The sequence below is a fragment of the Luteibacter pinisoli genome, from assembly GCF_006385595.1.
GTDB lineage: Bacteria > Pseudomonadota > Gammaproteobacteria > Xanthomonadales > Rhodanobacteraceae > Luteibacter > Luteibacter pinisoli.
In genome coordinates this window covers 1,825,307-1,937,301 of the sequence record NZ_CP041046.1, presented here as the reverse complement: position 1 = coordinate 1,937,301, position 111,995 = coordinate 1,825,307, and the positions used below count along the sequence as shown (strand labels likewise).

The 111,995-nt window shown below is 67.2% G+C and carries 110 protein-coding genes and 5 tRNA genes (2 of these 115 running past the window's edge); 55 read left to right on the top strand and 60 right to left on the bottom strand.

The genetic code is table 11. From position 1 onward, the window contains the following. The 19 genes from FIV34_RS08880 to FIV34_RS08790 form a co-directional block, all read left to right on the top strand. Positions 1-346, top strand: the 3' portion of a protein-coding gene (locus tag FIV34_RS08880; protein WP_246058787.1) for a MarR family winged helix-turn-helix transcriptional regulator. 149 nt of this gene lie to the left of the window's left edge; 346 of the gene's 495 nt are visible here — the last part of the coding sequence; the start codon falls outside the window, past its left edge; the stop codon is at positions 344-346. Further along, the gene (locus FIV34_RS08875) at positions 343-1,806 is read left to right on the top strand and encodes an efflux transporter outer membrane subunit (protein ID WP_139981695.1); all 1,464 of its coding nucleotides are present in this window, start codon (positions 343-345) and stop codon (positions 1,804-1,806) included. Before FIV34_RS08880 ends, FIV34_RS08875 begins: the two co-directional genes overlap by 4 nt. Continuing rightward, positions 1,803-2,999 carry an HlyD/EmrA/EmrK family protein gene (locus tag FIV34_RS08870; RefSeq protein WP_139981693.1) on the top strand — a complete coding sequence of 399 codons (1,197 nt, stop codon included), beginning with the start codon at positions 1,803-1,805 and terminating at the stop codon, positions 2,997-2,999. Before FIV34_RS08875 ends, FIV34_RS08870 begins: the two co-directional genes overlap by 4 nt. Next, positions 2,996-4,567, top strand: coding sequence for a DHA2 family efflux MFS transporter permease subunit (locus FIV34_RS08865; protein ID WP_139981691.1), 1,572 nt, complete (start codon positions 2,996-2,998; stop codon positions 4,565-4,567). The genes FIV34_RS08870 and FIV34_RS08865 overlap by 4 nt, the downstream gene beginning before the upstream one ends. A 106-nt stretch (positions 4,568-4,673) precedes the next feature. Next, complete coding sequence (phaR, locus tag FIV34_RS08860; RefSeq protein WP_139981689.1) at positions 4,674-5,174, top strand: polyhydroxyalkanoate synthesis repressor PhaR; 501 nt, start codon at positions 4,674-4,676, stop codon at positions 5,172-5,174. An 82-nt stretch (positions 5,175-5,256) separates the two neighbouring features. Beyond that, complete coding sequence (locus FIV34_RS08855; RefSeq protein ID WP_139981687.1) at positions 5,257-6,624, top strand: FAD-dependent oxidoreductase; 1,368 nt, start codon at positions 5,257-5,259, stop codon at positions 6,622-6,624. Then, complete coding sequence (ccmA, locus tag FIV34_RS08850; RefSeq protein WP_139981686.1) at positions 6,621-7,250, top strand: heme ABC exporter ATP-binding protein CcmA; 630 nt, start codon at positions 6,621-6,623, stop codon at positions 7,248-7,250. The genes FIV34_RS08855 and ccmA overlap by 4 nt, the downstream gene beginning before the upstream one ends. After that, positions 7,247-7,933 (top strand): heme exporter protein CcmB, encoded by a 687-nt coding sequence (gene ccmB, locus FIV34_RS08845; protein WP_139981684.1) that lies wholly within the window; start codon positions 7,247-7,249, stop codon positions 7,931-7,933. Before ccmA ends, ccmB begins: the two co-directional genes overlap by 4 nt. Positions 7,934-7,998: 65 nt before the next feature. After that, positions 7,999-8,766, top strand: coding sequence for a heme ABC transporter permease (locus tag FIV34_RS08840; RefSeq protein WP_139981682.1), 768 nt, complete (start codon positions 7,999-8,001; stop codon positions 8,764-8,766). After that, entirely contained in the window at positions 8,763-8,963 is a 201-nt protein-coding gene (gene ccmD / locus FIV34_RS08835) for a heme exporter protein CcmD (protein ID WP_139981680.1), read from the top strand. The genes FIV34_RS08840 and ccmD overlap by 4 nt, the downstream gene beginning before the upstream one ends. After that, positions 8,947-9,414: a cytochrome c maturation protein CcmE gene (ccmE, locus tag FIV34_RS08830; protein ID WP_139981678.1), complete on the top strand. Its 468-nt coding sequence runs from the start codon at positions 8,947-8,949 to the stop codon at positions 9,412-9,414. Before ccmD ends, ccmE begins: the two co-directional genes overlap by 17 nt. Further along, entirely contained in the window at positions 9,411-11,372 is a 1,962-nt protein-coding gene (locus FIV34_RS08825; RefSeq protein ID WP_139981676.1) for a heme lyase CcmF/NrfE family subunit, read from the top strand. Before ccmE ends, FIV34_RS08825 begins: the two co-directional genes overlap by 4 nt. Beyond that, positions 11,369-11,911, top strand: coding sequence for a DsbE family thiol:disulfide interchange protein (locus FIV34_RS08820; protein ID WP_139981674.1), 543 nt, complete (start codon positions 11,369-11,371; stop codon positions 11,909-11,911). The genes FIV34_RS08825 and FIV34_RS08820 overlap by 4 nt, the downstream gene beginning before the upstream one ends. After that, positions 11,911-12,351 (top strand): cytochrome c-type biogenesis protein, encoded by a 441-nt coding sequence (locus FIV34_RS08815; protein WP_139981672.1) that lies wholly within the window; start codon positions 11,911-11,913, stop codon positions 12,349-12,351. The genes FIV34_RS08820 and FIV34_RS08815 overlap by 1 nt, the downstream gene beginning before the upstream one ends. Then, on the top strand, positions 12,348-13,013 hold the full coding sequence (locus tag FIV34_RS08810; protein WP_139981670.1) for a tetratricopeptide repeat protein: 666 nt from the start codon (positions 12,348-12,350) through the stop codon (positions 13,011-13,013). The genes FIV34_RS08815 and FIV34_RS08810 overlap by 4 nt, the downstream gene beginning before the upstream one ends. A gap of 27 nt (positions 13,014-13,040) precedes the next feature. Beyond that, a complete protein-coding gene (gene metX / locus FIV34_RS08805; RefSeq protein ID WP_139981668.1) occupies positions 13,041-14,147 on the top strand; it encodes a homoserine O-acetyltransferase MetX in 1,107 nt (368 codons plus the stop codon). A 93-nt stretch (positions 14,148-14,240) separates the two neighbouring features. Then, positions 14,241-14,819, top strand: a complete 579-nt coding sequence (locus FIV34_RS08800) for a cysteine dioxygenase family protein (protein ID WP_139981666.1) — start codon at positions 14,241-14,243, stop codon at positions 14,817-14,819. Positions 14,820-14,843: 24 nt separating this feature from the next. Continuing rightward, positions 14,844-14,930, top strand: a tRNA-Leu gene (locus FIV34_RS08795). A gap of 182 nt (positions 14,931-15,112) precedes the next feature. Continuing rightward, entirely contained in the window at positions 15,113-16,396 is a 1,284-nt protein-coding gene (locus tag FIV34_RS08790) for a methyl-accepting chemotaxis protein (protein WP_170207552.1), read from the top strand. 301 nt (positions 16,397-16,697) lie between these two features. On the opposite strand, the gene FIV34_RS08785 is transcribed toward FIV34_RS08790, so the two are convergent. Both FIV34_RS08785 and FIV34_RS08780 read right to left on the bottom strand, forming a co-directional pair. Further along, a complete protein-coding gene (locus tag FIV34_RS08785) occupies positions 16,698-17,042 on the bottom strand; it encodes a hypothetical protein (RefSeq protein WP_139981662.1) in 345 nt (114 codons plus the stop codon). A gap of 132 nt (positions 17,043-17,174) precedes the next feature. After that, entirely contained in the window at positions 17,175-19,130 is a 1,956-nt protein-coding gene (locus FIV34_RS08780; protein WP_139981660.1) for a formylglycine-generating enzyme family protein, read from the bottom strand. 106 nt (positions 19,131-19,236) lie between these two features. Here FIV34_RS08780 and rnd point away from each other — a divergent pair, with 106 nt between their 5' ends. From rnd to pgaD (FIV34_RS08735), 9 genes are all read left to right on the top strand, one after another. Beyond that, positions 19,237-20,358 carry a ribonuclease D gene (rnd, locus tag FIV34_RS08775; protein ID WP_139981658.1) on the top strand — a complete coding sequence of 374 codons (1,122 nt, stop codon included), beginning with the start codon at positions 19,237-19,239 and terminating at the stop codon, positions 20,356-20,358. A gap of 55 nt (positions 20,359-20,413) precedes the next feature. Then, positions 20,414-20,489: transfer RNA gene (locus tag FIV34_RS08770), tRNA-Ala, on the top strand. 105 nt (positions 20,490-20,594) lie between these two features. Further along, entirely contained in the window at positions 20,595-21,233 is a 639-nt protein-coding gene (locus FIV34_RS08765) for a MarC family protein (RefSeq protein ID WP_139981656.1), read from the top strand. A gap of 172 nt (positions 21,234-21,405) precedes the next feature. Next, a complete protein-coding gene (pgaC, locus tag FIV34_RS08760; protein ID WP_139981654.1) occupies positions 21,406-22,662 on the top strand; it encodes a poly-beta-1,6-N-acetyl-D-glucosamine synthase in 1,257 nt (418 codons plus the stop codon). Continuing rightward, positions 22,659-23,156: a poly-beta-1,6-N-acetyl-D-glucosamine biosynthesis protein PgaD gene (gene pgaD, locus FIV34_RS08755; protein ID WP_139981652.1), complete on the top strand. Its 498-nt coding sequence runs from the start codon at positions 22,659-22,661 to the stop codon at positions 23,154-23,156. Before pgaC (FIV34_RS08760) ends, pgaD (FIV34_RS08755) begins: the two co-directional genes overlap by 4 nt. A 115-nt stretch (positions 23,157-23,271) precedes the next feature. Further along, positions 23,272-25,341 carry a poly-beta-1,6 N-acetyl-D-glucosamine export porin PgaA gene (pgaA, locus tag FIV34_RS08750; protein ID WP_139981649.1) on the top strand — a complete coding sequence of 690 codons (2,070 nt, stop codon included), beginning with the start codon at positions 23,272-23,274 and terminating at the stop codon, positions 25,339-25,341. Then, positions 25,338-27,221, top strand: coding sequence for a poly-beta-1,6-N-acetyl-D-glucosamine N-deacetylase PgaB (gene pgaB / locus FIV34_RS08745; RefSeq protein WP_139981647.1), 1,884 nt, complete (start codon positions 25,338-25,340; stop codon positions 27,219-27,221). Before pgaA ends, pgaB begins: the two co-directional genes overlap by 4 nt. 53 nt (positions 27,222-27,274) lie before the next feature. Next, on the top strand, positions 27,275-28,468 hold the full coding sequence (pgaC, locus tag FIV34_RS08740) for a poly-beta-1,6-N-acetyl-D-glucosamine synthase (RefSeq protein ID WP_425462920.1): 1,194 nt from the start codon (positions 27,275-27,277) through the stop codon (positions 28,466-28,468). A 14-nt stretch (positions 28,469-28,482) separates the two neighbouring features. Further along, positions 28,483-28,908: a poly-beta-1,6-N-acetyl-D-glucosamine biosynthesis protein PgaD gene (gene pgaD, locus FIV34_RS08735; protein ID WP_170207551.1), complete on the top strand. Its 426-nt coding sequence runs from the start codon at positions 28,483-28,485 to the stop codon at positions 28,906-28,908. Here pgaD (FIV34_RS08735) and egtB read toward each other — a convergent pair. From egtB to FIV34_RS08690, 9 genes are all read right to left on the bottom strand, one after another. Continuing rightward, positions 28,883-31,096, bottom strand: coding sequence for an ergothioneine biosynthesis protein EgtB (gene egtB, locus FIV34_RS21410; RefSeq protein ID WP_139981641.1), 2,214 nt, complete (start codon positions 31,094-31,096; stop codon positions 28,883-28,885). The genes pgaD (FIV34_RS08735) and egtB overlap by 26 nt on opposite strands. A gap of 17 nt (positions 31,097-31,113) precedes the next feature. Beyond that, complete coding sequence (locus FIV34_RS08725) at positions 31,114-31,491, bottom strand: DUF427 domain-containing protein (RefSeq protein ID WP_139981639.1); 378 nt, start codon at positions 31,489-31,491, stop codon at positions 31,114-31,116. 148 nt (positions 31,492-31,639) lie between these two features. Beyond that, positions 31,640-32,725, bottom strand: a complete 1,086-nt coding sequence (locus tag FIV34_RS08720) for an SAM-dependent methyltransferase (protein WP_139981636.1) — start codon at positions 32,723-32,725, stop codon at positions 31,640-31,642. Then, positions 32,722-33,483, bottom strand: coding sequence for a DUF1295 domain-containing protein (locus FIV34_RS08715; RefSeq protein ID WP_139985811.1), 762 nt, complete (start codon positions 33,481-33,483; stop codon positions 32,722-32,724). The genes FIV34_RS08720 and FIV34_RS08715 overlap by 4 nt, the downstream gene beginning before the upstream one ends. A gap of 23 nt (positions 33,484-33,506) precedes the next feature. Then, a complete protein-coding gene (locus tag FIV34_RS08710; protein WP_139981634.1) occupies positions 33,507-34,742 on the bottom strand; it encodes an SAM-dependent methyltransferase in 1,236 nt (411 codons plus the stop codon). Further along, positions 34,723-35,511, bottom strand: coding sequence for a DUF1365 domain-containing protein (locus tag FIV34_RS08705; protein ID WP_139981632.1), 789 nt, complete (start codon positions 35,509-35,511; stop codon positions 34,723-34,725). Before FIV34_RS08705 ends, FIV34_RS08710 begins: the two co-directional genes overlap by 20 nt. Beyond that, the gene (locus FIV34_RS08700) at positions 35,508-36,770 is read right to left on the bottom strand and encodes an NAD(P)/FAD-dependent oxidoreductase (protein WP_139981630.1); all 1,263 of its coding nucleotides are present in this window, start codon (positions 36,768-36,770) and stop codon (positions 35,508-35,510) included. Before FIV34_RS08700 ends, FIV34_RS08705 begins: the two co-directional genes overlap by 4 nt. A 3-nt stretch (positions 36,771-36,773) precedes the next feature. After that, on the bottom strand, positions 36,774-37,727 hold the full coding sequence (locus tag FIV34_RS08695) for an acyl-CoA desaturase (RefSeq protein ID WP_139981628.1): 954 nt from the start codon (positions 37,725-37,727) through the stop codon (positions 36,774-36,776). Positions 37,728-37,800: 73 nt separating this feature from the next. Beyond that, positions 37,801-38,544 carry a hypothetical protein gene (locus FIV34_RS08690; RefSeq protein ID WP_139981626.1) on the bottom strand — a complete coding sequence of 248 codons (744 nt, stop codon included), beginning with the start codon at positions 38,542-38,544 and terminating at the stop codon, positions 37,801-37,803. 135 nt (positions 38,545-38,679) lie between these two features. Here FIV34_RS08690 and FIV34_RS08685 point away from each other — a divergent pair, with 135 nt between their 5' ends. The 9 genes from FIV34_RS08685 (at position 38,680) to FIV34_RS08650 (ending at position 45,851) form a co-directional block, all read left to right on the top strand. Then, positions 38,680-39,240 carry a sigma-70 family RNA polymerase sigma factor gene (locus tag FIV34_RS08685; RefSeq protein WP_139981624.1) on the top strand — a complete coding sequence of 187 codons (561 nt, stop codon included), beginning with the start codon at positions 38,680-38,682 and terminating at the stop codon, positions 39,238-39,240. Then, positions 39,237-39,953 (top strand): anti-sigma factor, encoded by a 717-nt coding sequence (locus FIV34_RS08680; RefSeq protein WP_139981622.1) that lies wholly within the window; start codon positions 39,237-39,239, stop codon positions 39,951-39,953. Before FIV34_RS08685 ends, FIV34_RS08680 begins: the two co-directional genes overlap by 4 nt. A gap of 116 nt (positions 39,954-40,069) precedes the next feature. Then, positions 40,070-41,566 (top strand): GGDEF domain-containing protein, encoded by a 1,497-nt coding sequence (locus tag FIV34_RS08675; RefSeq protein ID WP_139981620.1) that lies wholly within the window; start codon positions 40,070-40,072, stop codon positions 41,564-41,566. A 56-nt stretch (positions 41,567-41,622) separates the two neighbouring features. Continuing rightward, positions 41,623-43,407, top strand: coding sequence for a vWA domain-containing protein (locus FIV34_RS08670; RefSeq protein WP_139981618.1), 1,785 nt, complete (start codon positions 41,623-41,625; stop codon positions 43,405-43,407). A 44-nt stretch (positions 43,408-43,451) separates the two neighbouring features. After that, a complete protein-coding gene (locus FIV34_RS08665; protein ID WP_139981616.1) occupies positions 43,452-44,012 on the top strand; it encodes an RNA polymerase sigma factor in 561 nt (186 codons plus the stop codon). Continuing rightward, positions 44,009-44,446, top strand: coding sequence for a hypothetical protein (locus FIV34_RS08660; protein ID WP_139981613.1), 438 nt, complete (start codon positions 44,009-44,011; stop codon positions 44,444-44,446). Before FIV34_RS08665 ends, FIV34_RS08660 begins: the two co-directional genes overlap by 4 nt. Before the next feature lie 204 nt (positions 44,447-44,650). Next, positions 44,651-44,815, top strand: a complete 165-nt coding sequence (locus tag FIV34_RS20930) for a hypothetical protein (protein ID WP_170207550.1) — start codon at positions 44,651-44,653, stop codon at positions 44,813-44,815. Next, positions 44,812-45,432: an IMPACT family protein gene (locus FIV34_RS08655; RefSeq protein ID WP_139981611.1), complete on the top strand. Its 621-nt coding sequence runs from the start codon at positions 44,812-44,814 to the stop codon at positions 45,430-45,432. The genes FIV34_RS20930 and FIV34_RS08655 overlap by 4 nt, the downstream gene beginning before the upstream one ends. Next, positions 45,429-45,851 (top strand): hypothetical protein, encoded by a 423-nt coding sequence (locus FIV34_RS08650; RefSeq protein WP_139981610.1) that lies wholly within the window; start codon positions 45,429-45,431, stop codon positions 45,849-45,851. Before FIV34_RS08655 ends, FIV34_RS08650 begins: the two co-directional genes overlap by 4 nt. A gap of 36 nt (positions 45,852-45,887) precedes the next feature. Here FIV34_RS08650 and FIV34_RS08645 read toward each other — a convergent pair whose 3' ends face one another. The 8 genes from FIV34_RS08645 to FIV34_RS08610 form a co-directional block, all read right to left on the bottom strand. Then, positions 45,888-46,682 carry an ABC transporter permease gene (locus tag FIV34_RS08645; protein WP_139981608.1) on the bottom strand — a complete coding sequence of 265 codons (795 nt, stop codon included), beginning with the start codon at positions 46,680-46,682 and terminating at the stop codon, positions 45,888-45,890. After that, positions 46,679-47,287, bottom strand: coding sequence for an ABC transporter ATP-binding protein (locus FIV34_RS08640; protein ID WP_211352728.1), 609 nt, complete (start codon positions 47,285-47,287; stop codon positions 46,679-46,681). Before FIV34_RS08640 ends, FIV34_RS08645 begins: the two co-directional genes overlap by 4 nt. Continuing rightward, complete coding sequence (locus FIV34_RS08635) at positions 47,284-50,322, bottom strand: efflux RND transporter permease subunit (protein ID WP_139981606.1); 3,039 nt, start codon at positions 50,320-50,322, stop codon at positions 47,284-47,286. Before FIV34_RS08635 ends, FIV34_RS08640 begins: the two co-directional genes overlap by 4 nt. Continuing rightward, entirely contained in the window at positions 50,319-51,359 is a 1,041-nt protein-coding gene (locus FIV34_RS08630; protein WP_139981604.1) for an efflux RND transporter periplasmic adaptor subunit, read from the bottom strand. Before FIV34_RS08630 ends, FIV34_RS08635 begins: the two co-directional genes overlap by 4 nt. Next, on the bottom strand, positions 51,359-52,690 hold the full coding sequence (locus FIV34_RS08625; protein WP_170207549.1) for a TolC family protein: 1,332 nt from the start codon (positions 52,688-52,690) through the stop codon (positions 51,359-51,361). The genes FIV34_RS08630 and FIV34_RS08625 overlap by 1 nt, the downstream gene beginning before the upstream one ends. 108 nt (positions 52,691-52,798) lie before the next feature. Continuing rightward, complete coding sequence (locus FIV34_RS08620) at positions 52,799-53,011, bottom strand: hypothetical protein (protein ID WP_139981600.1); 213 nt, start codon at positions 53,009-53,011, stop codon at positions 52,799-52,801. Between the two features lie 148 nt (positions 53,012-53,159). Continuing rightward, positions 53,160-53,600 carry a hypothetical protein gene (locus FIV34_RS08615; protein ID WP_139981598.1) on the bottom strand — a complete coding sequence of 147 codons (441 nt, stop codon included), beginning with the start codon at positions 53,598-53,600 and terminating at the stop codon, positions 53,160-53,162. Positions 53,601-53,659: 59 nt separating this feature from the next. Continuing rightward, the gene (locus FIV34_RS08610) at positions 53,660-54,097 is read right to left on the bottom strand and encodes a hypothetical protein (RefSeq protein ID WP_246058785.1); all 438 of its coding nucleotides are present in this window, start codon (positions 54,095-54,097) and stop codon (positions 53,660-53,662) included. Between the two features lie 187 nt (positions 54,098-54,284). On the opposite strand from FIV34_RS08610, the gene FIV34_RS08605 reads away from it, so the two are divergent. The 6 genes from FIV34_RS08605 to FIV34_RS08580 are packed head-to-tail and all read left to right on the top strand — an operon-like array spanning position 54,285 to position 62,625. Then, on the top strand, positions 54,285-56,048 hold the full coding sequence (locus tag FIV34_RS08605) for an ABC transporter transmembrane domain-containing protein (protein ID WP_139981596.1): 1,764 nt from the start codon (positions 54,285-54,287) through the stop codon (positions 56,046-56,048). Between the two features lie 43 nt (positions 56,049-56,091). Next, on the top strand, positions 56,092-57,111 hold the full coding sequence (locus FIV34_RS08600) for a ligase-associated DNA damage response exonuclease (RefSeq protein WP_139981594.1): 1,020 nt from the start codon (positions 56,092-56,094) through the stop codon (positions 57,109-57,111). Then, on the top strand, positions 57,111-58,706 hold the full coding sequence (locus FIV34_RS08595) for an ATP-dependent DNA ligase (RefSeq protein ID WP_139981592.1): 1,596 nt from the start codon (positions 57,111-57,113) through the stop codon (positions 58,704-58,706). Before FIV34_RS08600 ends, FIV34_RS08595 begins: the two co-directional genes overlap by 1 nt. Then, positions 58,663-61,101, top strand: coding sequence for a ligase-associated DNA damage response DEXH box helicase (locus tag FIV34_RS08590; protein ID WP_139981590.1), 2,439 nt, complete (start codon positions 58,663-58,665; stop codon positions 61,099-61,101). The genes FIV34_RS08595 and FIV34_RS08590 overlap by 44 nt, the downstream gene beginning before the upstream one ends. Further along, entirely contained in the window at positions 61,098-61,742 is a 645-nt protein-coding gene (gene pdeM, locus FIV34_RS08585) for a ligase-associated DNA damage response endonuclease PdeM (RefSeq protein ID WP_139981588.1), read from the top strand. Before FIV34_RS08590 ends, pdeM begins: the two co-directional genes overlap by 4 nt. A 31-nt stretch (positions 61,743-61,773) precedes the next feature. Further along, complete coding sequence (locus tag FIV34_RS08580; RefSeq protein ID WP_139981586.1) at positions 61,774-62,625, top strand: energy transducer TonB; 852 nt, start codon at positions 61,774-61,776, stop codon at positions 62,623-62,625. On the opposite strand, the gene FIV34_RS08575 is transcribed toward FIV34_RS08580, so the two are convergent. The 14 genes from FIV34_RS08575 to FIV34_RS08510 all read right to left on the bottom strand — a co-directional run bounded on the left by FIV34_RS08575 (position 62,622) and on the right by FIV34_RS08510 (position 73,397). Further along, positions 62,622-63,119 carry a molybdopterin-dependent oxidoreductase gene (locus tag FIV34_RS08575; RefSeq protein ID WP_139981584.1) on the bottom strand — a complete coding sequence of 166 codons (498 nt, stop codon included), beginning with the start codon at positions 63,117-63,119 and terminating at the stop codon, positions 62,622-62,624. The two genes, FIV34_RS08580 and FIV34_RS08575, sit on opposite strands and share 4 nt — an antisense overlap. A 17-nt stretch (positions 63,120-63,136) precedes the next feature. After that, the gene (locus FIV34_RS08570) at positions 63,137-63,859 is read right to left on the bottom strand and encodes a copper homeostasis protein CutC (RefSeq protein WP_425462912.1); all 723 of its coding nucleotides are present in this window, start codon (positions 63,857-63,859) and stop codon (positions 63,137-63,139) included. 2 nt (positions 63,860-63,861) lie between these two features. Then, positions 63,862-64,911, bottom strand: coding sequence for a glycosylasparaginase (locus FIV34_RS08565; RefSeq protein WP_139981582.1), 1,050 nt, complete (start codon positions 64,909-64,911; stop codon positions 63,862-63,864). Beyond that, positions 64,844-65,146 carry a hypothetical protein gene (locus FIV34_RS08560; RefSeq protein ID WP_139981580.1) on the bottom strand — a complete coding sequence of 101 codons (303 nt, stop codon included), beginning with the start codon at positions 65,144-65,146 and terminating at the stop codon, positions 64,844-64,846. Before FIV34_RS08560 ends, FIV34_RS08565 begins: the two co-directional genes overlap by 68 nt. Further along, positions 65,143-65,646 (bottom strand): prepilin-type N-terminal cleavage/methylation domain-containing protein, encoded by a 504-nt coding sequence (locus FIV34_RS08555; RefSeq protein WP_170207548.1) that lies wholly within the window; start codon positions 65,644-65,646, stop codon positions 65,143-65,145. Before FIV34_RS08555 ends, FIV34_RS08560 begins: the two co-directional genes overlap by 4 nt. Further along, on the bottom strand, positions 65,643-66,038 hold the full coding sequence (locus FIV34_RS08550; RefSeq protein WP_139981575.1) for a type IV pilus modification PilV family protein: 396 nt from the start codon (positions 66,036-66,038) through the stop codon (positions 65,643-65,645). The genes FIV34_RS08555 and FIV34_RS08550 overlap by 4 nt, the downstream gene beginning before the upstream one ends. A 135-nt stretch (positions 66,039-66,173) precedes the next feature. Then, the gene (locus FIV34_RS08545; protein WP_063573812.1) at positions 66,174-66,380 is read right to left on the bottom strand and encodes a cold-shock protein; all 207 of its coding nucleotides are present in this window, start codon (positions 66,378-66,380) and stop codon (positions 66,174-66,176) included. Positions 66,381-66,527: 147 nt separating this feature from the next. After that, complete coding sequence (locus FIV34_RS08540) at positions 66,528-67,271, bottom strand: S-methyl-5'-thioinosine phosphorylase (RefSeq protein WP_139981573.1); 744 nt, start codon at positions 67,269-67,271, stop codon at positions 66,528-66,530. A gap of 4 nt (positions 67,272-67,275) precedes the next feature. Further along, positions 67,276-67,824, bottom strand: a complete 549-nt coding sequence (locus FIV34_RS08535; RefSeq protein ID WP_139981571.1) for a hypoxanthine-guanine phosphoribosyltransferase — start codon at positions 67,822-67,824, stop codon at positions 67,276-67,278. Positions 67,825-67,831: 7 nt separating this feature from the next. Beyond that, complete coding sequence (nagZ, locus tag FIV34_RS08530; protein WP_139981569.1) at positions 67,832-68,833, bottom strand: beta-N-acetylhexosaminidase; 1,002 nt, start codon at positions 68,831-68,833, stop codon at positions 67,832-67,834. Continuing rightward, complete coding sequence (locus FIV34_RS08525) at positions 68,833-69,351, bottom strand: CYTH domain-containing protein (RefSeq protein ID WP_139981567.1); 519 nt, start codon at positions 69,349-69,351, stop codon at positions 68,833-68,835. Before FIV34_RS08525 ends, nagZ begins: the two co-directional genes overlap by 1 nt. A gap of 13 nt (positions 69,352-69,364) precedes the next feature. Further along, the gene (rlmD, locus tag FIV34_RS08520; RefSeq protein WP_139981565.1) at positions 69,365-70,666 is read right to left on the bottom strand and encodes a 23S rRNA (uracil(1939)-C(5))-methyltransferase RlmD; all 1,302 of its coding nucleotides are present in this window, start codon (positions 70,664-70,666) and stop codon (positions 69,365-69,367) included. 72 nt (positions 70,667-70,738) lie between these two features. Beyond that, positions 70,739-71,347 (bottom strand): YdbL family probable chaperone protein, encoded by a 609-nt coding sequence (locus FIV34_RS08515; protein WP_139981563.1) that lies wholly within the window; start codon positions 71,345-71,347, stop codon positions 70,739-70,741. Between the two features lie 22 nt (positions 71,348-71,369). After that, entirely contained in the window at positions 71,370-73,397 is a 2,028-nt protein-coding gene (locus FIV34_RS08510) for a translocation/assembly module TamB domain-containing protein (protein WP_139981561.1), read from the bottom strand. 45 nt (positions 73,398-73,442) lie between these two features. On the opposite strand from FIV34_RS08510, the gene FIV34_RS08505 reads away from it, so the two are divergent. Beyond that, complete coding sequence (locus FIV34_RS08505) at positions 73,443-74,177, top strand: response regulator (protein ID WP_170207547.1); 735 nt, start codon at positions 73,443-73,445, stop codon at positions 74,175-74,177. On the opposite strand, the gene recO is transcribed toward FIV34_RS08505, so the two are convergent. The 11 genes from recO to FIV34_RS08450 form a co-directional block, all read right to left on the bottom strand. Next, complete coding sequence (gene recO, locus FIV34_RS08500) at positions 74,152-74,844, bottom strand: DNA repair protein RecO (RefSeq protein ID WP_139981557.1); 693 nt, start codon at positions 74,842-74,844, stop codon at positions 74,152-74,154. The genes FIV34_RS08505 and recO overlap by 26 nt on opposite strands. 21 nt (positions 74,845-74,865) lie before the next feature. Next, a complete protein-coding gene (gene era, locus FIV34_RS08495) occupies positions 74,866-75,798 on the bottom strand; it encodes a GTPase Era (RefSeq protein WP_139981555.1) in 933 nt (310 codons plus the stop codon). Then, positions 75,795-76,448: a ribonuclease III gene (rnc, locus tag FIV34_RS08490; protein WP_139981553.1), complete on the bottom strand. Its 654-nt coding sequence runs from the start codon at positions 76,446-76,448 to the stop codon at positions 75,795-75,797. The genes era and rnc overlap by 4 nt, the downstream gene beginning before the upstream one ends. 6 nt (positions 76,449-76,454) lie before the next feature. Next, positions 76,455-76,838 (bottom strand): DUF4845 domain-containing protein, encoded by a 384-nt coding sequence (locus tag FIV34_RS08485; protein ID WP_139981551.1) that lies wholly within the window; start codon positions 76,836-76,838, stop codon positions 76,455-76,457. Positions 76,839-76,980: 142 nt separating this feature from the next. Then, positions 76,981-77,892 carry a signal peptidase I gene (lepB, locus tag FIV34_RS08480; RefSeq protein WP_139981549.1) on the bottom strand — a complete coding sequence of 304 codons (912 nt, stop codon included), beginning with the start codon at positions 77,890-77,892 and terminating at the stop codon, positions 76,981-76,983. 101 nt (positions 77,893-77,993) lie between these two features. Beyond that, positions 77,994-79,784, bottom strand: a complete 1,791-nt coding sequence (gene lepA, locus FIV34_RS08475) for a translation elongation factor 4 (protein ID WP_139981546.1) — start codon at positions 79,782-79,784, stop codon at positions 77,994-77,996. Positions 79,785-79,912: 128 nt separating this feature from the next. Next, the gene (locus FIV34_RS08470; protein ID WP_139981544.1) at positions 79,913-81,334 is read right to left on the bottom strand and encodes a Do family serine endopeptidase; all 1,422 of its coding nucleotides are present in this window, start codon (positions 81,332-81,334) and stop codon (positions 79,913-79,915) included. 107 nt (positions 81,335-81,441) lie between these two features. Further along, positions 81,442-82,107, bottom strand: a complete 666-nt coding sequence (locus tag FIV34_RS08465) for a sigma-E factor negative regulatory protein (RefSeq protein WP_139981542.1) — start codon at positions 82,105-82,107, stop codon at positions 81,442-81,444. Continuing rightward, on the bottom strand, positions 82,104-82,700 hold the full coding sequence (rpoE, locus tag FIV34_RS08460; protein WP_139981540.1) for an RNA polymerase sigma factor RpoE: 597 nt from the start codon (positions 82,698-82,700) through the stop codon (positions 82,104-82,106). Before rpoE ends, FIV34_RS08465 begins: the two co-directional genes overlap by 4 nt. Positions 82,701-82,799: 99 nt before the next feature. Beyond that, positions 82,800-85,325, bottom strand: coding sequence for a putative bifunctional diguanylate cyclase/phosphodiesterase (locus FIV34_RS08455; protein WP_342777385.1), 2,526 nt, complete (start codon positions 85,323-85,325; stop codon positions 82,800-82,802). A gap of 12 nt (positions 85,326-85,337) precedes the next feature. Beyond that, the gene (locus tag FIV34_RS08450) at positions 85,338-85,820 is read right to left on the bottom strand and encodes a hypothetical protein (protein WP_139981538.1); all 483 of its coding nucleotides are present in this window, start codon (positions 85,818-85,820) and stop codon (positions 85,338-85,340) included. 141 nt (positions 85,821-85,961) lie between these two features. Here FIV34_RS08450 and FIV34_RS08445 point away from each other — a divergent pair, with 141 nt between their 5' ends. Beyond that, positions 85,962-88,019 carry a 3-hydroxyacyl-CoA dehydrogenase NAD-binding domain-containing protein gene (locus FIV34_RS08445; protein WP_139981536.1) on the top strand — a complete coding sequence of 686 codons (2,058 nt, stop codon included), beginning with the start codon at positions 85,962-85,964 and terminating at the stop codon, positions 88,017-88,019. Between the two features lie 55 nt (positions 88,020-88,074). Here FIV34_RS08445 and FIV34_RS08440 read toward each other — a convergent pair whose 3' ends face one another. The 5 genes from FIV34_RS08440 to FIV34_RS08420 all read right to left on the bottom strand — a co-directional run bounded on the left by FIV34_RS08440 (position 88,075) and on the right by FIV34_RS08420 (position 93,193). Continuing rightward, positions 88,075-88,761: a DUF2058 family protein gene (locus FIV34_RS08440; protein ID WP_139981534.1), complete on the bottom strand. Its 687-nt coding sequence runs from the start codon at positions 88,759-88,761 to the stop codon at positions 88,075-88,077. A gap of 23 nt (positions 88,762-88,784) precedes the next feature. Beyond that, positions 88,785-88,997 (bottom strand): SlyX family protein, encoded by a 213-nt coding sequence (locus tag FIV34_RS08435; RefSeq protein ID WP_139981532.1) that lies wholly within the window; start codon positions 88,995-88,997, stop codon positions 88,785-88,787. Beyond that, positions 88,990-90,339, bottom strand: a complete 1,350-nt coding sequence (locus tag FIV34_RS08430; RefSeq protein ID WP_139981530.1) for a UDP-glucose dehydrogenase family protein — start codon at positions 90,337-90,339, stop codon at positions 88,990-88,992. The genes FIV34_RS08435 and FIV34_RS08430 overlap by 8 nt, the downstream gene beginning before the upstream one ends. A 124-nt stretch (positions 90,340-90,463) precedes the next feature. After that, positions 90,464-91,267 (bottom strand): FKBP-type peptidyl-prolyl cis-trans isomerase, encoded by an 804-nt coding sequence (locus FIV34_RS08425; RefSeq protein WP_139981528.1) that lies wholly within the window; start codon positions 91,265-91,267, stop codon positions 90,464-90,466. Positions 91,268-91,432: 165 nt separating this feature from the next. After that, positions 91,433-93,193, bottom strand: coding sequence for a cation:proton antiporter (locus FIV34_RS08420; protein ID WP_139981525.1), 1,761 nt, complete (start codon positions 93,191-93,193; stop codon positions 91,433-91,435). A 226-nt stretch (positions 93,194-93,419) separates the two neighbouring features. Between FIV34_RS08420 and FIV34_RS08415 the strand changes: the two genes are divergently transcribed. The 3 genes from FIV34_RS08415 (at position 93,420) to FIV34_RS08405 (ending at position 93,728) form a co-directional block, all read left to right on the top strand. Beyond that, positions 93,420-93,495: transfer RNA gene (locus tag FIV34_RS08415), tRNA-Ala, on the top strand. A gap of 11 nt (positions 93,496-93,506) precedes the next feature. After that, positions 93,507-93,582 (top strand) — tRNA-Glu (locus FIV34_RS08410). A 69-nt stretch (positions 93,583-93,651) separates the two neighbouring features. Continuing rightward, a tRNA-Asp gene (locus FIV34_RS08405) sits at positions 93,652-93,728 on the top strand. A 49-nt stretch (positions 93,729-93,777) separates the two neighbouring features. Here the strand turns inward: FIV34_RS08405 and FIV34_RS08400 are convergent. Then, positions 93,778-94,248, bottom strand: coding sequence for a DUF1249 domain-containing protein (locus FIV34_RS08400; protein ID WP_139981523.1), 471 nt, complete (start codon positions 94,246-94,248; stop codon positions 93,778-93,780). Positions 94,249-94,284: 36 nt separating this feature from the next. Beyond that, entirely contained in the window at positions 94,285-95,100 is an 816-nt protein-coding gene (ppsR, locus tag FIV34_RS08395; protein WP_139981521.1) for a posphoenolpyruvate synthetase regulatory kinase/phosphorylase PpsR, read from the bottom strand. 187 nt (positions 95,101-95,287) lie between these two features. On the opposite strand from ppsR, the gene ppsA reads away from it, so the two are divergent. Further along, positions 95,288-97,666 (top strand): phosphoenolpyruvate synthase, encoded by a 2,379-nt coding sequence (gene ppsA / locus FIV34_RS08390; RefSeq protein WP_139981519.1) that lies wholly within the window; start codon positions 95,288-95,290, stop codon positions 97,664-97,666. 34 nt (positions 97,667-97,700) lie between these two features. On the opposite strand, the gene FIV34_RS08385 is transcribed toward ppsA, so the two are convergent. The 4 genes from FIV34_RS08385 to FIV34_RS08370 all read right to left on the bottom strand — a co-directional run bounded on the left by FIV34_RS08385 (position 97,701) and on the right by FIV34_RS08370 (position 100,901). Then, the gene (locus FIV34_RS08385; protein WP_139981517.1) at positions 97,701-98,468 is read right to left on the bottom strand and encodes a DeoR/GlpR family DNA-binding transcription regulator; all 768 of its coding nucleotides are present in this window, start codon (positions 98,466-98,468) and stop codon (positions 97,701-97,703) included. Further along, a complete protein-coding gene (locus FIV34_RS08380; RefSeq protein WP_139981515.1) occupies positions 98,465-99,085 on the bottom strand; it encodes an HAD family hydrolase in 621 nt (206 codons plus the stop codon). The genes FIV34_RS08385 and FIV34_RS08380 overlap by 4 nt, the downstream gene beginning before the upstream one ends. 13 nt (positions 99,086-99,098) lie before the next feature. After that, on the bottom strand, positions 99,099-100,220 hold the full coding sequence (locus FIV34_RS08375) for an MFS transporter (RefSeq protein WP_246058784.1): 1,122 nt from the start codon (positions 100,218-100,220) through the stop codon (positions 99,099-99,101). A 66-nt stretch (positions 100,221-100,286) separates the two neighbouring features. Beyond that, positions 100,287-100,901, bottom strand: coding sequence for a hypothetical protein (locus FIV34_RS08370; RefSeq protein WP_139981511.1), 615 nt, complete (start codon positions 100,899-100,901; stop codon positions 100,287-100,289). Between the two features lie 198 nt (positions 100,902-101,099). Here FIV34_RS08370 and lexA point away from each other — a divergent pair, with 198 nt between their 5' ends. The 5 genes from lexA to FIV34_RS08345 all read left to right on the top strand — a co-directional run bounded on the left by lexA (position 101,100) and on the right by FIV34_RS08345 (position 107,447). After that, the gene (lexA, locus tag FIV34_RS08365; protein ID WP_139981509.1) at positions 101,100-101,726 is read left to right on the top strand and encodes a transcriptional repressor LexA; all 627 of its coding nucleotides are present in this window, start codon (positions 101,100-101,102) and stop codon (positions 101,724-101,726) included. Positions 101,727-101,729: 3 nt separating this feature from the next. Further along, positions 101,730-102,362 carry a translesion DNA synthesis-associated protein ImuA gene (imuA, locus tag FIV34_RS08360; RefSeq protein WP_139981507.1) on the top strand — a complete coding sequence of 211 codons (633 nt, stop codon included), beginning with the start codon at positions 101,730-101,732 and terminating at the stop codon, positions 102,360-102,362. Between the two features lie 74 nt (positions 102,363-102,436). Further along, a complete protein-coding gene (locus FIV34_RS08355) occupies positions 102,437-103,846 on the top strand; it encodes a Y-family DNA polymerase (protein WP_139981505.1) in 1,410 nt (469 codons plus the stop codon). Continuing rightward, entirely contained in the window at positions 103,830-106,970 is a 3,141-nt protein-coding gene (locus tag FIV34_RS08350) for an error-prone DNA polymerase (protein ID WP_211352727.1), read from the top strand. Before FIV34_RS08355 ends, FIV34_RS08350 begins: the two co-directional genes overlap by 17 nt. 198 nt (positions 106,971-107,168) lie before the next feature. Next, the gene (locus FIV34_RS08345; protein WP_139981503.1) at positions 107,169-107,447 is read left to right on the top strand and encodes a hypothetical protein; all 279 of its coding nucleotides are present in this window, start codon (positions 107,169-107,171) and stop codon (positions 107,445-107,447) included. A 55-nt stretch (positions 107,448-107,502) separates the two neighbouring features. Here the strand turns inward: FIV34_RS08345 and FIV34_RS08340 are convergent, their stop codons facing one another. The 4 genes from FIV34_RS08340 to FIV34_RS08325 are packed head-to-tail and all read right to left on the bottom strand — an operon-like array spanning position 107,503 to position 110,331. After that, a complete protein-coding gene (locus tag FIV34_RS08340; RefSeq protein ID WP_139981500.1) occupies positions 107,503-107,715 on the bottom strand; it encodes an RNA-binding S4 domain-containing protein in 213 nt (70 codons plus the stop codon). A 31-nt stretch (positions 107,716-107,746) separates the two neighbouring features. Further along, the gene (locus FIV34_RS08335) at positions 107,747-108,733 is read right to left on the bottom strand and encodes an MBL fold metallo-hydrolase (RefSeq protein WP_139981498.1); all 987 of its coding nucleotides are present in this window, start codon (positions 108,731-108,733) and stop codon (positions 107,747-107,749) included. Between the two features lie 60 nt (positions 108,734-108,793). Next, the gene (locus FIV34_RS08330) at positions 108,794-109,210 is read right to left on the bottom strand and encodes a ketosteroid isomerase-related protein (RefSeq protein ID WP_139981496.1); all 417 of its coding nucleotides are present in this window, start codon (positions 109,208-109,210) and stop codon (positions 108,794-108,796) included. An 8-nt stretch (positions 109,211-109,218) separates the two neighbouring features. Next, positions 109,219-110,331 (bottom strand): S-(hydroxymethyl)glutathione dehydrogenase/class III alcohol dehydrogenase, encoded by a 1,113-nt coding sequence (locus FIV34_RS08325; RefSeq protein WP_139981494.1) that lies wholly within the window; start codon positions 110,329-110,331, stop codon positions 109,219-109,221. A gap of 497 nt (positions 110,332-110,828) precedes the next feature. Here FIV34_RS08325 and FIV34_RS20925 point away from each other — a divergent pair, with 497 nt between their 5' ends. Beyond that, positions 110,829-110,990 carry a hypothetical protein gene (locus FIV34_RS20925; RefSeq protein ID WP_170207546.1) on the top strand — a complete coding sequence of 54 codons (162 nt, stop codon included), beginning with the start codon at positions 110,829-110,831 and terminating at the stop codon, positions 110,988-110,990. Positions 110,991-111,160: 170 nt separating this feature from the next. Here the strand turns inward: FIV34_RS20925 and FIV34_RS08320 are convergent, their stop codons facing one another. Beyond that, positions 111,161-111,995 carry the 3' portion of an Nramp family divalent metal transporter gene (locus FIV34_RS08320; RefSeq protein WP_139981492.1) on the bottom strand. The gene runs 488 nt beyond the window's last position, so the window shows 835 of its 1,323 coding nt (coding positions 489-1,323); its start codon lies off the right edge, out of view — the gene reads right to left on this strand; its stop codon occupies positions 111,161-111,163.

The following is a 111,995-nucleotide window of genomic DNA, read 5'->3' as shown; positions in this document are numbered from 1 at the left end:
CGACAGCGATTTCCGCACGCTGATGATGCTGTACTCCTCCGCCGACGGCAGTTCCACGCCGAGCGAACTCTGCGCACTGGCCGAGCAGAAGCCGACCAACATGACGCGGATCACCAACCTGCTGGCCAAACGCGGCCTGATCACGCGCGCGCACGCCACGCACGACCGTCGCCAGGTCGTGCTCAAGATCACCGCGGAAGGCCAGCATTTCGTCCGCCAGCTGCTGCCGCCGATGTTCCCCGAGGTCATATCGAAGTTCACCTGCTTCAGCGAAGCGGAACGAAAAACCTTTGAGCAGCTTTTGAAGAAGCTCGCCCTGCACCTGGATCCCGCGGAAACCCCATGAACCCTTCCCTGCTCCGCCCGGCCTTGCTTGCCGGTGCGCTTGCCGTCGTGCTGGCGGCCTGCCACGTCCCGGCGAAGATCGACCACCCCGGCCTGCGCGACGACGTGCCGCTTGCCGGCCTCGATGCCGGCCACCGCGCCGCGGGCTGGCCGGCCGCCGAATGGTGGCGCGCGTATAACGACCCGCAGCTCGACCAGCTCATGCAGATGGCCTTGCGTGGCGCACCCGACCTCGCCCAGGCGAAGACGCGCGTGGACAGCGCCCAGCAGAACATCCGCGTCGCCGCGGCGCAGGCTGGCCTGCGTGTCGACGGCAGCGCACAGGTCGCGCGCCAGCGGATGAGCGAGCACGGCTTGATCCCCGCGCAATTCCTTGGCTTCACCTGGTACAACCAGGCCGATCTCGGCGTGCAGGTGCGCTACGACTTCGACTGGTGGGGCAAGAAGCGCTACACCATCGAATCCGCGATCGACAGCGCCCGCGCCGCCGAAGCCGAGCGCTCGGCCGCGTCCCTGTCGATCCAGGCCGTGGTTGCCGACACCTACCTTGGCTGGCTCACGGATGAAGCCCGCGTGGCCCTTGCCGACCAGCTGATCAGCGCACGCGAACGCGCCCTGCGCATCGCCACGCTGCGCGTGAAGCAGGGCGTGGACGTGCCGGATACCGTGCAGCAGGCGCGCGGCGAACTGTCGGGTGCCCAGCAGCAGAAGACCGCACTGGAAGGCTCCGCCGCCATCCGTCGTGCCGCCCTCGCCGCCCTGGTCGGCGTCTCGCCGAACGAGCTGCCGGCGTTGTCGCCACGCGCACTGCCCGATGTCGCCCCCGGGCTGCCGGACAACATCGGCACCGACCTGATGGCGCGCCGCCCGGACATCGCCGCCAGCCGCTGGCAGGTGGAAGCCGCGCTGCGCCAGACCGACGCCGCCCGCGCGCAGTTCTTCCCCGATGTGAGCCTGAGCGCCATGGCGGGCCTCTCGAGCATTGATATGGACAAGGTGTTCAATGCCGACAGCCGCGTGTTCGCGCTGACGCCCGCGCTGCACCTGCCGATCTTCGAAGGCGGCGCGCTGGAAGCGAACCATGGCGTCACCCGCGCCCAGCTCGACGCCGCGGTAGCCCAGTACAACGCCACCGTGGCCTCGGCCGCACGCGACGTCTCCACGCAGGCGCTCAGCGCCCAGCAACTCGCCGCCCGCCGGGTGCAGCAACGCGATGCACTGGACGCCGCGACCACGCTGCTCGCCAGCGCCAAGGCCCGTGCGGCCCGCGGCGTTCGCGACGACCGCGAATCGCTCGCCACCCAGGCCACCCTGCTCCAGCAGCAGGACGCCGATACCGACCTGCACGGCCAGGCCCTGTCCACCGACATCGCGCTGACCAAGGCCCTCGGCGGCGGCTACCGCGCTGAAGTCCCGAATTCCCCTACCACGCCCAGCACTGACGGAAACCACACCCCATGAGCGCCACACCGAACGACACGACGCCTCCTGCCGAAAGCGGCAATGCGCCGAAGGACAAGCGCAAGCGCGGCCGCGCGTTGCTGGTCGCCCTCGTGGTCTTCGTGCTGGCCGCGGCCGCGTGGATCCTCCTGTGGCTGTTCGTGTTCTCCACCCGCGAAACCACCGACGACGCGTATGTCGGCGGCAACCAGGTAGGCATCTCGGCCCAGGTGCCGGGCATCGTCGTGGGCGTGTTCGCCGACGACACCCAGCGCGTCAACGCCGGCCAGGTGCTGGTGAAGCTTGACGCCACGGACGCCGACATCGCCCTGCGCAAGGCCACCAGCGCGCTGGCACAGGCGGTGCGCCAGGTGCGCCAGCAGACCCAGTCCGCCGCGAGCGCCGATGCCTCGCTGGGCGCCCGCCGGCAGGACCTGAAGCGCGCGCAGGACGACCTGAAGCGTCGCATCCCGCTGCTCGCCGAAAAGGCCGTGGCGCCGGAAGAAGTGCAGCACGCCCGCGACGCCGTGGAAACGGCGCAGTCCGCGCTTGAATCCGCGCAGCGCCAGGCCGACGCCGCACGCGCCCTCGTCGATGGTGCCGATGTCGACACCAACCCGGCGGTGCAGCAGGCGCGTGCCAGCTTCCGCCAGGCATGGGTCTCGGCCCAGCGCAACGCCATCGTCGCCCCGATCGACGGCTACGTCGCCCAGCGCAGCGTGCAGGTGGGCAATAGCGTCCAGCCCGGCCAGCAGCTGATGACGGTGGTGCCGCTGCACGACCTCTGGGTGGAAGCCAACTTCAAGGAAAGCCAGCTGCGCCACGTGCGCATCGGCCAGCCGGCGAAGGTGGAATCGGACATCTACGGCGGCGGCGTCGAATACCACGGCCACGTCATCGGCCTCGGTGCCGGCACCGGCAGCGCCTTCTCGCTGTTGCCCGCGCAGAACGCCACCGGCAACTGGATCAAGGTGGTGCAGCGCGTGCCCGTGCGCATCGCCCTGGACGCAAACGACCTGGACAAGCACCCGCTCCGCATCGGCCTGTCCACCGCCGTGAAGGTGGATATCACCGACGACAAGGGTGATGTGCTGGCCCGGGCCCCGTCGACCACGCCGGTGGCGCAGACCACCGTGTACGACGAGATCGCCGCCAAGGCCGATGCGGCCGCGGACGTGATCGTGCAGCAGAACCGCGGGACGAACGTGCCTTGAGCGACGCCACCGCCACTCCGGACGCCGTGCCCGCTCCCGCGGGCCCGCAACCCCTGCACGGCCTGACGCTGGTCCTGCTGACCATCGCTGTCGCGTTCTCCACGTTCATGGAGATCCTCGACATGACGATCGTGAACGTGGCGGTGCCGCATATCGCCGGCAGCCTGGGCGTCAGCTCGAACGAGGGCACCTGGGCGATCAGTTCGTACGCCCTTGCCAGCGCGGTGATGCAGCCGCTTACCGGCTGGATCGCCAAGCGTTTCGGCGAAGTCAAAACCTTCTGCTTCTCGGTCGGCCTGTTCGTCGTGTTTTCGATGCTCTGCGGCCTGGCCACGAGCATGCCGATGCTGGTGGTGTTCCGCCTGCTGCAGGGTGCGGGCTCGGGCCCGATGGTGGCGCTCTCGCTGTCGCTGCTGCTCGCCAGCTATCCGAAGGACAAGCAGGGCATCGCGCTGGCCATGTGGGCGATGACCGTGGTGGTGGCGCCGATCTTCGGCCCGATCCTCGGTGGCTACCTCACCGACAATTTCTCCTGGCCGTGGATCTTCTACATCAACGTGCCGGTGGGCGCGGCCGCGGGCGTCATCACCTGGGCCATCCTGCGCACGCGTGAAACGAAGACGGTGCGCGCGCCGATCGATTCCGTGGGCCTGGTGTTGCTGGTGGTCGGCGTGGGCTGCCTGCAGTTCATGCTGGACAACGGCAACGACCACGACTGGTTCGCCTCGCCGCTGATCCTGACGCTTGGTCTTGTCGCGGTGGTCGCACTGACCTTCCTGGTCATCTGGGAACTGACCGCGAAGTATCCGGTAGTCGACCTGTCGCTGTTCTCCCGGCGCAACTTCACCGTGGGCGTCACCGCGCTCTCGCTGGGCATGCTGGGCTTCTTCGGCATCACCGTGGTGTTCCCGCTGTGGTTGCAGACCACGCTGGGCTACACGGCCACCTGGGCCGGCCTGGCCACCGCACCGGTGGGGATCCTGGCCTTCCTGATGTCGCCGATCATCGGCAAGAACATCCAGCGGCTCGAGCTGCGCGCGGTGGTGACCTTCGCCTTCATCGTTTTTGCGTTCACGGCGTTCTGGTTCTCGACGTTCAACAGCGGGGCGTCGTTTGCCACGCTGGTGCTGCCGCGCTTCGTCATGGGCATCGGCATCGCCTGCTTCTTCATCCCGTTGAACCAGATCTTCCTGTCGGGCCTGCGCCCGGACCAGATCGCCGGCGCCTCGGGCCTGGCGAACTTCTGCCGCACGCTCGCCTCCAGCGTCTCGACGGCCCTGACGGTGACGCTCTGGCAGCATCGCGGCGAGGCCCACCACGCGTCGCTCACCGAATACGTCAATCCGGCCTCGCCGGCGGCGACGAGCTACGTCGGGCACCTGCAGAACATGGGCCTGCATGGGCAGGCGCAGCTCACCGTGCTGGACCAGGTGGTGAACCGCGAGGCCCTGACCCTGGCCGTCAACGACGTGTTCTGGTGCTGCGGGATCCTGTTCCTGGCCCTTATCCCCATCCTGTGGCTGGCGAAGCCGCCGTTTGGAAATGCGGGCGGCGCGGCGGGTCATTAAATCCAAGTTACGTAAATCGATCCAAATTCACGCCTCTTACGAGAAAACGTTTACACGTTGTGAAACCAACTGGTGCGGCGCAATACCTCGTGGTAGCGTTCGCCGCATGGCACAAACCCTTCGCATCATCAAAAAGTATCCGAATCGTCGTTTGTACGATACGGAAATTTCGAGCTACATCACGCTGGAAGAAGTCCGCCAGCTGGTCCTCGACGGGGAACATTTCGAGGTCCGCGACGCCAAGTCGGGCGAGGACCTCACCCGTTCGGTGCTGCTGCAGATCATCGCGGAGCACGAGGAACACGGCCAGCCGATGCTCTCCTCGCAGCTGCTCTCGCACATCATCCGTTTCTACGGGGATTCGCTGCAGGGCTTCATGGGGCCTTACCTGGAGCGCAGCCTGCAGGTCTTCCTCGACCAGCAGCAGCAGTTCCGCAACCAGCTCAACAACCTGATGGGCCAGACGCCCTGGTCCATGCTCAACGAGATGACCGAGCGCAACCTCGACGTCTGGAAGTCGATGCAGCGTGGGTTCCTCGATGCGGCCACGGCCAAGCCGGCACCGGCCACCCAGGCACCGCCGCGCGGCGGCAAAAAGCCCAGCTGACCCCTGACGCCGACCGGGGCTTGCCCTCGGCGGCGCTGCGGCGCACGATGCGCTGCCCCGCAATATCGCCCAGGCAGGCGCCATGCCCCGTAACGACATCGCCGTGGTCGGCGCCGGCTTGGTCGGCGCCCTCATTGCCACCCTGCTGACCCAGCGCGGCTTCCGCGTCACCGTTTACGAAAAGCGCCCCGATCCCCGCAAGGCGGGCTTTGTCGGCGGCCGCTCGATCAACCTCGCCCTGGCCGAACGCGGCCTGCATGCCCTGCGCGCCACCGGCCTGGCCGACCAGGTACTGGCCCAGGCCGTGATGATGCGCGGGCGGATGGTCCACGACCCCGCCGGCCATAGCGGCCTGCAGCGATATGGCGTCGACGACTCCGAGGTGATCTGGTCGGTCTCCCGCGGCGGCCTGAATACCCTGATGCTGGATGCCGCGGAGGCCGCCGGCGCCACCGTGCACTTTGACCAGGGGCTGGCCAGCGCCGACCTCGAGCGTGGCACCCTCACGCTGCGCGCCGCCGACGGCGGCGAACGCACCGTGGACGCCGCCGTGGTGATCGGCGCCGACGGTGCCGGCTCCGCCCTGCGCGCCGCCATGCACCACCACTCGCCGCTGGGCGAGCGGATCGAAGAGCTTGGGCACGGCTACAAGGAACTGGAAATCCCGCCGCGCAAGGATGCCAACGGCCCGTTCGCCATCGAACGCAACGCCCTGCATATCTGGCCGCGCGGCCATTACATGTGCATCGCGCTGCCCAATCGCGAGGGTAGCTTCACCGTCACCCTGTTCCTGCCCAACGACGGCGAGCACCCGAGTTTCCGGACCATCGCCGGTGCCGGCGCTGCCGAGGCGTTCTTCCGCACGGAATTCCCCGACGCACTGGACCTGATGCCGGATTTCGCGGCCGACTGGTCGGCCCATCCGGTGGGCTCGCTGGCCACGCTGTACCTCGACCGCTGGCATATCGGTGGCCGCGCCCTGCTCATCGGCGACGCCGCCCACGCCATGGTGCCGTTCCACGGCCAGGGCATGAACTGCGGCTTCGAGGACGCCGCCGAACTCGCCCGCCTGTTCGACGCGACGCCCGACGACCCCGCCGCCGTGTTCGCCGCGTTCGAAGCCATCCGCAAGCCCAACGCCGACGCCATCGCGCGCATGGCGCTGGAGAACTACGTGGAAATGCGCGACAAGGTGGCCGACCCGCACTTCCTGCGCATGCGCGAACTGGGCGGCCTGCTGGCCCAGCGTTCGCCGACGCATTACCTGCCGCGCTACCGCATGGTCACGTTCACGCACCTGCCCTACGCCTACGCGCTGGAGCGCGGCCGCGCGCAGGACACGCTGGTCGAGCAACTGCTGCGCGGCCACGCCGACGTGTCGAGCGTGGACCTGGATGCCGCGGTGCGGACGCTGGAAGCAACGCTACCTCCGCTGCCTGTGCAGAAATGAGGCCTGCCGCCTCGCCCCTGCTCGAGGCCCGTGCCCTGAGCTTCTTCCGCCAGGACGAGCCCGTGTTCGGGCCGGTGGATTTCGCCCTGCATGGCGGCGAAATCGCGCTGGTGGAAGGCGATAACGGCAGCGGCAAGACCACGCTGATGCGCGTGCTCACCGGCATGCTCCGCGCCGGCGAAGGCGAGGTGCTGCTGGACGGCGCGACGTTTTCGCTGGATACGATGGCCGGCGCCGTCGTCTTCCTCGGCCATCAGCTGGGCCTGAAATTCGATCTCTCGGCCCGCGAAAACCTCGCGGTATCCGCGGGCCTGTACGGGATGCGCGATGGGATCACCATCGACACCGCGCTGGCTGACGTGGGCCTGGCCGGCTTCGAGGATGAGCCCGCCGGCCGCCTCTCCGCCGGCCAGAAAAAGCGCGCCGCGCTGGCCCGCCTGCTTCTGCTGCCGGCCCGCGTGTGGCTGCTGGACGAACCCTACGCCAACCTCGACCGCGAAGGCATCGCCCTGGTCAACCGCCTGCTGCACGAGCACGCCGTGCGCGGTGGCGCCGCCCTGGTCACCAGCCACGGCGCGGTCACCTTCGCCGGCGACGAACCCCGCCGCATCCGGTTGCACGCATGACGCCCGGCAGTACACCCGCCGCCTGCGCCGCGCTGCTGCGCCGCGACCTCACGCTGGCCTGGCGCCGCCGTGGCGATATCGCCATGCCGGTGCTGTACGCCGTCATCGTCGTGACCCTGTTCCCGTTTGCGCTGGGCCCCGACGCCGCACTGCTTGAACGCATCGCCGGCGGCGTGGTGTTCGTCACCGTGCTGCTGGCGATGCTGCTGTCGCTGGATGGCCTGTTCCGGCCCGATATCGACGACGGCTCGATGGAACAGCTGATGCTGGCGCCGCAGCCGCTTGCCCTGCTCGTCGGCATGAAGATCCTGGCGCACTGGCTCACCGCCGCGCTGCCGCTCATCGTCATCGCCCCCGTGCTGGCCGGCATGCTGCACCTGCCCGGGCCGCCCATGGCGGTGCTGGTGCTCGCCCTCGGATTGTCCACGCCACTGCTGAGCCTGCTTGGCGCGGTACTGGTGGCACTGACGGCCGGGACAAAGCGCTCTGGTATGCTTCTGGCGCTTATGTTGCTGCCGTTGTGTGTCCCCGTGGTGATCTTCGCCGCCGGGGCCGTGGCCGCCGCGCAGGACGGCCTGCCCTGGATCGCGCCCATCGCGTGGCTGGGCGCTGGCCTGGTGTTGTCGGTGGTGCTTGCACCGCTGGCCTGCGCCGCCGCCCTGCGCATCGCCATGGAATCATGAAGGCACGCAACCGCGGGGCGTCCATGGGGGACTCACCGCGATGCACGAACCGTTGATGAGGACGAATGGCTAACTGGGTTCCGCTCTGGCTGCACCGCCTGGGATCGCCGCCGACCTTTTACCGCTTCGCAGGGTCCGTGTACCCGTGGGCGCTGGGTCTTGCGATCCTCCTTGGCGGCGTCGCGCTGTATGGCGGCCTGTTCGTTGCTCCGGCGGATTACCAGCAGGGCGACGCGTACCGCATCATCTTCATCCACGTCCCCAGTGCCTGGATGAGCCTGTTCATCTATGGCGTGATGACCCTCGCGGCGTTCATCGGCCTGGTCTGGCGGATCAAGCTCGCCGAAACCGTCGCCATGGAATCCGCGCCCGTCGGCGCCGCCTTCACCGCAATCACCCTGGCCACGGGCTCCCTGTGGGGCAAGCCGATGTGGGGCACGTGGTGGACGTGGGACGCCCGCCTGACCTCCGAGCTGGTGCTGCTCTTCATCTACCTCGGCATCGTCGGCCTGTACCACGCGTTTGAAGATCGCCGGCAGGGTGCGCGCGCCGCGTGCTTCCTGGTCCTGGTTGGCGCGGTGAACGTGCCGATCGTGCATTTCTCCGTGAACTGGTGGAACACGCTGCACCAGGGCGCCACCATTCGCCTCCTCGGCCCCTCGCACATCGCTGCGAGCATGGTCTGGCCGCTGCTCACCATGATGGCGGCCACCAAGCTCTATTACATCGCCAGCCTGTTCGCCCGCGTGCGCGCCGACCTGATCGCCTCCGAAGGCGGCAAGGCCTGGGTGCGCGACCTGGCGCTTGGCCCGGCGGGGGGTGGCAAGGCATGATCGCCTCCCTCGCGATGGGTGGCTACGGCGCCTACGTCTGGACCGCTGTCGCGGTTTTTTTCATCGTCCTATTGATCGACACGCTGGCGCCGCTCGCCAGGCGCCGCCGCAACCTGCGCGATATCCGCGCACGCATCGCGCGCCAGGAGAACCGCCGCCGGCCGGGAACCCCAGCCAGCAATGAACCCAACGCGTAAACGCCGTCTCGCCATCGTCATCTCGGTTGTCGTCGCTGCCGCCATCGCGGTGGGCCTCACCGTGTTCGCCCTGCAGCGGAACATGAGCTACCTGTTCACGCCCAGCCAGGTGCAGGAAGGCCAGGCCACCCAGTACGAGACGTTCCGCCTTGGCGGCATGGTCAAGGCCGGTTCCATCCAGCGTGCCAGCGACAGCCTCAAGGTGAGCTTCATCGTCGTCGACGACGCCGGCGCCATGCCCGTGGAATACACTGGCATCCTCCCCGACCTGTTCCGCGACAACCAGTCGGTGATCGCGACGGGGCGGATGGCCGACGGCCGTTTCATCGCTGGCGAAGTGCTCGCCAAGCACGATGAAAACTACATGCCGAAGGAGCTGAAGGACGCCATGGCGAAGGCGCACCAGAAGCGCAATATCGACGATACCGCCATGAAGGACACGCCTAAGTGATCCCCGAGCTCGGCCAGTTCGCCCTGATCCTCGCACTGCTGCTCGCCGCCGTGCAGGGCGTGCTGCCGATGATCGGTGCGTGGCGCAACAACGGCGCGCTGATGGCCATCGCGCGCCCCGCGGCCGCCGGCCAGGCCGTATTCGTCTTCGCCGCCATGGGCATCCTCGTCCATGCCTTCCTGGTGTACGACTTCTCGGTGGCCTATGTCGCCGACAACTCGAACCTCGCCCTGCCCTGGTACTACCGGATCACCGCCGTGTGGGGCGCGCACGAAGGCTCGATGCTGCTGTGGGTGTTCATCCTCAACGTGTGGACGGTCGCCCTGGCCGCCCTGAGCCGGCACCTGCCGCAGCCCTTCGTGGCGCGCGTGCTCGGCGTGATGGGCCTGATCGGCGTGGGCTTCCTCGCCTTCATCGTGTTCACCTCCAATCCGTTCCTGCGCGAGCTGCCGATGCCGGCGGACGGCGGGGACCTCAACCCGGTGCTGCAGGATCCGGGCATGACCTTCCACCCACCGGTGCTCTACATGGGCTACGTGGGCTTCTCCGTGGCCTTCGCGTTCTCCATCGCTGCGCTGCTCGGCGGCGGCCTGGAGCAGGCCTGGGTGCGCTGGGCGCGGCCGTGGACGAACGTCTCCTGGGCCTTCCTCACCATGGGCATCGTCGCCGGTAGCTGGTGGGCGTACGCCGAGCTGGGTTGGGGCGGCTGGTGGTTCTGGGATCCGGTCGAGAACGCCTCCTTCATGCCGTGGCTGGTGGGCGTGGCGCTGATCCACGCGCAGGCGGTGACCGAAAAGCGCGGCTCGCTGCCGGCGTGGACGGTGCTGCTGTCGCTGTTCGCGTTTTCGCTGTCCCTGCTCGGTACGTTCCTGGTGCGCTCGGGCGTGCTGACCTCGGTGCACGCGTTCGCGTCGGATCCGCGCCGCGGCCTGTACATCCTTGGCTTCCTCATCGTCGTCATCGGCGGCTCGCTGCTGCTGTACGCCATCCGCGCACCCAAGGTGGCCACCGGCAAGCCGTTCGCCGCGCTGTCGCGCGAGACCGGCATCATGATCGCGAACCTGCTGTTCACCACCGCCGCCGCGATGGTGCTGCTGGGCACGCTGTTCCCGCTGATCGGCGATGCGCTGAACCTCGGCCGCGTGTCCGTCGGCCCGCCCTACTTCGGCTTCCTGTTCGTACTGCTGATGGCGCCGGCCGTGTTGCTGCTGCCGTTCGGCCCGTACCTGCGCTGGGGCCACGCCGAAGGCCGCCAGCTGACCGCGATGGCCTTGCGCGCCGGCATCGCCGCCATCGTCTGCGCCATTGCCGCGGCGTTCTTCGCCCAGGGCCACCTGCGCGCCATCGCCGGCGTGGCCGGGGCCGTGTGGATCGCGGCCGGCACGCTCTCCTACGTGGTGAAGCGCTGGCGCGAGATGCCGTTTGGCCGACGCTTCCCGGCCGAGATGGCCGGCATGCTGGTGGCGCATTTCGGCGTCGCCATTTTCCTGATCGGCGTGTTGCTTTCCGAATCGCTGAGCACCGAGCGCGATGTGCGCATGGTGCCCGGCCAGATGGAAACCGTCGGCAGCTACCAGTTCCGTTTCGACGGCGTGCGCGAGAGCACCGGCCCGAACTGGCGCGCGGATGAGGGCGTGGTCACCATCCTGCACAACGGCGAGCCGATGGCGACGATGCACCCGCAGAAGCGCACGTACTCGCGCGGCCAGGTGCAGACCGAATCCGCGATCGATCCCGGACTGTTCCGCGATATCTACGTCGCCCTGGGCGAACCCATGGATAGCGGCAACGTCGAAGGCGCGTGGGCGTTGCGCCTGTATCACAAGCCGTTCGTGCGCTGGATCTGGCTCGGTGGCCTGTTCATGATGCTCGGCGGTTTCCTCGCCGCCGCCGAGCGCCGCTTCCGCGCGAAGAAGGCAACGGCCTCCGCCGCGACGGCGACGGAACAGCTGGCATGAGCCGCTTCCTTCCGCTCATCGCGTTTGCCGCGCTCGTGGCCCTCTTCGGCTTCGGCATCTGGTGGAACACCGGACACGACCAGCACGAGATCGTTTCGCCGCTGATCAACCAGCCGGCGCCCGCCTTCGCCCTGCCCGTGCTTGGCGATGAGACGCGCAAGGTCGACAAGCAGTCCCTGCTCGGCAAGCCGTACATCCTCAACGTGTTCGGCAGCTGGTGCATCGAGTGCGTGCATGAGCACCCCACACTCTCCGGCGAAGTGAAGCAGCTTGGCCTGCCACTGGTGGGCTTCAACTACAAGGACGACCCCGCCGACGCCGCGGCGTGGCTGTCGGACCACGGCAACCCCTTCGACGTGGTGATCGCCGACCGCGATGGCCGCGCCGGGATCGACTTCGGCGTCTACGGCGCACCGGAAACCTTCCTGATCGATGGCAAGGGCGTCATCCGGTACAAGCACGTCGGGCCGATCACGCCCGAGGTGGTGGCGAAGGAAATCCGCCCGGCGCTGGCCGCGCTGGCGAAGGAAGGCGGCTGATGCGTCGCTGGCTTGCCCTCGCCCTGTTGTGTGCCTTGCCGCTGCTGGCCATTGCCCAGGCGATCCAGCCGCTGCCGTTCCGCGACCACGCGGAGGAAGTGCGCTTCCAGAAACTCAGCGCCGAACTGCGCTGCCCCATGTGCCAGAACGAAACCCTGGCCGATTCGAATGCACCCATCGCGCACGACCTGCGCCGCCAGGTGTTCGAGATGATGCAGGCCGGCAAGAGCGACGCCGAGATCAAGGCGTACCTCGTGGCCCGCTACTCGGAATTGGTGCTGTACAAGCCGCCGGTGGAACCGAAAACCTGGCTGCTCTGGTTCGGCCCGCTCGTGGTGCTGGCTATCGGCGGTGTCGTGGTGGCCGTGCAGGTGCGCCGCCGCGCACGCACGGCGCCGGCCGTGGCCGCACCCGCCAATGACACCGAGGATGATTGGTGAGTACTGCGTTTTACGTCACCGCCGCGGCGATGCTCGCCGTGGCCCTCGCCCTGCTGCTCGTGCCGCTGGTCCGCCATGGGCGCCAGCATGGCCGTTCCCGCGCGATGTTCGCCGTCGCCGCCGTACTGGCGGTCGTGCTGCCGCTGGGCAGTGTCGGCCTGTACACCCTGGTCGGCACGCCCTCCACACTGAATGGCGTGGCGCCGCCGCAGGAAATGACCGTGGCCCAGGCCGTGGACGCCCTGCAGGCGCGCCTGAAAGCGAATCCGGGTGACATTGAAGGCTGGCTGATGCTCGGCCAGACCTACACCATGGTCAAACAGCCCGCGGCGGCGCGCGACGCGTACGACGGCGCACTGAAGGCCGACGCGACCAACGTGCCGGCCATGGTCGGCTGGGCCGAGGCCGACTCCATGGCCCGCGACGACCACCGCATCGACGGCCGCGCGCTCACCCTGCTCCAGCAGGCCGTCGCGGCGCAACCGGACAGCCAGAAGGCCTTGTGGCTGCTCGGCATCGCCCAGTTCCAGCACGCGCAGTACACCGACGCCGCGGCGACCTGGCGCCACCTGCAACCGCTGCTGGACCCGGATTCGAACGTGGCCCACGCTGTCGCCCAGCAGATCGAGCTGGCTGACAAGCGCGCCGCCGGCACCCCGTAAGACGAACCGCGAACCGAGGAGCAGCGCATGGGCGACGCCCGCCATTTCCATGACCTGACCACGCCGTTTCGCATGAAGCGTGGCGGTGAGCTGCACGGCGCCCGGGTAGCGTATGAAACCTGGGGCACGCTGGACGCCGGGCGCGCCAACGCGATCCTCATCCTCACCGGCCTGTCGCCGAGCGCGCACGCCGCGTCCAATGCCGTGGATCCGACGCCGGGCTGGTGGGAAGACATGATCGGCCCGGGCCGCGCGTTCGATACGGATCGTTACTTCGTGATCTGCGTGAACTCGCTGGGCAGCGACAAGGGCTCGACCAGCCCGGCATCGGTCGACCCGGCCACGGGCGAGCCGTACCGCCTCACCTTTCCCGAGCTGTCGCTGGAAGACGTCGCCAACGCCGCGTATGAGGCGGTGCGCGACGGGCTCGGCATCGCGCAGCTGGCATGCCTCGTCGGCTGCTCCATGGGCGGCATGAGCGCGCTGGCGTACATGGTGTTGCACCCGGGCTCTGCCCGCACGCACATCAGCGTCGATACCGCGCCGCAGGCGCAGCCCTTCGCCATCGCCATTCGCTCGCTGCAACGCGAGGCCATCCGGCTGGACCCGAACTGGCGCGAAGGCCATTACGGCGGCGATGTATGGCCGGACCACGGCATGAGCATCGCGCGCAAGCTCGGCGTCATTACCTATCGCTCGGCCATGGAATGGAACGGCCGCTTCGCCCGCATTCGCCTGGATGCGGACGAGCGCGACGGCAACCAGCCCTTCGGCTTCGAGTTCCAGGTGGAGTCCTACCTCGAGGGCCACGCTCGCCGGTTCAACCGCCAGTTTGACCCGAATGCGTACCTGTACCTGTCGCGTGCCAGCGACTGGTTCGATGTGTCCGAGTATGGCGAGGGCAGCATCCAGCGTGGCCTGTCGCGCATCGCGGTAGAACGTGCGCTGGTCATTGGCGTCAGCACCGACATCCTGTTCCCGCTGGAGCAGCAGGAGACGATCGCCAAGGGCCTGGAAGCCGCCGGGGCAGACGTGGAGTTCGTCGCGCTGGATTCCCCCCAGGGCCACGACGCCTTCCTGGTCGACATCGAGAACTACAGCCGCGCCATCGGTGGCTTCCTGCGGTCGCTTTGACGCACCGTACGGCCTTACACGGCCGGCACCGCCGCGCCCTGCTATGATCGTCCGCAGCGTTCCGTCCCCACGTCCCTGCAAGAGGTTCCAGCCATGATCACGGTCGATTTCCCGGGTAGCCGCACGCTCATCGACGCCATCGACAGCGCGGTAAGCCAGGCGACCACCCCGGCGATCACGGATTCGCTGCGCAAATCGCTGTGCAAGCTGATCCGCTCCCAGGCGGTCACCCTTCCCGCCTGCGTGTTCGAGACCGCCGGCGACCACTACGCCCGCCGTGAGCTCTACCGCAGCGACGAACACGGCTACAGCGTGGTGGCGATGACCTGGGGCCCGGGCCAGGGCACCCTGATCCACGACCACAGCGGCATGTGGTGCGTCGAAGGTGTCTGGAATGGCGCGCTGGAAATCGTCCAGTACGAGCTGCTCGAGCACGACGCCACCCGCTACCACTTCCGTCCCGTCGGCACGATCGACGCCGGCCCGGGTTCGGCCGGCAGCCTGATCCCGCCGCACGAGTACCACACCATCCGCAACCCGAGCGACGACTCGCTGGCCGTCAGCCTGCACATCTACTCCGGCCGCATGACCCAGTGCGCCGTGTTCGACCCGCAGGGCGACGACTGGTACCAGCGCACCGAGCGCCAGCTAGGCCTCGACCGGATGCATTGATTCCCGCATAATCGCCAGCCCCATGCCGAAATGGCGGAACCGGTAGACGCGGCGGACTCAAAATCCGTTTGTAGAGATACAGTGTGGGTTCGAGTCCCACTTTCGGCACCAAGGTTTTTAGAGGCCTCCCATCGCGGAGGCCTTTTTTATGCTTTCCGCCCGAATAGTTACGATATTCACCGGATTCGTTATTTTTGCCTAAAGTGTGCATGGGCATCGCCGATATGTGATGTACATCACATTCTTGGCGGGGTGGAACGATGATTGGTCGGTGGATGCGACAGCAGCAGGCGATGCGCGGAAAGCTCGCGGCGCTGGACAAGGTGCAGGCCATCATCGAGTTCGCCCCGGACGGCACGGTGGTCCACGCCAATGCCCTGTTCCTCCAGACCATGGGTTACCGGCTGCAGGACATCGTCGGGCGGCATCACCGCCAGTTCGTCGATCCGGTCGAAGCCGGTTCCCCGGCCTACACGGCCTTCTGGGATGGCCTGCGCGACGGCAAGGCGGACTCGGGGCTCTACCGTCGCCTGCACAGGAACGGCGGCGATGTGTGGCTGCAGTCCTCGTACAACCCGATCTTCGACGCGTTCGGCCGGGTGTCGGGCGTGGTGAAGTACGCCACGGACGTCACCGAACGGCGCATCGCCGAGGCTGACATGGACGGCCGCCTGCGTGCGATCGACCGCGCCCAGGCCACCATCGCGTTCGCCCTCGACGGGACGATCCTCGAGGCGAACGACAACTTCCTCGCGGCCATGGGCTACACGCTGGACGAGATCGCTGGCCGCCACCACCGGATGTTCGTCGACCCGATCGAGGCTGCGTCCGACAGCTACGCGCAGTTCTGGGCGGGGCTGCGCGAAGGCCGCCACGACAGCGGGCTCTATCGGCGCTTCGGCAAGGGTGGCCGCATCGTCTGGATCCAGGCGACGTACAACCCCATCCTCGATGCCCAGGGCAACCCGGTGCGCGTCATCAAGTACGCCACCGACATCACCGCGCAGACCGTGGCGGCGCAGACCCTACAGCGCGAGGTGGTCTCGCTGTCTGGCGCGGTGCTCGATAACGCCCTCAAGGCGGGTCGCGCCGAAGAGCTTGCCGACGGCGCGCGCGTCGCCGCGCAACGGGGCGGCGGTGTCGTCGCCGACGTGGTCCGCACCATGGGGGCCATCCAGGAAAGCACGCGCTCGGTCGAAGACATCCTCGAACTGATCGACACCATCGCCTTCCAGACCAACCTGCTCTCGCTCAACGCCGCCATCGAAGCCGCGCATGCGGGCGAGAGCGGCAAGGGCTTCGCTGTCGTCGCCGACGAGGTACGCCAGCTGGCGATGCGCAGCGGCACCGCCTCGAAACAGATCCACGCCCTGATCGGCGACGCCCGCGACCGCGTGGACGAAGGCGCCGAACTCGTCGGCACCGCAGGCCTGGTCATGGAAGAAATCCTCGGCGCGGTGAGCCAGGTGACCGACGTCACCACGGCCATCGGCGAAAGCGCGAAGCTCCAGTCCACCGGCATCGACCGGGTGAATGCCGCTGTGAGCGAGCTGGAGAGCGTCTACGGGCAGCTTTAGACCATCGATGGCAGCGGGCCCAAGACGATCGCCCTACAAGGCTTGGGCATTAGGCTGACAAGATTTCGCGGCTAACCGGAAACGTGAACAGCCACGTCGGCCCGTAACATGGCCGGATGGCTAATTTCATGATGATTGATGGGCTTCCCGCCACCGTCTGGTTCGACGCGGATATCGCTATGTTCGCGGGCGAACTCCTGGTTCCGCATGGCAGCGCAGACTTTTATGCCCCAGACACGGAGACGCTTCGCCTCGAGGGTGCGATTTCCCTAAGGGTACTCCGCGAGACCCAGGCGCCGTTTTAGCGGGCAATCGCCGGGGCCGGATACTCGGTGGTCGTCTCGAACTCGGCGTACGGCTGCGAGGCCTCATGCAGGGCGCTCAGCGGCATGCGCTCGGCGACGCCCATGAGGCGGGCGCGGAGCGCGGCCACTTCGCGGACTTTCTCGGAAGCGGCGTAGGAATACTCATTGGTCATCTCAAAGGCGGCGACCACGTTGCCGCCTTCGCTGCGCATGATCCACGGTCGTCGCGCGGTGATCAGGCCGGCCCGCTGCATGGCCTCGTAGACTTCCAGGAGGATGGCGATCACCAGGTCGGTGCGACCTGGGAACGGACGGTAGCCTACGATGATCGATGTGGCCACGGTGGCTCGCCTTTATCGCGCCTAGGGAACGTGACAAGCATCTCCATGAGAATCGTTTTCGTCAAGCGATCGTGCCTGTCGATTCGGCAGCACCTGAGCGGGGCCCGGCCCTTTTCGCGTGTACGGCCGCCCTTACAGCTCGCGGGCGACGCGGAAGCCCACGCGAGCGCTGCGCACGTCGGCCGAGGCACCCTGGCGATACGCCGAGCGGACCATGTCAGGCGCGCTGCCCCAGGAGCCGCCGCGGACCACGCGCCGGCTGCATCCCGGGTTGACCCACGCCTCCGCGGTACGCGGCGCGCGGATGTAATTGTCGTGCCAGCAGTCCGCGACCCATTCCGACACATTGCCGCCCATGTCGTAGAGCCCGTACGGATTCGGGCTGAAGCTCATGACCGGCGCGGGGCCCCAGTAACCGTCCTTGTAGGCGTTGAAGGCGTTGCTCCAGCGGCGGCCGGAGCCTGAGCGGTCGTTGCCACCGGTAAGGTTTTCGACGTGCGACGAGGGCACGCCGTCGCCCCACCAGAACCGGGTGGTGGTGCCGCCGCGCAGGGCGTATTCGAACTCGGCCTCGCTGGGCAACCGGTAGACCTTCCCCGTGCGCTGCGAGAGCCAGTCCGCGTAGGCCTTCGCGTCGTTCCAGGAAATATTGATGACCGGGAGGCGATCCTGCCCGGGCTTGCCGGCGTAGTCGTCCTGCCACGTGGCCGACGGATCATCACGCAGGCCGCCGCTCTGCTCGTCGTAGACGCTGCCACCGCCGAGCGTCTGGGACTGCGGCACGTAACCGGTGGCCCGGACGAAATCACGGAACTGGCCGATGGTGATCGCACTGCGCGCCATCGCGTAGCCCTTGGCCATTTCAACCTCATGCGCCGGCGCTTCATCCGTATCGTGTCCGGTTTCGCCATCGGGCGAACCCATCATGAACTTGCCGGTAGGCACCACGACCATCGGCGGCGCCTGCCCCGTGGAATCCACGAAGCGATCGGAGAACAGCTGGCCGGGCTTGTAGCTGGCGTAGAGCTTGGCGTTGGTCACGCGCTCGTTGAAGTCGTCGATGCCGGCCAGGTCCGGGCTGGTCTGCTGTGCCTTCGCGGCGAGCTGCTGGGCCAGTTCAACGTTGCCGCCATCCAGTGCCGAGCGCGCCTGCGCGAGCATGGCCGCGCCACTCTGCCGGCGCATGCCTTCAATGCGTCCCCGCGTGTCCTGCAGGGCCTGCGAGCCTGGCTCGATGGCCGCGGCCTCGGCCAGTGCCGTGTCGGCGGCCGCGAAATCGCTCTGCGCGACGGCGGCCAGTGCCTGGTCGAGCACCACGTGCTGCACCTGGCCGACGCCCTGGATGGCGACGGCATTCTGCGGATCCAGCTGGAGCACCTGGCGATAGGTATCCAGCGCGCTGTCGCCGCGCGGCTGGCTGGCCCTGCCCGCCTGGAGCTGGGTGGCGGCGGTGGTGAGGAGCGGGCGTACCTTGTCCAGCACGGCGAGTTGCTGCTGCAACGGCTGTACGTCCTTCGCACTGTTCGGCAACGCCTTCAGCGCGCTGAGCGAATCGCGCGCGGCATCGGCGTCACCGAGGGCGATGTCCTGCTCGATCTCGGCCACGAGGCGCGCCCGGATTTCATCCATGCCTGACAGGGCGCGCTGGCTATCCGCTTTTTCCTTCAACGCCGCGGCGTACAGCGCAGCGGCACTGTCCTTGCCGCCGACCAGGCGATCCGCGGCCAGCGCCTTGTCGCCGCGATCGAGCAAGGCGGTGAATTCCGGCGAGTCCGGCGTGGCCTGCGGCGGCAGCTGCACCTCGGTGTTTTTCTCGCGGCGGCGCGCGGCGATCACCGCGGCCGGTGCAAGCACCAGTGGCGGCCCAGCGTCGACTTCGGACGCCACGGCCTGAGCGGCCCCCGTGGGGCGCTGGTCGAAACCCATGGTGGTGGGCTGGCTGCGGGTCGGCGTGCGTGTCGCCGTCTGGCCCGGCTCGACGTGCAGCAACTGCGGAAAGAAGTGATAGAACAACGCGAAACCCAGCACGGCCACACCCATCGCGCCGCCAATGGCGCGCTGTCGGCGGACGGTCTCGGTGTTGGGCATGGTGGGCGGTTCCGCGTGAGCCTGCTATCGTGCGGTGCCACCTTAGGGAATCGTGCGCTGCAGGGCAACACGCGCGCGCGGCCCCGTTTATCTACAAGGATGCTCCATGTCATCGAGCGAACTCGCGCCCGCCGCCCCGTGGATCGACCATCGGGACGACCTGGCCGCCTGGCTGGCGCCGATCGGCCCAACGGCGGTGGTCGGCCTCGACACCGAGTTCATGCGCCGCAACACCTTCTATCCGCAGCTCGCGCTCCTGCAGCTGGCACATGAAGGCCGTTACGCGCTGATCGATCCGCTGGGCGATACGCTGGGCGATACGTTACAGCCGGTGTTCGCGGCGCAGCCCGTCGTCACCGTGATGCACAGCGCCGGCGAAGACCTCGAAGCGATGGCGCCGTTCCTGCCTGACGGCCCGCACACGTTGTTTGATACGCAGATCGCGGCGGCGTTCGTCGGCATGGGCCTCGGCATCAGTTACCGCGCCCTGGTGGCCGACCTCGTTGGTGCCGAACTGGACAAGGGCGAAACGCGCAGCGACTGGCTGCAGCGTCCGCTCACCGAATCGCAGAAGCTCTACGCCACGCTGGACGTGGTGCACCTTCACCCGGTCCACGCCATCCTTACCGAGCGCCTCGCCGAACGCGGGCGCGAGGCATGGCATGCCGAGGACTGCGCACGCATGAAGCGCCGTGCCAGCCAGCGTGAGGGCGACCCGCAGCCGCAGCGTGGCTTCAAGCCCGCGGCAGACTGGCCGCGCGAGCGCCAGGCCCTGCTCCGCCGCATCCTGCGCTGGCGCGAAACCACGGCCCGCACGCTGGACAAGCCGCGTTCGTGGTTGCTGGAAGATGCCCACGCGCTCGACCTGGCCGGCAGCCTTCCCAAGGATCTCGCCGCACTCGAAGCCCTCGCCCGCGGCACGCGCGCCCTGCGCGCCGCCCAGCGCGAGGAGCTGTTCGAGGTGGTCCGCCGCCCGGTCGAAGCGTCCGAGGTGGAAGCCACGGCCTCGGTGCTTGGCCACCCCGCCGGCGAAGCCAAGCGCGTGATCAACGAAATGCGCAGCGCCATCGACACCCTGGCCACCCACCTCGACCTCCCGCCCGGCCTGCTCTGCTCGCGCCGGAGCATGGAGGAATACGTGATGGGTGGCGGCGAATGGCCCGAAGCCCTCGAAGGCTGGCGCCGCGAAGTCCTCTTCGACCGCCTCTCGGCCCTGCTGCCGGGGTAATCCGGCCGGGGGCTTGGCGGTCCCGAATGCCCCTGCTAAGATTTATCCCTCGTGTGGGGCCATAGCTCAGCTGGGAGAGCGCGTCGTTCGCAATGACGAGGTCGGGAGTTCGATCCTCCCTGGCTCCACCATTAAATACCTCAAAGAACCCCTGTTAGCTGGCGCTTTCGGGGGTTTTTCTTTTGGGCTACGCTCGACCCCGGCCCTGATGGCCTGCCCGACCGAGGCTTGACCCCGTGTCCTTCGACCTGCCCTTCGCCATCAAGGTGTTCACGGCGATGTTCGCGATCATGAACCCGATCGCGAATGTGCCCATGTTCCTCTCGCTTACCGACGGCATCAGCGACCGCGACCGCCGCCACGTGGCGTGGGTCGTGCTCATCGCCGTCACCATCGGCTGCATTGTCTCCGCGGCGGGCGGTTCCGCGATCCTCGCGGTCTTCGGCGTCACGGTGAACGACTTCCGCATCGCCGGCGGCATCATGGTGCTGCTCATCGCCCTGTCGATGCTGCATGGCACGCCCAGCAGCCAGCACAACCCGACGCTCTCCGAAGCCGAAGCCCTCGCGGCTGCCGAGGACGTGGCGATTTATCCGCTGGCCATCCCGCTGCTGCTCGGCCCCGGCGCCATCGCCACGCTGATCGTGCTCGGCCAGACCGCACGCAACAACAGCACCGAGATGTCCCTCGCCATCGGCCTCGGCGCCTTTCTCGTCATCCTCGCGATCTCCCTGCTCGGCGCGCCGTTCGTCGCGCGCTACCTGTCGGCCAAGGCCGTTGGCATCGCACGCCGCCTGATGGGCATGATCCTCGCCGCGATCGCCGTGCAGATGATCGTCTCGGGCCTGCGCAACGCCTTCCCCAGCCTGGGATGATCGCCCGAAGCTGAACAAAATCGGCGACTCGTGCACAGAATTTCGGCAGAAAAGCCCTGAAAGTGCCGGATACGCGCAAATCGCGAGCCCTATGGTGAGCGGTCTGCACTGATTCCGCACCGCAAAGGCTTTTTGCCATGACGAACGGCAGGCTCGGCATGGAGAGTCAAGGATGACGTCGGATGCATCGGTGATGCATTCGCTGCTCCAGTACGCGTTTTACTATCCGTGGGTGATGTCGCTGCTCTGGATGAGCGGCGGGCTGATCTATTACCTGCGCGTGGAGCGGCGCATGGGCGATCGCGAATCGCCGCCGCCGCTTAATGACTATCCGTTGGTCAGCCTGGTTGTCCCGTGCTTCAACGAGGGCGAGAACGTGCGCGAGACCATTGCGCACCTCGCCGCGCAGCGTTGGCCGGACTTCGAAATCATCGCCGTGAACGACGGCTCCAGCGACAACACCGGTGAGGTGCTCGATGCCCTCATGCGGGAGGAGCCGCGCCTGCGCGTGATGCACATGGCGTCCAATCATGGCAAGGCCATGGCGTTGCGCGCCGCCGCGCTCGCCGCCCACGGCGAGTACCTCGTGTGTGTCGATGGCGATGCGCTACTCGATGATTACGCCACGCACTGGATGGTGGCGCGCCTGGCGCGCAACGTGCGCGTGGGCGCGGTCACCGGTAACCCGCGCATCCGCAACCGGTCCACGCTGCTGGGCAAGCTGCAGGTGGGCGAGTTCTCGTCGATCATTGGCCTGATCAAGCGCGCGCAAAGTGTCTACGGCCGCATTTTCACGGTATCGGGCGTCATTGCCGCCTTCCGGAAGAGCGCCCTGCACGACGTGGGCTACTGGAACACCGACATGGTCACCGAAGACATCGACGTGAGCTGGCGCCTGCAGATGCGTCACTGGGAAGTGCAGTACGAACCCAACGCGCTGTGCTGGATCCTGATGCCCGAAACCCTGCGCGGCCTGTGGAAGCAGCGCCTGCGCTGGGCCCAGGGTGGCTCCGAAGTGGTGTTGCGTTACTTCGGCGCGCTGCTGCACTGGCGACAGCGCCGCATGTGGCCGCTGGCCATCGAATACCTGCTGAGCGTGGCGTGGTCCTACGTCATGGGCGTCATCGTCGTGCTGTGGGCGTTGGGTAAGGTGACGGTCGTGCCGCCGCCGTTCCACGTCGCATCGCTCGTGCCGCAATGGCACGGCGTGGTGCTCGGCGTCACCTGTCTCGCGCAGTTCATGCTCAGCCTGCTGGTGGATCGACGCTACGAAGCGAAGATCGGCCGCCACTACTACTGGATGATCTGGTACCCGCTGGCGTACTGGATGCTCAACACCGTGACCTCCATCGTCGCCCTGCCCCGCGCGGTGTTCCGCCGCCAGGGAAGCCGGGCAACGTGGACCAGCCCGGACCGGGGAGTGCAATGAAAGCCGATACCGTTCTTATCGACCGTCCCGACAAGCAATCCATGCCGCGGCGCATCCTGTATGCCGTGCTCACCGTGGTGGCCTGGCTGCTGTGGGGTTTCCTGTGGCTGCCGCTGCTGCACGTGCTGGCGGACCGGCTCGACCTGCCGCCTGCCTGGGAACGCTTCCTGCCCGAGACAGTGTTGGGTAGTGCGCGCGAGCTGGCCGACATCATGTGGCTGGCGCCTGTCAGCCTCCTGGTGTTCCTGGCCTGGTCGCTTTACGACGGCCGCCTTCGCAGGTTATCGCGACAGCGCCGGCGCAAGGCGCGCCCGGTGCCCCTGCCCGAAGCCGCCGAGTCGCTCGGCACGACGGTGGAGGACGCTGTGCTCGTCCAGGAAAGCCGGCGAGCCGTGCTCGAGGTGGACGACGAAGACCACATCACGGTGCCCGAAGCGGATGCCGCCGAGGACAACGTCCTCGAATTCGCTGAACGAAAGCAGGGTAACGGCTGAGCAAGGTCATGGGCCTTGGCACCTGCCTTGCATCTAAACTCCCCGCCCCTCCCACAATTCATAACGTTGCCGGAAATGGTTATCACGGCGACGGAAATAAGGTCACAACGGCAGCATGCGAATTCTCAAGACGACACCTCCGCGCAGCGCGCGCGTGCCACGGGGGAGACTGTGCCTTGCGTTAGCCCTTGCCTTGCAGGCCCACGGCGCCCTGGCGGCCACGTCAACGGACAGCCGCGACGCGCTGATGGCCCAGGTGCGCGATGAGCGCGCGCAGGGACACCGGGTAGACGCGCTGCGTCACGTCCAGGCCCTGCTCGACCGCTGGCCGGACGATCGCGAAGCCCGCGAGATGAACGTCGCTTTGTTGACGGAGCTGGGGGCGACCACTCGCGCCAGTGAACTGGCGCCAGGCCTGCAGCCGCCACCCAGCGCGCTGGACCGCGCCCGCCTCGAGGCCGACCACGCCGCCCATGAGATCCGCTGGGCCAACGGCGAGCCAGCCAACCCGCGCACGCCCTACGCCGAGGCCGACCAGGCCGTGGCCGACACGCGCCGGCTGGCGGACGATCCCTCGCTGCCGGCGGACCTGCGCCGCCGTGAAACCTTCGACCTGCTGGTGGCGCTGGACCAGGCCGGCCGCCCGGATGAAGCGATCCAGCGCTATGACGCCCTGAAGAAAGACGGCGTGGACCCGCCGGCTTACGCCGAGCGTGCCGTCGCCGACGCCCTGCTCGTGCGCCGCCGCCCGGCCGAATCGGCCGCCCTCTACGAAGACAGCATTCGCAAGGATCCCGGCCCTTACGCGAGCACCGACGTGGAGCCGCGCATCGGGCTGATGTACGCGTACGCCGAGTCCGGCCAGATCGACAAGGCCTTTACGACGATCGACGAACTGGCCGCGAAGGAGCAGCCGTGGGTGCGCGTGCCGGGGATTCGCCTGCCCATCCAGAACCCGCGCAAGGTCGATGCCGACCTGAACGCCGCGGTGCTTCGCCGCTCCGTGGGTATGCCGCAGCCAGCGTATGAGCAGATCAACGCGATGAGTCGCGAGGCGCCGACCGACGCGCAGATCCGTCGCGAACTCGGCAATGCCGAAATGGCCCGCGGCTGGCCACGCCGCGCATTGGACGATTTCCATATCGCCTCCACCCTCAACGAGCGCGACATCGACGCGCTGCTCGGCGAAGCGGAAGCGTACCGCGCGCTCTACGACTACGAAGACGTCGACGACGTGCTCGCCATCGCCCAGACCAAGGGCGATCGCAACGACCGGGTCGACCGTGCCGAGCGCGCCTGGGAACGCGAGAAAGGCTGGCAGTTCGACATCAGCACCGAGCAGGGCAAGGGCTCGAGCCCGGATTACGGCGACCGTGACGGCACCACCCAGGCCACCGTGGCGAGTCCGCTCATCGACGATCACTGGCGCGTGCTGGCGCTGGGCCGCTATTCCACGGCCGACCTGCCCGAGGGCGATGTCCGCCGCACCCGCGCCGGCGTCGGCGTCCGCGGCTACCTGCAGGGCTTCACAGCCTACGTGCAGGCCCTGCCGTCGGCCGACCGTTACGTGGGCAAGACCGCGCTGGAAACCGGCTTCGACTGGTCACTGACCGACCACTGGGCCGTCGCGGCCGACTTCAGCACCGCGGGCGAAGACACGCCGCTGCGCGCGCAGTACTACGGTATCTCGGCGAAGACGCTGGACACCGCGGTGACCTACCGCGCCAGCGAACTCACGCAGGCACGCCTGGGCCTCTCGCGCGATCACTTCAGCGACGGCAACGAGCGCACCAGCTGGCTTGCCTCGGTGACCCAGCGCCTGCACACCGCACCTAACCTCGCGCTCGATGGCGGCATCGAAGTCGGTGGATCGATGAACACCGACACCGACCGGCCGTACTTCAACCCGCGCCGCGACAACAGCTACGCCCTCACCGGCCGGCTGGAAAACCTGCTGGGCCAGTACTACGAACGCAATGTCACCCAGCGCTTCGACGTGGCCGTGGGCCAGTACGCCGAGCAGGGCTATGCCACCGGCTGGATCGCCACCGTGCGCTATGGCCAGACGCTGCAGGCCCGTGACGGCCTGCGCTTTGGCTGGTCGATCGGCTGGCACAACCAACCCTACGACGGACGCCGCGAACATCGCTTCGTCCTCGACCTGACGATGCATTGGGGAGAATGAAGTCCATGCGCCCGCTGTTGTTGATCCTCGCCCTGCTTGGGCTGGCGCTCCCCGCCTTCGCGCAGACGGCTGCGCCTGCGCGGCCAAACCTCATCGTGCTCGCGTACCACGATGTTCGCGATGATGTCGGCCTGGATGCCGACCGTGATCCGGACGCCACGAGCACCGACCATCTCGTCTCGCATTTCGACTGGCTCAAGGCCAACGGCTATAACGTCGTCACCTTCGACCAGGTGAAGGAAGCCTCCCAGGGCGGCCGTCCGCTGCCGAAGGACGCCGTGCTGCTGACCTTCGACGACGGCCTGGAAAGCTTCTACACCCGCGTCTACCCGCTGCTGCGCGCGTATCACTATCCCGCGCTGGCCGCGGTCGTGGGTTCGTGGATGGACCTGCCCGAAGGCAAGCGCATGCCGTACAACGGCAGCGACTGCGACCGCTCGTGCTTCCTCACCTGGGACCAGGTGGCGGAGATGCAGAAGTCCGGCCTGGTCGAGTTCGCCTCGCATTCGTGGGCGCTGCACCAGGGCACCAACGGCAACCCGCAGGGCAACCAGATGCCGGCGGCGGCGTACCTGCAGTTCGACGCGTCGAAGCACGGTTACGAAACGGAAGCCGAATACGCTGCGCGCGTCCGCGACGATCTGTCGAAGAGCGCGGACGAAATCGCCGCGCACACCGGCGTGCGTCCGCGCGCCATCGCGTGGCCCTACGGCGCCTTCACCCGCGTCGGCCAGGACGTCGCGGCCGGCCTGGGCATGTCGATCTCCTTCAGCCTGGGCGATGCCATTCCCTCCCTTGGCTCGGGCGGCACCATCCCGCGCCTGCTGGTCAGCGGCAACATCACCGCCAATCGCCTGGGCTGGCTCATGCGCCACCAGGCGCGCGTCGATGCCGTGCGTGCGATCCAGGTCGACCTGGATTACATCTACGACCCGGACCCGGCCCAGCAGGATCGCAACCTCTCCAAACTGCTCGACCGGATCAAGCGGCTGCATCCGAGCCAGGTCTGGCTACAGGCGTACGCCGACCCGGACGGTGATGGCGTCGCGGATGCGGTGTACTTCCCGAACCGCCACCTGCCGATGCGCGCCGACCTGTTCTCGCGCGTGTCGTGGCAGCTGCGTACGCGTGCCGGCGTGCGCGTTTACGCATGGATGCCGGTGCTGGCGTTTCGCTTTCCGGACGGCAAGAACCTGCCCTCGCTGGCCGGCGAGCCCAAGCCGGGCAGCGACCATTTCCGCCTCGCGCCCTACGATCCGGCGGTGCGCCAGATGATCGGCGACGTCTACGAAGACCTCGCCATGCACACCGACGAAGCCGGCGTGCTGTTCTCGGATGACGCCTACCTGCGCGATACCGACCAGCTCGGCCCGTGGGCGACGAACACGCCCGCGCAGAACACCAGCGCGCTCATCGCGTTCACCCAGGAACTGGCCGGGCGGATGAAGAAGTGGCACCCGCAGCTGCTTACCGCACGCAACCTGCTCGCCCGCCCGGTGCTCCAGCCCAAAGCCGAGGCATGGACGGCGCAGAGCCTGCCGGCCTTCCTCGCCGCTTACGACATGACGGCGATCATGGCCATGCCGCAGCTCGACCAGCAGTCCGACCGCCTCGGCTGGTACCGCAAGCTGGTCGCGAAGGTGCTGGAGGAACCCAGGGGCGCTGATCGCACCCTGTTCGAATTCGCCACGTACAACTGGCGCACGAAGGAGCGCATCGACGTGGGCGACCTCAACGATCGTATCCGCGCCGTCCAGGCCGCGGGCGCGCGCCACGTCGGCTACTACCCCGACGATTTCCTGCACGATCAACCCGACATGGAATCCGTGCGCCCGACCATCTCGGCGTCCGATTACCCCTACCGTGAGCCTGCCCGATGAATGGCGGAGTGCTGCATTTCCTTCTGGAATTCGCGTTCTTCTATCCGCTGGCGATGTCGCTGGTGTGGATGAGCGGCGGGGTCATCTACTACCTGCGCTGGGAGCGCAACGAGCCGCTGCGCGTCAAACCGCCCGCGCTCGCCGAGTACCCGATGGTGACGCTAATCGTGCCCTGCCATAACGAGGGCGAGCAGGTGCGCGAGACCATCGCCCATCTGGCGTCCCAGCAGTGGCCGAACTTCGAGATCATCGCGATCAACGACGGCTCCACGGACGACACCGGTGCCCAGCTGGACCAGCTGCTGGACCAGTACCCGAAGCTGCGCGTCATCCACATGGCGTCCAACCAGGGCAAGGCCATGGGCCTGCGTGCCGCGGCGCTGGCCTCGAAGGCGGACTTCCTCGTCTGCGTCGATGGCGACGCCCTGCTGGATGATTACGCCACGCACTGGATGATCGCGCACATGCTCGACAGCCCGCGCGTCGCCGCGGTCACCGGCAACCCGCGCATCCGCAACCGCTCCACCCTCCTGGGCAAGCTCCAGGTGGGCGAGTTCTCGTCGATCATCGGCTTGATCAAGCGCGCACAGCGTGTGTACGGCCGCATCTTCACGGTGTCCGGCGTCATCGCGGCCTTCCGCAAGAGCGCCCTGCACGATATCGGTTACTGGAACACCGATATGGTCACCGAAGACATCGATGTCAGCTGGCGCCTGCAGATGCGCCACTGGGAAATCCGCTACGAGCCCAATGCGCTGTGCTGGATCCTGATGCCGGAAACGGTGCGCGGCCTGTGGAAGCAGCGCCTGCGCTGGGCCCAGGGCGGCTCCGAAGTGCTGCTGCGTTACACCGGCAGGCTGATGAAGTGGCGGCAGCGGCGCATGTGGCCGGTGGCGTTCGAATACTTCACCAGCTTGCTGTGGTCGTACACGATGGGGACGATCGTCGTGCTCTGGGCCGCCGGCCATTTCGTGGAGCTGCCGCGCTCGCTGTACATCGACACCCTGCTGCCGCAATGGCATGGCGTGGTGCTGGGCATCATCTGCCTGGCGCAGTTCGGCATCAGCCTGCTGGTGGATCGCCGCTACGAGACGCGTATCGGCCGCAACTATTACTGGATGATCTGGTACCCGCTGGTGTACTGGGTGCTCAACACGGCCACTTCCATCGTGGCGTTGCCCAAGGCGATCATGAAGCGCAAGGGCACGCGTGCGGTGTGGGTGAGCCCGGACCGGGGGCTGCGATGAAAGCGGAAGCGATTGTGATCCAGCGCCCGGAGCGCCAGAGCGGCGCGCAGAAGGCGGCGTTTGGCCTGGTGACGGTGGTGCTGTGGGTGTTCTGGGCCTTCCTGTGGCTGCCGCTGGTGACCCTGGGCGCGTGGGCCTACGGCATCCGCGACACGCTGGCACAGCTGCACCTGCTCGATCCGATCACCGATGGCGGGGACATCAAGGTGGTGCTCACCGTCGCCCTTGCGACGGCGGTCACCTTCACGGCGTGGTCCGGCTACAACTACGCACGCTTCGTCGGCAAGCAGAAGCGCCGCGGTAATTCGCCCGTCGGTGTCGCGGAGACCGCTGCCAAGATCGGCGCCTCCACTGACGACGCGGTGCGCATGCAGGACACGCGCCGCGCCGTCGTCAGCGTCTCCGAGGAGGGTTTCATGACCCTCCGCGAGAGTCGCTGACCGGCCCGCCCTGGACCGCCTTCAGGAGGAACACGCCGAAGGCGGGCGTATCGGAGATCCACTGCGCTTCGATCGCCCACCCTGCCCGCTCCGCCAGCGCCTGGAACGATTCGGGCGTGAACTTGTGCGAGTTCTCGGTGTGGATGGTTTCGCCGGCCTCGAACGCGAACCGCTGGCCGGCCACCGTCACCGTCTGCGCCACGCTGCTTTCCAGGTGCATCTCGATGCGCGACTTCGCTGCGTTCCACACCGCGCGGTGCTCAAACGCACCCACGTCGAAATCGGCACCGAGTTCGCGGTTGATACGGACCAGCACGTTGCGATTGAACGCCGCCGTGACGCCCTCGGCATCGTCGTACGCGGCGAGCAGCACGTCGACCGGTTTCACCTGGTCGGCCCCGACGATGAAGCGGGCACCGGCGCCAAGGCGGCGACGGACGGCACGCATCAGGTCCACGGCCTCGTGCGGCTCGAAGTTGCCGATGGTGGAGCCCGGGAAAAACGCGACCACCGGCTTGCCCGCTAGCGCGTCGGGTACATCGATGCCCTGGGTGAAATCCGCCACCACCGGGACGATCGCCAGCGACGGATAGGCACTGCGCAGGCGCTCGGCCGCGCCTTGCAGCGCGTCGGGGCTGATATCCACCGGGACGTAGGCGGCCAGCGAGGGTTTCGCGTCGAGCAGCAGGCGGGTCTTGTCGCTCGCGCCGCTACCCAGTTCCAGCAACACCGCATCATCGGGAATCGCCGCGGCGAGCGCCGGCGCGATGGTGTGCAACAAGCCGGTTTCGGTGCGCGTCGGGTAGTACTCGGGCGTCTCGCAGATGGCCTCGAACAAGGCCGAGCCCGCACCGTCGTAGAAGTACTTCGGCGAGAAGGTCTTCTGCGGGGTCGAGAGGCCGGCGAGGGTATCGCGCAGGAACGCCTGGCGCTCGTCGTCATCCGCCCGGGCGAGGGCCCGTGCCAGACGCACGCCGGCAAACATCCAGCGCTGCCCCGGACGGTAGAAATTCCGGTACGACGGCCGCGAATGGCCTGGCGGCGTCACCGACGCACCACCGCGCAACACCATCTGCCCGCTCATGAACTTGCCGTTGTACTCACCCACGGCATCGTCCGCGGCGGTGAAACCGGGATAGGCGGTGTACGCGCTGGCGGTCCACTGCCATGCGGTGTCGTATACCTGCTCGAGGTCGTGCCGCGTGCGCACGGCGTGTTCCCACTCCGCTTCGGTAGGCAGGCGCGCGCCGGCCCAGCGGGCGTAGGCATCGGCCTCATAGAAGCTCACGTGGACCACGGCAGCGTCCGGGTCCACCGGCTGCCAGCCACCTGGCGTCATGTGGAACCAGGTGTCGCCTTCGCGCTGCCAGTACAGCGGCGCGTCCCAACCTTCGGCCTGGCACTGTGCCCAACCGTCGGAGAGCCACAGCTCCGGACGTCGATAGCCGCCGAGCGCCATGAAGGCCAGCCACTGGCCATTGGTGACCAGGCGATCGGACAGCTGGAAGGGTTCCAGCCACGCGGTGTGCTGCGGACCTTCGTTGTCGAAGGCAAAGGCTTCGTCCGCCACACCGATGCGCACCGGGCCACCCGCCACGTGGCGGTAACGCCCGGCGGGGCCGGCGGGCGCGGCCGGCCATGCCGGATGGAAGGCGGGCTTCAACGGCGATTGCGCGAACAGGTGCTGCACGTCCATCACCAGCAATTCCTGGTGCTGCTCCTCGTGGGCCAGGCCCAGGCGCAGCAGCGCCTCGCGCTCGGCGTCGAGCCCGGCAGCGATGAAGCGGCGCATGTGGGTATCCACGTGCGCACGGTACGCGCGGACGCCATCGATGCCCGGCCGGGTGATCAGGCCGCGCATGGGGCGCGGGTGACGCGGGCCCACGGCCTCGTAGTACGAGTTGAACAGGTAACCAAACGTCGCATCGAAGACGCTGTAACCGGGCAGGTTCGGCCCGAGCAGGAAGGTCTCGAAGAACCACGTGGTATGCGCGAGGTGCCACTTCGCCGGGCTGGCATCGGGCATGGACTGCGCCTGCATGTCTTCGGCGCCGAGTGCGGCAACCAGCGCATCGGTGCGCCCCCGCACGGCGTCATAGCGCTCGGCCAGGGAAAGCGCGGGCGGGGTCGCGCCTTCGGCGGGGGCCGTCGTACACGAGGCGGTCCAGGTGTCAAAAAGAGCTTGCATGGGGAAGACTCCGGCGGTCAGTCGGGGGTGTGCTCGATGGACACGCGGTCGGGGTAAAAGGCCAGGTGGCCGCGGATATCGGCGGCGGCCTCATGTGGCGTTTCGTAGGTCCAGATGGCGTTGATGGCACGCTCGCTGTTACCGGGGAGGCTGTAATACGAGGCCTCGCCCTTGTACGGGCACCAGGTGGTGTGCTCCGTACGTTGCAGCACGGCCATGTTCGCGTCATCGCGCGGGATGTAGAGCACCACCGGGTACGTGGACTCTTTCAGGCTCATGGCACGACGGGTATCGGCGATGACCGTGTCGCCATCGCGCACCACCACACGCCCGCCGGCGGGCGTGATGGTCATCGGATGATCGGGGCCAGGGATCCTGACGGGGCGGGAGGACATATCACTCTCCTTCAATGCGGACGTGCAGGCAGGCCATCGTGGGACCGCCAACCGCCCATGCCAAGCCAACAGGCTGGAAAAGGTGAAATGTCTCGCAGGCACAGATGGCAGGATTGGACATTCCTGCCGGCCCCACATCAGGCCTGCCCTAGTAGAGCGGCCGGGTGAAACGGTAGTGGCTCACGCCCCATTCCGAGCCCCCGGCATAGCCAAACAGCTCCGCGCAGGCCATCCAGAACATCCGCCAGCGCTGGAACCACAGCCGGGCCGCGTCCCCATAGGCCTCGACCAGCACCGCCATGACGGCATCGCGGTTCGCATCCTGGCGCGCCAGCCAGTGATTGGCGGTGCGCTCATAGTGGGTGCCGTCCACCTGCCAGCGCGCTTCGATGCGCAGGTCGTCCTGGAACCATAGCAGCGTATCCGCCGCCGGCATCAGCCCCCCGGTAAAGAAGTGCCGGGCCATCCAGTCGCTGTCCCCGTCGGTGTCGAAGGGATACATCAGCGTGCGGTGGGTGAAGATGTGCACGAACAGCTTGCCACCCGGCTTCAGCCAGCGGCCGATGCGCTTGAGCAGGGTCGCGTAGTTGCGCATGTGCTCGAACATCTCGATCGACACGCAACGGTCATAATCGGCGTCAAGCAGGGTCAGCGTGTTCACGTCGGCCGTGATCACCTGCACATTGTGGATGTTCAGCGCCGCACAGCGGGCCTGGATGTGACGGCGCTGCGGGGCCGAATTGGATACCGCGGTAATCCGCGCCCGTGGATAGCGCTGGGCCATCCACAGGGTGAGCGAGCCCCAGCCGCAACCGAGTTCCAGGATCGCCTGGCCATCGGCCAGCTCCGCGCGCTCGCTGTAAAGCGCCAGCATCGCCTCTTCGGCCTCGTCCAGGGTCATGCCGGGCCGCGGGTAATAGCAGCTGGAATATTTCAGCCGGTGGCCCAGGCACAGCTCGAAGAAGGCGGGGGGCAGTTCGTAATGCTGGCCATTGGCGGCGTCGGTGTGGATCGCCACCTCGCTATGCCGCAGGGTGTCTATCAGCGCCTGGAAGCGTTCCGCGGTGGCGCCTTCGCCGCCGCGGCGCTCGTGCGTCATGCGCTCGGCGCACAGCCGACGGATGCCGGCGCGCAGGAGGGCATCCGGCACCAGGCCGCGTTCGGCCAGGCCGAGCAGGCCGGGAGCGACGTCGTTTTCGCGGGCGTAGCCCGTGGGGTTGGCGATGGTGGTCATGCGTCCTCGCGCGAAGGCTTGGGAAACCAGGGGAAAAACATCGGCGTGTCGCGCTGGTAGCGGCGGTAATCGTCCCCGCGCGTCCGCAACGCCTGCGCCTCGGTGAACGGCACGCCACTCACGAAACGGATAAACAGGAACATCACCACCGGGCCACTCCATGCCAGCCACGCCAGCGGCGAGCCGATGGCGAGGAACACATAGGTGAACCAGTGCAGCCACTCAAAGAAATAGTTCGGGTGGCGCGAATAGCGCCACAAGCCGGCGCGGCAGGTCTTGCCATGGTTCGCCGGATCCGCACGGAAGCGCGACAGCTGGCGATCGGCCAGGGTTTCACCCGCCACGCTGACCACCCACACGAGCACCGCAGGCAGGGTCCACGCGCCAGCGCCTTCCGCATTGGCCGCCACGGCGATGAACGGCACCGCGAACACACCGATGAGGAACGCCTGGAACTGGAAGAAGCCGAAGAACTTGCCCTGGTGCCCATGCCACGCCGCGCGCAGCGCCCGATAGCGGCCATCCTCCGGCTCGCTGCGCACGCGCTGCCACAGGTGCCAGGCCAGGCGCGCACCCCACGCACCACCCAGCACGGCCAGCCACAGGCGCGTGGATGCCGCGCCCTGCCCCACCCACGCGGTGAACAGCGCCGCCACGCCGAGCCCGGCCGCCCACAACACGTCGACGATGCCGGCGTTGGTCTTGCGGCGCTGCCATGCCCAGCCACCCGCCATGGCCCATGCGGCGGTAAGCCACATCGTCAGGAGGGTATGGAGCGTACTCACGCCGGCGTGCCCGGTTTGGCGAACAACAGGTGCGACACACCGATGGAACGCTCCAGGAAGCCGCCCTCGCAGTACGCCAGGTAAAACTCCCACAGGCGCAGGAAGCGCTCATCGAAGCCTTGCCCGCGCGCTTCCGGCCGCGCACCGAGGAAGCGCTCGCGCCAGGCATGCAGGGTGCGCGCATACGAGAGGCCGAAGTCTTCCTGGCGCAGCAAGGCCAGGTCGGTGGCCCGGGTCTTGGCGGCGAGCATCGCATTCACCGAAGGAATGAAGCTGCCAGGGAAGACGTATCGCTTGATGAAGTCCACGGCGCGCAAGGCCTGCGCGTAACGATGGTCTTCAATGGTGATGGCCTGCAGCAGCGCCCGCCCGCCCGGACGCAGCAGCGCGCCGACTTTGCCGAAGTACGTATCGAGGTAGGCCGCGCCGATGGCTTCCACCATTTCGATGGACACCAGCTTGTCGTACTGGCCTTGCAGCTCGCGGTAATCCTCCAGCAGCAGCGTGACGCGGTCGCCCAGGCCCGCATCGGCGACGCGACGCGAGGCCAGCGCGTGCTGTTCGCGCGAGATGGTGGTGGTCGTCACGTGGCAGCCATAGTGGCGCGCGGCATGCAGCGCGAAGCCACCCCAGCCCGTGCCGATCTCGATCACGCGGTCGCCCGGGCCCAGCTCCAGCCACTGGCAGACGCGATCCAGCTTGCGGCGTGACGCGGCTTCCAGCGTATCGCCCGGCCCTTCCCACAAGGCCGACGAATACATCAGGTCGTCGGACAGGAACAGGTTGAAGAAGTCATTGCCGAGATCGTAATGGGCGGCGATATTGCGACGGCTGCCGTCACGGGTGTTCCGGCGCAGCGCGGCCCAGGCCTTCATCGCCCAGCCGCCGATACGGGCCATGCCGCCTTCCATGCCGTCGAGCAGGTCGCGGTTGCGCACGAGCAGGCGCACCAGGCCCACCAGGTCGTCGCAGGTCCACTGGCCGTCCATGAACGATTCGCCCGCGCCCACGCTGCCGTTGCCCGCAACGGTGCGGTAGAAGCCCATGTCATGGATGACGATGTGCACCGAGCCGGCGCGCGACGGACTGCCCAGCTCGACGGTCCCCAGCGCATCGATGATCACCAGGTGGCCGTGCTGCAGGCCCGCCATCCGGCGCAGCAACTGCCCGCGCAGGAAGCGCAGGCTGCGGGGCACCAGGGTATCGCTTGCGTTACGGACGATCGCGTTCATACATGCCCTTTGGCAGTTTGCCGGGGTGGTCGTGGACGGGGTTGCCCTTCAGCCACAGGCGCAACGCTTCAAAATGGATGGCACCGACGACCTTGGCCGTCATCAGCGGGTAACGCCACAACACGCGCGCCAGCGAGGCGCCGGTAAGGGGCCGCCGTTCCAGGGCAAGATGCGCATCGAACTCGCGCTCGCCATCGCGCAGGATGTCCATGTGCACCAGCAGGCGTTCGTCCGGGCGGGTGAAGCGCCAGCGATACGTGCGGTCCATCGGCATGAAGGGCGAGACGTGGAAGGCCTTGGCAAACCGTTCGTCCACGGCATGGCCGCCGGGGCCGGTCGCCGGGAGCACATAGGCATGGCGCTCATGCCACGGCGTGTTGGTGATTTCCGCCAGGACACCGGCCAGCGTTTCGCCGTCCGCTTCGTAGCAGTAATAGAAACTCACCGGATTGAACACGAACCCGGCATAGCGCAGGTGGGCGAGCATGCGCACCGGGCCGGACGGCCGCTGGCCCAGCACCTGCCCCACGCGATCACGCACGGCGTCGGCAAGCGGCGTTTCCGCGGCGCCGAAGTAATCCGTACGGCGGAATTCGGCGAGGTTGCGGCCATGGGCGGACCAGAACCAGCGCGAGGCGAACACCGCATCCACTTCGTCCAGGTCCAGCCACAGCTGGGCCATGCGGTACGAAAACGCATGCGGTTTCGGCGCATGGCGACGGTGCGTCACCATGCCTTCGTACACGGCGCTGGCGAACGCGGCACTCATGCGAAGGCCCGCCGGGTGGTGGCCACGCGGTCGAAATCGTGCGCGAGTTCCACCGCGCTGCGGATGCCATCCTCGTGGAAACCCCAGCCCCAGTAGGCGCCGGCGAACCAGGTGCGATGCTTGCCCTGGATCTCCGCCTTGCAGCCCTGTGCCGCCACGGAGGCATGCGAGTACACCGGGTGGTGGTACGTCATGCGGCGCAGCACCTTCGCCGGGTCGATCGACTCGCTGCGGTTAAGCGTCACGACGAAGGGTTCAGGCGATTCGATGCCCTGCAGCAGGTTCATGCAGTAGCTCACCGTGCAGGCCTCGCCCGGCGTGGCCGGTACCCAGGCGTTCCACGCGGCCCAGGCCTTGCGTGAGCGCGGCAGCAGCGACGCATCGGTGTGGAGCACGGTTTCGTTCGGCTGGTAACGCATGGCGCCGAGGACGAAGCGCTCGACCGGATGGGCATCCGCCAGCAGCGCCAGCGCCTGGTCCGAGTGGCAGGCGAGCACCACTTCATCAAAGCTCTCGCTGCCCCGGTGGGTCAGCACGTCCACGCGATCCGCATGCCGCTGCACGGCCAGCACCGGCGTCGCGATGCGCTCGGTGACGTTCCAGCGGGCACGCATGGCCTCGACGTAACGCAGGGAGCCGCCGGTCACCACGCGCCACTCCGGCCGGCCCGAGGCCTGCAGCATGTGGTGGTTGGCCATGAAGCGGACGAGATACTTCGCGGGGAAACCCAGGATGCTGCTCGACGGCGACGACCACAGGGCGCACGCCATCGGCACCAGGTGCTCATCGCGGAACAGGCTGCCGTAGCCGTTACGGTCCAGGTACTCGCCGAGGGTCGGGCCCGGCCCTTCGACATCGAGCAGCGCCGGTGCTTCACGGTAGAAGCGAAACAGGTCGCGCAGCATGCCGTAGAAGCGCGGCGACCACAGGTTGCGGCGCTGGCAGAACAGCGTGGACAACGAGGTGGCGTTGTACTCGCGGCCCGAGGCTTCGCTGCGCACCGCGAAGCTCATGGTGGTCGGCTGCGTCGCCACGTCCAGTTCCTTGAACAGGCCGGTCAGCAGCGGATAGTGCGCCGGGTTATGCACGATGAAGCCGGTATCCACCTGGTACTCGCGCCCATGCAGCGCGATCGTGTGGGTATGCACGTGACCGCCCAGCTGGTGGCTCGCTTCGAACAGCACCACCTCGTGGCGGCGCGACAACAGCCACGCCGAGGCCAGCCCCGCGATACCCGACCCGACCACAGCGACTCGCATGCCTTAGCGCCTCATCTTTGCTGCCACCCACGCCGGGATGGGCTTGAGATCACGAACCAGGCCAAGGCGTGCCATCAGCCACAGGCCATACCAGGTGAGATCCACCTCCCACCAGCGAAAGCCCTGGCGCACCGTGCCGGGGAAGAAATGATGGTTGTTATGCCAGCCTTCGCCAAAGGTAAGCAACGCGAGCCAGGGATTGTTGCGACTCTCGTCGCGCGTGGCGAAACGCTGCGTGCCAAAGCGGTGCGACAGCGAATTGATCGTCACCGTCGCGTGGAACAGCACCACGGTGGAGATGAAGAAGCCCCACACCAGCATCTGCCAGCCACTGGTCCCCAGCCCCGGGGCCACGTGTTCAAGCAGCTTGCCGAAGCCAAACAACGCCACCGCCAGCAACACTGGCACGGCGGTGTCGTAACGGTCGAGCCAGCGCAGTTCGGGGCACGCGGCGAAATCCGGCACGCGGTCGATGTGGGTGCGGAAGCCGCGCGGGGTCAGGAACCAGCCCGCATGGCTCCACAGGAAGCCGTGCACCTTGGGCGAGTGCGGATCCTGGGGCGTATCCGCATGGCGGTGATGATGGCGATGGTGGGCCGCCCACCACAGCGGCCCGCGCTGCACGCACGAGGCCCCGATGGCGGCGAAAACGAACTGCACCGGGCGCGAGGTGCGGAAGGTCCGGTGCGAGAAGTAGCGGTGGTAGAAGCCGGTGAGGGCGAACATGCGCACCACGTACATCGCCACGGCCACCGCCACCGCGACGGCGGATGTCCCAGTCCAGATCACCGCCACGCAGGCCAGGTGCATCGCCACGAACGGCGCCGCCCGCAGCCAGTCGATGCGGTCGGCCCGCGCATCGTCGGCCGGGGCATCCGCGCTGGTATCGAACCAGCGGCGGAGCACGCCCAGGCGCGGGGTGCGATGCGGTGCGTCAGGGGCGGCTGGAAAACGCATGGGGCGGCAGGCTCCGGGGATCGTCACCGGTGTATACGGGTGAACCACCCCGGCGGATGCACGGCCCCGGCACTCAGGTGGTGCAGGTGCCATCCAGCCTGGCGTGGAGCACGTCGTCCACGGCCGAGGACGGCAGGCCCATGGCACGGCCCGCGGCCGGGAAGTCGATGCGCACATCGATGCCCTTCCCCTTCGCGTTACGCACGGTGCCCATGCCCTCGTAACGCAGCAAGAGGTGGTCGTCGGCGCCGTAGGTCATGTTGATCGTGGGCACGGCAAAGGCGTACCAGGTGTCCAGCTTCATGGCGAGCTGGCGTTTGCCATTGCTCACCTTGCCGCCGGTGATCTGCACGTTATAGAAGCGAAAGCGGCTGGCCACGAGGAACGGCACCGAGGCGCCCGTGCCCAGGGAATCCCAGTGCGTGCGGATATACGCATCGAAGCCGGCGTCGATGACGGCCCCGTTGGGCACCTCGATGGTTTTGGCCTGGTCATCGCCACCCCGGCGCTTCACCCGGATGTCGATCTTGTTGCCGCTGGCGTGGACATCCTCGTGCAGGCCCTGGCGCGCGTCCTCATAGGTGACGTCCGGCCGCATGGGGTCGGTACCGGAGCTCAGCACCTTGCGCGCGAACGGCTTGCCGTCCGGGCACTGGTAGCTCACCACGTGGCGGGCGCCGTCGACGTAATGGATCTCGTGATAGAGCAGCGCGCCACCGCCGCGGGGCGTGGCATCGCCGGCGTAGCGGTCCGCCGCATGCAGGGGCAGCCCGCAGGCACCCAGTGCCGTGAGAACCAGCAGGCGTTTCGTCGTCATAGGATGAATCCTTGGCAGGCGGATCGCCTTGGGAGCAGGTACGGCAGGGAGGGTCGCCCGGACGCGGTCGCGTTTTCGTGACGGCCAGTCGTGGTATAGAACCGGCACGCGCCATCGTCACAAGGATTTCCGAGCATGCCAGGCACCACGCCCGCCGAGCGGGACGCGCTTAACGACTTGCTGCGGCGCACGGGCGCCCGGGACCAGAAGGCCTTCGAGCAACTCTACAAGGCCACCTCGCCGCGTTTGTTCGGCGTCTGCCTGCGCCTGGTGGGTGACCGGGCCGAGGCCGATGAGGTGCTCCAGGAAGCCTTCGTCACCATCTGGCGGCGCGCGTCGTCCTTTGACGCCACCCTGTCCAGCGCCTTCACCTGGCTGGTGACCGTGGTGCGCAACAAGGCCATCGACCGCCTGCGCCAGCGCCCCGGCGTGCACGTGGCGACCGATATCGCCTGGGAATCGATCGTCGACGACACGCCCGGGCCGTCGTCCCAGGCCGAGGACAGCCAGGCCTACGGGCGCCTGCACGAATGCCTCGATGAGCTCGAGGGCCAGCAACGCCGTTCCATCCGTGAAGCCTTTTTCAGTGGCGCTACGTATAACGAGCTGGCGGAACGAGCCAAGGTGCCACTCGGCACCATGAAAAGCTGGATCCGCCGTGGCCTGATGCAATTACGGGCGTGCCTGGGCTCATGAATACGACTTTCGATAACGACAAAGACAACCTGCGTTATGCCGAATACGTGCTTGGCCTGCTCGACGCCGACGCGCGGGCCGCCGTGGCCCGCGAAATCGCCGAGCAGCCGGAAGCCGAAGCCGCGGTCGCCCGCTGGCAGGTATGGCTGACCCCACTGGCCATGCAGGTGGATCCGGTGGAACCTCCGGCGCATACCTGGGCCGCCATCCGCCGCCGGTTGGCGCTCGAGGCCGAGGCCCCGCGCCCTAGCCTGTGGGACAGCCTGGCGCTATGGCGCTGGATTGGCGTCGGTGCGTCGGCCGTGGCCGCCTGCCTGCTGGTGCTCACCCTCACCCGGCCGCCGGGCACACCGCCCGCCGCCACGGCACCTGCCGTGCTGATGGTGTCCACGCTGGCCGGTGACAACGGCGTGGCTTCCTGGACCGCGACGATGGACGTCGAGCGTCGCGAACTCTTGCTGGTGCCCGCCAGCCCCGAGCCGCTGGCGGCGGGCCGCGACACCGAGCTCTGGCTGATTCCTGAGGGCGGTGCTCCCATCGCAGTCGGCGTGTTCGCGCCGGCGAATGGCAAGCGCTTCGCCCTGCCGAAGGACCTGGTCGATCGCCTCGGCCCGACCGCCGCGCTGGCCGTCTCGGTGGAACCGACGGGCGGCTCGCCCACCGGCCAGCCCACCGGCCCGGTCATCGCCAAGGGCAGCATCCGGGCGGCCTGACGCGCCTTCACATTTGTCGAGAAACGCGCCGTAAGATATTGACGGCGGGGCTCAACTTTACTGAGACCCCGCCGATAAAAAGGGTAGCGTCGCAGTCAGGGGGCCAGGGGCACGCCATGAAACTCGTCATTGCCGCGGTGGCTGTCCTCGCGGTCCACGCGATCGCGCTGGCGGTCACGCCAGCCGGTGGCATGGCGATTTCGTATGCCTTTTTCTTTGGCGTCTCCGTCGCGGCCATGGCCAGCGTCGTCTTCGCCTGGCACCGCTCGGGCACCCCGCGCGATAACCGCTGGTGGCTGCTGCTCGGCAGCCTCGCGCTGTGGACGGTGGGTATGTCGCTCTCCGCGCGACAGAACTACGTGCTGGATAACTCCAACCCGGCGCCCGGCGACAGCATGTTCTTCTACATCCTGTACGTGCTGCCGGTGCTCGTGGCTGTCTCCTCAGCCCCCGTAGCCGCGCGCAAGAAGTGGGCGCTGGCGATCGACCTGGTGCTGGCGGCCCTGCTCGGCGTGCTGTTCTACGTGCGCACGTTCTCCATCGTGTCGATGGAAGGCGCGATGGGCCCGCAGCAGGCCATCGACGTGGCGCGCATGCTCGATTTCGAAAACGTCTGCCTGGCCGTGGCCGCGCTGTTGCGCTTCCTCGCCACCGACCGCGCGGACGACCATTACTTCTTCCGCGCGGTGATGGCGTTCTTCGTCTGCTACGTCATCTCCGGCTATTGCTATAACCACTACGTGGCCCTGGGCGGCCACCCGGACTTCGGCGATTCGCCATGGGATGCGCTGCTCGACGTGCCGTTCCTGGCCATGGGCATCGCCACGCTCTCGCGCAAGCCACAACGCCACTGGCATCCGCCGGTGTACCTCGTTCGTTTCGTGCAGAGCGCCAGTCCCACGTTTCTCGCCATGAGCGTGCTTGGCTTTGGCCTCATGGTGATCCCGGGTTACCCCTCGCTGGGCATCACCGGCGCGATTGCCGCCGTGATCGGCATCGGCCTGCGCGGCACGCTGGCCCAGGTGGATCTGGTCGAAGAAGAATCGCGCCTGTCGCGCAGCCGCGACGTGCTGGAAGGCCTGGTGTTCGTCGACAGCCTCACCGGGCTGGCCAACCGCCGCGCGCTGGATGAGCGCCTGCTTCGCGAATGGCACCGCCCCGGCCAGCGCGAACCGATCGCGCTGCTGATGATCGACGTCGACTACTTCAAGGAATACAACGACCGCTACGGCCACCTGGCCGGCGACGACTGCCTGCGCGCCCTCGCCTCCACGCTGGTGGCGCGTGGCCTGCGCGTCGGTGACTTCCTGGCCCGCTTCGGCGGCGAAGAATTTGCCGTGGTCGCGCCCGGCACGCGCATCGCCGAAGCGCTGCAGCTGGCCGAAGGCCTGCGTGCCCAGGTGCAGGAGCAGGCCATCGCCCACCCGCGCAGCCCGTTCGGCATGCTGACCATCACCATCGGCGTCGCGGCCATCCAGGCCAGCGGCACCAGCGGTCCGCTGGAACTACTCAACGCCGCGGACCGCGCCCTGTACCGGGCGAAGCACGCCGGCCGCAACCGCGTCGGCGGCCCGGCCGAAAACAACATCGAATCGATCGCACGCAGCGTTTAACCCCGTTTGCCGGGTTGCCCCGTTTCATCGTCATGTCCCCAAGGAGGCCATGCACGATGAACACCCTTCGCGTCACCCTTTCCCTGCTCTTTACCGGCCTGGTCGCCGCGGCCGGTGCCGCCGGCGCCGAGCAACCCCAGCCGGCCGTGCGCCGCGTGGCGCCCGTGCCCGCCCCCGAAACCGACGTGAACTGCAGCGATGCGCCGCGCGTCCGCTATGGCTACGCGCCGTCCGCGCCGCCGATGATGCAGCCGCAGGCGCGCATGGCCATGCATGCCATGCCGGCGCAGGCCAAGGTGCAGATGCTCGACCAGGAGGCTGTCGCGACGGCAGTGCCCGCACCACCCGCGCCATCTGCACCCGCCAAGATCGCCGCCAACATGGTCCCGCCCGGCGTCATCATCGGCGGCCTCGCCGTGCAGGAGGTGGACACCAGCCGCTACGCCCATCGCGACACCAATCCGGTGCACCAGGCGGCGGCCGATCCGGTGTCGACCTTCAGCATCGACGTGGACACGGGTTCGTATACGAACGTGCGCCACATGCTCAGCGAAGGCCAGCTCCCGCCCGCGGACGCCGTGCGCAGCGAGGAGTTCATCAACTACTTCAACTACGGCTACGCGGCGCCGAAGGATCGTTCGCGCCCCTTCAGCGTCACCACCGAGTTCTCACCCTCGCCGTGGAACGCCAACCGCCAGCTGCTGCTGGTGGGCATCCAGGGCTATACCGTGCCGGCCAGTGAGATCCCCGCGGCCAACCTCGTGTTCCTCGTCGATGTCTCCGGTTCCATGGACGAGCCCGAGAAGCTGCCGCTGCTGAAGGCCTCGCTGAAGCAGGTGGTGCCGAAGCTGCGCGCGCAGGATCGCATCTCGCTGGTGACTTACGCGGGCAGCACCTGCGTGGCGCTGTCGTCCACGCCGGGCGACCAGCACGCGAAGATCAACGCCGCCATTGATGCGCTGGGCGCCGGTGGTTCGACCAACGGTGCCGCGGGTATCGACCTGGCCTATGCACAGGCGGCGAAGGGCTTCATCAAGGGCGGCGTCAACCGCGTGATCCTCGCCACCGACGGTGACTTCAACGTGGGCACGGTGGGCGTGCAGCAGCTGAAAGACCGCATCGCCGACAAGCGGCGCAGCGGTATCGCCCTCACCACGCTCGGCTTTGGCGAGGGCAACTACAACGACGAGATGGCGGTGAGCCTCGCCGACGTCGGCAACGGCAGCCACCACTACATCGACAGCCTGGAAGAAGGCCGCCGCGTGCTGGTGGATGAAATGTCCGCCACGCTGATGACGATCGCCAAGGACGTGAAGATCCAGGTGGAATTCAATCCCGGCGTTGTCGCCGAATACCGCTTGATCGGTTACGAGAAGCGCATGCTGGCCCGCGAGGATTTCAACAACGATGCGGTGGATGCGGGCGAGATCGGCGCGGGTGCGAATGTCACGGCGCTGTACGAGATCACGCTGAAGGGCGCGAAGGATGCCCACGTCGACCCGTTGCGCTACGGCGCGGAGGCACCGGCGGCCAAGGGTTCCGAACTCGCCTTCCTCCGCCTGCGCTACAAGGCGCCCGAGGGCGGCGCGAGCCAGCTGATCGAACAGCCGCTCTCCGCCGCCGTGACCTCGCCCAGCGAACGGATGCGCTTCGCGGCGGCCGTGGCGGCCTTCGCGGACAACCTGCGCGGCGGCAAGTACAGCGAGGGGTTTGGCTACGACAAGGTGGCCGAGCTCGCCCGCGGTGCCCAGGGCAAGGATGAGGGTGGCTACCGTGCCAGCATGGCGCGCCTGGCCGAGATGGCCGGCGGCATGCAGACCCCGGTGGCCGGCACCCGCTGACCAGGGCTCCTATGCCACGCCCGAATGCCGTAACCTCGTCGGCCATGGATGCTCCCCTGGCCGACGATACCGCGCTGATGCTCGCCTGGGTGGGCGGGGACGCGGCTGCCTTCAAGGCGCTATACGCACAGCACAAGGGGCCGCTGTACCGCTTCCTGATGAAGACGGTGAAGGACCGGGCGCTGGCCGACGAGCTGTTCCAGGAAACGTGGGCGCGCGTCATCGCGGCGCGCGACCGCTACCGGCCCGAGGCCAAGTTCAGCACGTGGCTGCTGCAGATCGCGCATAACCTCGCCATCGACGGCTTCCGCAAACTGAAACCGCTGGCCTCGTCCGACGAAGCCGAAGCGGTGTTCGCCCACCAGGCCGCGCCCGAGCGCGAACAGCCCGAGCAGGCCTTGTCCGAATTCGAACTGCGCCGGCGCATGCAGCAAGCGATCGACAGCCTGCCCGACGACCAGCGCGAGACCTTCGTGCTGCGCATGGAGTACGAGCTTTCCCTGGAGGACATCGCCGCCATCACCGGCGTCGGCCGCGAAACCGCTAAATCGCGGTTGCGCTACGCCATGGCACGCATCAAACAGTGGTTTGCGACATCGACATGAATCCGAATACGCCACCGCCCCACGACGACGACCTGCCGGACGAGCGCGAGCTCGCCGCGCTGTACGCGCGCCTGCCCAAGGCCGAGCCCGACGCGGCCCTCGATGCCGCCGTGCTGGCCGCCGCCCTGCGCGTCACGCCGCCGGTACGCCGCCGCCCCCGTTGGCCCGTCGCCCTGGGCAGCGCCGCCGTGCTCGTCCTTGCCGTGGGCGTGGGCCTCCATCTGCGCGACACCCCGATCCACGACCCGGTGGCCGGGAACGCCGAACGCTTCGCCGCGCCTGCCGCCGCACCCGTCCAGGAGCCGGCGGCCGCCCCCGCGCCCGCCCCGGTCGAAGCAGAAGCCGCCACCCCCGCACCGCCCCCGAAACTCATCGCCCAAAGCACAGCCCCCACCCACGCCATCACCCGCCGCATCGCCGAAGCCCCCGCGTAGGAGCGCACCCTGTGCGCGACGCCGTTCGCCCAAACGCCCAGGCCCTCGTCTTCGCCCCAGAATCCGCGCCGGCACCGCCGTCACCCGCCGCACCCCCAGCGCCCCCGCCCCTCAGCACCACCCACGACCGCAGCCGGCCTCACCGCCAGCCACACCGCCGACCTCGACCTGCCCAACATCGAACCCCGCTCGCAGGCGAAAGCCATGAAGGCCGCGCCCGCGCCGCTCTCCCCCGACGACCGCGTCGGCGAAATCCGCCGCCTGCTCGACCAGGGCGACCGCGCCGCCGCGCTGCAGAAACTCGCCGAACTTCGCCGCCTCTACCCCGCGTATGACATCCCGCAAGACCTCCGCGACCTGAAACAGTGAATGCCCCGCTAGCCACCCTCGTCGCGCCGTTCCAGCACGAAGAAGAGATCAAGAAGAGTCGCTTCCTCGCGCAAGCCGCGCCGGTCACGTCGCCGGCGGACGCCCTCGCCTTCTTCCAGGCCGTCGGCGACCCTGCCGCCACGCACAACTGCTGGGCCTACCGCATCGGCGACGCCTACCGCTTCAATGACGACGGCGAACCCGGCGGCACCGCCGGCCGCCCCATCCTCGCCGCCATCGACGGCCAGGGCTGCGACCGCGTGGCGGTGGTGGTCACCCGTTGGTACGGCGGCATCAAGCTCGGCGCCGGCGGCCTCGTGCGTGCGTACGGCGGCAGCGCCGCGGAATGCCTGCGGCTGGCACCGCGCGTGGCGATCATCGAGCGGCGTAACCTGACGATGCGCGTCGACTTCACCGACCTGGCGCTGGTCACCGCCCGCATCCGCGAACTGGATGGCAACATCGACGAAGAACACTTCGTCGCCGATGGCGCCGATCTTCTCGTCTCCGCGCCGCTTGATCGCATCGAGGCCATTGTCGCGAAGGTGATTGACGCCACGCGTGGGCGGGTCATGCCCAAAGCACTCATCGACGGACAAACACAGGGGCAGCCATGACCTCACCCGAGATGGACGATCGCGAAACGTTCGAGAACGTTTTTTATTATTTCCTGACGAGCCTTCGGGTACTCGCCTCTGATGCCGCGTCCCAATGCGAGGCCATGGGAAACCACAACACGCCCTGGGAAATCCAGCGTGACATGGTTTCTGGCGGGTTGGGATCACTGCGCTTATCAGCGCGGACGCTGAATTGGGAGCAAGCCGAGAAAATCCTGGATATCGTCGCCGCCGTAAGGCGACTCCCCCGGGAAGCGATTGCCGTGCCGAACATGAGCATGACAAGCCACGTTGGTTGTGTGGCAGCCATGAGTCATCCGGCATGGGAGCCGTTGCGCAGAGAGGCGGCGGCTTTGCTCGTTTTTCTGGAACCGGCGATTCAGGCGAATACGGCGTATATCCATAGGAAAGCGAAATGATCCGCCTTCCAGGTTAGCGGCAACGCACCTAGCCCTTCACCGCACCTGCAACCGATCAAGCCGGAGACGCTGGCGGTCATCCGTCAGCCGATCCAGCGCCAGGCGTACCGAGAGGATGGCGCCGAGGCCGCTGCCGCCGGCGAGTAGCAGCATCAACACGATCTGGTACGTCGCTGCCGCCAGTGGGTCCATGCCGGCCAGCACCTGGCCGGTCATGATGCCGGGCATGGTGATGATGCCGGCGGCGCTCATCTGGTTGATCAACGGCACCATGGCGCGGCGGATGGACCGGCGGCCGAGCGAGCCGCTGGCTTCATGGAAGGAGTGCCCCAGCAACAGGCGTGCTTCGATCGCCGGCGCTTCCGGCATCACGCCTTCCAGCACGCCCGCCATGCCGATGCTCACCGAGTTCAGCACGTTGCCGAGCAGGATGCCGACGACGGGAATGACAAAGCGCGGCGAGCCACCGTGTTCGCCGGGAAGCAAGGTGACCAGGGCGAACAGCGAGGTCAGCAACGCGGGCGCGGCGACGCTCACCAGGCTGGTAACGTAATGGCCATGGCGAAGCCGCTGCTGCGGCCGTGCCGCCGCTTCCCGCGCCGCGGCCAGGGTCATGACCAGCACCAGCGCCAGTGTGAGCCACAACGTGTCGATCGCGAACACGGCACGTAGGATGTAACCCAGCGCCACCAGCTGCACCACCATGCGCAGCGAGGCGATGGCCAGCGAGCGATGGATTTTCAGGCGCATGACGATGGAAAGCACGCCGTCGAGCACCAGCACGATGGCGGCGATCGCCACATCCATGGGTTGGAAGGCGACGACGTTCATCCCTGCCCCAGTACGCCGTCGGCGATACGGAAGATACGGCTCGCCATGCGCCGTGCCTGGGTGATGTCGTGGGTGACGACCACCATGGCCATGCCGCGCTCGCGCCGTTCGCGCAGACACCCTTCCACCGCCAGCACCGCTTCCGCATCGAGCCCGCTGGTGGGCTCATCCAGCAGCAGGACTTCCGGCGATTCGATCAGGGCGCGTACGAGGGCGAGGCGTTGCTTCTCGCCGGTGGAAAGGCCGAGGACATCGCGGGCCAGGATGTCCTCGGGCAACCGCAGGGTCGCGCAGAGGCTCGCAGCGGCGGCCAGCAACGCGGAAGGAAAATGTTCGACCACCGAGGGCGCCCACCAGCCCGACACCGCCGGCACCAGCATCACGCGCTTGCGCCACTGGGTGGCCGGCATCGCGTTGCGTGCCTGCCCCGCCAGCGCCACGCTGCCCTCGCCCGGGTCCAGGTCCGCCAGCAAGCGCAGGAGCAGCGTCTTGCCCGCCCCGGACGCACCCATCACGGCGATGCATTCCCGAGCGGCGAGGTCGAACGACACGGGGCCGATGCGCGGGCCGCGCAAGGCGTCCACGACCAGCGTCGGCGTCGTCACGGCAGGTGCGTCCTGCGCATCGCCGCGTGCACCGCCACCGGCAGCACCACCAGCACCATGGGAAACTGCAGCAACAGGCCGGCGACGATGGCCACCGCGAGCGGCTGTTGCATGTCGGCACCGCGGCCCAGCGCGAGCACCAGGGGCAGCAGCGTGAGGATCGCAGCCAGGGTGGTCATGGTGATCGGGCGCAGGCGATTGCGCACGGCACGGCGCATGGCCGAACGCCAGCCGAGCCGCTCGCCCAGCGCCATGTATTCGGAGATGAGGAAGATAGCCATTTCCGTCGCAATACCCAGCACCATGGTGAGGCCCATCATCGCCGTGATGTTGAGGTCCACGCCAGCGATCCAGAGGCCGGCGAACACCGCCGACGCCGAGACGAGCGAGGCGCCGATCACCAGCAGCGCGATCCGCGTCCGCCGATACAGGAACATCAGCAGGATGAACTCGGCGCCAAGGGCCGCGGCGAACACCTTACGCAGCCCGGCAAACGCGACCTGTTGCTGCTGGTAAAGGCCGCCCAGCTCGTAGCGCACGCCCGGCGGCAGCATGCCCGGGCGGGCCAGCTCGGCACGCACCCGAGACACCGCCGACGCGATGCCGCCGGATTCGATACGGGCGGTGACCGGGACCATGGTCTGCAGGTCTTCGCGGGTGATCTGCGGCTGGCCTGCCACGGGGATCACCTGGGCGACGCGGGACAGCGGAAACAGATGGCCGTCCGCCGCCCGGACCGGCAGCGCGAGCAGGTCATGGATCTGCCAGCCTCGAGCACCCAGCCCACCGACGCGCACGCCGATGGTCTTCACCGCCCCGGGCAGTTCGGTGGCGACGACACCGGCGAGACCATCCGAGATGGCCTGCGATACCGCTTCCACCGTCACGCCCTCGACCAGCGCCGCATCGGCATCGATGCGCACGTCCAGCGCGTCGCCGGCCACCTGCGCACCGCTCTTCACGTCGACCAGGCCGTTGAGCTTCTCCAGCGCCGCGGCCACGCGCCCCGCCAGCGGCAGCAGCGTCGCCACGTCATCGCCGTAGAGCTTCACCTCGATCGGCTGCGGGACGGCGGTGAGGTCGCCGATCAGGTCTTCCATCAGCTGCGCCACTTCCACCTGCACGCCGGGGACGTTGTGCAGGATGCGGTCGCGGACGTCGTTCATCACGTCCACGGTGTGCGCTGCATGGTCCGCCTTGAGCTTGATGAAGAAATCGCCGTGGTACGACTGGCCAAGGTCACCACCCAGGCCGGTGCCGAGCCGCCGGGAGAACGTCTCGATGTCCGGGTCCATCCGCAGCAGCGATTCCACCTGGGCCACTTCGCGCTCGGTCCCGACGATCGAGGTGCCGGGTGCGGTGTAGTAGTCGAGGACGAAACCACCCTCGTCCGCTTCGGGCATGAAACCGGTGGGCACGTGGGCGTACGAAAGGACACCCACGCCGAGCATCGCCACCACGGCCATCACGACCAGCCACGGCCGGCGGAAGGCGATGCCGAAGACAGCCCCATGCAGGCGATCGAAGCGCTTTTCCCAGCGTGCGGGCACGTGCCGCCAGCTGGCGGCGTTGGACAGGCGCGCGGCCAGCACGGGCACGACGAAGGCGGTCATGATCCACGAGACGATGAGCGTGCAACCCATCGTCACCGAGAGCGCGCGCGAGAACGCGCCGGTCACGCCATCAAGAAACGCCAGCGGCACGAAGACGATCAGCGTGGCGAGGCTGGAGCCTGACAGCGGGACGAAGAATTCCCTTGCTGCCGTGTAGATCGCATGCGCCCTGCCCGTGTCGTCGGTTTTCGCCACGCGACGCGCAATGTGCTCGACCATCACCATCACATCGTCGATCACCAGCCCCACCGCCGCGGCCATGCCACCGAGCGTCATGATGTTGAAGCTGAGGTCGAGCACGTCGAGGCAGAGGATGGCGCTGGCGAGAATGGCCGGCACCACGACGAAGACGATGACGACGAGCCGGCCGCTGCGCAGGAACGCGAACAGCACGCCGGCGGCGAGCAGCAGGCCAATGCCGATGGCATCGCGGACGCTGCTGGCCGAGGCCGTCACCAGGTCGCTCTGGTCGTACCAGTTCTTCAGCGTCACGCCGGGTGGCAGCGGCAGGCGGTCGAGTTTTTTCCGTACCGCGGCAGCGATGCGGACGGCGTTGCCATCGGGCTGCTCGTAGACGTTCAACAGCACGGCGGGCCGCCCATCTTCGGCCACGCGGGTCCATTCCGGGGCGACGCCCATGCTCACCCTGGCGACGTCGCCGACGGTGGTGCGACCACCGCCCGCCGTCGGCAAGGGCACGGCCGCGACGGCCTTTACGTCCTTCATCGGATCGTTGGCGACGACGAGGAACAGCTTGTGGTGATCCTGGATCCGCCCGACCGCATTGACCTGGTTGGCCGCCGCGATGGCCGTGGTGACGTCCGCCATGCTCAGCCCGTGCGCGGCCAGGGCGTGCGCGTCCATCTCCACCTGGATCTCCGCGGTCTGGCCGCCCTGCACGTCCACGCGCGCCAGGCCCGGCACCGCGGCCAGCATCGGCGCGATGCGGTACTCGGCGAAGTCACGCAGGGCCACGGGCGAAAGGCCGTCGCCGCGCAGGGCGTACGAGATGATCGGGAATACCGTGGGGTCCATGCGCCGCACGTCGTAGCGCGTACCCGCGGGGAGATCGGGCATGGTCGAGGCGATGGCGGCATCCACCAGCAGCGTGGAGGCGATCATGTCGCGCCCCCAGCCAAAGTCGATCGAGATCTGCGCTTCGCCCCGCGACGTTTCCGAACGGACGCTGTTGACGCCCGGTACCGAGCGGATCGCGTCTTCCACCGGGCGCGTCACCAGCAGCGACGTCGTATCTGCCGGCCGGTCGCCGGCACTGAGGTCGACCACGATGCGCGGGAACGAGACTTGCGGAAACAGGCCGACCGGCAGGTTCAGCGCGGCCACCGTGCCCATCGCCGCGAGCATCACGGCCAGCAGGACGAGGGTGGCGGCGTGCCGGCCCAGGAAGGTGGCCGTCCTCACCGGCCACCCTCGGCGGTGACCACCGCCATGCCTGCGGTGAGTTGCGGTGCGCCGACGGTGACAATGGGCGCGGTGGGGTCGATGACCCCGTCGAGCACCACCTGGTCGCCGCGTTCGAGCAGCACGTGCACCGCGACGCGCGCGGCCTTGCCGTCGTGCACCTGGTACACGGCCCGACCCTGGGTGTCGTCGACCACGGCATCCGCCGGCATCAGCCACCCCGCCGCCTGGCCCACGGTGATCTCGGCGCGCCAGGCGCTGCCGGCGAGCACCGCGTGGTCGGGCTGGATGCGCACGGGCACCAGGCGCGTCTGCGCATCGATGGCGTCGCCGATACCGGTGACGGTGCCATGCATCGCCTCACCGCCACCCACCGGCAGCAGCGCGACGGGCATGGCGTTACGCACACTCATGGCATCGCGCGGCTCAAGGCCACCGGCAAACACCAGCCCCGATGACGGTGTGATCGTCAGCAGCGTGCCGTTCGCCGGCACGCCCTGGCCGACCGACGCCGCGATGCTCGTGACGGTGCCGTCGGCCGGCGCGCGCAGCGGCACGCTGCCGCCATGCGTTGTTGCGGGGAACGTGGCGAGGTTGGCGCGCGCGTCGGCGACGGCTTTCTCCGCCTGGGCCACGTCATCGTTGGTGGCCAGCGCGTCCTGGTGCAGCCGCTGGCTGCGTGCGAGCGCCTGCGTGGCGACGGCAAGCGCGGTGGTGGCCTGGTTCCGGGCGGCCGTGGCCGTCGGGGAAAGCGCGAACGTCCCGATCACCTGCCCCGCATGCACATGCTCGCCGAGCCCCACGGTGAGCGACGCCAGCGCACCGTCCGCGCCGAACGCCACCGCCCGCTGATAGGCCGGCCCGGTGCTGGCTTCGCCCCACGCCACGACGGTACGCGGCAACACGCCCTGCTTTGGCTTCGTCACACGAACCGCCGCCGAAGCCACCTCATGGCTGGATTCGTCACCGGGCGATGCCTGGCAAGCCGCCAGCAGGATGGAAGCGAGCGAGAAAGTAAAAACCACAAGGCGATGCATCAGCGGATGTCCTTATCGGAAGCGATGTCCGGCATGCCGATACCCAGCAGGGTATCGAGGCCGATCCGTTGTTCGCGCACCGCGAGCTCGGTGCGCAAGACGGCGACGCGGCGTGAGAGCGACGCCACGCTAAGGTCGGTATAGGCCTGGCGGTCGAGATCGCCCCGGTCGAGAGCGGCCGCCGCACCGTCCGTTCGATCCGCCGTGAGCGTCGAGGCCTGCGTGGCCTGGGCGAGCTGGCGTTCGGCGACGTGCTGGGCGGCCATCAGGGCGCGTACTTCGTCGTGCGCATCCGCGACGCGCTGGCTGTATTCCTCGTGGAGACGCTGCCGGGTGACGCCCTCGGCGTCGGCTTGCACGCGGCCCTGGTCGAAGATCGGCAGGTCGATGGTCACCGCCGGACCACCGTTCTTCACCCGGCTGTTGTCCTGCGAGGCGGCATAGCCGACGGACAAGGCCGGGAACTGCGAGAGCACGGCAGCGCGGAATCGCGCGTCCTGGGCGTCGTAACCCATGGCGAGCGCGACGAGATCGGGACGGTGCCGTGGCAGCGTCTGCAGCGCGGCGGTGGCGGCGTGGTCATCCAGCGGGACGACCGGCGCCAGCGGTGCGAGTGGCAGCGGCGCGTCGAACGACAAACCCATCAGGGCACGCAGCTCGCGGCGCTGGGCGGCCACGCCGCGCTCGGTTTCCGCGGCGGCCTGCGCCGCCTCGCTGGCCGCCTGTGCGATCGGCGCCGTCGTGGTGGCATCGAGATCACCACGGCCTTGCGCGGCGGCGACGGTGGTCCACTGGCGCTGGAGCGTGCTGGCCAGTTGCGACTGCGCGTCGAGCAACTGATCGCCCAGGACCACATCCGCTACCAGCTGGCGACCCCGGGCCAGCGTCTGCCAGGCCTCCCAGGCGAGGCTCGCGTCCACTTCCGCAGTGGCCGCCTTCGCCTCGTCGCGCCGCGCACGCAGGATGATCCATGCGTTTACCGGCTCGGTCAGGGCGGCCGTCCAGGCCGTGGCGTTGCCGTCGCCGGACAGCAGATAACCCAGGCTGCCTGAGAACGAGGGATTGGGCAGCAAGGCCCCGGATTCGGCCTGCGAGCGCGCTTCGGCCCGGCGCAGGGCCGCGAGCTTCAGCGAGGGATTGTTCTGCAGGATGAGCTGGCTGACCTCGGCCTCGCCGAGGGGCGCCTGGGAGGTCGGCGCGCCTTCAAGGGCGGCCACCGAGGCGGCGTAGCGGGCGTTGGCATCCAGCGGCAGGCGGCTATAGCGCGCACAGGCCGGCAGGAGGCATAGCGCAAGGGCCAGGATCAGTAGGCGAAGGGGGAATCCATGCATGTGTAGCGAACGTTCCGGGGGACACATTCACCACGCTAACGGGCCAGCCTTACGAATATCTGTGGCGGGCCACGGGAAATACCCGCTGCCCGCCACGATATGTGGTGCTTAGCGGTTCACCCAATGGCACTGGCGCTGCTTGTGGTAGTGGCCGTGATGATCGTGCACGCGCACGTTGTGGCACACCTGGTGGCGATGATGCGGCGGGTGATGGTCATCGGCATTGGCGGCGAACGGCGCGAGGACGGCGGCGCCGAGCACGATCATGGCGAGAAGGCGCGAACGACGTCGCGCGGTGGTGCTGTTCGTGGTGAGGGTCATGCTGTGCTCCCGGTGTGTGGTGGGTGACAACGTGGCCGTTCCGCGCAGGTGAGTCAATACAAATGACGACGTGCGCACGTCTGTGATTCAGCTTCATCTAAACGGGGCGAAGGATCGCAAGATCTTTCGCCCCGTGACACTCAATGCATCACTCCGCGGCGAGCCGCGCATCCTGACCGCTACCACTGATGGCGACCTTGCTGCCGACGCTCAGGCCCTTCACGCCCTGGCCCGTCTGCACCAGCGCCATGGTCTTTCCGTCGTCGAGCTTCAGCTTCACCATGTAATGCGCGGCGGGGCCTTCGCCCGCGATGTTGCCGCCGATCTGTTCACCGGCCGCCATCGAGCCCTTGCCGATGAGTTCGGTACCGGTCGCGGTATTGGAGACGCGCGATGCGCCCATGCCGAACAAGCCACCGAGCACCTTGCCCATCTGCTTGCCCTGCTTGTGCTGCTCGCTCTCGTCGTCGCCGCGATTATCAATCGGGGTCATGTCGACGATGGTGCCGTGGCGCAGCGACTGCGCGTGGCTGGAAGCGAACGGGACGAGCGAAGTAACCGCCAGCATGGCGGAGAGCATCCATTTCATGTGTCACCTTCAACGATGTTTGAGGGGAGTGCGCCCGTACGCCGGACGCGGGCGTCGCGTCAGCGATTCTTCGGCCGGCCCCAGCTGCGGATGTACGGCGCGCATTTCACGCCGTCGTATTCGTAGCGGCTGATGATGCCGTCGGCATTGGCGTAGAACGTGACGGTGCAATGGTGCTCGGCCGCCACGTCATGGTGTTCGTTGGTGGTCTGCAGGATGAGCGTGTTGCCCATCTGGCCGACGGCCTGGGTATTGGAGGAGTCGTACGAATACGCTTCGCTGCCGAAGTTGTATTCGTAGGCGGTCTCGCCCGTCTTGCTCACCTCGTAGGAGGTGAAGCCGCGATCCACCGGCCATTGCACAAGCAGCTCGCTGGCATCGTGGCCAAGCCAGCTGTCGGCGACGGCGGTGGAGGCTTTGCTGTAGGCGTTGGTGGCATGGGCGGAAAACGACACGGCCAGGCCAAGCAGGGCAACACTGAAGAGAGATGCGCGCACCGATCCATTCCTTTGACATCGCAGGTGAAGCCTTCCCCTTGCTCGCACGTGGTCCGGGTGTGCGTGTCGGCGCTTCCCTGCCCCTGTCTCCGACGGCGGGAGCATACCGCAATTTTGGGTTGCAGCAATTGAATACTGCACTGCCCGGCCCCATCCGTTGGCCAATGGTCAGGGCCAAGGTAGACGAATGAGCGGCGAACGCAGGGCGAAATCACGCAATATCGGCGCGTTGCGCGACCTCTGGCCGTTCATGCGGCCGCACAAGGCCCTGGTGGCCGGCTGGATCATCTTCCTCGGCCTCTCCTCGGGCGCCTCCCTGGCCCTGCCCCCGGCCATCCGCCACATCATCGACAGCGGCTTCCTCGCCTCCAACGTGGCCACGATCAACGGCACCTTCCTCGCCCTGTTCGGCGTGGCGGTGGTGCTGGCGATCGCGACGGCCGGCCGCTACTACTGCATTGCCCTGCTCGGCGAACGCTCGCTCGCCTCACTGCGCAGTGCGCTTTATCGCCACGTGATCGGCCTGGATGTCGGCTTTTACGAGAGCACCCGCGTCGGCGAGCTCACCTCGCGCCTGGGCACCGATACCGAGGTGGTGCAGACCCTGGTCGGCTCGGGCATCTCCGTGGCCCTGCGCAGCGCGGTGATGCTGATCGGTTCCGCCGTGGCCATGGCCTGGACCAGCCCGCACCTGGCGGGCCTCACCGCCCTGGTCATCCCCGCCGTGATGTTGCCGATCCTGGTGTTTGGCCGCCGCGTGCAGAAGCTCTCGCGGCACAGCCAGGACCGCATCGCCGATGCCGCCGCCGTGGCCAACGAAACCCTCAACGCCGCGCAGGCCGTGAAGGCCTACAACCGCGAGCCGATCGAGAGCCGCCGCTACGCCGACGCCATCGCGCTGGCCCTGGCGACCGCGCGCCGCCGCATCGGCATGCGCTCCCTGCTGACCGCCGCCGTCATCGTCCTGATCTTCGGCGCGATCACCCTGGTGCTGTGGGTGGGCGCGCGTGACGTGATCCACGGCCAGCTGGCGCCCGGCGTGCTCAGCCAGTTCGTGCTGTATGCGATTTTCGCCGCGGGATCCGTGGCAGGCCTCTCCGAGGTATGGGGCGATGTGCTCAGCGCCGCCGGTGCGATGGAGCGAATTGGCGAACTGTTCACCGAACAGCCGGTGATCCGCACCCCCGAGGCCCCCGAGCCGCTGCCGGTACCGGTGACCGGCGCGCTGCATTTCGACAACGTGGAATTCCGTTACCCGTCGCGGCCGGACGTGGCCGCGCTCTCGGAGTTCTCGCTGGACATCGCGCCCGGCGAAACCGTCGCCCTCGTCGGGCCGTCCGGTGCCGGCAAGAGCACCGTCTTCAGCCTGCTGCTGCGCTTCCACGATCCGAAATCCGGCGCCATCCGCTTCGACGGCGTGGACCTGCGTGCCCTCGCCCTGCCCGACCTGCGCGGCTCCATTGCGCTGGTGCCGCAGGAGACGGTGATCTTCGGTGGCAGCGCCGCGGACAACATCCGCTTCGGCCGTGAGGACGCCAGCGCCGAGGAAGTGCGCGAGGCCGCCCGCCTGGCCGAGGCCGACGGCTTCCTCTCCGCCCTGCCGGAGGGCTACGACGCCGCCCTGGGCGAGCGTGGCGTCCGCCTCTCCGGCGGCCAGAAGCAGCGCATCGCCATCGCCCGCGCCATCCTCCGCGACGCGCCCCTGCTGCTGCTCGACGAGGCCACTTCGGCGCTGGATGCACAGTCCGAAGCCGCCATCCAGCAGGCGCTGGAGCGGCTGGAGAAAGGCCGCACCACCCTGGTCATCGCCCACCGCCTGGCCACCGTGCAGCGCGCCGATCGCATCGTGGTGATGGAAGCCGGCCGCATCGTCGCGCAGGGCACCCACGAGGAGCTCCTCGCCCAGAACGGCCTCTACGCCGAGCTGGCGCGGCTTCAGTTCGTCGCCTGAGCGTTGCCACCCCCTTGACGCCGCGCCCCCTAGCGTCGGCGTCATGGACAGCGACCTGCTTCTTCCCCGCCCCGAGGGCCTTTACTGCCCCGCGGGCGATTTCTACATCGACCCCATGCTGCCGGTCGCGCGGGCGGTGGTGACGCACGCACACGGCGACCACGCGCGGGCGGGCAGCGCGCTGTATCACGTGGCGAGCGCGGGCATCGGCCTGATGCGTGAGCGCCTCGGCGCGACGTCGACGATTCGCGCGTACGACTACGGCGAGCGTTTCACCCTCGGCGAGACCACGCTCAGCCTGCACCCTTCCGGGCATGTGCTGGGCGCCGCGCAGGTACGCATCGAGGGCCGCGGCAAGGTCGCGGTGGTGTCGGGGGATTACAAGCGCGATCCGGACCCCACCTGCGTGCCGTTCGAACCGGTGCCCTGCGATGTGTTCGTCACCGAATCGACGTTTGGCCTGCCGATCTATCGATGGCCACCGATGGACGAGGTGATCGACGAGCTGATGGCGTGGTGGAACGACTGCGCCGAACGCGGCATCCCGGCCGTGTTGTTCTGTTATGCGCTGGGCAAGGCGCAACGCATCCTCGCCGAACTCTCCACGCGCACCGATCGCGCCGTCTGGTTGCACGGCGCGATGGTGCGCCTGGTCGAGGCCTACCGCGAGGCGGGCGTGACGATGGTGCCGACGCTGCCGGTGAGCGACACCGCGCGCGGCCGCGACTTCGCCGGCGAACTCATCGTCGCGCCGCCCTCCGCGGCGGGATCAACCTGGATGAAGCGATTCTCTAAGGCCTCGACAGGCTTCGCGTCGGGATGGATGCAGGTGCGCGGCGCGCGCCGGCGTCGTGGCTACGATCGCGGCTTCATCGTCTCCGACCACGCCGACTGGCCGGGGCTGATCCGCAGCGTGGAAGACTGCGGGGCGAAACGCATCTACGTCACCCACGGCGACGGCGAGGCCCTCATCCGCCACCTGCGCGAACGCGGCCACGATGCACGCGCCCTGCGTTCGCTGGGTGCGATGCCTGACGTGCGTACCAGCGAGGAAGGCGACTGATGCGCCGCTTTGCCGCGCTGTACGACGCGCTGGACCGCACCGCGTCCACGTCGGCCAAGCGCGATGCCATGGCGGCGTACTTTGCCGACGCACCGGCGGAAGATGCCGCATGGGCGGTGTATGTCCTCGGTGGCGGCAAGCTGAAACGCACGGCTACCTCCACCGAACTCCGTGCCGCGCTTGCTGCGGAAACCGGTTATGCGGAATGGCTGATCGACGACAGCTACGCGCATGTCGGCGACCTCGCGGAAACCATCGCGTTGATGCTGCCGCGCCAGGAGAGCGAAGGCGTCGACACGCCCCTGCACGTGTGGATGGAAGCCCGGCTGCCCTCGCTCTCGCGGCTTGAATCGGCCGAACGGATCGACGTGCTGCGTGATTGGTGGCGTGAACTGCCCGCGGCGCAGGTGTTCCTGGTGAACAAGCTGCTGACGGGTTCGTTGCGCGTCGGCGTGTCCCACCGTCTTGTCGTCCAGGCCATCGCCCAGTGGACCGCACACCCCACCGATCTGATTGCGCACCGCCTGAGCGGCACGTGGAAGCCTTCAGCGACGGCATTTCGTGCGCTGGCCGAGCCCGAGCGCGCCGACGAACATGCGGGTGACCGGCCCTACCCGTTCTTCCTCGCTTCCCCGCTGGAACACGAGGTGGAATCGCTCGGCCCGGTCGACGCGTGGGTGGCCGAGTGGAAATGGGACGGCATCCGTGCCCAGCTGATGCGCCGCGGCGACGATGCCATCCTGTGGTCGCGCGGCGAAGAGCGCCTCGACGGCCGCTTCCCCGAGCTGGAGACCGCCGCGCGTGCCTTGCCCGATGGCTGCGTCATCGATGGCGAAATCCTCGCCTGGGCGCTCGACGAGGCGCACCCGTTGCCCTTCGCCGCCTTGCAGAAGCGCATCGGCAAGCTGAAGCCCGGCGCGAAACTGCTGGCCGACACACCCGTGCGGCTGATGGCGTACGACCTGCTCGAGTTCGACGGCAAGGACCTGCGCGAAACACCGCTGATCGAGCGGCGCGCCCGCCTTGCCGCGCTGCTGGAAGGCAAGGCACCCACCTTCATGCTCTCCGTCGCCGTCGAGGCCCATGCCTGGTCCGACCTCACCGCCATTCGCAACGAGTCGCGCGAGCGCCGTACGGAAGGCCTGATGCTAAAGCGCCTGGATTCGCCGTACCGCGTGGGCCGCAAGCGCGGCGACTGGTGGAAGTGGAAGGTGGACCCGTACACCATCGACGCCGTGCTGCTTTACGCCCAGCCTGGCCACGGCCGTCGCTCGGGCCTGTTCACCGACTACACGTTCGGCGTGTGGGATGGCGAAGCCCTGGTGCCGGTGGCAAAGGCCTACTCCGGCCTCGACGACAAGGAGATCGGCCAGCTGGACCGCTGGATCCGCGCGCACACCATCGATCGCTTCGGCCCCGTGCGTTCGGTGGAACCCACCCATGTGTTTGAACTCGCCTTCGAGGCCATCCAGGCCTCGGGGCGCCACAAGGCCGGCGTGGCGGTGCGCTTCCCGCGCATCCTGCGCTGGCGCACCGACCTTGCGATACGCGATGCCGACAAACTCGACGACCTCCGCCGCCTGGCGTCGGGCTGAAGCGCGCCTGCGGGCGTGGTTCGCCGAACAGGAGCGCCGGCCGGCGCCGTTCCAGCGTGCCGCCTGGAAACACTGGGGCGAAGGCCGCCATGGCCTCGTGCATGCGCCGACGGGCACCGGCAAAACCCTCGCGGCGGCGGGCGGCCCGCTGATCGACGGGGTGCTGAATCCGGGCACCGGCTTACGCCTGCTGTGGATCACACCGCTGCGGTCACTGGCCACCGACACCGCGCAACATCTCACCGCGGCTGTCGAAGCGATGGACCTGCCGTGGCGGGTGCTGCGGCGTACGGGCGACAGCGGCAGCGCCGAGCGCGCGAGGCTGCGCCGCGGCGCCTGCGAGCTGCTGGTGACGACACCGGAAAGCCTGGCCCTGCTGCTCAGCTATCCCGATGCCCGCGAGCGCTTCGCCCGACTGCGCGGCGTCGTCGTCGATGAGTGGCACGAGCTGGTCGGCAACAAGCGTGGCACCCTGCTCCAGCTCGGCCTCACCCGCCTGCGCCACTGGCAGCCCGAGGCGCGCATCTGGGGCCTCTCCGCCACGCTGGGCAACCTGGACGAAGCGTTGCGCGCCCTGTCAGGCGACGGCGTGCTGGTGGGCGCCGCGTCGCGCAAGAAGACCCTCATCGAAACCGCCGTGCCCGAGGGGAATGAACGATTCCCCTGGGCCGGGCACCTGGGCCTGACCCAACTGCCGCGCGTGCTCAAGGCGGTGATGCAGGCACGCAGCAGCCTCGTCTTCGCCAACACGCGTTCGCAGGCGGAACTGTGGCACGAGGCCCTTGCCTCCGTGTGGCCGGAGTCGCAGGACACGCTCGCGCTTCACCACGGCTCCATCGATCCGAAGCTGCGCTTCGCCACCGAGGAAGGCCTGCGCGTCGGTGCCCTGCGCTGCGTGGTGGCGACCTCCAGCCTGGACCTCGGCGTGGACTTCTCCACGGTGGACCGCGTCATCCAGGTGGGCAGCCCCAAGAGCGTCGCGCGCCTGCTGCAACGGGCCGGCCGCAGCGGTCACCAGCCAGGCATGCCCTCGCGCATCCTCTGCGTGCCCACGCACCTGCTGGAACTGGCCGAAGTGGACGCGGCCCGCCGCGCGCTGGACGAAGGCCACCTCGAACCGCGCCACCCGATGCGCGGCTGCCTGGATGTGCTGGCGCAGCACCTGATGACGATGGCGCTGGCCGGTGGCTTCACCGCTGACGACGCCTACGCCGAAATCACCGCCTCGCTGGCCTACGCGAACCTGCCGCGCGAGCGCTTCGATGCCGTGCTGGCCTATCTCTGCACGGGGGGCTCCGCGCTGGCGAGCTATCCCGAATACCACAAGCTGGTCGAAACCGATGGCCGCTATGGCGTGGAGAGCAGCCGCGTGGCGCGCATGCACCGGCTGTCCATCGGCACCATCACGTCCGATGGCACGCTGCAGGTGCGTTACATGAAGGGCGCACGGCTGGGCACGGTGGAGGAAAGCTTCGTCTCGCGCCTGCGCCCGGGCGACCGTTTCCTGTTCGCTGGCCGCAACCTCGAACTCGTGCGCGTGCGCGAGATGACGGCGTACGTGCGCGCCGCACCGAATCGTCGTGGCGGCGTCCCGCGCTGGATGGGCGGCCGCCTGCCCTTGTCCGGCGAACTCTCCGACGAACTGCGCCGCGCGCTTGCTTCGCCTGATCCGCGCAGTGCGGAGATGCGCGCGCTGGGTCCCTTGCTGGCCATCCAGCGCGCGCAGTCCGCCGTGCCCATGCTTGATGAAACACTGTGCGAGCGCACACGGACGCGGGAAGGCGACTACCTGTTCGTGTTTCCGTTTGCCGGACGGCTCGCCCATGAAGGCCTGGCGGCTGTGCTGGCGTGGCGCCTGGCACGTATCCAGCCGGGCGATTACGGCTACGCGGTGAACGACTACGGCCTGACGATCACCGCCGCGCGGATGCCGGCGCTCGACGCCGAAACGATGCGCCAACTCCTGCATCCCGCGGGCCTGCGCAGCGATATCCGCGCCAGCGTGAATCTCTCCGAACTCGCCCGCCGCCAGTTCCGCGAGATCGCCCGCGTGGCTGGCCTGGTCTTCAACGGCTATCCCGCGCAGGCCAAAACCCTGCGTCAGTTGCAGGCCTCCAGCGGGCTGTTGTTCGACGTGCTGCGCCGGCACGATCCGGGCCATCCCCTCCTATGGCAGGCCGAACGCGAAGTGCTTGACCAGCAGCTCGACTTCACCCGCCTGCGCGCCTGCCTGTTGCGCATCGCGCGCTCCCGTTTGCTGTGGCAGGAACCGAAACGGCTGAGCCCGCTGGCGTTCCCGCTCTGGGTGGAGCGGCTGCGCGGCGGCATCGCCACGGACGACTGGAAATCGCGCGTGGAGCGCATGGTGGCGAGCCTGGAAAAGGGCGTGGCATGAACACGCGTGACGTCGACATCGCGGGCGAACGCCTCACCCTGCATCCCGAGCGCGCGATCTACTGGGCGGCACAACGCACGCTCCTTCTATCGGATGTGCACTTCGGCAAGGGCGCGGTGTTCCGGCGCGCCGGCATCGCCGTACCCAGTGGCGACACCGACGACGACCTCCGCCGGCTCGATGCGCTGATCGACACATTCCAGCCACACCGCGTCGTTATCCTCGGCGACCTCGTGCATGGCGCGGCGACATCGCGCAGCGCATGGGTGGACGACGTGAGGGCGTGGCGCGCACGGCACGCAGGCATCGATATCGTGCTGGTCGCGGGCAACCACGATCGTCACTTCGACGTCGCGTCATTGGGCATTTTCGTGCAGCCGGATCGTCTCGCCGTGCCGCCGTTCGTGCTGTCGCATCACCCGCATGCGCACGCGGGAGGCTATGTTTTAGCGGGCCACGTGCATCCCGGCGTCGTCGTGCGCGATGGATGGCGCAAGCATCGCTTGCCGGCATTTGTATTTGATCGTGCCGTCGGTATGCTTCCTGCGTTCGGCACGTTGACAGGGTTGCACGAGGTCAACGCCGCGCCGGGTCGGCAACTTTTTGCGAGCACGCCGGCGGGGATCATGGTGGTACGGTAAGCGTTACTTCACATGGCAGGGAGTGAAACGGATGACGAAGCAATGGGTTTTGGGTTTGGCGGCGCTGACGATGACCGGGCTGGCCATCGCAGCGGGACCACAGGCGGCGCGCAAGCGGGCGGAAGCCAGCATGCTGGTCACCGGCGACATCACGGTGGCTCCCGATGGGTCCGTCACCGGTTACGCGCTGGACAAGCAGGACAAGATTCCCGCCGACGTCGTCGGCCTGATCGGCAGCGCTGCGCCGAAGTGGCGTTTTGAGCCGGTGATGCGTGAAGGCCATGCCGTCGCGGCCCATGCGCACATGAGCCTGCGCCTCGTCGCCCGGCGCGAATCGCCCGACGCGCAGACGTATATCGTGCGCATCGCCGGCGCCACGTTCGGCGAAGAGAATGGCGGTGGTGAAACGGTCGCGTACGCCAAGCGCTCGCCGCCGTCGTATCCCTCCAACGCGGTCGCGTCCGGGGTCCAGGGCACGGTGTACCTGCTGCTGCGCGTCGGCCACGACGGCAAGGTGGTGGACGTCGACGTGGAACAGGTGAACCTGGGCGTGGTCGGCTCCGACACGCAGATGAACGTGTGGCGCAACGTGCTGGCCAACCCGGCGTTGCGGGTGGCGAAAGACTGGACGTTCAACATCCCCACGACCGGTAACCACGCCAGCGACCCGTTCTACTTCGTGCGCGTCCCGGTCACCTACCGCCTGCGCACCGGCCCGGTGCCGGATGATCACTACGGCCAGTGGGAAGCCTATGTACCCGGCCCGAAACAGGCGATCGCGTGGGCGAAGGACACCGGCGAAAGCGCCGATGCCCTGCCCGACGACGGCCTGTTCCTGGTCAACAGCGGGCTGAAGCTCACCACCCCGCTGGACAAGGGTTAAGGCTTGCGGCGCTCGGTCGTCGAGGCTTCCACCAGCTCGATCGCCGTGACGCTGTGGATCCAGCGTGCCGGACGCGAGTCGTCCGGCACTACCAGCCGGTAAGGGCCGTCCTTCGCATCGAGCGGCTTGCCCTCGTGCTGGTCGACGAGCACCACCTTGCGGCCGCCAAAGTCCGGATCCAGTTCACCGAGGCTGAAGATCACCTGGTAGCCGTCGGATGCGGTGACGCGGACGAAGTCCGAGAGCGCCTTCCCGCGCAGTTCCTTGCCGACCGGCGCACCCTGCGCGCGGAGCACATCGATGAGGTTCACGCCCTGCCACGCCGTGGGGGCATCGCCATGGGCGCCTGCCTTCACTTCAGTACGCGGCAGCGACGCGATGTTGAGATCCGCGGCCGCCTTGCCCGGCGCCGTGTAGTGCACGGCATCAGCGGCGGCCACGTTTCCAGCCATGCAAAGGCCGGCGAGCACAACGAATCCCTGCAGTCGATTCACGATAGGCATCCCGTGGTTTAAGGAGTGATGGCGGCGACCAGCGCGCGCACCGTGGCAACGTCCGTGCGTGTTTCGCCCGCGCCCATGCCCAGCGGATCGGCCCGCGAGCGGCGCATGGCCGACGGCAGGCGGCGCTTGGCGGACGCGTGGAACTCGTTCGCCGCCGTGACGCTGCGCAGGTCGGCGATATTGCCGGGCTCGATCCCCGCGCCCGGCATCACCACGATGCGCTGGCCGGCCTGGGCCACCAGCCGGCCGAGCCGACTGGCGCCGGCCACGGCGCTGGCCATGCCGCCGGAGGTGAGCACGCGCTCGAAGCCGAGTTCGACGAGGGATTCCAGGCTGTCGGACGGGTCGTTCACCAGATCGAAGGCGCGGTGGAAGGTTACGCCGAGGCCGTGTGCCGCCTCGACGAAGCGCGCACAGGTATCCAGGTCCACTTCGCCCTCGGGCGTGAGCGCGCCCACCACCACGCCGTCGCAGCCGAGGTCGCGGCAATGTGCGATGTCATCGAGCATCGCCTCGACTTCATGGTCTTCGTAAACGAAGTCGCCCGCGCGCGGACGAATCAGCACATACAGCGGAATGGTGAGGCCTTCGCGCGCCAGCACCAGCGTGCCGTGCGACGGCGTGACACCGCCTTCGTCCAGGCTGGCGCACAGTTCAACGCGGCCGGCGCCACCTTCCTGCGCCGCGAAAGCGGAGGCGGCGGAGTTCGCGGCGACTTCGAGGAGAGCCATGGTCAGAACGTGCTCTTGGCGGGGATCAGCGTGTCCTGCTTTTTCGCATCGCAGATGGCATACGAGAAGCCATCCTGGATGGCCCACGCGCCGACGTTGCCCTTCTTGTCCATGGCGAGGAAGCCGACCTGCAGGCCGCGTGCTTCCGGCTTCTTGCGCAGGATGCGCTCCATCGCTTCGCGGCAGGCATCCTGCGGCGAACGGCCCTGGCGCATGAGTTCCACCACGAGGAAGCTACCGACGTTGCGGATCACTTCTTCGCCCACGCCCGTCGAGGTCGCTGCGCCCACCTCGTTATCGACATACAGGCCGGCACCGATGATGGGGCTGTCGCCGACGCGGCCGTGCAGCTTCCACGCCATGCCGCTGGTGGTGCAGGCGCCGGAGAGGTTGCCCTTCGCGTCGATGGCGAGCATGCCGATGGTGTCGTGGTTGCTCGCATCGCCCGGGGTGCCACCCGGGCCGGCGTTATAGGTTTTGACTTCGCTGTTGGCCTGCGGCGTGTACTTCGCCGTCTTCAGCCAGGCATGCCACGCCTGCTCGGATTCCGGCGTCAGCAGTTCCTCGCGCGGGAAGCCCTGCTCCAGCGCAAACTGCAGGGCGCCATCGCCGACCAGCAGCACGTGCGGCGTGCGCTCCATCACCCGGCGGGCGACGGAAATGGGATGGGCGATATGTTCGATCGCGGCGACGGCACCGCAATTGCCGTGTTCGTCCATGATGCTGGCGTCCAGCGTCACCTTGCCATCGCGGTCGGGATACCCGGCGCGGCCGACGCTGTGGTTCTTGAGGTCCTGCTCCGGCACGCGCACGCCCTGCTCCACCGCATCCAGCGCGCGGCCGCCGGTGGAGAGCACCTTCCACGCGGCCTGGTTGGCCGGTACGCCGAAGTCCCATGTGGAGCACACGCGCGGCAGCATGCCCGGGCCGCCTGGCGACACCGACGGGGCTTTCGTCGTGCCAGGGGTCGCGGCGGCTGCCGTCTTACCCGCCGCCGCGAGCGCGACGCCCGATGCAATCGTCGCGCCCTGGAGAAAACGCCTGCGATCCATGGAATCCCTCGAAATGCGACGCGCCGTTCGCGCCATCCGTGATGGTCGCATGCGCCTCGCCGGCCTGACCACCGCGACGATCGTCACGGGCCGCCCTGAGCAGTTCCCGGCACCACGCGTCGCCCGCCTCGCGCTGCCGGGCCGCCGCGAACCGCGCCGCCTCGGCACCCAGCAGCGCCAGGATCGCCAGCGAGGCCAGCACCATGAGGAGGATGGCACCGCGCTGCTCCCTCATGGCGGTATCCACGCCCAGCGCGAACGCGAGGTACCGTCGCGCAAGGACAAGCGCAGCTCGACCAGGCGGGCACGAGAGGCGTCGCCGCGTCGTGCCTCGTCGTGCCGGATGCCGCCGTCCACGTCGGTGTCGACCAGCACCTGCAAGGCCGTGGCGCCTTCGAAGACCCGCTCGCAATGCCTGCCGGCGCAAAGGCGAAGGCCGTCCTGGATCGTCCACGCCCGCTGCCGGCCCACCACCAGCGCCATGCCGTAAGCACCGCCCACGTAAACCGGGCAGCCGCGGGCGGGAAGGCAGGTCGACCACTCGCCATCGCGGCGCACGTCCGCCAGCATGGCCGCGAGCGCCGCATCGGCCGACTCCGTTGCCCCCGATGACGCGAAGCCACGCCGGACCTGAGTGGCGACGGCCGCCGACCCCACCAGGACGACGGCCGCTACCGTCGAGGCCACGGCAAGGCCGACGACCAGTTCGACCAGCGTCATGCCGCGCATCTTCATGGCGCCACGCCCCAATGCAGGGCGCCTCCCGGCCAGGTGATGCGGATGAGGCAGGCGCCCTGGTCGCAGGCAACGTCCCCGTTGGCGCCGCGCCCCCATGCCGACGCGAGCGCGGCGTGGAAAGCGGCGAGATCATGCTGCGCAAGCTGGGCCGGAGAGCAGGCCTTGCGGCAGTCGATCCTTGCCGGAATCGCGTGGCGATAGTGGCCGGCGTGCACCCCGGCGCGGTGGGCGCGCAGCCGGGCTTCCATGTCGCTGGCGATACCCAGTGCACGAACGCGTGCCGACGCCTGGGACGTATCCGCCGTGGACCGGGCCAGCCAGGTCGCCGACGCCGAGGCGCCGATGGCGAACACGGCCAGGGCGGTGAGGGATTCGATGAGGGTAGCCATGCGCCAAGGGTGGCGTCATGGCGGATCCGGGACAGCCGGGGCGGCACGCCGCGCGCTGTCGGCGCCGCCCTTGCCTGCAGGCGAAAAAAAACCCCGCGACACGCGCGGGGTTTTCCGGCGACTTGGCGCTACCGATCAGGCAGCGATTTCGACGCCCGACGCCTGGGCACCCTTCGGGCCCGTCGTCACTTCGAACTGCACACGCTGGCCTTCCTGCAGGCTACGGAAGCCCTTGGAGTTGATCGCAGAAAAGTGGACGAACACGTCCTCCCCACCGTCCTCGGGTGCGATGAAACCGAAACCCTTGGCGTCGTTGAACCACTTGACCGTACCGAAACGCATTGCGGAAACCCCTAGACATGGACTGGAAGCACCCGGATGGCGAGGCTTTCCCCAGATCCCCTTGGCCTGCCCCCGCGGCGCGTGCGAAGTATCATCATGTTTTAGACGAACGCGCAAGTGGGATTCTTTCCCATAGGCCGCCCGGGGTCAGCCTTCGAGCATGCGGCCGAGGATGGGCGGGACGTTGGCCGTGGCAGCGGCGAGGTGGGCAAAGATTTCCTCGATGCTGATCTCGGCCTCGTCACCGGCGCCCGCGGCGAAGTTGGCCACGAGGGCCAGGCAGGCGAATTCCAGGTCGAGCTCGCGGGCCAGGACGGCCTCGGGCATGCCGGTCATGCCGACCAGGTCGCAACCGTCGCGCTTCATCCGGGCGATCTCGGCGCGGGTTTCCAGGCGCGGACCCTGGGTCACCCCGTGCACGCCACCGTCGATGATGGCCAGGCCCTCGGCACGTGCCGCGGCGAGGATCGCCTGGCGCAGGCTCTCGGTGTATGGCTCGCTGAAATCGATATGCCGGACCTCGGCGCCTTCGACGTCGTTGAAGCTCGTGTAGCGGCCGTGGGTGTAGTCGATCACCTGGTCAGGCACCACCAGCACGCGCGGGCCCATGTCGTCGCGAATGCCGCCGACGGCATTCACCGCCACGATCTTGCGTGCACCCAGCGAGTGCAACGCCCACAGGTTGGCGCGGTAGTTCACCCGGTGCGGCGGCACCGTATGGCTCTCGCCATGGCGGGCCAGGAAGGCGAGGCGCCTGCCCTTGAAGTCGCCCACGACGATGTCGCCCGAGGCCGGCCCGAAGGGGGTTTGCACGGCATGGCGCTCGGCGTTCTCCAGCCCCTCGAACTGGTAGAGGCCGCTGCCGCCGATCACGGCGAGGTCGATGCTCATGGGGTCAGTCCTTCAGCGCGTAGATGGCCGGCAGGTTACGGGCCTGCTCGTGGTAGTCCATGCCGTAGCCGAAGACGTAGCGGTCCGGCAGGTCCACGCCGTTGAAATCCGCATCGATGCCCTCGGCGCGACGGTCATGCAGCTTGGTGCACAGCACCGCCAGCAGCACGCGCTTCGCGCCCATGGCCGTGCAGGCGTCGCGCACGGCCTTCAGCGTGTGGCCTTCGTCGAGGATGTCGTCCACCAGCACCACGGTGCGGTCCTGCAGGGGCACTTCCGGGCGGCGCAGCCAGTGCAGCTCGGCCCCGGTGGTGGCACCGCGGTAACGCGTCGCGTGCACGTAGTCGAACTCGAGGTCCGTCTTCATCGCCAGCGCCAGCTGGCCGGCGAAGATCAGCGCGCCATGCATCACCGTGAGGAACACGGGGCGCTCGCCCGCGAGGGCGGCGTCGAGCTCACGGCCCATGCGGGCGATCTCGGTATCGAGGTGTTCGCGGGTGAACAGGACATCGGCGTTGGCGAGCGCGTGCTCGAGCGAAGCGGTGGCGGTCATGGGTAGGTCAGGACTCCAGGGCGGTCACGCGCGCGATGAAGCGCTCGCGTTGGGGATTGTCGACGAGGCCTTCCCAGGTGGAGCCGATCGCGCCGCGCAGGGGCGCGATGCGCTCCACCGGCGACAGGCGGCGGTCCTTGACCGCGGCGATCGCTTCGGGAACCACATCGGGGAAGCAGGCCAGCACGAGGTCGCATCCGGCATCGAGGTTGGCGTGGACGCGGGCGGCCACACCGCCGACGCTGGCGGCGGCAGCCATGCTGATGTCGTCGCCGAACACGCAGCCACGGAAGCCGAGTTCGCCACGGAGGATCTCCTCGATCCACACGTGCGAGTAGCCGGCGGGCTGGTCATCGACGGCGGTGTATTTCACGTGCGCGGCCATGACGGCCTCGGCGCGCGCTTCGATACCGGCGACGAACGGCAGCAGATCGGTGCGCAGGATCTCGTCCTTGCTGCGGGTGTCGACCGCCACGGACTCGTGGGTGTCTTCCTGTACCGAACCGTGGCCGGGGAAATGCTTGAGCACGGCGGCCATGCCGCCCAGGTGCATGCCGCGGACGTAAGCCTGCACGAGCTCGGCGCTGATCACCGGATCGGCGTGGAACGCGCGGTCGCCGATGGCCTTGCTGCCGCGGTCGATGTCGGCCACCGGGGCGAAGCTGAAATCCACGCCGATGGCGCGCATTTCGCTGGCCATGATCCAGGCGTGCTCTTCGGCGCGGTTCACCGCCTCGATGGGATCCGTGTCGTAGAGCTTGCCGATGGCACGCAGCGGCGGAAGACGGGTGAAGCCGTCGCGGAAGCGTTGCACGCGGCCGCCCTCCTGGTCCACGCAGACCAGCAGGTCGTCGCCGCCGACCTCGCGCGCCGCGTCGATCAGCGCCGTGACCTGCTCGCGCGATTCGAAATTGCGCGAGAACAGGATGATACCGGCCACGCCGTGCGCGGTAAGGCGGCTGTGTTCGTTGGGCTTGAGTTCCTTGCCTTCCAGACCGATCAGCAGCATCAGGTGTTCTCCTTCCCGTCTTGCTCGGCCGGCGTCCACGTGGTGAACGGGCGGTCGATCAGGTTGACGTTGTAATAGCGGACCTGGTCGCTGACCTCGGCACCCAGCCAGGCGGGCGTCGGGTAAGCGGCGTCGGCCGTGTCGAGCTCGATTTCAGCGACGACCAGGCCCTGGTTGGCGCCGGTGAACTCGTCGATTTCAAAGTGTGCGCCATCCAGCATGACATGGTGGCGAACCTTTTCGACGACACCGTCGGCCAGGGTCTCAAGCATGTGCCGGGCGTCCGCCACGGCGATGGGGTATTCGTATTCCTGGCGCTCGATGCCCAGGGTGGCCGACTTGATGTTCAGCCAGGCCTGCCCGCCCGAGACGCGCACGCGCACCGACGACTTCGCGTGCCCCGCCTCGATGGAGGCCATGCCGACCAGATAGCCCTGGGCCATGGGTTCGCTGCGCTCCACCAGCTCGCGCCAGCCGTCGCCGGCGAGCAGGAACTTGCGTTCGATTTCGATGCCCATGGGCCTCCCCTTGTCAGCCGCGCTCGAACAGCGCGATGGATTCCACGTGCGCGGTATGCGGGAACATGTCCATCACGCCGGCCGAGACCAGGCGGAAGCCGTGCTTCTCCACCAGGATGCCGGCATCGCGGGCCAGCGAGCCCGGATGACACGACACGTAAACGATACGGTTGGTGCCCTTGCGCGGCAGGTATTCCAGCACCTTGTCGGCGCCGGCGCGCGGCGGATCGAGCAGGATCTTGTCCCAGGCCTGCTTCGCCCAGGGCTCGTTGCGCTGGTCGTCGAACAGGTTGGCGACGCGGAACGAGGCATTGCTTATGCCGTTGCGGGCGGCGTTCTCGGCCGCGCGCTGGACCAGCCCATGCTCGCCTTCCACACCAACCACCTCGGCGGCGTGACGGGCCATGGGCAGCGTGAAGTTGCCCAGCCCGCAGAACAGGTCGAGCACCTTGTCGGTGGGCTGCAGGTCGAGCAACGCGAGCGTGCGCGCCAGCATCAGCTGGTTCATGCCGGCGTTGACCTGCACGAAGTCGAGCGGCAGGAAATCCAGGGTGACGTTATCGGCCGGGATCGCGAACTGCAGGCGCGGCGCGTCGGGCCACAGCGGCTGCACGGTGCTGTGGTTGCCCGGCTGCAGGTAGATGGCGAAGCCGTGCGCCTGCGCAAACGCGGTGAGCTTGCCGCGGTCACTGTCGGACAGCGGGGACAGGTGGCGGAACACGAGGGCCACGGTGTCGTCGCCCGCCGCGAACTCGATCTGCGGGATATCGCGTGCCGCATCCAGGCCCTGGATCAGCGTGGCAAGCAGGCCCACCTTCGGCCCGATGGCCGGGTGGATCACTTCGCACACATCGATATCGGCCACGAAACGCGGGTTGGATTCCTCACGGAAGCCGACCAGCACGCGGTCCTTCTTGTTGACGAAGCGAACCGAGAAGCGACCCTTGCGACGGTAATTCCACGGCTGGTCGGCCAGCGGCGGCAACCAGTTTTCCGGGGTGACCTTCCCGATCCGCTCGAAATTCTCGGCCAGCACGCGCTGCTTCGCGGCGATCTGCGCTTCCGGTGCCATGTGCTGCAGCGAGCAGCCGCTGCACTGGCCGAAGTGACGGCACTTCGGCTCCACGCGGTCGGGCGAGGCCTCGATGACGGAGACGATCTCGGCGTCGTCGTAGTTGCGATGGCGCTTGCGGTACTTCAGCAGCACGCGTTCGCCCGGCAGCGCGCCGGACACGAAGGTGGCCTTGTTATCAATGCGGGCGACACCCCGGCCGTCGTGGCTGAGGTCGGTGATGGTGGCTTCGAAGTCGGTCATGCGCTCAAAAACTAAAAGCTGGGAGGCGCCGCGCGGGCGAACAGCGCGGCGTGCGATCCTGGCGGAGAGGGCCTACTTGCGCTTCCAGGCGCCCGAGGCGTCCTGATAATACCAGCCCGACGGGGCGCGCTCGACCCAGCCGGCGGCGAAGGTCTTGCGGATCTGCGGTTCCCATTCCGGGTGGCCGTTGGCCTTGGCGATGGCGGCATAGAGCTGGTCGCGGTCCGCGTTTTCGTCACGCACCACGTTGGTCGCCTGCGAGCGCTGGTCGAGCGGCAGGGAGCCGGCGTCACGCACGACAACCAGCCCGTTCGCCGTGAAGCCCACCGCCCCCGCGTCGAACAACGCCTTGAGCTGCCCGCCGAAGCGGCTCTTCATCCGCTCCCGGATGGCGTCGGTTTCCGGCGAGCGCACCTGGATGTCCGGGCTCTCGGCGGCCATGGCCTGGGGGATGACCAGGTCGAGCAGCGACGCCGACGGCTGCTTGCCGGTCGCGGGCTTCGCGGGGGCCTTGTCGCCGTCAGCCGGACGGGCCACGCCGCTGTCGTCGAGGACGTTGCCGATGAACTGGTCAGCGGCCTTCTGCGCCGCGGCTTCCGGGAAATATACGTTGATGGTGACGCAGCCGACCAGCGCAACCGCCGTCGCCAGAACAAGGCTAATCAATGGCTTGCGAAACATAGTTCAGTCCTTTTAGGTAGCCTTACTGGATGGTCGGGCCATCGCCCTTGGTGGCGGCTTCGAGGCGCCGGACCAGCGTCGGCCAGTCCACTTCGCGCTGGTGGCCGACCACCGTGAGATGCGGCAGGCCGCTGCCTTCGACGATAGTGTAGCCATCCTTCGCCTGGCCCAGCCCGCCCATGCTGCAGACATCGCCCTTGAGCGTGCAGCTGAGGCCGATGCGCCTGTAACCGAAGGTCTTGAACAGCTTCAGCACGGTGCCCTGCAGGCCGCCGGCGATACCACCGCCACCCACCGAGGTAAGGTTGTTCACCGCTTTCTGGCTGATCCGCCCGCCCTGGTCGGCGACCAGGCTGGCCTTGAATGCGGAGGGCTTCCACGCCACCAGGCGCAGGTCGTCGACGCTGCCGTTGAGGCGCCCGGTGATGCTGCCGAAATCGAATACCGAGGTCATCTGCGCCAGGTCGAGGTTGCGCAGCGCGATGGTGCCGGCGAGCACCGGCGCGTCACCGAACGGACGGGACAGCGTCATGCCGGTGATGTCGATGAACCCGCCGAACACGTTCAGCGCCAGGCCGCCGCCGAGTTCCACGCGGTCGTCCACGTAGCGCAGTGACGGCACCGCGCCGCCCAGGGTGCCACCAAACTCGGGCCAGCCGACGGCGCGCGAGAACGCCGCCATGTCGATCTGGGTGAGCGCGAGCGACGTCTGCAGGCGCTCACCCGAGGCGGCCGCAGGCTTCCAGCCGAGTGAGAGGACACGCAGGTTGCCGTCCAGCACGGGGATGGCCATCGGCTTCTCGAGCGACAGCGTGCCGCCCGTGCTGCGCCAGCTGCCTTCGGCGGACCCGTTGGGAATCCGATATACCTGCAGGCTGTGCCAGCCCAGCCGGGTCGCGGGTCGGTCATCGGCGGCGCTCCAGTCGAGCGAGCCGTGCAGGCCATTCACGCCCAGGCGGCCGTCCGCCATGGCCAGGTCGAGACCGCTGGTCTGGAACGCGAAGGCCGTGGGGCCATTCGCATCCAGCGTGGCATGGCCGGCCACTTCGCCGGTGGCCTGCAGGCCGTCGAGCCCATACGTGCGCAGCAGGCCCTTGCCGTAGCGATCGTACGCGGCGGGGAAGCGCGCATTGAAACGGTCCAGTTTCAGCTGGGCAAGGTCGCCTTTCGCGTCGAAGCCGAGTTCGCCTTCGAGCTGGAGTGCGTCCGGATCGGTCAGGCGCAGGCGGCGGATACCCAAGGCGCCCTTCTGCGTGCGTGCGGAAAGGGACAGCTGCACAGGATGCGCAGGCAGGTTGGCGTAGAGCGGGCCCAGCAGCCACTCACCACCGCGCAGGCTGGCGTCGACATCCATGGTGGTGCTGTCGCGGCCGATATCCAGGCCGAGGCGGCCGTTGCCGCTGATCTTCTGTCCGGCCAGTTTGCCGCCCGGGCTGTCGAAGCCCACGCCATCGAGGGCGAACTGGCCCGCCGCCTGCGTGCCGGTATCGAGCAGGTCGAGCGCGAGGTCGGCGTTGATCCTGCCCGTGGTCGGGTGGCCGTTCCACACCGTGGAGAGCAGGCCTTGCAGCCATCCGGCCGGCAGGTTCTTCAGCGTGATCTGCGCATGGGTGACCTGGTCCATCGGCAGCGCCACCTCGGCGAGCACCTTGTCCTGGGTGATGGTGACCGCCAGCGTATTGGCCGCTTCGTCGGCGAGGATACGGACCGTCGCATCCGTCAGGGCCCCACCGGGCGCACCACGCAGCTTCGCCCGGCCTTCGAACAGCCAGCGGCCGAGTTCATCCCGGTCCAGCCGGCCTTCCAGCGCCAACCCCAGCTTGCGCCAGCCCATGGCGGGGATGTCAGCCTTCTTGGCCGTCATCCGGAGCTGGATCCCCTTCCCGTCCGCCTGCGGATCGAGGTCCACCTGCATATCCGACAGGGCCAGGCCGGGGACCGCAAGGCTGTCGGCGCCCACCGAAAGACCGGCGTGCGCGGCCGTGCCCCAGGCCATGGCGATCCAGGCGAGGAGCAAAAGAGCGACGGGGCGGGTTGATACGCGGCGCATGCTGCTCCATTCTGCCAAATCAAGATGAACAACATGGAACGTTGCATGGATTCGAACCGCCCACCCCCACTTGACCGCGGCACCCTGCACAGGGTGCTGGTCGCCGACGACGATGCGTCGACGCGGCAGTTCCTCTCCGGCGCGCTGGTCTCCCTCGGCTTCGAAGTGACCCTTGCCGTCGATGGCGCCGACGCATTGCGCCTGGCCCGCACCCAGCGTTTTGACGCGCTGCTGCTCGATTGCCGCATGCCCCATGGCGGTGCCCTCGAGATCCTGCGCGACCTGCACGACAGTATCGATGCCGCCTCCGCCGGCGTGCCCGCGTTCGCCACCAGCGCCGAAATTACCCCGCTGTTGCGTGGCGACCTCGATGCCGCCGGCTTCGTCGGCGCGATTGAAAAGCCGTGCCGCCTGGCCGCGCTGGGCCATGCCCTGGATGCCGTGCTCGGCGTCGACCGGCGCGTGGTGGTGCTCGATGACGCCGAAGGGCTGGTGGCCACGGGCGATGCCCACACCATGGCTGCGCTGCGCACGCTGTTGCAGGCGGAGCTTCACGACCTGCGCAGCGAGCTGCACGCACTGGCCCACGACCCGGCCAGCCTGGTCGAACGCATGCATCGGCTGCGCTCGGCGTGTGGGTTCTGCGGTGCCGCGCGCCTTGGTGCGCAGGCGAAGGCCATGCAAGGGCATGTCGTCGAGGCACGACAGGCGGCGCCGGCCGTGGTGGAACGCTTTCGGCGCGAGCTCGAGGCGACTATCGAAGCACTCGCCAGGCCTTGAGCTCGCCGCCCCCCAGGTGAAACGTAATCACCTGCCGCATCATTCGCCTCAGCGCGGAGAGGCCGGCGGCATCCGGCGATGTGTCGGCCGCGAGCGCCAGCAGGTCGGCGCCACGCAACGCATGCGCGTGCCCCGAACGGGCGGGCGTGGCGCCTGATTCGGGATCGTAGAAATAGGTGCCGGCAGGATCCAGTGGCTCGCCATCCATCGCGTCCGTTTCCAGCTGCAACGCGTAGCCGATGGCGTCGAGCATGTCGCGTTCGAAGCGGCGCAGGGTCCACGCCAGCGGTTCACCGGCGGCCATGCGGCGCAGCGTGCGTTCGTAGTGGTCGAACAGTTCGGGGTTGGGATCCTGGCGGCCGGTGAGGCGCACGACCAGTTCGTTGAGGTAGAGCCCGGCCAGCCCGGCGTCGCCGGTGAGGCGCAGCGGTGTGCCGACCGGCTCCGCGGAGCGCAGCGTGGCAAGCTCGCCTTTGAGCAGGAGGTCCAGCGCGATGCGCTGGAAGGGTTCGAGCTGGGCCCGCTGCATGCGCGCGCGTTCGTTGCGTACGCCACGCGCGACCACGCCGATGCGGCCATGGTCCCGCGACAGGCACTCGACCAGCAGCGAGGTTTCCCGATAGGGCCGCGCATGCAGGACGAAGGCCGGTTGCTGTTCGACACGCATGCGCTGGATGCCCGGTGAGGCTTATTCGTAGCCGAAGCGCTTGAGCAGGTTCTCGTCGTCGGCCCAGCCTTCGCGGACCTTGACCCACAGCTTCAGGAACACCTTGCGCTCGAACATCGTTTCCATGGCCTTGCGGGCCGACGTACCGATGGCCTTGAGCTGTGCGCCGCCGTTGCCGATCACGATGGCCTTCTGGCCGTCGCGCTCCACCCAGATCACGGCGTGGACTTCGGTGACGCCATCAGGACGATCCACGAAGCCTTCGATCTCCACCGTGGTGGCGTACGGGAGCTCCTGGTCCAGGCGCAGCATGAGCTGCTCACGGACCATTTCCGACGCGAGGAAGCGCTCGCTGCGGTCGGTGATTTCGTCTTCGCCGTAGATGGCCGGCTGCTCGGGCAGGCGCTTGAGGATGCCCTTCTCCAGGCCTTCCAGGCCCTTCGACTTCAGCGCGCTGACGTAATAGACGTCGTCGAACGGATGCTTCTGCATCAGGTCGGCCACGAAGGGCAGCATCACCGTCTTGTCTTTCTGCAGGTCCACCTTGTTGATGGCCAGCAGCTTGGGCATGTCGGTCTGCTCGCACATCGCCTGGTACATCGCGGCGTCTTCGTCCGTCCAGCGGCCGGCCTCGATCACCTGCACGGCAAGATCGACTTCCGAGACGGCGGCGCGGGCGGCGCGGTTGAGGCTGCGGTTCATGGCGCGCTTGGCGCCGCGATGCAGGCCCGGCGTATCCACGTACAGGATCTGCCCCGACGGCTTGGTGGAAATGCCGAGGATGCGGTGCCGCGTGGTCTGCGGGCGGTGGCTCACGATGGAGAGCCGCACGCCGATCAGGGCATTGAGGAGGGTAGACTTGCCGACATTGGGGCGTCCGGCCAGGGCCACATAGCCGCAGCGGAAGTCGTCGTCGACGACGGTGTCGTTAGTTTCGAGATCGATATCGTTCATGATTTCTTTTCCAGCAGGATGCGCAGAACCGCGTCGGCGGCGTCCTGCTCGGCGGCGCGCCGGCTGCCTCCACTCCCTTCGGTGCGGATGGCTTCCGGCTCTTCAATAGTGCAGCTAACGTCGAAAATCTTGGCGTGGTCTTCGCCGTAGCTGTCGGTCAGGTCGTACACGGGCAGCGGGAGGCCCCTGCCCTGCAGCCACTCCTGCAGGCGCGTTTTCGCGTCCTTGCTGGAGCGCTTCAGTTCTGCCACGCGGGGCGTGAAAAGCCTGCGCACGACCTGGCGGCAGGCGTCGTAGCCATCGTCCAGGTACACGGCGGCGATCATCGCTTCAAAGGCGTCGGCCAGGATGGACTCACGGCGGAAACCGCCGCTCTTGAGCTCACCCGGGCCGAGCTTGAGCCGGTCGCCCAGTTCGAGATCCCGGGCGATGACGGCGAGGGCCTGGCCATTGACCAGCTGCGACCGAAGCCGCGAGAGCTCACCCTCGCTGGCATTCGGATGGACTTCGAACAGCAATTCGGCGACAAGCACGCCCAGCAGGGCGTCCCCGAGGAATTCCAGCCGCTCGTTGTTCGGTTTCCCGGCGCTGCGGTGGGTCAGTGCCAGGATAGCGAATTCAGGATCACGAAAGCGGTGCGGGAATTCCACGAAACCTCAATATCCAGCGCCGGTCGCGCTGCGTAGTTGCACCTGCTTCTCGAAGTGAAGCAGGAAGTCGATGTTGTACAAGAACGGAATGCGCTTGTCGTAAGCCACGCGCAGGGTCGGCTGGTTGTTCTGGCGAACGACGGTGACGTCCTTGGGCTTGATCGTCGAATCGTCGACGTACTGGAAGCTCATCTTGAAGGCGAGCTGGCGGCGCGCCTGCTCGATGTCATCGTTGCCACCTTCGGTCGCCATCTGGTTCATCGCTTTCACGACGCCCATGTATTCAATGTACGACGGCACCAGCTTCATCGCCATGAAGGCGAAAAAGCCCAGCACGACGAGAACAATGACAAAGCCGATGAGGGTGATGCCCGATTGCCTGGATTTCATGATGTGTGACCCCGCCGCGCGAGGCGGCTCCCCTGTTTGGTACGGTGGATTCCGGTGAGGCGCACGTGCGCCCCGCTGCGGAGATTACCTTGTCCGGGCCGGGGCGCAACGCCCCGGGCCGTGACGGGGGCCACCGTTCGGGTCAATGGATGACCTTGCCCATGCGGGAGAGGTCGAGCACGCCGGAGATGCCGTGGTCGAAGCCACGCCAGGCCAGCCACACGAAGAACGCCTTGCCGACGAGGTTTTCCTCGGGCATGCAGCCCCACCAGCGGCTGTCCGTGCTGTTCATGCGGTTGTCGCCCATCACGATGTAGCAACCCTTCGGTACTTCCGAGGGGACGACCGCGTTGGGGATGTCCTGCGGCATGTTGTAGGCCGGGGTCAGCGCGATCGTGTGGTTGATGCTGCCCAGGTGCTCGGTATAAAGCTTTGAGCCGTAGGTCATCAGCAGCTGGTCTTCCGGACGTTCCGGATCGCCCTTGTAAGGGCCCAGCTCGTCCATGGCCACGCGCTCGCCGTTGATGAACAGCTCACTGCCACGGGTTTCGATGCGGTCGCCGGGCACGCCAATCACGCGCTTGATCCAGTTTTCGCCGGGCACGGGGGCGTTCGGGTCCTGGCAGGTCTGGTCGCCGCTGCGGACGATGTTTCCGTTGCCATCCGCGCAACGGTAGCCCGGGAAGCGGAACACCACGACGTCGCCGCGGCGCGGCTCGCCGTTTTCGAGCAGCTTGTTGTTGAAGGCCGGCATGCGCAGGCCATACGAGAACTTATTGACCAGGATGAAGTCACCCACGTCCAGGGTGGGCATCATCGAGCCGGAGGGAATGCGGAACGGCTCGGCCACGAAGGAGCGCAGGATCAGCACGACCAGGATCACCGGGAACAGGGAGCGGGCCCAGTCCACCGGCCACGGCTCGGCCACTTCGGCACCTTCGGCCTCGGCGCGCGCGCGGCGGGCCTTGACGAGGAACAGGCGGTCGAACAGCCAGATGACGCCAAAAAGGACCGTCACGCCCAGCAGGAACGCCGAAAAATCGATTGCCGCCATGCCATCTCCGTTAGTCGTGTGAAAGGGCCCTGAGGCCCATTCCGGCGCATCCGGCGCCGGATTTCCATGGGTGATACGTCATGCCGCCCCGGGGGCGGCGCTTACTTGTCGACCTTCAGCACGGCCAGGAAGGCTTCCTGCGGGATTTCCACGGAGCCAACCTGCTTCATGCGCTTCTTGCCTTCTTTCTGCTTCTCGAGCAGCTTCTTCTTACGCGAGATATCGCCGCCGTAGCATTTGGCCAGGACGTTCTTGCGCAGCGCTTTCACCGTCGAGCGGGCGATGACCGCGGCGCCGATGGCGGCCTGGATGGCCACGTCGAACTGCTGGCGCGGGATCAGGTCCTTCATGCGCTCGACCAGTTCACGGCCGCGGCGATCCGCATGCGAACGGTGGACGATGAGGCTGAGCGCGTCGACGCGGTCGCCGTTGATCAGGATATCCACGCGCACGAACGGACCGGCGTCGAAACGCTCCAGGTGGTAGTCCATGGAGGCGTAGCCGCGGGAGACCGACTTCAGGCGGTCGAAGAAGTCGAGCACGACTTCGGCCAGCGGCAGCTCGTAGGTCACCTGCACCTGGGTGGCCAGGTACTGGATGGAGCGCTGCACGCCGCGCTTCTCTTCGCACAGCTTGATGACGTTGCCGACGTACTCGGCCGGCGTAAGGATGGTCGCCACGATGATCGGCTCGCGGATCTCGGCGATCATCTGCGGCGGCGGCAGCTTGGCCGGGTTGTCCATGTCGAGCACGGTGCCGTCGGTCTTCGCGACCTCGTACACCACCGTGGGCGCCGTCGTGATCAGGTCCAGGTCGTACTCGCGCTCCAGGCGCTCCTGGACGATTTCCATGTGCAGCATGCCAAGGAAGCCGCAACGGAAGCCGAAGCCCATGGCTTCGGAGCTTTCCGGCTCGAAGAACATGGCGGCGTCGTTGAGGCGCAGCTTGTCCAGCGCTTCGCGCAGGGCCGGGTAATCGTCAGCGGAGACCGGGAACAGGCCGGCGAACACGCGCGGCTGCATGGTCTGGAAACCGGGCAGCGGTGCCTCGGCCGGCTTGCCGGCGTGGGTCAGCGTGTCGCCCACCGGTGCACCGTGCACGTCCTTGATGGACGCGTTGATCCAGCCCACTTCGCCGGCGGAAAGCTTGTCGAGCTTCTTGCGCTTGGGCGTGAACACGCCCACGTCGTCCACCAGGTGGGTACGGCCGGTGGACATGACGAGGATCTTGTCGCCGGGCTTGATCTCGCCCTGCATCACGCGCACCAGCGAGACCACGCCCAGGTAGTTGTCGAACCAGGAATCGATGATCAGCGCCTGCAGCTTGTCCGTGTCGCGCGGCTTCGGCGGCGGAATGCGATGGATGATGGCCTCGAGGACCTCCACCACGTTCTGGCCGGTCTTCGCGCTGACCGGGATGGCGTCGGACGCATCCAGGCCGATGACCGCTTCGATTTCGGCCTTGGCCTTCTCGATGTCGGCCGTGGGCAGGTCGATCTTGTTGAGGACCGGGATCACTTCCAGGCCCTGCTCAAGCGCCGTGTAGCAGTTGGCCACCGACTGGGCTTCCACGCCCTGTGCGGCATCGACGACCAGCAGCGCGCCCTCGCAGGCGGACAGCGAGCGACTGACTTCGTAGCTGAAGTCGACGTGGCCCGGGGTGTCGATGAAGTTGAGCTGGTAGGTCTTGCCGTCGCGCGCCTTGTACGGCAGCGAGACGGACTGCGCCTTGATGGTGATGCCGCGCTCGCGCTCGATCGGATTATTGTCGAGGACCTGCGCTTCCATTTCGCGCTCGGACAAGCCGCCGCACAGCTGGATGATGCGGTCGGCCAGGGTCGACTTGCCGTGGTCGATATGGGCAATGATGGAGAAGTTGCGGATGAGTTCCATGGAGCGCCGTGGTCACGTTCACCATCGCTCGCGGCGCGAACGACGCGCACGGGCCGTTTTGGCCGGTGCGAATCCCGCAGTATCGCATGGAAGGCCGGCTACCGCCGAGGGCAGCCGGCCTCGCGGGGTCATTTGTCGCTGGGTACGGTGATACCGACGAAGCGGGTGGCGTCGTCGCGGCGGACCAGCAGCATGGCCGTATCCCCCGCTTTCACCCCCTTCACGGCCTCACGGAATGCCGCCGCGCTGCCCGTGCGCTTCTGGTTCACCATGAGCACGATGTCGCCCGCCTGCAGGCCGGCGCTGGCGGCCACGGGGCCGGTGACGCGGCTGACCACCACGCCCTCGCCCGCCTTCAGGCCCAGCTCGGAGCGGGTTTGCGCGTCGATGTCCTGCACCGCCAGCCCCAGGGCGGCGGCCGACGCACCCTCGGCGGGCGCCCCGGTGGCGGCCGCCAGGGCGTTCTTGTCGCGCGGCAGCTCGCCAACCTTCACGTCGACCGTCTGCCTCTTGCCGTCACGCAGGATCTCCACCTTGGCCATGGAACCCGGCTTGGTGATGCCGACCAGGGGCGGCAGATCCGCGGACTGGGTGACCGGCATGCCATTGAAGCCGAGGATCACGTCACCCTGCTTCAGGCCGGCCTTGTCCGCCCCGCTGCCCGGCGTGACCTGGGCGACGAGCGCACCATTGGCATCCGGCAGGTTGAGGTTTTTCACAAACTGGTCGACCGGCTGGACGGTCACGCCCAGCATGCCGCGCGAGACGAAGCCCTTTTCCTTGATCTGCTGGACGACATTCATCGCCACGTCGATCGGAATGGAGAACGACAGGCCCTGGTAGCCGCCTGAGGTGGAATAGATCTGCGAGTTCACGCCGATCACCTGGCCTTGCAGGTTGAACAGCGGACCGCCCGAGTTGCCGCGATTGATCGGCACGTCGGTCTGGATGAAGGAGGTATACGGCTGGTCGCCGCTGCCGAGGTTGCGGCCCACGGCGCTGATGATGCCGTGGGTGACCGTGGCATCCAGCCCGAACGGGGAACCGATGGCCACCGCCCACTGGCCGCGCTTGACGCTGCGCGAGTCGCCGATGGTGACGGTGGGCAGGGCACTCGCGTCCACCTTCAGCAGGGCGATGTCGTACTGGGGATCCTTGCCAACGACCTTCGCGGTGAAGGTGCGGCGGTCTTGCAGGCGGATCTTTACCTCGTCGGCATCATCGACCACGTGGTCGTTGGTGAGGATGTAACCGTCCGCGGAAATGATGAAGCCGGAGCCGAGCGCTGTCTGCTCCCGGGGCTGGGCGGGCATGCCTGGCATGCCGAAGAAGCGCCGCAAGAGTTCGTCCTGATCGTCGGGCATGTCCTGTGCGCCCCGGCCGCCTGGCTTCTTCGTGGCCTGGCCCGAGGTACGGGCTTCCACATGCACGACGGCGGGCGCGTTTTTCTCAACGATGCCGGTGAAGTCGGGCAGCGCTTGTGCCTGCGCGCCGACGTTCGCCACGACGAGTGCGCCACCGATGAGGGCGCGTGCTTGCCAGGATGCCATGGGTGATTCTCCTTGTGATCAGGCATGACTGCCCGTCCGGCGATGGCGCCGGACGGGGAAACAACGGTGGGAGGGGGAGGCAGGACGCGGCCGGAGCCGCGACGGCCTCAGCGAGCGGCGGGCGCCGCTTGCGGCTGCGCGTAACGCGAGCCATCCGGACGGGTCAGCAGCATGTACTGGCTGCGGCTGGCGTCCTGGGCATCGGCGCTACGGGCGCGCTGGATCTGGTACGGCGTGGAACGCGGCAGATAGGCGGTGGCGGCATCGTTGCCGGAGCTGTCGAACGCGGCCTTCTGCGTGAACTGCGAAGCGACATTGCCGCTCAACCACTGCGGGGCCACCGGCGCGGTCGCCAGTTCCGGCGACGCGTCAGCGATTTCCGCGCTGCCGCTGGCGGCCGCACGATGGGCCACATCGGGCGCCACGCCACGATTGCCTGCCGGCTGCGATGCCATGAGTGCGGCCACGGCGACGCTGGCGGCGATCGCACCACCGGCGGACCAGTGCAGCCAACGCCGACGGGGGGCGACGACCGGAGCGGCGACCTGGGTAGCGGCCTCTGCCTGGATGGCGGCCATGACGCGATCCGCGAATCCGGCCGACGCCAACGGCAGCACTTCGCCCTTCACGCCATCGCGGCCGACGTGGTAGCGCGACCAGGCGTCCGCCAGGCCCGGATCGGCCTCCATGCGGCGCAACAGGAAGCGGATCTCCTCCCGTGACAGCTCTCCATCCATAGCGGTGGAGAGAATTTCCCGATTAGCTTCGCTCATGGGGTTTTGTCCTCGCGGTCGGACAACAACGGCCGCAATTTTTCGTCGATGGCCTCGCGGGCCCTGAAAATACGCGAACGGACCGTCCCGATCGGACAATCCATGGCGGCGGCAATTTCCTCGTAGCTCTTGCCTTCCACCTCGCGCAGGGTAATCGCGACCCGAAGTTCTTCGGGCAAGGCTTCGACAGTAGAAAACACCGTTTGTTCCACCTGTTCCCGCATCATTTCACGTTCCGGGGTGGCGCTTTCATGCATACGGGTGGCGCCAGGGACGTAAACGGCGTCTTCCGCATCGATATCGCCCGTGGGCGGGCGCCGGCCCATCGCCACCAGATGGTTCTTGGCGGTGTTCACGGCGATCTTGTAAAGCCATGTATAGAAAGCGCTTTCGCCCCGGAACGAGCCCAGGGCGCGCCAGGCGCGGATAAACGCCTCCTGGGCGATGTCTTCGCATTCCGTCCAGTCGTGGACGTAGCGGGAGATCAGGGCGACGAGTTTGTGCTGGTACTTGCGGACAAGCAGGTCGAATGCGCGCTGGTCACCTTGCTGCACGCGTTCGACAAGTGCCTGATCTACTTCGTTTTCGCCCATCCGGGCCGTCTCCTCAACATCATTCGGTCCAGTCCCGGGCGCAGCTGAGACCCGAAGGCCGGGCGCAAGTTCAATGCGCCGGCCTCCCATAGGAACATATCAGGCCAGGCTTAACGCCTGCCCTTCGGCCACCAGGCGCTCGCGCTCGGCCAGCAGCTTGTCGAAGGTGAGCGACGGCAGCGGCCGGCAGAAGAGGAAACCCTGCAGCTCGTCGCAGCCGTTGGCGCGCAGGAACTGGAGGTGCTGCTCGATCTCCACGCCCTCCGCCACGACGCCGCGCTTGAGGCGATGGGCCATGTCGATCGTCGCACGGACGATGGCTTCGTCGTCCGGGTCCACGCCGATGTTACGGACGAAGCTCTGGTCGATCTTGATCCGGTCGGCCGGCAGGCGGCGCAGGTAGTCGAGCGAGGCCGCGCCGGTACCGAAATCGTCGATGGCGATGCGGCACCCCATCGCGTGCAGGGCGTCCAGCGTCTCGACCAGGTGCGGCACCGTCTTCACGCTGATGCTCTCGGTGACTTCCAGCTCGAGCTGCGTGGGATTGAGGCCGGTGTCTTCGAGGGCACGCGCCACCGTGCCGGCGAGGTTGGGCTGCATCAGCTGCACGGCGGAGAGGTTCACGCCCAGGCGCAGGCCCATGCCGTAACGGTCCTCCCAGGCCTTGGCCTGGGCGCAGGCCGTGCGCAGCACCCACTCGCCGATGGGCACGATCAGGCCACTGGCTTCGGCAAGGGGGATGAAGAAGCCCGGGCTGATCATGCCCAGCTCCGGATGCTCCCAGCGCACCAGCGCTTCCATGCCGACGATGTCTTCGGTGCCCGCGTCCACCTGTGGCTGGTAGAACACGCGCAGCTCGCCGTTGCGTTCGGCATGGCGCAGGCGTGCCTTCAGTTCGCCCTGTTGCTGCTGGGCGGTGTCCACGTTCGCGGCGTACACCTGGTAGTTGTTCCGGCCCAGGCTCTTCGCCCCGTACATCGCTTCGTCCGCGTGGCGCAGGAGCAGTTCGCCCTCGACCGCGTCGTCGGGGAAGAACGCGATGCCGACCGACACGGTCGCCTGCAGCTCGGAGCCGTCGTCGAGGTGAAGCGGCACTTCCTGCGCCTGCACGATCTTCTCGGCAATGCGCAGCACGTCTTCGCGTTTGGTGATGTGGCGCAGCACCAGCGTGAACTCATCGCCCGCGTAGCGCGCCACGGTGTCGGAACCGCGCACGCTCGCACGCAGTCGCCGCGCCACGGCGGACAGCACCTGGTCGCCGACGGCATGGCCGAGGGTCTCGTTGATGCCCTTGAAACGGTCGAGGTCCACGAAGAGCACCGCGAACAGCTCGCCGGTGCGCTCGGCTTCACGGATCGTCGTGTCGACGCGGTCGTGGAACAGGAGGCGGTTCGGCAGCCCGGTGAGCGTATCGACCAGGCCGCGCTCGCGGCCCTGGTCGCGCGAACGGCGCAGTTCAAGCGCCGCGCTGAAGCGGGCCGAGGCGGCGCGCAGTGCCAGTTCGAACACGCGGCCATCGCTGCCCGTGCGGCGGCGTCCGGCCATCAGCGCGCCGATCGGGTTGCGCCGCTCGTCGAGCAAGGGAAGGAAGACGAACGACGTCAGGCCCAGCGCCTCGACCAGCGGATCGGCCGGCATTTCGGTACGGCCATCGCCGAGGCAGACGATGGCCTCGCCACCGAGGCACCGCTTGAGCAGCGGCAACTGGTCGGCTTCAGCCCACTCGACCTGGCCTGGTCCATTCCAGATGCGGGCGACCACGGAAGGGCCGCCGTCACTCTCCGGCAGCGCCGACCACACGCCGACCACGTCGAGGTCCAGCGCATCGGCCAGCATGGCCGCGACCTCGCCGAGCCCTTCGTCATCGCTGGGGCACGCGTCGAGGACGGAAAGCAGTGAAAGCGCCCGCGTCGCGGTATCGCTGGAACGCATGTCGCGGAAGGCCACCGCGATGCGATGACCGCCCATGTCATCCACGAGGTGGCGTACGTCCACCTCGCCCGGGATCTCCACGCCATCGACCCGGCGCAGCATGCATGCCGAGGCGTCGCCGTCAGGGATCGGCCAGGTAGACCCGTCGTTCATGCTGAACACGTCGCGCAGCAGTCGGCCATGGATCGGCGCGTCGTCCGCGCACAGGCGAAGCATCGCCGCGCCGGCATCGATGATGCCACCGTCGGCCGCGGCCACGACCCACGCGGCACCCGCATGGAACGCGAAACGGAAATCGGCCTTCGCTTCGATCACCCGCGGCGTCGTATCCACCGCCACCGCCATGCGCACGCGCTGGGCCAGCTCAGCGGCGATGGCGCTTTCGCGAAGCCACGCGGCGCCATCGTCGGGCGCCACGGCCAGCGGGCCATCGGGCACGAGGAACACGATGGGGATATCGCGATAGGCCGCAAAGCTGCGCAGGATGCGCAGGCCCAGGCGGACATCGTCGCTGCCGTCGCTGCCCACCACCGCCACGTGCAGCGGCGGCGCGTCGGCCAGGAGGGCTTCAAGCTGCAACGCATCGCGTGCGCTCAGCAGGACGAAGCCGCCATCCGCGTCGAGGGCGTCGAACACGGCGCGGCGCATGTCACGGCGCGGGGTAAAGATCAGTACGCCGCTGGCGTCAGGCACGGACATCATCGGTCAGACCACCCAGCGGCCGTCGCGAAGCCGCGGCGCCGCGGAACGACCGGCGCGGTCGGCACTGACCCGGACGATGTCGTCATCGAAGGTGGCCAGCAGGCTGGCGCTGGCGCCCACCAGGACCACCCGGCGGACGTGGCCGGTCTGCGTCTTGGCAAGTTGCCGTAAAAGGGCACCGTCCGTCGCGCTCGGGACGCCCGGCGGCATGTCCAGCAGGTACACGCCAAAGTGCAGGCTCTGGAGGATATAGCGCAGCGCATCACCGAGGCGGGTGCAACCAGGAACGCGCATCTGGGCGTCGCGCAGGCTGGTCAGCCCTTCGCCGCCACGCCACAGATAGACCGCCTGGCCGGTCCGCCGGGCCACCAGGCGGAACTGCTCGATCAGCAGGCCGGGGTCCTCGGATTTCAACGCGACTAGCGGGCCGGCGGCCGAGAGGATTCGGTCGAAGACATCCGTTCCTGCAAGGGCATCCACTGGCATTGATCGTCTGGCGGCTTAACTGGCGGGCAGTATCGGGCCAAGACGGGTCGTCGCGCCAGACCCGACCATACGGTGGGGTATCTCGCATTCGGCACCACACAAAGGTATGGTGATGCGCTCATTCGCCACCGCCCGACTGCCATGTTCGAAGGACTCCGATTCAAGCACTGGAAGACCAGCGAAGGCGACGATGGCATCGTCGTCCTTTCCCTCGACCGTGAGGGCACCAGCGCCAACGCCCTCGGGCGCGACGTGCTGGACGAGCTGGCCACCCTGGTGGAACGCCTGGCCATTGAAGGCCCCAAGGGCGTCGTCATCCACTCCGCCAAGCCGTCGGGCTTCGCGGTGGGTGCAGACATCAGGGAATTCGTAGAGTACGCACACACCGGCACCGTCCTCGAGAACATCGAGAACGGCCAGCGCGTCTTCGAAAACCTCGCCCGCCTGCCCTTCCCCACGGTGGCTGCCATCCACGGCGCCTGCATGGGCGGTGGCACCGAGCTGGCCCTGGCCTGCCGCTATCGCATCGCGGCCGACGACGACGCCACGAAGATCGGCCTGCCCGAGGTCATGCTGGGCATCCACCCCGGCTGGGGTGGCAGCGCCCGCCTGCCGCGCCTGATCGGTGCGCCGGAAGCGCTCCCCGCCATGCTCACCGGCCGCCCGTTCAACGCGCGCCGGGCCAAGGCCGTGGGCCTGGTCGACCGCCTGGCTCGTCCCGACGAACTGCTGGCCGAAGCCCGCCAGCTGGCCCGCCGCCCGTCGGCGCGGCCCTTCGCCTTGCGTGCGAAAGCCTGGGCGACGAACACCCTGCCCGCCCGCCTGATCCTGGCGCCCATGGTGCGCAAGCAGACCGCCGCCAAGGTCCGCAAGGAACACTACCCGGCACCGTTTGCCCTGATCGACGTCTGGGCGAATGGTGGCGGCAATATCCAGCAGCGCCTGAAGCTGGAAGCAAAGTCCGTCGCAAAACTGGCCACCACGTCCACGGCGCGCAACCTCATCCGCATCTTCTTCCTGCAGGAACGGCTGAAAAGCCTCGGCGGCGGCGTGGACCATGGCATCAAGCATGTCCATGTCGTTGGTGCCGGCACCATGGGCGGCGACATCGCCGCCTGGGCCGCGCTGAAGGGTTTCGAGGTCACGCTGCAGGATCGCGAACTGCGCTTCGTGGAACCGGCGATCAAGCGCGCCCGGGCCATGTTCGAGAAGAAACTGAAGGCGCCGGCCAAGGTCGAAGCGGCGAACGGCCGCCTGCGCGCCGACGTCGAAGGCAAGGGCGTCGCTGACGCCGACCTCGCCATCGAGGCGATCTTCGAAAACCCGGAAGCGAAGCACGCGCTGTACGCCGCCATCGAGCCGCAGTTCCAGGCCGACGAGATCCTCGCCAGCAATACGTCGTCCATTCCGCTGGACGAACTGCGCGTCGGCCTCGCCGCGCCCCAGCGCTTCCTTGGCTTGCACTTCTTCAATCCGGTGGCGCAGATGCCGCTGGTGGAAGTCGTACGCCACGACCAGCTCGACCCCGCCATCGAAAAGCGCGCCCTCGCCTTCTGCAAGGCGATCGGCAAGCTGCCGGTGCCGGTCAAGGGCACGCCAGGCTTCCTGGTCAATCGCATCCTCATGCCGTACCTGATGGAAGCGATGCGCCTGTTCAATGAAGGCGTGCCGGGGCCCGTGCTGGATCGCGAGGCCAGGAAGTTCGGTATGCCGATGGGTCCGATCGAACTGGCCGACACGGTCGGCCTCGACGTGTGCGCCTCGGTCGGCAAGGAGCTGGCGCCCTTCCTCGGCCTTGAAGTTCCGCACGGGCTGGAAGAGAAGCTGGCAGCCAACAAGCGCGGCAAGAAAGACGGCGAAGGCCTTTACGTCTGGAAGGACGGCAAGCCCGAGAAGCCTGACGTCGACCCGGACTACGTCCCACCGGCCGACCTGCAGGACCGCATGATCCTGCCGATGGTGAACGAAGCCGTCGCATGCCTCGCCGAAGGCGTGGTCGACGATGCGGACCTGCTCGACGCCGGCGTCATCTTCGGCACGGGCTTCGCCCCGTTCCGTGGCGGCCCGATCCAGTATGTGCGCAGCGAAGGCGTGGCCGTGGTGCGTGAGCGCCTGGCCAAGCTGGAGCAGAAGCACGGCGCGCGCTTCAGCCGGAAGGAAGGTTGGGACAACCCGGAACTGGCGACGCCACCCGCGTAACGCGTGGCGGCTGCATCGCCCTGAAACGCGCTCGCCCTGGCGAGCGCGTTTTTTTTCACCACATCAGGTCGTCAGGCACGCCGTCGTCGGATTCGCTCTGTGCGTTCGGGTCAACCATCAGCGCGATGAACTCCGGGGCGATCTCGCGCAGCGCGTCGATCACGGACTTCTCCAGCACCAGATAACGGCCGCCCTGCTGCACGACACCGAGCTCGCCCGCGTTGATCGCGGCCAGCTGTGCCGCGTCGACGTGCACGCGACGGATCTTTTCGCCGTAAGGGAAATGACGGACCTGGTCAGCGTCGGCGAGGTTGAGCGCCTTCCCCTTCAGCAGTTCCTCGACCTTGCGCTTCTTCTCCTTACGCAAGCGGGCCACTTCGGCAGCCTCGGCTTCGGCCTGGCGGCGCTCGGTGGCTTCGGTCTGCGCACGGATGGCGTAGGCCTTGGCCAGGTCCATCTCGCCATCCTTGCGCGGCGGACGCGGCGCATTGGCGCCCTGCCCGCCCTGCGGACGTCCGCCACCCTGGGGACGACCACCGCCGCCCTGGGGCCTGCCACCACCCTGCGGGCGCCCACCACCGCCCTGGCCGGGCTTGCCGCCACCTGGTGGACGCGGGCCATTCGTGCCGCGCTGCCCGCCCTGCCCACCCTGTCGGGCCGGCGGTGCGGATTTGCGGGCTTCTTCGCGGACTTCCTTGACGAGGCCGCTCTTCAACAACTGGTCACGCAGTGACTCTGCCATGGTCGGTAAGGCTCTTTGCCGTATCAGTAGTGCGGCGGCGGGGGTTCGATACCGGGCTCGCTGCCCGATCCCGCGCGCAGGGTGGAAAGGTCCGAACGCATCTCGCGCAAGGCGCGCTCGAGGGCATCGAGGCGGCGTGCGATGTCGGCGTCCGCGGATGAGAGGCCGTTGACGGTGTCATCGATGAAGGCGAGGCGCACCTCGAGCTCCATCAGGCGATCATCGGTCTCACCCATGATGCTTGCCTGCGAGGCTGCGGCCACGGCCGATGCCGTAATACGCGATGCCTGCTTCTTCGACGGCGGCCGGATCGTAGAGGTTGCGGCCATCGATGATGACCGGCGTGCCCAGCAAGGATTTCACACGGGCGAAGTCCGGGCTGCGGAAGGCCTTCCACTCAGTCACGATGACCAGCGCGTCAGCACCCTGCAAGGCATCGTAAGGGCGCTCGACGAGCACAAGGTCGCTGCGTTCGCCGTAGATGCGCTGCGTTTCTTCAGCCGCTTCCGGATCGAACGCGCGCACGGAGGCGCCGGCTTCCCACAGCTGCTCCATCAGGCGGCGGCTGGAGGCCTCGCGCATGTCATCCGTATTTGGCTTGAAGGCCAGGCCCCACACGGCAATGGTGCGGCCCTTCAGCTGGCCGTCGAAATGCTTTGACAGCAGCGAGAACAGGCGCGACTTCTGCGCGTCATTCACCGCTTCCACCGAATTGAGCAGCTTCGCGTCGTAGCCCACCGAGTGTGCCGTCCGGGCCAGGGCCTGCACGTCCTTCGGGAAGCACGAACCGCCGTAGCCAGCGCCGGGGTAGATGAAGTGGTAGCCGATGCGCGGATCCGCGCCGATGCCCTGGCGGACCAGTTCAACGTCGGCGCCGACATGCTCGGCGATATTGGCGATCTCGTTCATGAAGCTGATCTTGGTGGCCAGCATCGCGTTGGCGGCGTACTTGGTCAGCTCGGCGGATCGCTCGTCCATCACCACCATGCGGTCGTGGTTGCGGTTGAACGGGGCGTACAGTTTGCGCAACACGCCAATGGCGCGCTGGCTGGAGGCACCGACGATGATGCGGTCCGGGCGCATGCAGTCTTCGACGGCATCGCCTTCCTTGAGGAATTCGGGATTGGAGACGACGTCGAAGGGGACGTCGACGCCGCGTGCGGCGAGGCGCTCGGCAACGGCGGCACGCACGCGATCAGCGGTACCGACGGGCACGGTCGATTTATTGACCACCACGGTGTAACGGTCGATGTGATCGCCAATGGTATGGGCCACGGCCAGCACGTACTGGAGGTCGGCGCTGCCATCTTCGTCGGGCGGCGTACCGACCGCGATGAAGACGATCTCGCCATGCGCGATGCCGGCGGTGGCATCGGTGGTGAAATCCAGGCGGCCCTCGCCATGGTTGCGCAGCACCATCGGCTCAAGGCCCGGCTCGTAGATCGGGATCTGGCCCTTGCCCAGCCGCTCGACCTTGCCGGCGTCCACGTCGACGCAAACCACGTGGTTGCCCATCTCGGCCAGGCAGGTGCCCGTGACGAGACCGACGTACCCGGTGCCGAAGATCGTGACTTTCATGGATGTCCTTGTAACTGCCGACGGGGTCGCCGTAACCGCCGATTGTAGTCTCCGGGCGGGGCGAGCACAAAAAAAGGGGCGCGGATGAATCCGCGCCCCTCTGGGTACTGCTAAACGCTCGGGCTTACTTGCCGCCCTGCGGGGCGCCAGCGCCCGGGCCGCCCGGACCCTGGCCAGCCGGAGCCGGACCGGTCTTCAGCAGCTCGACGTCGAAGATGATCGTCGCATTCGGCGGGAAGCCGTTTTCCGGCTTGGCGCCGTAAGCGATGTTCGACGGGATGTACAGCTTGTACTTGCCACCGGTCTGCATCAGCTGCAGGCCTTCGCGGAAGCCCGGGATGACGGCAGCCAGCGGGATCTGCGCCGGGCCAGCCGGCTGGTGGTCGGCCGAGGAGTCAAACTTCTCGCCGTTCACGAACGTGCCGGTGTAGTTGATCGTGACCATGTCGTTCGGGCCCGGACGTGCACCGGTACCGGCCTGGACGACCTGGTACTGCAGGCCCGACGCCGTGACCTTCACGCCAGCGGCCGACTTGTTCTTGGCCAGGAAGTCGTCGCCTTCCTTCTTGTTCTCGGAGGCAACACGGTTGTACTCGGCTTCTGCCTTGACCTTCAGCTGGGCCACGAACGCTTCGCGGACCGACTTGGCCTCGGCTTCGGTCATGGTCGGCTTCTGGCCGGACAGGGCAGCCTGCAGGGCCTTGGCGACCGTGGCTGCGTCCACTTCCTTCGCGACGAGCGGCGGAAGCGAGCTGGCAAGGTCCCAACCCACGACATAGCTGGCCTTCTGCTTATCGACCGGAGCCGAGGCGGACGCCGCTGCCGGCTTGGCAGCCGGCTTGGCAGCCTGGGCAGATGCGCCCGCGGCCGCACCCAGCGAAACCGCCAGGGCGACGGCCATCATCGTGGGACGCAAAAAGTGCTTCATTCGTTACTCCCTCTCTTTGGAGAAAATCGGCGAGGCCGCCGTTGGCACCTCCGTGTGGAGGCAGAATCGCCATTGTGCTGTGGTTAGCGCGCGACTTGCAATGACGGGTGAGGAGACAAGGTTTCATACGAAAAGTTCATGGACCTTTCGTGAATCCCTCCATTCTCATTCCTCGTGGCCCTGCCCCGGCTTGTCCAGGGTGTCGCGCAGGGCCGCCTGCAGGCGGGCATGCACCTGCACCAGGACCCGCCAGAGCAGCCACGTCAGGCCGATTCCGATGAGTATCAGCACCGCTGCGACCTCGCGCGGCGGCAGGATGGTCGACGCCAGCGCCGCCACCAACAAGCCCAGGATCAACATGACCACCAGCGGAATGATCCGGGCCAGGACGGCGCGAATCCGGTAGGTCCGGGCACCGAACCGGTCCGGGATGCTCAACTCGGCCAGCAGCATGCCCAGGGCCCCGGCCTTGCGATAGGCCGCCACCACCATCGGCAGCGAGACCAGCGCGGCCACCGACCAGGCCAGGCTGCGCCGCACCACGGGGTTGTCGCTGAAGAGGTCCAGGTGCATGAAGCCACGGCGGTAGGCGAACGCGGTGATGATGAACACCGCGATGACCAGCACCATGTTGATGATCACGTGCCAGACCAGCCGGCGGATCATCTTCATGACGATCGCGCCCTGTCCCTGCAGGCCCAGGTTGCCCATCCACTCCGTATAGGCCCCGAACACGCCGGTGACCCGCGCCGGCAGCACGCGCCCCAGCCCGGTCGCCAGCGGATCGGAGAGCCGGATGAGGTACGGGGTAAGGAAGGTGGTGATGGCCGACACGGCGACCGCCACCGGATAGAGGAAGTTGCTGGTCACCTTCAGGCTGAGGCCGAGGGTAGCGATGACGAAGGAGAACTCGCCGATCTGCGCGAGCCCCATGCCGACCCGCAACGACGTCCGGCCATCGTTGCCGGCCACGAAGCTGCCGAAACTGCAGGTCACCACCTTGCCGACCACCACCGCGATGGTCACCACCGTGATCGGCCACGCGTACTCGGCCAGCAGCGCGGGGTCGATCAGCATGCCGATCGCCACGAAGAAGATGGCGCTGAACATGTCGCGCACCGGCATGATGATGCGCTCGACCCGCGCCACGCTTTCGGACTCGGCCACGATGGCGCCGATCATGAAGGCGCCCAGCGCCACGCTGTAGCCCATTTCCGTGACCAGCAGGCAGAAGCCGAAGCAGATGCCCAGCACGGCGATCAGCAACACGTCGTTGCGGCTCACCTTCGCGATGTAGTCCACCACGCGCGGCACCAGCAGCAATCCGACCACCAGCGACACGGCCATGAACAGGCCCAGGCGCCCCACGGCGGCGAGCGCCTGCTCTGCCTCCAGGCCGCCGGTGCTGGCGATACCGGTGAGCAGGGCCATCAGCACGATGGCCAGCAGGTCTTCCACGATGAGGATGCCGAACATCAGCTGCGCAAAGCGCTCGCGCTTGAGGCCGAGATCCTCCAGCGCCTTCATGATGATGGTGGTGGACGAGATGGAAAGCATGGCGCCGAGGAACAGCGAATCCATGGCCGTCCAGCCGAAGAACCGGCCGATCTCGTAGCCGATCCAGATCATCAGCACGATTTCCGCGAACGCGGCGACCAGCGCGGCACCGCCGACGGCGCGCAGCTTCTTCAGGCTGAATTCGAGACCGAGCGCAAAGAGCAGCAGGATCATGCCCAGCTCGGAGAGCGTGCGGATCGTTTCTTCTTCGTGGATGAAGATGAAGGGGAACGTGTGCGGCCCGATGAGCAGGCCCGCGATGATGTAGCCAAGCACCACTGGCTGGCGGAGGCGCTGGAAAAGCACCGTGGTGAGGCCGGCCACCAGCATCACGGTGGCCAGGTCCTGGATGAAAACGATGCCGTGCATGCTTTTCCCTGCGTCTATGAAGGGACAGGTTACCCCGCAGGAAGTCACGAGAACATGGCAGTGCACGACAGCTGGTTATTCCTTGACCAGAGCCCTGTGAACGCCGATTCACGCAAGTCCATGCTGCACATGAACATTCTCAATTCGTCGAAAATAAATTCAAAAAAACTGTAACGAATGCTTGACGAAGAGGGGGGGCCGACGTAATCTTTGCGGCTTCCAGCAGGGGGCCATAGCTCAGCTGGGAGAGCGCCTGCATGGCATGCAGGAGGTCGCCGGTTCGATCCCGGCTGGCTCCACCAACTTCTAGTACGTCCCCATCGTCTAGAGGCCTAGGACATCACCCTTTCACGGTGGCGACCGGGGTTCGAATCCCCGTGGGGACGCCACTTTCCGGTTCGCCGGCAAGTGTAATGGATGTAGAAGTTGGTAGTTGTTGGAAGTTGGAAAACTTGTGTGGAGCGGTAGTTCAGTCGGTTAGAATGCTGGCCTGTCACGCCGGAGGTCGCGGGTTCGAGTCCCGTCCGCTCCGCCACTTTCCAAAGAAGAATCCGCCATCTGGCGGATTTTTTTTGCCTGTGCTTTTACCCGTCCGTGTCGGTCCGGGTCAGCGTGCCGATCGAATGCCCCTGCTCCGCCAGGTATTCCAGCCAGCGGCTGAGGAACCCATTCATGCGCAGGCGATGCTGGAGCACCGTCGTCGCAGCGGGGAACGGGCCCAGTACCTGCCACAGCTTGCGGCCCGGATGGCAATGCAGTGCCTCGGCCACGTGCGCATCGGTATACATGCGCAGCTGCGCCGAAGGCGAAGGCTGGCCCGTGGCTTCGTCGACGAAATCGTACGTGAGCTCCAGTTCCAGCGTGTACGGGTGCTTTTCCTGGATCTCCAGGCGCACGTTCAGGCCGTCATCGATATCGGAGATATAACGGCCCGGCGCCAGGCGCTGGGGCGAAAACAGCCGCGCAAGGCGGTGATAGTTTTCCGCATAAAGCCCCATCAGGAATTCGAAGCGTCCCGGGATGAGCGCATGAGGGCGTTCGAGGATGGCTGTCATGAGGGGCGTCGGTCTCCGTAAACGTTATCGTGCTTGCTAATACATGTGACGCTCGATACCGAGGTACTCGAAGATCTTGCTCGAGATCTCCTCGATCGAGGTATGCGTTGTGTTGAGAACCGGGATATTTTCCCGGCGCATCAGGCGGTCGGCCTGTTCAAGCTCCCACCGGCACTGCTTCAGCGTGGCGTAGCGGCTGCCCGGGCGGCGCTGTTCGCGGATCTGGGCCAGGCGGACCGGATCGATCGTCAGGCCGAACAGCCTGCTGCGATACGGACGCAGGCGCATGGGCAACTCGAGTTTGTCGAGATCGTCGTCCGTGAGGGGGTAATTGGCGGCACACACACCGTAATGCAAGGCCATATAGAGGCAGGTAGGGGTCTTGCCCGATCGGGACACCCCGACCAGCACCACGTCGGACTGGTTGTAATCCACGTCCAGCCCGTCGTCGTGGGCCAGCGCGTAATTGGTGGCCTCGATGCGGGCCTCGTAGCGGGCCGAATCGACCAGGCCGTGCGACCGGTTCACGGCGTACGACTGCTTCACCCCCAGCTCGTGCTCCAGCGGGTCGATGAAGGGGGCGAACACGTCCAGCATCAGGGCCCCGCTGCCGGCGACGATGTCGCATAAGGCCTTGGAGGTCATGGTATTGACCACGATGGGGCGCTGACCGTCCTGGGCGTACTTGGTCTTGATCCGGAGGGCTGCCGATTCCGCCTTGGCCGGGTTGTCGATAAAGGGCAGCCGGTGGGTGTCGAACTCCACCCCATCGAACTGGGTAAGCATGCTGTTGCCGATCGTCTCCGCGGTAATGCCGGTGGAATCGGAAATGAAGAAGACGGTGCGCCGCATCGGACGGTTTCCCTTACGTTGGTTCCATGACTCCCACCTTAAGACCAATACGCCGTCATAACCATCCACCCCGCAGAATCACGGGCGAATTTGTGCATCGCCGCTTGTGTGAAGACCATACCACCGCGACAATGCGCCGGTTTTTTACCAGCGCGGCCTGCCGCCCAACCGATGTGAGGATCTTCCTTTGAGCGACCTGGTACTTTGGCTCGACGCGCTACGCATGACCGACCTGGGCAAGGTGGGCGGCAAGAATGCCTCCCTTGGCGAGATGATCGGCAACCTGGCGAAACTGGGCGTCTCTGTCCCGGGTGGCTTTGCCACCACGGCCGACGCCTTCCAGACCTACCTCGAAAAGAGCGGCCTCGCGAAGCGCATCCAGGAACGCCTGGCCACGCTGGACGTGGACGATGTGGACGAGCTGACCCGCGGCGGTAAGGAAATCCGCAGCTGGATCGTCGACACCGCCCTGCCCGCCGACCTCGAACAGGCCATTCGCGACGCCTACATCAAGCTCTGCAAGGATGCCGGCGCCACGGACATCGCCGTCGCCGTCCGCTCGTCGGCCACCGCCGAAGACCTGCCCGACGCCTCGTTCGCCGGCCAGCAGGAAACCTTCCTCAATGTCGTCGGCATCGACGATGTGCTGCACAAGGTAAAGGAGGTTTTCGCCTCGCTTTACAACGATCGCGCCATCGCCTACCGCGTGCACCAGGGCTTCAAGCACGAAGACGTGTTCCTCTCCGCCGGCGTGCAGCTCATGATCCGCTCGGACGTGGGCGCGTCGGGCGTGCTGTTTACCCTCGACACCGAGTCCGGCTTCCGTGACGTCGTCTTCGTCACCGGCTCCTACGGCCTGGGCGAGATGGTGGTCCAGGGCGCGGTAAACCCCGACGAGTTCTACGTGTTCAAGCCCACGCTCGCGCTGGGCAAGCCGGCCGTGCTCCGCCGCAGCCTCGGCGCCAAGCAGCAGCGCATGGTGTACTCGGACAAGCCGGGCGAGCGCGTGCGCATCGAGGAGACGCCGGCCGAGGACCGCCATCGCTTCTGCATCACCGACGCGGACGTGGAAGAACTCTCCCGCCAGGCGCTGGTGATCGAGAAGCACTACGGCCGCCCGATGGACGTCGAATGGGCGAAGGACGGCAACACCGGCAAGCTGTACATCGTGCAGGCTCGCCCGGAAACCGTGAAGTCCCGCTCGCATGCCACCACGCTGGAGCGCTTCCAGCTCAATGAAAAGAGCAAGGTGCTGACCCAGGGCCGCTCGATTGGCCAGAAGATCGGCTCGGGCAAGGCGCGCGTCATCAAGTCGCTGGCCGACATGAACAAGGTGCAGCCGGGCGATGTGCTCGTCGCTGACATGACCGATCCCGATTGGGAGCCGGTGATGAAGCGTGCCGCCGCCATCGTGACCAACCGTGGCGGACGTACCTGCCACGCGGCCATCATCGCCCGCGAACTGGGCGTGCCGGCCGTGGTGGGCTGCGGCAACGCGCTGGAAGCGATTCCGGATGGTGCCGAAGTCACCGTATCGTGCGCCGAAGGCGACACCGGCATGATCTACGAGGGCCTGCTGAAGTTCGACCGGATCACGGCGGACCTGGGCGCCATGCCGGAAGCCCCGCTGAAGATCATGATGAACGTGGCCAACCCGGAGCGTGCCTTCGACTTCGGCATGCTGCCGAACGCCGGCATCGGCCTCGCGCGCCTGGAAATGATCATCGCCAGCCACATCGGCGTGCACCCGAAGGCCCTGCTTGAGTATGCGAAGCAGGATCCGGAAACCAAGGCCCGTATCGATACGCGCATCGCGGGTTACAAGGACCCGGTGTCGTTCTACGTGGATCGCCTGGCCGAGGGCATCTCCACCATCGCCGCCTCGGTGTTCCCGAAGCCGGTGATCGTGCGCCTCTCGGACTTCAAGTCCAACGAATACGCCGGCCTGCTCGGCGGTTCGCGCTACGAGCCGCACGAAGAAAACCCGATGATCGGCTACCGTGGCGCCAGCCGTTACGTCTCGGCCGATTTCGCCGAATCGTTTGCGCTGGAATGCAAGGCGGTGAAATACGTGCGCGAGACCATGGGCCTGGACAACGTCTGGGTGATGATCCCGTTCGTGCGTACGCTGGACGAAGGTCGCAAGGTCATCGAGGTGCTGCGCAGCAATGGCCTGGTGCAGGGCGAGAACGACCTCAAGGTCATCATGATGTGCGAAGTGCCGTCTAACGCCCTGCTGGCGGACGAGTTCCTCGACATCTTCGACGGCTTCTCGATCGGTTCGAACGACCTTACCCAGCTCACCCTGGGCCTCGACCGCGATTCAAGCATCGTTGCCAACCTGTTCGACGAGCGCGATCCGGCGGTGAAAAAGCTGCTTTCCCTCGCCATCAAGACAGCGCGCGCCAAGGGCAAGTACATCGGCATCTGCGGCCAGGGCCCGTCGGACCACCCGGATCTCGCCGAGTGGCTGATGGACCAGGGCATCGAGTCGGTGTCGTTGAACCCGGATACCGTGGTCGATACCTGGCTGCGTCTGGCGAAGAAGAAGGAAAAGGCGGGCTGATGGGTTCGGTAGGGCCCGCCCCCTGCGGCGGGCCCTACGCGTGCACAGCCACACCGGCTTCCCTGTAACGACGAAGGATGCCTTCGTCGGTATCAGCCGCCACCACCAGGTGGGTGATCGCCGTGATCGGCACCGTGTGGTGCGTCGCCGAGGCCACAAGTTTGTCGGGCGTGGCGATGGCTACGGTCTCGCCGCTCGCCTCGATAATCGCCTGCTTGAAGACGGTTTCTTCCTCGTCGTAGGTCCACAGGCCCGTCGATGGATCGATCGAGCACACCCCGGGGAAACACAGGTCGGCACGGATATCCTGCGCCTGGCGCAGCGTACGCGAGCCGATGGCGCCACCGATGAAGGGATCGAGCTTGCCGCCGAGCAGGATCACCTCGAAGCCGGGCCGACCCAGCACGGCTAACGCCACATCGGGCGCGTTCGTCACCACGGTCAGGTCGTGGTTATCGGGCAAGGCTTTCGCCAGCGCCGTATTGGTCGAACCGGCATCGATGAACAGGATCTGCCCTTTTTCCACCAGTGCAGCCGCAACGCGGCCGAGCGTACGCTTCAGCTCCGCCCGCTCGTTATGCCGTTCGCCGAGGGGCGCCACATGCTGGGAAAGCAGCGCACCGCCGTAAACGCGCCGGCACAGGCCTTGCGCAGCCAGGTCACGCAGGTCACGACGGATCGAGTCTTCCGACACCCGGAATTCCTGCGCCAGGTCCGCGGCCACCACCTTCCCTTCCCTTTGCAGGCGCTCGAGGATCAGCTGCTGGCGCTCGCGCGGCAGCGTCGTGTCCAGCGTCATCATTTGGGCAGGAACCCTAGCTCGATCAGTTCCGCCCGCAGCTGCGCCGGCGAGTGGAAGTGGATGCCATGGATACCCAGTGCTTCGGCAGCCTCGACGTTCACCTTGTTGTCGTCGATGAACACGGCGCACTTCGGGTTGATGTCGTAGCGCTCGAGCAGCGTTTCGTAGAGCTTGGGATCCGGCTTGATCGTGCCTTCATCGCCCGACACCACGATGCCATCGAACCAGTTGAAGAACTCGTAGCGCGCGCGGGCAATCGGGAACGTCTCGCCCGACCAGTTGGTGAGCCCGTATAACGGATGGCCTGCGCTTTTCAGATCGTGAAGGATCGCGATGCTGTCGTCGATCGGACCCTTCAGGGTTTCTTCCCAACGCTCATGGAACGCCGTGATCAGGTCGACGTGCTCGGGATGCTTCGCCGTCAGTTCGGCCAGGGCCTCAGCCCACGATCGCCCGGCATCCTGGCGAAGGTTCCATTCGGTCGTCGTCACTTCCGCGAGGAAGCGCTCCATACCGGCCTCATCGTCGCCGAACAGCTTGCGATACAGGTACCGCGGATTCCAGTCGACAAGCACGCCGCCGAAATCAAAAATCACCACGTTACGCTTGGAATACATAGGAAGCTCCGGATCAGCGACGCGCGATGGACGCGCACAGGGCAACGATGACGAGCAGGCCGGCAACGCCGGTCAGCGCGATGGAAAGCGTACTGAGGTGGGCCACGAAACCAATACCTGCGGGGCCTGCAAGCATGCCGGCGTAGCCCAGCGCGGTGACGATGGCGATGCCGACGCCAGGCGACGCACCCCCCAGGCGGCCGGCGGCGCTGAACAGCACCGGGACGATATTGGACGCGCCAATACCTACCAGCACAAAGCCAAGCAGGGAGGCGGGACCCCACGGAACAAGCGTGGCGGCAAGGAAGCCGGTGGCGGCAATCAGGCTGCCGGCACGCACGATCGCCACAGGGCCGACGTGTGCGGTGATGCGATCGCCCATCAGGCGGCACACCGCCATGGCAATGGAGAACGCCGCGTAACCCAGGCCGGCCGACGACGCATCAAAGCCACGCGAGAAGCGCAGGAAGACCGCACTCCAGTCGAGCATGGCGCCCTCGGCGAGAAACACCACCATGCACAGGAAGCCGAGGAGGAATACGGCACCGCCCGGCATGCGGAAGGGTGCGTGCGTTTCCGTGTGTTCGTCTTCGTGGCGCACAAGGAAGTGCTTCCACTGGGTGATGACGATAAGCAGCAGGGCAACCGATACGGCGATGGCACTCCCCGTGAGTGGCGCGCCTGCCTTGAGCAGTGCGGCCATGCCCGCCGACCCGACCAGGCCACCCACGCTGAAGAGCCCGTGGAAGCCGGACATCATGGGCTTGCCGCGCATTTTCTCCACGTCCACGGCATGCGCGTTCATGGAAACGTCGACCACGCCCAGCGAGGCACCGAAGAACAGCAGGGCTGCGCCCAGCGTCCAGGCATCGGGAGCGAGGGTCAGCAGCGGCAGCGCGAGGCAGACGAGCAGCCCACTGACGCCGATGACGTCCCGGTTGCCGAACCGATGGATAAGAAAGCCCGCAAGCGGCATGGCCGCCGCCGCGCCACAGCCCATGCAAAGCAGCACGAGGCCAAGCGTGCCGTCATCGAGCCCGAGGCGAGCCTTGGCGTAGGGAACCATCGGGGCCCAGCTGGCCATGCCGATGCCAGACAGGAGAAAGATAAGCCGGGTGGCTCGTGTGGGATTCATGCGCATTCCGGGACGGAGAATGTGCATCAATGTACTTAATCGTGCACAAACGTGCAACAACCACCATCAAATCCAATGAAAGCCTTTGGCCATGAGCCCGGACAGCCCCAGTGCCACCGTGACCAGCGCACCTAACATCAACTTGAAATCAGAACGAATCTCGCGGATATCGGCGCGGAGTTCCTGCATGTCGCCTTTCAGCTCGGCGCGGAGTTCCTGCATGTCGCCTTTCAGCTCGGTGCGGAGTTCCTGCATGTCGCCTTTCAGCTCGGTGCGTAGGTCCTGCATCTCCCCTTTCAGCTCGGTGCGGAGCTCCTGCATCTCCCCTTTCAGTTCAGTGCGGAGCTCCTGCATCTCCCCTTTCAGTTCAGTGCGGAGCTCCTGCATATCGCCTTTAAGCTCGGTGCGGAGGTCCTGGATATCCTTCTTTACCTCAGTACGGAGGTCCTGAATGTCATCTCTCAGTTCATTGCGGACCTCTTTGATTTCGTCCCTGAGGTCGCTGCCGAGCTGGCGCACCTCAAGACGGAGGTTGCCAAGGTCGTGGCGGAGGTATTCGGTGCTGACCTCCAGTCGGGCAAAACGGGTATCCATCGTGGCATGGTGGGTGGGCCCGGATTCCGGCGCAACAGGACCAGGACTCCCCGCGGCAATGACGGGATCGAAAGACAGGCGACTCATGGCGACGAGAAGCTCCTAAGTGGCGGGTAGTGAACATGTTCCCCTCACTCAGGCCGAGCTACGAGACTCTCTTGCCCGCTTCGCTGCGTAGGTAAAGCCCTTAATTGTCATAGGGTTTGTAGGACTTTCTCGCCTGAGAATCGCCGCAATCGCACAAGCCACTTGCACCCCGGCCCGGGCTTATGTACAAATGTACACATGACGACGCCGAACCTCACCGAGCGACAGCAGAAGACCCTTACCTTCCTGCGGGAGTACCTGCAGGCCGAGGGCCTGCCACCCACGCTTCGCGAGATCGCGGAAGCCCTCGGCTTTCCCAGCCACAGCTCCGCGCAGGCCTGCGTGGAGTCGCTGGTGCGCAAGGGCGTGCTGGAGCGTTCTCCGCAGCATCGCGGCCTGCGCCTCCCGTCCGGCAACGCCGCCGCCATCCGCGCCGCCATGGGTAACGAGCTGCCGCTCATCGGCCGCGTCGCCGCCGGCTCGCCCATCCTGGCGGAGGAAAACATCGAATCGCAGCTGGATATCGACCCGGCCATGTTCCACCCGCGGGCCGATTACCTGCTGCGCGTCGTCGGCATGAGCATGCGCGATGCCGGCATCCTGGATGGCGACCTCCTCGCCGTCCACCGTACCCCCACGGCCAGCGATGGCCAGATCGTGGTCGCCCGTCTGGATGACGAAGTGACGGTCAAGCGCCTGAAGCATGAGCGCGACCGCCTGCTGCTGCTTCCCGAAAATCCGGACTTCCGTCCCATCGAAGTGGACCCACGCCGGCACGCCTTCGCCATCGAAGGCCGCTATGTCGGCATCATCCGCAGGACCTGAGCCATGAATGCTGCCATCGCCTCCCCCACGCTTGCCCAGGTCCTGGACCATCCCGGTATCTGGCGCCGTTCCGCCGACCGCCAGCCGCGCGTGCGCGCGCTGTCCACTGGCTGGGCCTCACTCGACGGCCGCCTTCCCGGTGGCGGCTGGCCGCAGGGTGCGGTCAGCGAAATTCTCTTCGAGCACGATGGCCTGGGCGAGCTCGACCTGGTGATGCCTGCGCTTGCCGCGCTCACCCAGGAACATCGCCGCGTCATCTTCGTGGCGCCGCCCTACCAGCCCTATGCACCCGCGCTCGCCGCGGCCGGTGTCGACCTCCGCTTCCTGCATGAGATCCATGCGGGCACCACCGAGGCCGCCTGGAGCATGGAGCAGTGCCTGCGCTCCGGTTGCTGTGGCGCCGTGGTGGGCTGGCTGCCGGATATCGATTACCGCAGCCTTCGCCGGCTACAGCTGGCCGCCGAAACCGGCGATGCCTGCGCCATGATTTTTCGTTCCGCCGAGCACGCCGCGCAAAACAGCCCGGCCGCGCTTCGCCTCAAGGTCAGTAATAGTGACGAGGCCACCTACGTGGATGTCCTCAAGTCACGTGGTCTGCTGACCACAACCGCTCCGCTGCTTCGTATGCGGGCCTGAGGCTTGCCCGGCATGGTGTTGTCCTCATCCGCCGCCATGCCGGGCACCTCTTTTTTTGCCACGTATCCGCAGCCATGCTTTGGGCCTGTCTCCGTTTTCCCGGCCTGGCGTTCTCCGCCGCCTTCGCCGCGACACCGGAGGCAGGCCCCTCTGCCCTACTCGACAACCACGCACGCCAACGGCTGATCGCTAGCGCCAATGACGAGGCTCGCGCCCAGGGCATCCGCCGCGGGCAAAGCGTAGCTGCCGCGCGTGCGCTATGCCCCGCGCTGGAAGTGCGCCCACGCGATCGCGACGCGGAAAAACGCCTGCTCGCCGAACTGGCGGCGTGGTGTTACCAATTCAGCGGTCATGTCAGCCTGGTGCCCTCCAACGCCATCCTCATGGAAGTCGGGGCCAGCCTGCGGCTGTTCGATGGCTGGCCCGTGCTGGCCGAACGCGTGCGTGCCGGCCTGCATGAGCAAGGCCACCCGCATACCCTGGCTGCCACACCGTTCGCATCGGCGTCGTGGGTATTCGCCGCCACGGCGGACGGCATGGTGATTCCCGAGCGCGAAGGTGTCATCCGCATGCTCGGCGCGCTGCCCCTCACGCAAAGCGGCCTGCCCGCCACCGCGATCGTCGCGCTGCATGCCATGGGTTTTCGCCGGCTGGACGATATTTTCCGCCTGCCCCGTCCCGAACTCACCCGACGCATCGGCCGCGCAGGCGTGAACTGGATCGACCGCATCCGTGGCCAGGCCGTGGATGCCCTGCCCGCCTGGCAGCCGCCTGCCAGCTTCCTGCAGAAGATCGAGTTTGATGGCGAACTCGATGGCAGCCAGCCGTTGCTTTTCCCGTTGCGCCGGCTGACCCGCGCCCTGGCCAACCTGCTGGCGGCACGCGACGGCGGCGTGCAGCGTTTCACGCTGACCCTCGAACACGCCCGCGGTGAAGCCACGCGTATCGTCGTGGCCATGGCGGCACCGCAACGCGATGCCGAGCGCCTGTTCGAACTGGCCCGCACGCGACTGGAACGCGCCACGCTGCCGGCACCTGCCCGTGCCATCGAACTGCACGCCGACGAACTGCCCGTCTTCCGGCCACCGGTTCGCGACCTGTTTGAGCCCGTGCGCGGTGACGGCCTGGACTGGCCCACGCTGGACGAACGGCTGCGCGCCCGCCTGGGCGATGCGGCCTTGCGACAGCTCATGGTGGTGAACGACCACCGCCCCGAGCGGGCATCGCGCCACGGCGTGCCCACCGCCACGGTGTCACTGCCGCGCGGACGGCGGCCCCTGTGGCTACTGCCGCGGCCGATGCCCATGCGGCCTGATCCGGTAGCGGTACTGGCTGGCCCCGAACGCATCGAAAGCGGCTGGTGGGATGGCGGCGACACCCGCCGTGACTATTACATCGTGCGCACCATGCACGGCCAGCAGGCATGGGCTTACCTGCCGCCAGGCATGCTGGACGGGTGGATGCTGCATGGCTGGTTTGCCTGACCAACCGGCGAATGACGGTGATGTCGAGATCCCCGCCTACGCCGAACTGCATGCGCTAAGCGACTTCAGCTTCCAGCGTGGCGCGTCCAGCGCGCGCGAGCTTTTCGAGCGGGCGAAAGACCTCGGCTATGGGGCGCTCGCTATTACTGACGAATGCTCGCTGTCAGGCATCGTGCGCGCCCTGGAAGCCTCGCTGGAAATGGCACTGCCGCTGATCGTCGGCAGCGAATTCCGCCTGTCGGATGGCACGGTGCTGGTCCTGCTGGTAGAGAACCAGGCCGGCTACACCGAGCTGTGCCGCCTGATCACGCTGGCCCGGCGACGCGCCCGCAAGGGCAGCTATGAGTTACACCGTGCCGACCTCGAGGTGCTGGGCGAAGGGCTGTGCCTGCTCTGGGCTCCCGGCGCCTGGGACACCAGCGAAGCGGCCGCGCATGAAGAGCGCGCGGCATGGGTGGCAACGCATTTCTCCGGCCGCGCATGGCTTGCGGTGGAACTGCACCGCAGCCAGCACGACGAGGCCGACCTGCTGACCCTGCGTGCGCTCGCCGCCCGCCATGCCCTGCCATGCGTGGCCGCCGGCGACGTGCACATGCACCTGCGCCGTCGTCGTGCCCTGCAGGACGCGATGACGGCCATCCGCGTGAACCGGCCGCTCTCGGAGGCCGGTGCGGCCTTGTTTCCGAACGGCGAACGCCACCTGCGGCGGCGCGAAACGCTGGCCCGCATCTACCCGCGCGACCTGCTCGACGAAACCCAGGTGGTGGCCGCCCGCTGCATCGGCTTCGACATCCGCGGCATCAACTACGTCTACCCCCACGAGCTGGTGCCCGAGGGCATGGACGCCACGACCCACCTGCGCCAGCTCACCTGGGAAGGCGTCGCCACGCGCTGGCCCGGTGGCATCGACGACGAACTCCGCCTGCGCATCGAGAAGGAACTCACCCTCGTCGCCGCGATGAAGTACGAGGCTTTCTTCCTCACGGTGCATGACATCGTCCGTTTTGCCCGCTCCCGGCAGATCCTTTGCCAGGGCCGTGGTTCGGCAGCGAATTCGGTGGTGTGTTTCTGCCTGGGCATCACCGAAGTGAACCCCGCGCAGATCAATACGCTATTTGAACGTTTCATCTCGCTCGAGCGGGATGAGCCGCCGGATATCGACGTCGATTTCGAACACGAGCGCCGCGAGGAAGTGCTGCAGTACGTGTTCAACAAGTACGGCCGCGAGCGTGCCGCGCTGGCCGCCACCGTGATCAGCTACCGGCGCAAAAGCGCGGCGCGCGATATCGGCCGCGCGCTCGGCCTTTCCGAAGACCAGCTGGACCAGCTCAGCCGGGCCTATTCCCATGCCCATGGCGAAGTGCCCATCACGGTGCGCCTGGCCGAACGCGGCTTCGATATCAGCAGCCGCACCATCCGCCAGCTCGTGGTGCTGGTGGAAGAACTCAACGGCATGCCGCGGCACCTCTCCCAGCACGTGGGTGGTTTCGTCATTTCCGATACACCGCTGCACCATCTGGTGCCGGTGGAAAACGCTGCCATGGACGACCGCACCATCATCCAGTGGGACAAGGACGACCTGGAAACCATGAAGCTGCTGAAGGTGGATTGCCTCGCGCTGGGCATGCTCACCTGCATGCGCAAGGCCATCGACCTGCTTCGCCTGCACGAGATACAGGATTACCCGCGCCTGGCCGACATCCCCATGGACGATGCCGCGACATACGACATGATCCAGGCCGCCGATACCGTGGGTGTCTTCCAGATCGAATCACGCGCGCAGATGTCGATGCTGCCGCGACTGAAGCCCGCGCGGTATTACGACCTCGTGATCCAGGTAGCCATCGTCCGCCCCGGGCCGATCCAGGGCGGCATGGTGCATCCCTACCTGCAACGCCGGAAGCTGCCGCCGGAAGAGATTGTCTACGAACACAACGTGCGGCCCGTGCTGGAACGCACCCTTGGTGTACCGATCTTCCAGGAGCAGGTGATGCACGTCCTGCAGGTCGTCGCCGATTTCACGCCGGGCGAATCGGATGAGCTGCGCCGCTCCATGGCGGCGTGGAAGCGCCGTGGTGGCCTGCAGAAATTCGAACCGAAGATTCGCCGAAACATGTCGAAGAACGGGTATTCGCCGGCCTTCACGCAACAGATCATCGACCAGATCCAGGGCTTTGGCAGTTACGGCTTTCCGGAATCGCATGCGGCGGGTTTTGCGCTTATCGCCTACGCCTCGTCGTTCCTGAAGTGCCACCACCCGGCGGTGTTCACCTGCGCGCTGCTGAATAGCCAGCCGATGGGTTTTTACGCGCCCGCGCAACTGGTCGCCGACGTACGCCACCACGGCGTGGAGGTACGGCCGCCCGATGTCACCGCCAGTGCGTGGGATTGCACCCTGGAACCGTCGACAAGGAAGCCAGGCGTGCTTGCGTTGCGCCTCGGGCTACGCATGATCAGTGGCCTGTCGGCGGACCTCGGCACGCGCGTTGTCGCCGCCCGCGAACAGGCCCCCCTGCGCGATCTTGCCGACCTTGCCCATCGTGCCCACCTGAACCGTTTTGAGCGCGAACGGCTGGCCGACGCGGGAGCCCTGCGCACGTTGAGCGGGCATCGCCATCGGGCGCGCTGGGAGAGCGCAGGCATCGAACGCACCTTGCCGCTGCTTGATGCCGTCATGGAAGAGCGGACCACCCTGCGCCCGCCGACCCAGGCTGAAAACGTTTTCGCTGACTACGCCACCCATGGCCTCTCGCTAAGTGGCCACCCTCTCTCGCTGGTTCGCAAGAAATTACTATCGCGCCGCGTACGCCACGCACGCGATCTGCTGTCGGTGCGCAACGGTGCATGGCTGCGCCACGCCGGCCTGGTGACCGTGCGCCAGCGCCCGCAGACCGCGAGCGGCATCACATTCGTGACGCTGGAAGACGAAACCGGCCAGGTCAACGTCATCGTGCGCCCCAAGGTCGCGGAGGCCTGCCGACAGGCCCTGCTCGACGCCGTACTGCTGGCGGTCGATGGTCAATGGCAGTCGATCGACGGCGTTCGCCACCTGGTGGCGCATCGCCTGCTCGATTTCAGTGACCTGCTCCCGTCGCTGGGATCGGTGTCGCGCGACTTCCAGTAATTTCGTCGCTTAACCGAACGTAATTTCCACCTGAACGAATGCCTAGGAACCGCAGGATCAGATTCACCCGGTTCATCCAAAAAGCGATAGCGTCTGCACCGACCGCACACATTCCGGTCTGAAAGCGGGCATGCCTTCGCGCCAGGCGTTTCCGCTCATGAACCCAAGGCGCTCACAATGCTTCAGGAGAGATTCGTCATGCGCAACACGAAACTGATCCTCGCCATGCTCGCCGGCTGTACCCTCGTTAGCGGCGCCGCCCTCGCGCAGGATGCCTCTTCGAAGGCCGCCCCGACGTCCGCTTCCACCTCCGCCACGCCCATGCATACGGGCAGCGACAGCATGAAGTCCGACGACGCCGGCGCCATGAAGGGCAGCGAAAATGGCTCGATGAAGTCGACCCACAAGAAAACGCACAAGAGCATGAAGACCGACACCACGGCACCGGCCAAGTCCTCGACCGCCGGCGGCATGTAACAGCCAGCGCATGCACGAAAAAACCGGCGCCGCGAGGCGCCGGTTTTTTTATGCGTCAGATAACGTGGATGGTTTCATCGTCGATGGCAACCACCTGCCCCGCACGGATCTTGCAGGTCTTGCGCAGCTCCACGACGCCATCCACCGTCACCAGCCCGTCGGCCACCAGGTGCTTTCCCTCGCCACCGCTCGAGGCGATGCCAGCAAGCTTCAGCAGCTGGTTCAATTCGACGTAGTCACCTTCAAGCTGGAACGTTTGCGAGGACATGAGCGGGCATTTCAGAGCGGGAAGTCGCCCATTAGAGCGCAATCCGGCCGCCGATGTTGAGTAGCATGAAGTCATCCGGCCCCAGCCCTTCGCCCGCCAGCGCCTCGCCAAGCAGTCGCGGCGGCTCATCGAGCTGGTCGTCGGCCAGTTCGAACACGCCCCAGTGGATGGCGATGGAGCGCTGGCAGCCGATCTCCTTGTGCAGCCGCACCGCCTCCGCGGGGTCCACATGCTGGCCGTGCATGAACCAGCGGGGCGCGTAGGCGCCGATCGGCAAGGCGGCCAGGTCGATCGGGCCAGCCCGGCGGCCGATCTCGGCAAGCTGGTCGGAATAGCCCGTATCGCCGGCGAACCAGAACCGGTATCCGTCCTGCGCCATCACCCAGCCACCCCACAGGGAGCGGTTGCGATCCCACAGCGTGCGCGCGCTCCAGTGCCGGGCCGGGACGAAGGTGAACACCGAGCCGTTCACTTCCGTCGATGCCCACCAGTCCAGCTCGCGGACATTGCCGATGCGCTCGCGGTCGAACCAGCGCTTCAGGCCCAGCGGCACCAGGAACACCGCCGCTGGAAACTGACGTGCGATGGCATGGACGCTGGCGCGGTCCAGGTGGTCGTAATGGTTGTGGGAAATGACCACGACATCGATGCGCGGCAGCGCGGCGGCCTCCACCGGCGTGGGTGTCCGGCGCAGGGGGCCGGCGAACGACAGCGGCGAGGCGCGCTGGCCCAGCACGGGGTCGGTGATCACGGTCAGGCCCTGGCGGCGCACCAGGACGGTGGCGTGGCCAAGCCACCAGGCGGCGTCATCGGTGCCGGCAAAATCCGCCGGCTGCCACCAGCGGCGGGTGAAGGCCTCGTAGCCTTCGGCAGGCGGACGCGGCAGTTGCTGTTCCTTGCGCTCGCGGCGCCAGCGTTTCAGGCCACCGGGCTGCCGGGTCTCGGGCTCGAGATTGCGGAAGCCGTCGCGAGCGTGATGCGCCTTCGTGGCGTCAAAGTACGGATTCGTCCAGGGCATGCCTTGCCTTGATGATGGGGTCGCAGGAAGACCTGCGGCCCCATCGGTCCCGCTTCAAGGTCAGTCGACGTCGACGCGACGCACCTGGGCCAGCCAGTCTTCCAGGTTGAAGTACGTGCTCACGCGGGTGATCTTGCCCCCGGCGATGTCGAAGAACGCGCCGCCCGGCAGCACGTAGGTCTGCCCCTGGGCCAGCGGCAGGCCGTCGTCGGTGGCCTTGTATACGCCGTGCAGGCCGTATTCCGCCGCCGCGCGATCGCCCTTCTCGTTGGCCATCACCACCAGGTTCTTCACCTGCTCGGTGTAGCTCACGTTCATGCGCTCGAGGAAGGCGGCGAAGCGGGCGCGGCCAACCTCCCGGCCGCCCTGGTTCACGTCGTGGGCCACGTGCTCGTCCATCAGGTCGAGCATCCCGTTCCAGTCGGCGCGGTTGAACGCGTCGTAGAAGCGGCGGATCAGGTCGATCGTGTCGTTCATCGGGGTACTCAGAAAATAATGACCGAGCGGATGGCCTTGCCCTCATGCATCAGGTCAAAGGCGCGATTGATGTCGTCCAGCCCCATCGTATACGTGATCATCGGATCGATCTTGATCTCACCACCCATGTAGCGGTCGACATAGCCGGGCAATTCGGTACGGCCCTTCACGCCGCCAAACGCCGAACCACGCCACACGCGGCCCGTCACCAGTTGGAAGGGACGCGTGCGGATTTCCTGCCCCGCGCCCGCCACGCCAATGATGATCGACTCGCCCCAGCCCTTGTGGCAGCACTCCAGTGCCGCGCGCATCACGTCCACGTTGCCGATGCACTCAAAGGAATAGTCGACGCCGCCACCGGTCAGCTCCACGATCACCTGCTGGATCGGGGTATCCGGGTAGTCCTTCGGATTCACGAAATCCGTGGCGCCCAGCATCTTCGCCATCTCGAACTTGGCCGGGTTGGTGTCGACGCAGATGATCCGGCCGGCCTTCGCCATGACCGCACCCTGCACCACCGAGAGGCCGATGCCCCCCATGCCGAACACCGCGACCGACGCGCCCGGTTCCACCTTGGCGGTGTTCAGCACCGCGCCGATACCCGTGGTGACGCCGCAACCCAGCAGGCACACCTTATCGAGCGGGGCGTCCTTGTTGATCTTCGCCAGGGAGATCTCCGGCAGCACGGTGTATTCGCTGAACGTGCTGGTGCCCATGTAGTGCAGCAGCTGCTTGCCGCCCATGGAGAAGCGCGAGGTGCCGTCCGGCATCACGCCCTGGCCCTGGGTGACGCGGATCTTCTGGCACAGGTTGGTCTTGCCCGAACGGCAGAACGCGCACTCCCCGCATTCAGGGGTGTACAGCGGGATCACATGGTCGCCCGGCTTGAGCGAGGTGACGCCCTCGCCCACTTCCTCGACGATGCCACCGCCCTCGTGGCCGAGGATGACCGGGAAGGCGCCCTCGGGGTCCGCACCGGACAGGGTGAACAGGTCGGTATGGCAGACGCCCGTGGCCACGATGCGCACCAGCACTTCGCCCGCCTTCGGGCCCTGGACGTCGATCTCTTCAATGGACAGGGGCTTGCCTGCTTCCCAGGCAACGGCGGCGCGCGACTTCATGGAGGATGCTTCCTTAGGGGCTGGACCGGGGATTCTAGCGCGCCAGGCCGCCCCGGCCGCTTATCTGAACGATTTCCTAACACTCCCGTGGCAGCTGCCGGGCGAATGAGTTAAACTACAGTTAACGGATACGTTCAGTCCTACGAACGAAGGCCCGCGGCAAGGATTCCGGAAGATGGTCATCCCGACACTTTCCGAGAAAACGATTGAACCTTTTCCTTACGCCCGCTGTCCAAGTTTTTAATCCCTGAGGCCCTTGAAACGGCTTAGGGGGCCCCTACTAAGGGGGAGGCAATACTCGTTGGTTCAGTAATTCGGCCGAATCGCCGCATGACGAAAGCCTAACGAAGCCATTGTTCACCAAACGAAACGGACCAGTGCCGCAAGGCTGTCTACCGGGGGTTTCCCGGTCAGGGTAAGGTCCCACCACGCCAGAGACCGGCGGCGTGGCGTCGACAGAACCATCCGGTCATATAAGAGACTGGGAGACCACGACCATGAATGAACTTCGCAACGAATACGGCATTACCACTTTCGAATACGCCGGCGGCTACCGCGTCAGCGACGCCATGAGCGGCCTCGACCTGTTCGGTGGTGAGATGGACGGCTACGACTGGCTGGGCGAAGTCGCCAGCCGCCTCGGTTCCGACGGCCTGTAAGCCGCGCCTCGCCGTAGGGGCGCTTCTGGGCACGGCCGCTGCTGGCGGCGCACCCCAGTCCGCGCTTCCCAAGGCCGCGGCCCCGTCCGCTCCTACGAGACAAGCGCTGTACTGAGAGAAGGCTCGCCCCACGGCGGGCCTTCTGCCTTTCCGGGCCGCCCGACGCCGCGTCAGGTCAGCCCGACCACCTGCAGCACCAGCCAGGCGTTCGCCGCCGAAATCAGCAGGAACAAGGCCCACGCCGCCAGCGACACCAGGCGGGTATTGGCAAACGCCCCCATCAGCCCGCGATCGTCCGTGAAGCGGATCAGCGGGTACATCGCGAACGGCAGCTGCACGCTCAGCACCACCTGGCTGGCCACGAGCAGCGCGCCGATGGCGCGATCCCCCATCAGCACGACGCCGACGAACGCCGGGATGATCGCCAGGCCACGGGTGATCAGCCGACGCTGCCAACAGGGCAGCTTCATCTGCAGGAAGCCATCCATGATGACCTGCCCGGCGATGGTGCCGGTGAACGTGGAACTCTGCCCTGAGGCGAACAGGCCGATGGCGAACGCGGCCGGGGCGATCGTCGTGCCCGCGATGGGTGCCAGCAGCTCGTAGGCATCGCCGATGTCGGCCACGTCATGCCGGCCACTGGCGTGGAACGCGCCCGCCGCCACGATCAGGATGGCCGCGTTGATCAGCAGCGCCAGGGTGAGCGAACACAGGGTGTCGACGCGGGTAAGGCGAATGGCGGCCCACTTGCCTGCCTCGCCGGACACCGCGCGGGTCTGCACGATCGACGAATGCAGGTAGAGGTTGTGCGGCATGATCGTCGCGCCGAGGATACCGATCGCCAGGTACAGCGGCTCGTGGGTATCCAGCGCGTGCAGCGACGGCACGAACCCCGCCGCCACGGCATGCCAGTCCGGCCCGACCAGGAACAGCTGCACGATGAAGCAGATGCCGATCGTGCCGACCAGCCCAAGGATGATCGCCTCGACACGACGGAAACCCCTG

Excerpts from the sequence above, each read along its gene's own strand:
- FIV34_RS08875 (WP_139981695.1), top strand. The coding sequence starts at position 343 with ATGAACCCTTCCCTGCTCCGCCCGGCCTTGCTTGCCGGTGCGCTTGCC.
- FIV34_RS08870 (WP_139981693.1), top strand. The coding sequence starts at position 1,803 with ATGAGCGCCACACCGAACGACACGACGCCTCCTGCCGAAAGCGGCAAT.
- phaR (WP_139981689.1), top strand. The coding sequence starts at position 4,674 with ATGGCACAAACCCTTCGCATCATCAAAAAGTATCCGAATCGTCGTTTG.
- FIV34_RS08855 (WP_139981687.1), top strand. The coding sequence starts at position 5,257 with ATGCCCCGTAACGACATCGCCGTGGTCGGCGCCGGCTTGGTCGGCGCC.
- ccmA (WP_139981686.1), top strand. The coding sequence starts at position 6,621 with ATGAGGCCTGCCGCCTCGCCCCTGCTCGAGGCCCGTGCCCTGAGCTTC.
- ccmB (WP_139981684.1), top strand. The coding sequence starts at position 7,247 with ATGACGCCCGGCAGTACACCCGCCGCCTGCGCCGCGCTGCTGCGCCGC.
- FIV34_RS08840 (WP_139981682.1), top strand. The coding sequence starts at position 7,999 with ATGGCTAACTGGGTTCCGCTCTGGCTGCACCGCCTGGGATCGCCGCCG.
- ccmD (WP_139981680.1), top strand. The coding sequence starts at position 8,763 with ATGATCGCCTCCCTCGCGATGGGTGGCTACGGCGCCTACGTCTGGACC.
- ccmE (WP_139981678.1), top strand. The coding sequence starts at position 8,947 with ATGAACCCAACGCGTAAACGCCGTCTCGCCATCGTCATCTCGGTTGTC.
- FIV34_RS08820 (WP_139981674.1), top strand. The coding sequence starts at position 11,369 with ATGAGCCGCTTCCTTCCGCTCATCGCGTTTGCCGCGCTCGTGGCCCTC.
- FIV34_RS08815 (WP_139981672.1), top strand. The coding sequence starts at position 11,911 with ATGCGTCGCTGGCTTGCCCTCGCCCTGTTGTGTGCCTTGCCGCTGCTG.
- metX (WP_139981668.1), top strand. The coding sequence starts at position 13,041 with ATGGGCGACGCCCGCCATTTCCATGACCTGACCACGCCGTTTCGCATG.
- FIV34_RS08800 (WP_139981666.1), top strand. The coding sequence starts at position 14,241 with ATGATCACGGTCGATTTCCCGGGTAGCCGCACGCTCATCGACGCCATC.
- FIV34_RS08790 (WP_170207552.1), top strand. The coding sequence starts at position 15,113 with ATGCGCGGAAAGCTCGCGGCGCTGGACAAGGTGCAGGCCATCATCGAG.
- FIV34_RS08780 (WP_139981660.1), bottom strand. The coding sequence starts at position 19,130 with ATGCCCAACACCGAGACCGTCCGCCGACAGCGCGCCATTGGCGGCGCG.
- rnd (WP_139981658.1), top strand. The coding sequence starts at position 19,237 with ATGTCATCGAGCGAACTCGCGCCCGCCGCCCCGTGGATCGACCATCGG.
- pgaC (WP_139981654.1), top strand. The coding sequence starts at position 21,406 with ATGACGTCGGATGCATCGGTGATGCATTCGCTGCTCCAGTACGCGTTT.
- pgaD (WP_139981652.1), top strand. The coding sequence starts at position 22,659 with ATGAAAGCCGATACCGTTCTTATCGACCGTCCCGACAAGCAATCCATG.
- pgaA (WP_139981649.1), top strand. The coding sequence starts at position 23,272 with ATGCGAATTCTCAAGACGACACCTCCGCGCAGCGCGCGCGTGCCACGG.
- pgaB (WP_139981647.1), top strand. The coding sequence starts at position 25,338 with ATGAAGTCCATGCGCCCGCTGTTGTTGATCCTCGCCCTGCTTGGGCTG.
- pgaC (WP_425462920.1), top strand. The coding sequence starts at position 27,275 with ATGTCGCTGGTGTGGATGAGCGGCGGGGTCATCTACTACCTGCGCTGG.
- egtB (WP_139981641.1), bottom strand. The coding sequence starts at position 31,096 with ATGCAAGCTCTTTTTGACACCTGGACCGCCTCGTGTACGACGGCCCCC.
- FIV34_RS08725 (WP_139981639.1), bottom strand. The coding sequence starts at position 31,491 with ATGTCCTCCCGCCCCGTCAGGATCCCTGGCCCCGATCATCCGATGACC.
- FIV34_RS08720 (WP_139981636.1), bottom strand. The coding sequence starts at position 32,725 with ATGACCACCATCGCCAACCCCACGGGCTACGCCCGCGAAAACGACGTC.
- FIV34_RS08715 (WP_139985811.1), bottom strand. The coding sequence starts at position 33,483 with ATGTGGCTTACCGCCGCATGGGCCATGGCGGGTGGCTGGGCATGGCAG.
- FIV34_RS08710 (WP_139981634.1), bottom strand. The coding sequence starts at position 34,742 with ATGAACGCGATCGTCCGTAACGCAAGCGATACCCTGGTGCCCCGCAGC.
- FIV34_RS08705 (WP_139981632.1), bottom strand. The coding sequence starts at position 35,511 with ATGAGTGCCGCGTTCGCCAGCGCCGTGTACGAAGGCATGGTGACGCAC.
- FIV34_RS08700 (WP_139981630.1), bottom strand. The coding sequence starts at position 36,770 with ATGCGAGTCGCTGTGGTCGGGTCGGGTATCGCGGGGCTGGCCTCGGCG.
- FIV34_RS08695 (WP_139981628.1), bottom strand. The coding sequence starts at position 37,727 with ATGCGTTTTCCAGCCGCCCCTGACGCACCGCATCGCACCCCGCGCCTG.
- FIV34_RS08690 (WP_139981626.1), bottom strand. The coding sequence starts at position 38,544 with ATGACGACGAAACGCCTGCTGGTTCTCACGGCACTGGGTGCCTGCGGG.
- FIV34_RS08685 (WP_139981624.1), top strand. The coding sequence starts at position 38,680 with ATGCCAGGCACCACGCCCGCCGAGCGGGACGCGCTTAACGACTTGCTG.
- FIV34_RS08680 (WP_139981622.1), top strand. The coding sequence starts at position 39,237 with ATGAATACGACTTTCGATAACGACAAAGACAACCTGCGTTATGCCGAA.
- FIV34_RS08675 (WP_139981620.1), top strand. The coding sequence starts at position 40,070 with ATGAAACTCGTCATTGCCGCGGTGGCTGTCCTCGCGGTCCACGCGATC.
- FIV34_RS08670 (WP_139981618.1), top strand. The coding sequence starts at position 41,623 with ATGAACACCCTTCGCGTCACCCTTTCCCTGCTCTTTACCGGCCTGGTC.
- FIV34_RS08665 (WP_139981616.1), top strand. The coding sequence starts at position 43,452 with ATGGATGCTCCCCTGGCCGACGATACCGCGCTGATGCTCGCCTGGGTG.
- FIV34_RS08660 (WP_139981613.1), top strand. The coding sequence starts at position 44,009 with ATGAATCCGAATACGCCACCGCCCCACGACGACGACCTGCCGGACGAG.
- FIV34_RS20930 (WP_170207550.1), top strand. The coding sequence starts at position 44,651 with ATGAAGGCCGCGCCCGCGCCGCTCTCCCCCGACGACCGCGTCGGCGAA.
- FIV34_RS08650 (WP_139981610.1), top strand. The coding sequence starts at position 45,429 with ATGACCTCACCCGAGATGGACGATCGCGAAACGTTCGAGAACGTTTTT.
- FIV34_RS08645 (WP_139981608.1), bottom strand. The coding sequence starts at position 46,682 with ATGAACGTCGTCGCCTTCCAACCCATGGATGTGGCGATCGCCGCCATC.
- FIV34_RS08630 (WP_139981604.1), bottom strand. The coding sequence starts at position 51,359 with ATGCATCGCCTTGTGGTTTTTACTTTCTCGCTCGCTTCCATCCTGCTG.
- FIV34_RS08625 (WP_170207549.1), bottom strand. The coding sequence starts at position 52,690 with ATGCATGGATTCCCCCTTCGCCTACTGATCCTGGCCCTTGCGCTATGC.
- FIV34_RS08620 (WP_139981600.1), bottom strand. The coding sequence starts at position 53,011 with ATGACCCTCACCACGAACAGCACCACCGCGCGACGTCGTTCGCGCCTT.
- FIV34_RS08615 (WP_139981598.1), bottom strand. The coding sequence starts at position 53,600 with ATGAAATGGATGCTCTCCGCCATGCTGGCGGTTACTTCGCTCGTCCCG.
- FIV34_RS08605 (WP_139981596.1), top strand. The coding sequence starts at position 54,285 with ATGAGCGGCGAACGCAGGGCGAAATCACGCAATATCGGCGCGTTGCGC.
- FIV34_RS08600 (WP_139981594.1), top strand. The coding sequence starts at position 56,092 with ATGGACAGCGACCTGCTTCTTCCCCGCCCCGAGGGCCTTTACTGCCCC.
- FIV34_RS08595 (WP_139981592.1), top strand. The coding sequence starts at position 57,111 with ATGCGCCGCTTTGCCGCGCTGTACGACGCGCTGGACCGCACCGCGTCC.
- FIV34_RS08590 (WP_139981590.1), top strand. The coding sequence starts at position 58,663 with ATGCCGACAAACTCGACGACCTCCGCCGCCTGGCGTCGGGCTGAAGCG.
- pdeM (WP_139981588.1), top strand. The coding sequence starts at position 61,098 with ATGAACACGCGTGACGTCGACATCGCGGGCGAACGCCTCACCCTGCAT.
- FIV34_RS08580 (WP_139981586.1), top strand. The coding sequence starts at position 61,774 with ATGACGAAGCAATGGGTTTTGGGTTTGGCGGCGCTGACGATGACCGGG.
- FIV34_RS08570 (WP_425462912.1), bottom strand. The coding sequence starts at position 63,859 with ATGGCTCTCCTCGAAGTCGCCGCGAACTCCGCCGCCTCCGCTTTCGCG.
- FIV34_RS08565 (WP_139981582.1), bottom strand. The coding sequence starts at position 64,911 with ATGGATCGCAGGCGTTTTCTCCAGGGCGCGACGATTGCATCGGGCGTC.
- FIV34_RS08560 (WP_139981580.1), bottom strand. The coding sequence starts at position 65,146 with ATGAGGGAGCAGCGCGGTGCCATCCTCCTCATGGTGCTGGCCTCGCTG.
- FIV34_RS08555 (WP_170207548.1), bottom strand. The coding sequence starts at position 65,646 with ATGAAGATGCGCGGCATGACGCTGGTCGAACTGGTCGTCGGCCTTGCC.
- FIV34_RS08550 (WP_139981575.1), bottom strand. The coding sequence starts at position 66,038 with ATGGCTACCCTCATCGAATCCCTCACCGCCCTGGCCGTGTTCGCCATC.
- FIV34_RS08545 (WP_063573812.1), bottom strand. The coding sequence starts at position 66,380 with ATGCGTTTCGGTACGGTCAAGTGGTTCAACGACGCCAAGGGTTTCGGT.
- FIV34_RS08540 (WP_139981573.1), bottom strand. The coding sequence starts at position 67,271 with ATGAGCATCGACCTCGCCGTGATCGGCGGCAGCGGCCTCTACCAGTTC.
- FIV34_RS08535 (WP_139981571.1), bottom strand. The coding sequence starts at position 67,824 with ATGACCGCCACCGCTTCGCTCGAGCACGCGCTCGCCAACGCCGATGTC.
- nagZ (WP_139981569.1), bottom strand. The coding sequence starts at position 68,833 with ATGCTGCTGATCGGTCTGGAAGGCAAGGAACTCAAGCCCAACGAACAC.
- FIV34_RS08525 (WP_139981567.1), bottom strand. The coding sequence starts at position 69,351 with ATGGGCATCGAAATCGAACGCAAGTTCCTGCTCGCCGGCGACGGCTGG.
- rlmD (WP_139981565.1), bottom strand. The coding sequence starts at position 70,666 with ATGACCGACTTCGAAGCCACCATCACCGACCTCAGCCACGACGGCCGG.
- FIV34_RS08515 (WP_139981563.1), bottom strand. The coding sequence starts at position 71,347 with ATGTTTCGCAAGCCATTGATTAGCCTTGTTCTGGCGACGGCGGTTGCG.
- FIV34_RS08510 (WP_139981561.1), bottom strand. The coding sequence starts at position 73,397 with ATGCGCCGCGTATCAACCCGCCCCGTCGCTCTTTTGCTCCTCGCCTGG.
- FIV34_RS08505 (WP_170207547.1), top strand. The coding sequence starts at position 73,443 with ATGGATTCGAACCGCCCACCCCCACTTGACCGCGGCACCCTGCACAGG.
- recO (WP_139981557.1), bottom strand. The coding sequence starts at position 74,844 with ATGCGTGTCGAACAGCAACCGGCCTTCGTCCTGCATGCGCGGCCCTAT.
- era (WP_139981555.1), bottom strand. The coding sequence starts at position 75,798 with ATGAACGATATCGATCTCGAAACTAACGACACCGTCGTCGACGACGAC.
- FIV34_RS08485 (WP_139981551.1), bottom strand. The coding sequence starts at position 76,838 with ATGAAATCCAGGCAATCGGGCATCACCCTCATCGGCTTTGTCATTGTT.
- lepB (WP_139981549.1), bottom strand. The coding sequence starts at position 77,892 with ATGGCGGCAATCGATTTTTCGGCGTTCCTGCTGGGCGTGACGGTCCTT.
- lepA (WP_139981546.1), bottom strand. The coding sequence starts at position 79,784 with ATGGAACTCATCCGCAACTTCTCCATCATTGCCCATATCGACCACGGC.
- FIV34_RS08470 (WP_139981544.1), bottom strand. The coding sequence starts at position 81,334 with ATGGCATCCTGGCAAGCACGCGCCCTCATCGGTGGCGCACTCGTCGTG.
- FIV34_RS08465 (WP_139981542.1), bottom strand. The coding sequence starts at position 82,107 with ATGAGCGAAGCTAATCGGGAAATTCTCTCCACCGCTATGGATGGAGAG.
- rpoE (WP_139981540.1), bottom strand. The coding sequence starts at position 82,700 with ATGGGCGAAAACGAAGTAGATCAGGCACTTGTCGAACGCGTGCAGCAA.
- FIV34_RS08450 (WP_139981538.1), bottom strand. The coding sequence starts at position 85,820 with ATGCCAGTGGATGCCCTTGCAGGAACGGATGTCTTCGACCGAATCCTC.
- FIV34_RS08445 (WP_139981536.1), top strand. The coding sequence starts at position 85,962 with ATGTTCGAAGGACTCCGATTCAAGCACTGGAAGACCAGCGAAGGCGAC.
- FIV34_RS08440 (WP_139981534.1), bottom strand. The coding sequence starts at position 88,761 with ATGGCAGAGTCACTGCGTGACCAGTTGTTGAAGAGCGGCCTCGTCAAG.
- FIV34_RS08435 (WP_139981532.1), bottom strand. The coding sequence starts at position 88,997 with ATGGGTGAGACCGATGATCGCCTGATGGAGCTCGAGGTGCGCCTCGCC.
- FIV34_RS08430 (WP_139981530.1), bottom strand. The coding sequence starts at position 90,339 with ATGAAAGTCACGATCTTCGGCACCGGGTACGTCGGTCTCGTCACGGGC.
- FIV34_RS08425 (WP_139981528.1), bottom strand. The coding sequence starts at position 91,267 with ATGAAGCACTTTTTGCGTCCCACGATGATGGCCGTCGCCCTGGCGGTT.
- FIV34_RS08420 (WP_139981525.1), bottom strand. The coding sequence starts at position 93,193 with ATGCACGGCATCGTTTTCATCCAGGACCTGGCCACCGTGATGCTGGTG.
- FIV34_RS08400 (WP_139981523.1), bottom strand. The coding sequence starts at position 94,248 with ATGACAGCCATCCTCGAACGCCCTCATGCGCTCATCCCGGGACGCTTC.
- ppsR (WP_139981521.1), bottom strand. The coding sequence starts at position 95,100 with ATGCGGCGCACCGTCTTCTTCATTTCCGATTCCACCGGCATTACCGCG.
- FIV34_RS08385 (WP_139981517.1), bottom strand. The coding sequence starts at position 98,468 with ATGATGACGCTGGACACGACGCTGCCGCGCGAGCGCCAGCAGCTGATC.
- FIV34_RS08380 (WP_139981515.1), bottom strand. The coding sequence starts at position 99,085 with ATGTATTCCAAGCGTAACGTGGTGATTTTTGATTTCGGCGGCGTGCTT.
- FIV34_RS08375 (WP_246058784.1), bottom strand. The coding sequence starts at position 100,220 with ATGAATCCCACACGAGCCACCCGGCTTATCTTTCTCCTGTCTGGCATC.
- FIV34_RS08370 (WP_139981511.1), bottom strand. The coding sequence starts at position 100,901 with ATGAGTCGCCTGTCTTTCGATCCCGTCATTGCCGCGGGGAGTCCTGGT.
- lexA (WP_139981509.1), top strand. The coding sequence starts at position 101,100 with ATGACGACGCCGAACCTCACCGAGCGACAGCAGAAGACCCTTACCTTC.
- imuA (WP_139981507.1), top strand. The coding sequence starts at position 101,730 with ATGAATGCTGCCATCGCCTCCCCCACGCTTGCCCAGGTCCTGGACCAT.
- FIV34_RS08355 (WP_139981505.1), top strand. The coding sequence starts at position 102,437 with ATGCTTTGGGCCTGTCTCCGTTTTCCCGGCCTGGCGTTCTCCGCCGCC.
- FIV34_RS08350 (WP_211352727.1), top strand. The coding sequence starts at position 103,830 with ATGGCTGGTTTGCCTGACCAACCGGCGAATGACGGTGATGTCGAGATC.
- FIV34_RS08345 (WP_139981503.1), top strand. The coding sequence starts at position 107,169 with ATGCGCAACACGAAACTGATCCTCGCCATGCTCGCCGGCTGTACCCTC.
- FIV34_RS08340 (WP_139981500.1), bottom strand. The coding sequence starts at position 107,715 with ATGTCCTCGCAAACGTTCCAGCTTGAAGGTGACTACGTCGAATTGAAC.
- FIV34_RS08335 (WP_139981498.1), bottom strand. The coding sequence starts at position 108,733 with ATGCCCTGGACGAATCCGTACTTTGACGCCACGAAGGCGCATCACGCT.
- FIV34_RS08330 (WP_139981496.1), bottom strand. The coding sequence starts at position 109,210 with ATGAACGACACGATCGACCTGATCCGCCGCTTCTACGACGCGTTCAAC.
- FIV34_RS08325 (WP_139981494.1), bottom strand. The coding sequence starts at position 110,331 with ATGAAGTCGCGCGCCGCCGTTGCCTGGGAAGCAGGCAAGCCCCTGTCC.
- FIV34_RS20925 (WP_170207546.1), top strand. The coding sequence starts at position 110,829 with ATGAATGAACTTCGCAACGAATACGGCATTACCACTTTCGAATACGCC.